The organism is Stenotrophomonas sp. RS-48, assembly GCF_030053245.1.
Taxonomy (GTDB): Bacteria; Pseudomonadota; Gammaproteobacteria; order Xanthomonadales; family Xanthomonadaceae; genus Stenotrophomonas; species Stenotrophomonas maltophilia_P.
In genome coordinates, this window is the sequence record NZ_JASGBV010000014.1 from 1 (window position 1) to 82,938 (window position 82,938).

Sequence of the window (82,938 nt, forward strand, 5' to 3'; positions counted from 1 at the left end):
GGTTCACTGCGTCGGCCAGCTGATCCGGCGGCAGCAGGCCCTGGTCGAGCAGGAAGTTGTTGAACGCCAGGCGGTCGAACTTCGCGCCCAGTGCCAGTTCGGTCTGCATGCGCAGCTCCAGGATGCGGGTGTAGCCATAGAAGTAGCTGCCCGCCTGACCGGGCATGCGCACGGTGTAGCGGTCCAGCTCCTGGGTGGCCATGGCCTTGGACAGGCCGACCTGTTCGATCAGCACCCGTTGGCCGTTTGCACGGTCGGTCAGGCCGAGGTTGAGCATCGGATCAAGCATCGCGCGCGCGGCGCGCAGCAGGCGGAACTGCAGGGCGATCATCTGCCCGTCCAGAGGCTCGTACGGCACCATCTCCGCTTCGGCGTACAGCGCCCAGCCTTCCACGTTCACCGAATTGAACGCGAACATGGTGCGCGCCAGCGAGACGCCCCGCTCGACCATCGCGGTGAACTGCAGCTCATGGCCGGGACGGCCCTCATGCGCGCTCAGGGTCCACGTGGCCGCACCGAAGTTGAAGTCGTCGTACTGGGCGCCGGCACCGGCCGCCGGGTTGCCCAATGGCAGCACGAAGGTGCCCTGCTGTCCGGTGTTGTTCACCAGCGGTGCCGGCAGGAAATGCGGTGCCGGGCTGGCGGCGCTCTCGGCAGCCGAACCCAGGCGCATCTGCATGGCGCGCTTGGGCACGTCGACAATGCCGTGCTCGCGGATCAGTGGATCGATGGCGTCGATCACCTTGCGATAGTGGCCTTCGAGCTGGTCGTCGGCGATCTTGTCGGCCTTCAGTGCGCGGATCACGGCGACCGGATCGGTGGGATCGGCGACCTTCAGGCCCTTCTCCTTCACCACCAGCGGCGCCAGCTGCTGCATCGCCGAGCGGGTTTCCATGAACTCCAGCTGGGCACGCTGCATCAGCAGCTTCGGGTCGATGTCGATGCCGACCTGCTTGAGCTGGTATGCGTAGAGCGGCGCCGGCAGGCGCGTGTCGGTACGCGCCTTCGGCAGCACCTCCTTGCGCGTCCAGGCCGCGTACTCCTTCATCTGCCCCGCCAGGGCCCTCATCGCTTCATCGGCACCGCTGATCTGGTACTTCTTCAGCAGCGACTCGATGCCGCTGATGTAGGTCTCGACGTTGTCCAGCGACTGCTGCACTTCGATCTTCGTCGGCTGCAGCAGCGCGCTGTCCTTCAGGCGTTCTTCGTAGCGCTGGCGCGCCAGCGTGGTGAAGGCGGTGCCGCCCGGCGTCAGCCCGGCGTACGCCTTGAGGCGATCAAGCGCCTTGGCCCGGCGCTCGGCCGGCACCTGGTCGGACAGCAGAAGATTGAGGCCGCTGAACACCGTCTGCGGCGCATCGGTCCACGGCAGCAGGTACTTGTCGTTGAGCTCGCTGCCCTCGATGTTCTGGTTGGCGGCGTGGATCATGATCTGCAGGTCCTGGCGGACGTTGGGATCCTTCTCCGTAGCCAGCCGGGTCTGCAGCTCGTCGCGCGCCTTGGCTGTCGCGGCGCGGTAGCGCGCGCCATTGTCCGGGCCGAGGTCGGCCACCTTGTCGTCATAGCCCGGCACGCCGAAGAAGCCGGTCTGCTCGGGCTGGAACGGTCCCTGCGCGTCGAGCAGGATCTGCGCCAGCGCATTGCTGCGCGCGACCCAGGCGGGGCTGGCAGGCGTGGTGGCCTTGGCGGCCGGTGCGGCCAGGGCCGGGGGGGCGGACAGCAGCGGTGCAGCGGTCAGGGCCAGGGCGACGGCCAGCGCGATCGGCTTCATGAAGCACTCCAGGACAGGGTTGCCCGCACCCTACGCGCTCATGGCGATGGCGACAATCGGTGGGAAGTCATGGCGCCGGTCAGAACGCGGCCGTCATCGGGCAGCCACCGCGCTCGCGGCAGGCCTGCAGTTCGCACTCCTGCGCAGCCTCCTCATCGTCCAGCGCGGTCAGATCGAAGGTCTGTTTGTCCGCACCCAGCACATACATCACCGGGTAGTCCCAGACATCGTCGCGGCGGATGCCCTGCACGAACAGGCGACCATGCGCATGGGTCCCTTCCAGCGACACGGTCAGGCCCACATCGCGCTCACCGGTGATCGCGGTCTGCATGCTGCCCAATGGCAGCGAGCCGGCGCGCAGCGGTTCGCCGAAGGCCTCCACCAGCTCGATGCTGCATCCGGCGCGCCGCATCGCCTCACGCATCGGCGGACTCTCGCGTGCGGCTTCGCCCCAGCGCATCACACTCCATGCCGCGGAACCGCCCAGTACGCCCAGGAACACCACCACGGTCAGTGGCATCGCCCATCGCCAGTGACGGCGCCACCAGCCGGGGGGATGGGCGGGATGGCCAGGAACAGGGGGTGGCAGGTGGTTCATCGGCGGGCTCCTTCCCGGTTGTGACTCAGGGTTTCAGGCAACGTCCCAGGAACGCTTCCGCCACACGGTAGCGGTGCAGCGCATCGGCACCGGACAGGCCATGCTTGGCGCCCGGGTAGGTCATCAGTTCGAAGGGCTGGCCGCGCTTCTGCAGCGCACTCATCAGGCTGGTCGAATTGGTGAACAGCACGTTGTCATCGGCCATGCCGTGGATCAGCAGCAGGGGTGAGCGCAGTCCGTCGATGTGGGTCAGCACGCGCGCTTCGCGATAACCGGCCTCGTTGCGTGCCGGCAGATCCATGTAGCGTTCGGTGTAATGGCTGTCGTACAGCCCCCAGTCGGTGACCGGTGCACCGGCCACGCCGCAGGCATAGCTGTCGGACGCCTTGGCCAGCAGCATCAGGGTCATGTAACCGCCGTTGGACCAGCCCTGCACGCCGATGCGCGCGGGGTCGACCCAGGGCTGCTGCTTCAGCCATGCCACGCCGCGCAGCTGGTCGGTCACCTCCACCGTGCCCTGCCTGCCATAGAGCGCGCCGCCGAACTCACGGCCACGCCGTGGGGTGCCACGGTTGTCGAGCGAGAACACCACGTAGCCCTGCTGCGCCAGGTACTGGTTGAACAGATGATCGCCACGTCCGGGCCAGCTGTCGGTGACGGTCTGGCTGGCCGGGCCGCCATAGACGTACACCGCCACCGGATAGCGCTTGGAGGGATCGAAGCCGGCAGGCTTGATCAGGCTGTAGTTGAGCGGCGTCCGGCCATCGGCAGCGGTCAGGGTGCCGAATTCGACCGGTCGCTGCGCATCGCGATAGCGCGCGTAGGGATGCTTGGGATCGGCCAGATCATTGTCCACCAGCGTCGCGATCTTCTCACCGTTGGCGCGGTACAGCTCGATCTGCGGCGGTGTGGTGCTGTTGGACCAGCTGTCGACATAGACACTGGCGTTGCGCGCGAAGCTGGCGCTGTGCATGCCCGGCGCCTTGGACAGCCGCTGTGGCGCCTGTCCGCCCTGCAGCGGGACGGAGTAGATCTGGCTCTCGCGCGACGTCTCGATGCCGGCGCGGAAATAGGCCTTGCCGGCCGCTTCATCCACAGCCAGGAGTTCATCCACGGGCCAGTCACCGTGGGTCAGCGCGGTGGCCTTGCCCGTGCTGTCGATGCGGTACAGATGCTGGAAGCCGGTACGCTCGGACGACCACAGCATGCTGCCGTCCTGCAGGAAGCGCAGGCTGTTGTGCAGTGGCACCCAGGTGGGGCTGGTTTCATGGGCAAGCACGCGCTGACGGTTTGAGTCCAATGCCACTTCCACCAGATCCAGCTGCCTCTGGTCACGCGACTGGCGCTGGAACGTCAGGTGCTGGGCATCACGCCAATCCACGCGCGCCAGGTAGATGTCCTGTTCCTTGCCCAGGTCGATCCAGCGCGGCTGTGCCGCGGCGGCCGGCGCGATCACGCCCAGCTGCACGCGCACATTGGCATCGCCGGCGGCCGGGTAACGCTGTTCGATGACATCGGTGCGGTCTGCATAGACCTCGTAGCGCTTCTGTACCGGTACCGGTGCTTCGTCGATGCGGGCGAAGGCGATGGCCGAATCATCCGGCGCCCACCAGTAGCCGGTGTGGCGGTCCATTTCCTCGTCGGCCACGAACTCGGCCACACCGTTGCCGATGGTGGCGCTGCCGTCGCCGGTCAGCTGCAGCTGGCTGCCATTGGCCAGATCGATCACCCACAGGTTGCGGCCGCGGATGAAGCTGACGAAGCCGCCTTTCGGCGACAGCTTGGCGTCGGTGGCAAAGCCTTCGCCGTGGGTCAGCTGGCGTACTGCTGCCGGACCCTGCTGCTTCAGGTCGTACAGGTAGAGCTCGCCGCCGAGCGGGAACAACAGGCGCTGTGCGTCCGGCGACCACTGGTAATCGACGATGCCGGTCATCGCCGCGATGCGCTGGCGCTCGCGGCGGGCCTTCTCCTCGTCGCTGAGGGTCTCGGTGCCCGGCAGCACCACCTTGGAGTCGACCAGCAGGCGGGTCTGGCCGCTGGCGATGTCGTAGGTCCACAGATCCAGCTGGTTGCGGTCACTGTCCTTGCCGCGCAGGAAGCTGACCTGCGAACCGTCCGGAGCGACCTTGGGCTTCATCAGGGTCGGCCCGGACAGCGGCAATGGACCGGTGATGGCTTCCAGCGTCAGTTTTTCAGCGTGGGCGGCAGTACTGGTGGCGAGCATGAGGGCAAGCGAAGCGAACAGGTGGCGCATGGAGGATCCCGGCAAACGGCAGGTCCGCCACCGCAGCATGTGCGGTGGCGATCAGCCCCCATCCTAACCAAGCCCGTGCTGGAAGGCAGCATGACCTTCTGCCCATGGCAGGGACCGGGCACGGCACATCGGCCGTTGACGGGCGGGTAGCGCCGGGCCATGCCCGGCGAGCGCAGCGGCCTGCGCAGGACCCTCAGCGCTGGCCGAACAGATGCTTGCGCTCATCATCGCTGAGCGGCTTGCCGGCGTTCGGATTGACCTGCTGGCGCAGCGCATACGCCCGCTGGGTGGCCGGGCGCGCGGCGATGGCCTGATGCCAGCGCTTGAGGTTCGGGAAGGCATCGAAATCTGCCGGCAGCGCGTCGTAGGCACCGACCCACGGATAGCTGGCCATGTCGGCGATGGTGTACTCCTCGCCGGCCAGGAAGGCATGCCCGGCCAGCCGCTTGTCCATCACCCCATGCAGGCGCCGCACCTCGCTGTCGTAGCGCTCGATGGCGTAAGGAATCTTCTGCGGTGCGTAGACATTGAAATGCCCCATCTGGCCGCTCATCGGGCCCAGCCCGGCCATCTGCCAGAACAGCCATTCCAGCGTGGCGATGCGGCCACGCGCATCGGTGGGCAGGAAGCGACCGGTCTTCTCGGCCAGGTACAGCAGGATCGCACCGGATTCGAACACGCTCTGCGGCGCGCCGCCGTCAGCCGGCGCATGATCGACGATGGCCGGCATCTTGTTGTTGGGCGAGATCGCCAGGAAGTCCGGCTTGAACTGGTCGCCCGATCCGATGTTGACCGGGTGGATGCGGTACTCCAGCCCGCATTCCTCCAGCATCAGGGTGACTTTATGGCCGTTCGGGGTAGGCCAGTAATACAGATCGATCATGGCAGCGGCTCGGGTGCGGTAAGGAACCTGAAGTCTAGTGCGGGAGTTGGCTTGGCACCGTCATGGCGGGCCGGTAACCTCGCTCCTCCCCCGCAACGCACTGTCCTGCATGTCCCCCCAACGCCCCCTCTCCCCGCTGTCCTCGCTGATCTTCGCCTCGCGCTGGCTGCAGCTGCCGTTGTACCTGGGCCTGATCGTCGCCCAGGGTGTCTACGTGTTCCTGTTCGGCAAGGAACTGTGGCACCTGATCTCCCACTCGGCCTCGATGGGCGAACAGCAGATCATGCTGATCGTGCTGGGCCTGATCGACGTGGTGATGATTTCCAACCTGCTGGTGATGGTGATCGTCGGCGGTTATGAAACCTTCGTCTCGCGCCTGCGGCTGGAAGGCCATCCCGACCAGCCGGAATGGTTGAGCCACGTCAATGCCAGCGTCCTGAAGGTGAAGCTGGCGATGGCGATCATCGGCATTTCCTCGATCCACCTGCTCAAGACCTTCATCGCCAGCGGTTCGCTGGGCGGCCTGCCGCTGTGCGCGCCGGAACTGATGAACGTCGCCGCTGCCAACATCGGTGCCGCCAGGTGCTCGACCTTCACCGAGCAGGGCGTGCTCTGGCAGACCATCATCCACTGCGTGTTCATCCTCTCGGCGATCGGCATCGCCTGGACCGACAAGCTGATGTCCAACAGCCACGACAAGGCACAGGCGCATTGAGGCGCTGGCCGGTGGTGGCGCGGACGCCACCGCCGGTCGTCGCTGCCGCCCTTGTACGCAGCGCTGGCGGGGATGCTAGATTGCTTCCTCGCCGTTGCCGGCGGTGGCGTCGGGAAACGCCACCCTGCCGTGCTCGGACCCACGGTCCCGGCCATGCATATCAATGATTTACGTAACGTCGTCTTCTTAGAGGGGAGCAGGATGTCGCACGTCACAACGATCACCGCCGCGCGCCGGTGGCTGCCGGTTGCCCTGGTACTGACCCTGGCCGCCTGCTCGGGCAAGGAAGAAACGCCTGCCCCTGCCCCGGCAGGATCGCCTGCCGCTGCGGCGCCGGCGACACCGGTAGTGGCCGCCAAGGTGCAGTCGATGGGCACCGAGCAGCTGCGCGAGTCGGCCAGCCAGGCGCTGCGCGAGAACCGCATGTACGCCCCGGCCGGCGACAACGCCATCGAGTACTACCTGGCCCTGCGCGACAAGACGCCGGACGATGCCGCGGTGAAAAGTGCGCTGACCGACCTGCTGCCCTACACCCTGATCGCGGCCGAGCAGCATCTGGGCCGCGAGGACTTCACCGAGGCGCAGCGCCTGGTCGCCCTGATCGAGAAGGTGGATGCCTCCGCACCGGCCCTGCCACGCCTGAAGGACGGCCTGGCCAAGGGTGTGGAGAACGCGGCCAAGCGCACCGAGTCGGAAGCGGAGCGGGCCAAGAAGGACGCCGAGGACCGTACCCGGCAACAGGCCGAGCAGCAGCGCCTGGCCGAGCAGCGTGCCAAGGAAGCCGATGCGGCCAGGCAGATCGCCGCACAGCAGGATGCCGCCCGCCGTGACAGCGAGCGCGAGGAAGCCGAGCGCCAGGCCGCCGCACGGCGTGAAGCGGAGCAGAAGCAGCAACAGGCCGCTGCGCAGCAGGCCAATGCCGCACGCCAGGCACCTGCCGCCGCGCCCAGCCTGCGTCCGGTCAGTACGCCGGCCCCCCGCTATCCGGCCGACGCCCTGCGCGCTGGCACGTCCGGCGAGGTACTGGTGGAGATCACCGTGGGTACCGACGGCTCGGTGGTGAACGCCCGCGTGCTGCGTGCGACGCCCGCGCGCATCTTCGACCGCGAAGCCATGAACGCCGTGAAGCGCTGGCGTTTCGAGCCGGTCAGCGCTCCGGTCACCACCCGCCGCACTCTGGTGTTCGCGCCGGGCGGCTGAGCCGGGACATCCCCGCCAACGATCACGACAAGGCCCGGTCTGTCCGGGCCTTGTTCGTATCAGCGCCCGCCGTCGATCAGGTGCTGCAGGGCCGGATCGCGTGCCCTCAGGATGCGGAACAGGCCCAACGCATGCAGACCCGGCAGCAGCGCGCGCAGGTCGGCTTCCGCCGCTGCCCGGGACGCAGGGCTGCCGGCGGGATCCTGCCAGTCGCGGACGCTGGCAAGGAAAGCGCCCACGCTGCCCTTGCGCACGGTGACGCCGTTGGCCACCACGTCGTTCTGATGGTCAGGGAGGATGTCTTGAGGCTGCATGAGGAACTCCTTTCGGCGGGTGGAGTGCAGTGTGGACGCTCCTGTCTGCCGGATCTGCCGTATAACTGCCAGTTGATATGGCATATCAGACATCCCCCGCCCTGATTGACCCGCCCCTGGTCGACACCGCCCGAGGGCCGGTGCTGCTGACCGCGCAACTGGCCCTGGACCGTCCACGCCGGACCGCCCGGCACCAGCACGCCCGCGGGCAGCTGCTGGGGGCGCGACAGGGCCTGCTGCGGATCGAGGCAGGCGACCTGCACTGGCTGCTGCCAGCCGGCCATATGGCGTGGGTTCCTCCCGGACTGCCGCATGCGCTGGCCAGCATCGGCCCGTTCAATGGCTGGAGCCTGTACCTCGACGCAGCGACCTGCACGCGACTCCCGGCACGCCCACGCATCGTGCAACCGGGCGCCCTGCTGCAGGCGGCCGTGGATCGCGCGCTGCGCTGGGCGCCCGCACCGCTCGACGCGGTGCAGGAGCGTCTTGCCGGCGTCATTGCCGATGAGATCGACGCCAGCACACCGCTGCCGCTGGCCTTGCCGCAGCCACGCGATCGGCGCCTGCGGCGCGTCGCTGCGGCGTTGGCGCGTGCACCACAGGACACCCGCAGCGTCGAGGCCTGGTCCCTTGCCATGGGACTGTCCAGCCGCACACTTGCGCGCCACTGGCGGGCCGAAACCGGCATGACACTCAGCCAATGGCGCCAGCGCCTGCGCGTCCTGTTGGCCCTGCCGCGCCTGCTGGCCGGGGAACCGGTGATCAGCGTGGCGCTGTCGCTCGGCTACGACACCCCCAGCGCCTTCATCGCCGTGTTCAAGCGCGAGATGGGGGTGACGCCTGCGCGGTATGCAGAGGGCTGACGTATTCAGCACTTCCTCTGCCTGCGTTCGCGCCCCAGACTGCATGCTGATTTCAGGATGGGCACAGATGAAGTACGACGACGCCAGCTGGCATTCCGGCGGTGACTTCCCCGCAGATCTTCCGGCTGAGGCCGGAGCCACTCACATTGGCATGTACCTGGCATGGCTGCTGCTACAGGGCATGGAAAATGAAGAGCTCGCCGAGGATTCAGAAGAGGACCTGCAGGCACTGCGGGAGCGCAGAACGACCCCCGGCCGGTTCCTGCTGGAATACAGCGATGGCAAATTCGTCGATGACCTGATCAGTGATGAGGCCAACACGTTCACTGCCGCATACTACGACCTCGAGGATAGCCAGTATCTCGAAGACTATGAGGAACACCTGGGAGCCGATGTCCCGGATCTGTACCACGTCGCCGATACCTGGGAGAACTTTGACCGACTGGCCCCGGTGATCGCCCGGCGCTTCGCCGCCTGGCAGGCAAGGCGAACCTGAAAACAGCGAGGCCCGGAATGACCGGGCCTCGTTCCCTATCCGCCGGGCAGGGCCCGGCGCTTCCACTGGCGGTCAGCCGGAAATCGCCAGGCGTTCGTTGTGGTAGCGGCGCACGGCGGCAAACCACAGCAGTGCGGCCAGACCGAGACTGGCGCCCAGATAGATCGCCCAGACGCTGGGACTGATCACTTCGTGGCGGATGACCTTCAGCAGCATCTGGTTCTGCGACAGGAACGGCACTGCGTACTGCCACAGCTCGCTCTTCAGCGGGTAAGCGACCAGCGCGTAGCCGGGCAGCATCGGCAGCAGCATCAGCCAGGTCATGTGGCTCTGCGCTTCCTTCATGCTCTTGGCCGCCGCCGACAGGAAGGTCAGCAGCGAGGTACCGATCAGCAGCATCGGCAGCATCACCAGCAGCATCTGCAGCATCGACCCGACATTCATGTTGAACTGGCGGCCGATGTTGCCCGGGGCGATCTGCGCGCTGACCTTGAAAGCCACCAGGGTCAACAGCAGCGACGCGAAGCCGACCACGCAGGCGGCGGCGATCTTGCCACTGACGATCGCGCTGCGAGAGCCGGGCGTTGCCAGCAGGGGCTCGAGTGACTGCCGCTCGCGTTCGCCAGCGGTGGCGTCCATCACCAGATAGGCGCCGCCGATGAACGAGGTCAGGGTCAACAGCACCGGCAGCAGCATCGACAGGATCATGCCCCGTTTCGCTTCGGCACTGGCCAGATCCTGGCTGCCCACGTCCAGCGGACGCGCGACCTGGGCATCCACGCCGCGTGCCATCAGCCGCAGTGCGCCCACCTGACCGTTGTAGGTGGCCAGCGCCGCTTCCAGGCGTGCGCTGGGCACTTCGCCGGCACGCCGGGTGCTGTCCTTGATCACCTCCACCAGCGCCGGCCTGCCCGCGGCCCAGTCCTCGCCGAAGTCATCGCTGATGCGCAGCGCGACGTCGATGTCCTGGTTGCGGATGGCCGCAGCCAGGTCCTTGGGTGCTGCACTGGCGTTGAGCCCCTGCGCGGCCAGGAAGCGGACCAGGTTCGGTGCGTTGTCCGCGCCGATGGTCGGAATCTGCAGCGGTTGCTCGATCTGCGTGCGCACGCGGCTCTCGGCCAGCTTGCCCATGCCCAGCAGCAGCACCGGGTACAGCAGCGGACCGAACAGCAGGGTCAGCATCAGCGTGCGGCGGTCGCGGGAGAGATCACGCAGCTCCTTGCGCATCACCGTCATCAGGGTCGACATCATGCTCATGCGTGCAGGCCCTCTTCGCTGCCGATCAGTTTCACGAACGCATCTTCCAGATTGGCTTCGCCGGACTGCGCGCGCAGCTCATCGGCACTGCCGGCAGCCATGACCGTGCCCTTGGCGATGATCACGATGTGGTCGCACAGTGCAGCCACCTCCTGCATGATGTGGCTGGACAGAATCACGCACCGCCCTTCCTCACGAAGTCCCAGCAGGAACCGGCGCAGTGCACGGGTGGTCATCACATCCAGGCCGTTGGTCGGCTCGTCGAGAATCACATTGCGCGGATCGTGCACGAGTGCGCGCGCGATCGCGGTCTTGGTGCGCTGGCCCTGCGAGAAGCCATCGGTCTGGCGGTCGAGGATGTCGCCCATGTCCAGCGCCTGCGACAGCACGTCGATGCGCTCGCGGATGCGTGCTTCGGACAGGCCGTGCAGCCGGCCGAAATAGGCGATGTTCTCGCGCGCGGTCAACCGCTTGTAGACGCCCCGCGCATCCGGCAGCACGCCCAGGTGGCGACGCACCTCCACGGGATTGCGCGCGGCATCGATGCCATCGACGCTGATGCTGCCCTGGTCAGGCGTCATCAGGGTGTACAGCATGCGCATGGTGGTGGTCTTGCCGGCACCGTTCGGGCCAAGCAGACCGGTGATGCGACCGTCCTCGGCGCGGAAGCCGACATCGGCCACTGCCTGGATGCGGCCGGTGCGGGTATCGAAGGCCTTGTGCAGGTTGTCGGCGACGATCATGGTTCCCATCCGTTGAACGAGGTGAACGCCGGCACGTAGCTCAGCGTATCCAGGCAGCTGGCATCCAGCGCCTTGGCATCGGTGCTGTCGATGAACTGGCCCAGCAGGCGGGGCATGCAGCCGGCGGAAAGCGTGCCGTGGCCCTGGCCGCGCGCGACCAGTGCGCGCCCCTGCGGCAGCCCCTTGAGCACCTGTGCGGCGTAGCGCGGTGGCGTGACCGGGTCCAGTTCACCGGACAGCAGCAGCGCCGGCACCTCACTGCGCAGCGGTGCGGCATCCGCGGCGGGGGCCGCGGTGTGCGGCCAGACAGCACACGGCGCGAAGAAGGCGCTGGCCACCTCGTTGCCGAACAGGCGCTCGGCATTGGCGGCTGGCGCGTGGTAGCGCGGAGCGTCCTCGCTGCAGATCACCGACCACTGCATGCCGCGGTTGATCTGGAAACCCATGCTGCGGTTGGCACCGCGTGCCAGCGAGGCGAGCGGCGCGTAGCGGCCCTGCGCAGCCTCGTCCAGCACCAGCGGCAACAGCGAGGCGTACTGCGGAACATAGGAGAAGGCGAACGCCAGCCCCATCACGCTGTCCGGCGTCAGCACGTCGCGCCGCGGCGCGTTCGTGCCGGGGTCGCGGTAGTCAACGGTCACCGGCGCGGCGCGCAGCGTATCGAGCACGCCGCGCAGCTGCCTGCTGGTGTCGCTCGGAAAGCGCTTGCTGCACGCCGGGTCCTTACGGCACTGGGCCGACTGCAGATTGATCGCGTCTTCGAAGGTATTGGCGAAGTCACCCCCGACCACCAGCTCGTTCGGAACGACGCCGTCGATGACGATGCTGCGGGTGTGCTGCGGATAGGCCGCGGCATAGCGCTGGGCCACGCGGGTTCCGTAGGAACCACCCACCAGGTTCAGCGCATCCACGCCCAGCGCCTGGCGCACGGCATCCAGATCGGCAACGGCGTCGCGGGTGGTGTAGAACCGCGCATCGGCACGTCCCTGCAAAGAGCTTGCGCAGCGCTGGGCGTAGTCGCGCAGCAGCGCCTCGCTGGGGGGGGCCTCTTCGTCGAACGCCAGTTCCTTGCCATCTGCGCCCAGGCAGCTGAGCGGGTTGGAGCCACCGGTGCCGCGCTGGTCGATCAGGAAGATGTCGCGTTGCTTGCGAACCTGGCGCAGGGCGGTATCGACGATGACCGCCACCTCGCTGGCCGCCTGCCCGGGCCCGCCGGCGAGGAAGAACACCGGATCCGGTTGGCCGGAGCCACTGTTGCCCGATTCCAGCCAGGCGATACGGAGGTTGATCTTCCGCCCTTGCGGCTGCGCCCTGTCCTCGGCCACCTGCAGGGTGGCGCACTGTGCCTCGACGTTGGCGCTTGCGCCCATCGTGGTCAATGTGCAGGGCTGGAAGTCGATCTGTCCGTAGCGGCGGCCGGGCGTTTCCGCCGCCGCATCGGCGCTGCCGGAAGGCGCTGCGCCGCAACCGGCAAGCAGCAGGCTGGCCAGCGCGCCGGCCAGTGCGAGGTGGTGTCTTTGCATCGTGCTCGTTTCCCCTGGAAGACGTTCCTGTCGACCACGACGGGCTGCCGCGGAAGATGTGACCCAACTTACACGGGCAGGAGGCTGGCGGCGATGGGCAATCGTCACTGGGAAGCCAGGCCCATGTCGGCCGGATCGAATGCGGCGTCGCATCATGGCGAGCAGCGCAGCCGTCGGCCACGCAGACTCATGGCGAACCCAGGAGATTCCCATGAACGCGTGGTACCTCAGCGGCCTCGATCACCGCCCCTTCCAGCACCTGTTCGAACAGAGCGACCGCGCGCTGGCTGCGCAGGGCATCCTGCGACGCTGGGCCGGGGATCGCGGCGGCCATCCGTGCCGGGTCAGCCTGTCCGACCCCCCAAGTGGCGCCGAACTGCTTCTGCTGCCCCATACCCACCTGGCCACGCACTCGCCCTATCGCGCGTCCGGTCCGATCTTCGTGCAGCGCGGCGCTACGCGCTGCGTCCTGCCCGCCGGGGTCGTTCCGCCCTACGTCGAGCGACGGCTGATCTCACTGCGCGCCTACGACGAGGATGCACTGATGATCAGCGGGCAGGTCTGCCCCGGCAACGAGGTCGGGGTACAGCTCGATGTGCTGTTCGCCGATCCCGCGGTGGCCTTCGTGCAGTTGCACAACGCAGGCTACGGGTGTTTTTCGTGCCAGGCGGACCGGGTGGATCAGGACGCGCTGACACACGGCGTCGCGTGATCGGCACCACGCACGACGCGTGACCTTCTGCGCATCCGTTCAGGCCTGCGTGAAGCCTGTGGGAAAGGCTTCACGCAGGCAGTCACGGAACGGCACTTCCAAGGTACCGCGCGATGCAGCGCACCTCGATACTCGCCGAGGTGCCGCCGACCGTCCGCTGCGCAGCGCAACGCCTGCGGTCACCGTTCCCATCGACGACCACAAGGATGCGCCATGTCATTCCGATCCACACGTGTTGTGCTGACCAGCTCATTCGCAGCCGCCGGCCTGATCTGCCTGGCCAGCAGCGCATTCGCGCACGGCACCATGACCACGCCGGCCAGTCGCGTCTACGCCTGTTTCCAGGGCAATCCGGAGAATCCAACCAACCCGGCCTGCGCCGCCGCGAAAGCACTCGCCGGCTCGCAGGCGTTCTACGACTGGAACGGCATCAACCAGGCCAACGCCAATGGCAACCATCAGGCCGTCGTACCCGACGGCACGCTGTGCAGCGGCAACAACCCGACCTTCCGCGGCCTGGATCTGAACCGCAGTGATTGGCAGACCACGCCGATCCAACCCGATGCGAACGGCAGGTTCACCTTCGTGTTCAAGGCCACCGCACCGCATGCCACGCGTGACTGGCGATTCTTCGTTACCCGCGAAGGCTGGACACCGGGCAGTCCTCTGCGCTGGGCGGACCTGCAGGAGTTCTGCACACTGGGCAACACCCCGCTGTCCGCCGATGGCACGTACAGGCTGCAGTGCCCGCTGCCACAGCGCACGGGCCAGCACGTGATCTACAACACGTGGCAGCGCGCGGATTCGACCGAAGCGTTCTACACCTGCATGGATGTGCGTTTCGAGGGCGGGAGCACTCCCCCGGCATCGCAGTGGCAGGATGCCGGCCCGCTCACCGCGCGTGGCGATCTGCCGGTCGGCACCGTCCTGGCGCTGCGCGTGTTCAACGCCAGCGGCAACGATGTGGAGCGGGTGGAGGCCACACTGGGCAGCGGCGAGACGGCGGCCGCGCAGTGGCCGCTGGTGCTGGCCCGCAAGGTCAATGGCGCCAGCCAGCACGCTCGGGTGGGCGTACTGTCCAACGGCACGATCACGCCGACGGCGTCGGCGACCGGCAACCGGGTCTATCTGAAAGAAGGCAACCGCTTCCAGCTGGACACCCGGGTACCCGATCCGGGCACGCCTTCGCCGGGCGGCGACTTCGACTACGTGTACCCGGCAGGCATCGGCAGCTATGTGCCCGGGCAGACCGTGGTGAAGGGCAGCGATGGCCGGCTGTACGCCTGCCGCCCGTTCCCTGAAGGCGCGTGGTGCAACGTCAACGCCGACGCGTACCGGCCGGGCGTGGGCGCAGCCTGGCGTGATGCCTGGGTGCCGTACTGAGACCGGCGCGGTCTGCGGGAGGTGGCTGGCGCCGCCTCTCCGCAGCGCACTCACTTGCTGCTGACGTACTTCTCGCGGCGGATCTGCGGGTTGCCCAGCCCGGCCGCCTTGAGCAGCTCGGCGCAGGCATCGACCATGTCCGGGTTGCCGCACAGGTAGGCGATATCGGTGGCCGGGTCCGGCGTGAAACCAGCCAGGGCCTGCTGCACGTAGCCATGATGGACGTCGGCGTGGGCCTGTTCCGGCAACTCCCGCGACAGGCACGGAACATAGCGGAAGTTCGCGTGTTTTTCGGCGAAACTGTAGAAATCTTCGCTGTACAGCAGTTCGCCCGGGCTGCGTGCACCCTGCAGCAGGACGACCTGCACGTCGCGCTCGGTCATGGCCCTTTCCAGCAGTGGCAGCATCGAGCGATAGGGGGTCACGCCGGTACCGGTGGCGATCAGCAGATAGCGCGCGTTGTGATCGCCGGGGTTCAGGCAGAACCGCCCGTACGGGCCGGACGCGCTGATCTGGCCGCCGGTTTCCAGCGCCTCGAACAGCGCTGTAGCGGCGCCGCCGGGCACGAAACTGACCGCGATATCCACGGCTTCGCCGGGCCCCAGTGCGTGATCATGCAGGGTGGCCAGGGAATAGCTGCGCTTGGTCTCGGTGCCATCGGCGTAGCTGAAATGGACCTGGATGAACTGGCCGGGCTGGAAATCCAGCGGCTGGCCATCGTCGCGCACGAACTGGTAGTGGCCGACGGTCGGAGCCAGCATGCGGCGGCCGACCAGCTTGAGGGGGAATTGAACAGGCACGACTTTTCGGGACAGTGTGTAGCCGGGGCAAGCCCTCGGGGTCTTCTATAATAGCCCTTCCCCGCCCCTCTCCAGCGCCAGCCCATAGGCGCGAAGGCTTCGAGCTTGGCATCCCTGAACGATACGGCGCCCGCCCTGCGCGTGCGCGACCTGCGCAAAACCTACGACAACGGAACCCAGGCCCTGAAGGGGGTCTCGCTGGAGGTCGCCCCGGGCGACTTCTTCGCCCTGCTGGGCCCCAACGGGGCTGGCAAGTCCACCCTGATCGGCATCATCAGCTCCCTGGTCAACCTCAGCGAGGGCCAGGTGGAGGTGTTCGGCAGCGACCTGGTGCGCAACCGCAGCGCGACCATGCGCCTGATCGGCCTGGTGCCGCAGGAGATCAACTTCAACCTGTTCGAAAAACCCTTCGACATTCTTGTGAACTACGCCGGCTTCTATGGCGTACCGCGCGAGGAAGCGGAGCAGCGCGCGGAAGAGGAACTCAAGCGTGCCCATCTGTGGGAGAAGGCGCAGGTGATGAGCCGCACCCTGTCCGGCGGCATGAAGCGCCGGCTGATGATCGCCCGCGCGATGATGACGCGTCCCCGCCTGCTGATCCTGGATGAGCCGACCGCGGGCGTGGACATCGAGATCCGCCGCGACATGTGGCGGGTGCTGAAGGAGATCAATGCGGCTGGCACGACGATCATCCTCACCACCCACTACCTGGAGGAGGCCGAGTACCTGTGCCGGCATCTGGCGATCATCAACCACGGCCGGATCGTCGAGCAGGGGCCGATGCGTGCGCTGCTGGCCAAGCTGGACGTGGAAGGCTTCCTGCTGGACATCGATGGCGATCTGCCGGTGCAGCTGCCGGCGATCGAGGGCGCAACCCTCAGCGCGCCCGACGCGCACACCCTGGACATCGACATGCCACGGGCGATGGATCTGAACCGCGTGTTCGCCGCGCTGAATGAAGCCGGCATCCGCGTGCGCTCGATGCGTACCAAGAGCAACCGACTGGAGGAGCTGTTCGTGCGCCTCACCGGCAACCAGGAGAAATCCGCATGAGCACCACCGAGCTGACCGATGGCCAGCGCAACCGCGTCGCGCTGCTGACCATCGTGCGCCGCGAAGTGACCCGGATCATGCGCATCTGGGGCCAGACGCTGGTGCCGCCGGCGATCACCATGACCCTGTACTTCCTCATCTTCGGCGGCCTGATCGGCTCGCGCGTGGGCGAGATGGGCGGGTACAGCTACATGCAGTTCATCGTGCCCGGGCTGGTCATGATGAGCGTGATCCAGAACAGCTACGGCAACATCAGCTCGTCCTTCTTCGGCGCCAAGTTCGGCCGCCACGTGGAAGAGCTGCTGGTGAGCCCGATGCCGAACTGGGTGATCCTGTGGGGTTACGTCGCCGGTGCGGTACTGCGCGGCCTGATGGTCGGCGTGATCGTGCTGATCATCGCGATGTTCTTCACCCCCGTGCGCATCCCGCACCCGCTGGTGACACTGACCACGGTGCTGCTGGGCGCCACCATCTTCTCGCTGGCCGGCTTCATCAATGCCGTGTACGCGAAGAAGTTCGACGACGTGGCGATCGTTCCGACCTTCATCCTGACCCCGCTGACCTATCTGGGCGGCGTGTTCTATTCGGTGAAGCTGCTGCCGGCCTGGGCTGAAGCAGCGACCCATGCGAACCCGATCTTCTACATGGTCAACGCGTTCCGCTACGGCCTGCTGGGCAGCAGTGACGTGCCGCTGTGGGTCGCGTACGCGCTGATGATCGGCTTCGTGGTGGTGCTGACGGCGGTGGCGCTGTGGCTGCTGCGCCGCGGCGTGGGCATGCGCAGCTGAGCGCCGATCGCCGGGGTCGCGATCCCCGGCACACCCGCAACATTGGTTCCGCAGACAACGGTGAACGTGCAATGCGCATCCTGATTCTCGGCGCCGGCGGTACCGGCGGTTACTTCGGCGGCCGCCTGGCCCAGGCCGGTGTGGACGTGACCTTCCTGGTCCGCCCTGCCCGCGCCGGGCAGCTTGCACGCGATGGACTGGTGATCCGCAGTCCGGTCGGCGATGCCGCCTTCCCGGTGCAGCACGTGACAGCCGATGCGCTGCCCGCGCTGGCCCGGGAGAGGCCCTTCGACCTCGTCATCCTCAGCTGCAAGGCCTACGACCTGGACAGCTCGATTGAGGCCATCGCGCCGGCGGTGGGCCCTCGCACCACCGTGCTGCCGATCCTCAACGGGCTGCATCATTACAACGATCTGGATGCACGCTTCGGCCGCGAGGCGGTGCTGGGCGGGCTGTGCTTCATCAGTGCGACCAAGGCACCGGACGGTGCGGTGGTGCATCTGGGAAAACCCGCCAAGCTCACCTTCGGGGAACGCGACGGTGGGGCGCTCTCGGCGCGCGTGCGTGCCTTCGCAGCCGCCTGCACGCAGGCCAACCTCGATCACCTGGCCAGCGAACGCATCGGCCAGGAGCAGTGGATCAAGTACACCTTCCTCACCGCGCTTGCCGCGGCGACCTGCCTGTTGCGCGCGGACATCGGCACGATTGTCGCGACCGATGATGGCACGGCCATCGTGCAGGGCCTGTACGACGAGTGCCTGGCCGTGGCGGAGGCGGCCGGTGAGGCAGTCCCGGCGGCAGCGCAGGACACTGCGCGCGGCACGTTGACCCAGGCCGGCTCGGCATTGAAGGCCTCGATGTTGCGTGACCTAGAGGCCGGGCAGCAGGTGGAGGCCGGCCACATCGTCGGTGACATGCTGGCGCGTGCACGCAGTGCCGGCCAGCAGGGCGTGCTGCTGCAGGTCGCCTACAGCAGCCTGCAGGCCTACCAGGCGCAGCGCCGGGCGTGAGCCTGACGCTGCCTGCCGGTCCGTTGCCCGGACGGGTGCTGATCCTGGGCATGGGCTGGAGCGGGCGCGTACTGGCGGCTCGCCTGGAAGCGCTGGGCGTGCAGGTCGCCGGCACCGTACGCGATCCGGCCACGGCAGCCGTCGATGGCCTGCGCTGCCATCGACTCTGCGCTGGAACAGCACCTGCACCCGCGCTTCTGGATGACATCGCGCGCGCCGATGCGGTGCTGGGCAGCATACCGCCCGATGCCGACGGCGACCCGGCAGTGCGCATGCTGCGCACGGCACTGGAAGACAGTCCCGCATTGCAGTGGGTGGGCTATCTGTCGTCGACGTCGGTGTACGGCGACCGTCAGGGCGGCTGGATCGATGCGGACAGCGTGGCCGACGCCACCGGGCCTGCGGGCCTGCAGCGCGTGCGCGCGGAGTCGCAATGGCGCGCACTGGCCAGCCGGCGCGGCATCGCCTCGGCAGTGTTCCGGCTGCCCGGGCTGTATGGTCCCGGCCGCAATGCACTGGTGCAGCTCGCGCAGGGGCGTGCCCGCCATGTGCTGAAGCCGGGCCTGCTGTTCAACCGCCTGCATGTACAGGACCTGGTGGCGGTGATCATCGCGGCGATGCGGCGACCCACCCTGCAGGCGCTGTACCTGCCCAGCGACGATGAGCCGGCACCGCCACAGGACGTGCTGGCCTTCGCCGCGCAGCTGGGAGGCTTTGCGATGCCTCCGGCAATGGCGTGGGACGACCCGGCGCTGAGCCCGGCCCTGCGCCGCTTCTACGAAGGCAGCAAGCGCATCGACAGCCGCGGTACGCGCGAAGCGCTGGGGTGGGCGCCGCAGTTTCCGACGTATCGGGAAGGGCTGACGGATCTTGCCGCTTCGCTCGCCGGGCATGGCCGAGCGTCACCGGATCCGGGCATTCACGGCTGACGTGTCGTGTCGGCGTCGGGCAGCCGGAAGAAGGCACGGGCTGCCGCCGTGGCATGGGCTGCGGTCAGCACGACATCCTCGCCACGATCATGGGCCAACTCCTCGACGATGTGCGAAAGGAACATCGGTTCGTTGCGGCGATCCTTCGGCATCGGCTTGAGCGTGCGCGGCAGCAGGTACGGCGCATCGGTCTCGATCATCAGGCGATCGGCTGGAATGCTCTTCACCAGCTCGCGCAGGTGCGCCCCGCGACGCTCGTCGCAGAGCCAGCCGGTGATGCCGATGTACCAGTCCTGGTCGAGGTAATCAAACAACTCCTCCCGTTCACCGGTGAAGCAGTGCACCACCGCCGGCCCGAGGCGACCCTCGAAGTTCTTCATCTGCGCCATGAAGTCGGCGTGCGCGTCGCGCTGGTGCAGGAACAGCGGCTTGCCGTTCTCCGCCGCCAGCTGCAGCTGGCGCTCGAACGCACGGTGCTGGGCAGGTCGCGGCGAGAAGTCACGGAAGTAGTCCAGTCCGCACTCGCCGACCGCCACCACTTCCGGGTGGGCATGCAGGGCGCGCATCTCCGCATCGCATTCTTCGGTGTACTCCACCGCATGATGCGGGTGTACGCCGGCCGTCGCATACAGGAATCCCGGATGCTGCTGGGCCAGCTGCAGCGCCAGCGGAGAGTGCTCGCGGCTGGCCCCCGTGACCACCATCTGCACCACCCCGGCCTGGCGGGCACGCTGCAGCACGGCGTCGCGGTCGCGGTCGAAGGAGTCGTGGGTCAGATTGGCGCCGATATCGATCAGGTGCATGGTCATCGCGGAGGAAATGTGCCTGCGCATTGTACCCGCGCCCAGCGTGGCCCCTTATCCTTTGCGCATGAACGCCCCGCACTTCCCCATTTCTCCGCTGCTGCCGCAGATCCAGCAGCATCTGGCTGCACAGCCACGGCTCGTGCTGGAGGCACCACCGGGCGCCGGCAAGACCACCCAGGTACCGCTGGCGCTGCTCGATGCACCGTGGCTGCAGGGCCGCAGGATCATCCTGCTGGAGCCGCGCCGGGTGGCCGCGCGCAGCGCAGCGATGTTCATGGCAAGGCAGCTCGGCGAGGAGGTCGGCGATACCGTCGGCTACCGCATCCGCTTCGAGAACCGGGTGTCCGCGCGCACCCGCATCGAGGTGGTGACCGAAGGCATCCTGACCCGCATGCTGCAGGACGACCCGTTGCTGGAACAGGTGGGCGCGATCCTGTTCGACGAGTTCCATGAGCGCCACCTCAGCGGCGACCTGGGATTGGCACTGGCGCTGGACGTACAGGCACAGCTGCGCCACGACCTGCGGCTGGTGGTCATGTCGGCGACCCTGGATGGCGAGCGGCTGGCACGCTTCCTCGACGCACCCCGCTTGAGCAGCGAGGGCCGCAGCTACCCCGTGACCGTCAGCCACTTCCCGGCGCGTCGCGAAGAATCACTGGAACTGCAGGTCCGCCGTGCAGTGCAGCAGGCGCTGGTCGAGCACCCGGGCGACGTGCTGGTGTTCCTGCCTGGCCAGCGGGAGATCGCCCGTGTGCAGGCCGGTCTGCAGGAATCGATCGGCGGCAACACCGAGGTCCTGGCACTGCATGGCGAACTGCCGGTGGAACAGCAGGCGCGCGTGCTGCAACCCGCAGATGAGGGCCGCCGCCGCGTGGTGCTGGCCACCAACGTGGCCGAATCCTCGGTGACCCTGCCCGGCGTGCGCGTGGTGATCGACAGCGGCCTGGCACGCGAGCCCCGCTATGACCCGAACAGCGGCTTCACCCGCCTGGACGTGGTGGCCATTGCGCAGGCCTCGGCCGACCAGCGTGCCGGTCGTGCCGGCCGCGTGGCCGAGGGCGTGGCCTGGCGCCTGTGGCCGCAGTCGCAGCGGCTGGAGCCTCAGCGGCGTGCCGAGATCGACCAGGTCGAACTGGCAGGACTGGCGCTGGAGCTGGCGGCGTGGGGCAGCAGCGACCTGCGCTTTCTCGATCCGCCCCCAAGCGGACCGATGGGTGCGGCGCGCGAGCTGCTGCACCGCCTGGGCGCGTTGTCGGAGTCGGGCGCGATCACCGCCTTGGGCCGACGCGTGCTGGCGCTGGGTACCCATCCACGCATGGCCGCGATGCTGCTCGCCGCCCCTGACCCGCACGCACAGGCGCTGGCGGCCGATCTGGCGGCGCTGCTGGAAGCACGCGACCCCCTGCGCCAGGGCGGCGATGCACTGGCGGCACGCTGGCGCGCGCTGGCCGCGTTCCGTGCTGGCCGCGCGCCGGCCGATGCCAGTCGTGGTGGACTGGCTGCCATTGATGCCGCCGCGCGCCAGTGGCGGCGTCGGCTGCGCTGCGATGCGGCGCCCCCTGCCAGCATCGAAGCGCACGCGCTGGGCGATCTGCTGGCGCACGCTTTTCCCGATCGTATCGGCTTCCAGCATCCGGGCGATCCGCTGCGCTACCTGCTCGCCAACGGGCGCAGCGCGCGCCTGCATGAACTGAGCGATCTGCGTGGCGAACCGTGGCTGGTCGCCAGCGAACTGCGTTTCGAGGCCCGCGATGCGCTTCTGCTGCGCGCCGCGCCGGTCGATGAGGATCATCTGCGCAGGATCTACCCGCAGCGCTTCGTCACCGCCGACACGGTGCGCTGGGACGGCGAACGGCGTGCGCTGGCCGCACTGCGCGAAACCCGCTTCGATCGCATCGTGCTGGACAGTCGCTCGGCGGGCCGGGTCGACCCGGAACACGCGGCCGGCGCCTTGACCGAGGCTGTTGCCGAGCTCGGCCTGCAGGCACTGCCGTGGACCGAGGCCCTGCGCCAATGGCAGGCACGGGTGGAGTCGCTGCGTCGCTGGATGCCCGAGCTGGAGCTGCCCGACTGCAGCAATGCCACGCTGCTCGCCACCCGCGCGCAGTGGCTGCAGCCTGCGTTTGCCGGCAAGAGCCGCCTCGATGCGCTGGACGAAGCCAGCTTCGCAGAAGCGCTGAAGTCGCCCCTGGCATGGTCACAGCGGCAGCTCGTGGAGCGGCATGCGCCAACCCGCATCACTGTGCCCTCCGGGCTGGAGCGGCCCATCACCTATGCACTGGACAGCGAGTCCGGCGAACCGCTGCCACCGGTGCTGGCCGTGAAGCTGCAGGAGTTGTTCGGACTGGCAGACACTCCCCGCATCGCCGATGGGCGCGTGCCACTGACCCTGCACCTGCTGTCACCCGGCGGTCGTCCGCTGCAGGTCACCCAGGACCTGCGCAACTTCTGGGAAAACACCTATGCCGAGGTGAAGAAAGAGATGAAGGGCCGCTATCCCCGCCATCCCTGGCCGGACGACCCGTGGACGGCCACCGCCACCCACCGGGCCAAACCACGGGGAACATAGCAATCCTGCCTGATCCTGAATGGAGCGCGTAGAGTCACGCCGTGTGACTGCCCGACTGACATACCGTTTACGGGCAACGCGCCACACTGGACTTCGACCCGAGGCAAAGGACCCCCGCATGAGCAGACTGACCGTGATTACCGACCGCGCCCTGGAGCGCGCCCTGGACCTGGCCCACACCGCGGGCGACGGCCTGAAGAGTGCCGGCGGCAGCCTGCGCCATCTGGGCCCGCAGGCCAGCGACTGGATCAAGACGGGAGCGGCACTGGGCGCAGTGAAGACCGGTGGCAAGGTTGCCACCAAGTTCGCCCGCCGCAATCCGGCAGTGACCATCGCCGCCGCGGCAGTGGGTGTGGGTCTGCTCGGCTATGCCCTGTATCGCAAGCAGCAGAAGAAGAAGGCGGCCAATGGTCACGTCGTCGATGGCCAGGCGCAGCGCATCAGTGCCCGCGACCGCCGCAACGACACCGTGGTCGACGAGCACAGCGATATCGGCAGCGACGCCTGAGGCAGGCGGCTGCATCCGGGCCGGAGATCGCCTGTGGGTGATCTCCGGCCCGTTTCGTTTCAGCCGATCTGCCGCCACTGTCCGGGGCGCAGATCATCCAGCCGGTAAGGACCCATTGCCACCCGCACTAGGCGCAGGGTGGGCAGGTTCACGGCGGCGGTCATCCGCCGTACCTGGCGGTTGCGCCCTTCGCGGATCGTGATCGCCAGCCAGGTATCGGCAACGGTCTTGCGGAAACGCACGGGCGGATCGCGCGTCCACAGCTCCGGCGCGGGATCGAGCCGTTCGACCTTCGCCGGCAGGGTCGGCCCATCATTGAGGATCACGCCGCTGCGCAGGCGCTGCAGCTGTTCCTCGCCAGGCGTGCCTTCCACCTGCACCCAGTAGGTCTTGTCGGCCTTGTGCTTCGGGTCGGTCAACCTGTGCGCCAAGGGACCGTTGTCGGTCAGCAGCAGCAGGCCTTCGCTGTCATGATCCAGCCGGCCGGCCGCATAGACACGCGGCGGCAGGCCGAACCCCGCCAGGGTCGGGCGCGGCGGGACGCTGCGATCGGTGAACTGGCACAGCACATTGAACGGCTTGTTGAAGGCAATCAGCATCGCAGGCACGGCAGGCGGTGGATGCGGCATTGTCCCATCCCGGCGCTGCCATCGCGATCACGGGCGCCTCAGCCGAAGACTTTCCACTTCAGCAGGAACGAAACAAGCACCAGCGCAATGCCACAGGCCGATGCGATCGCCGCCCGCCGCCGCTGGGACGCCAATGGCGGGCTCGCACGGCGCGCGCGTTCATCCTGCAGGATGCCGATCAACAGCACCGCGAACCCCACCGCGCCCAGCAGGTCATAGGTATTGCCGCCATGGAAGGTGAAGTCGAACAGGCGTACCAGCACCAGTACTGCGATCACGATGTACAGGATCTTCTTCAACCGCTCACTCCTTTGACTGTCGCGCCGGGCCAGGCCCGGCGGATACACGTGTGTCCATTGCCGCTTGCGGCTGCGAGGCTTCGCCTCAGGGCTTGATGAAGCGCAGGGTCATGCGATCGCTTTCGCCGATGGCCTGGTACTTCGCGGCGTCGGCCTTGTCATGCTGGTTGGTCGGCGGCAAGGTCCACACGCCGTTGGGATGATCCTTGGTGTCGCGCGGGTTGGCATTGATCTCGCTGCGCGCATCCAACCTGAAGCCGGCGGCCTCGGCCAAGGCGATCACCTGCTGCTGGCCGACATAACCAGTGTCATCATCGTCGGCCACATCGGCCTTGGCGCGGTGCTCCACCACGCCCAGCACGCCGCCCGGCTTGAGCACGTTGAAGAAGCCCTGGAACATGCCCTGCGCCTGGCCGGCCTTGCGCCAGTTGTGCACGTTGCGGAAGGTCAGCACCACATCGGCCGAGTTGGCCGGTCCGAACACCGGCTTGGCCGGATCGTAGGCGATCACGACTGCTTTGCCGAACTGTGCCGGCGCACCGGCGAACTTCTTTTCCAGGCCATCGCGGCTGCGCTGCTGGTAGTCGCGGCCACGACCTTCTGCCACCGCCATCGGGTCGACCACGGCTGCCACGTACCGGCCCTTGTCATGCAGCAGCGGCGCGAGAATTTCCGAATACCAACCATTGCCCGGAGTGATTTCGATGACGGTCTTCTCCGGTGCCACCGAGAAGAAGGCCAGCGACTGTGCCGGATGACGGTAGCCATCACGCTTGACGTTGGCCGGATCACGGGTCGAAGCCTTCACCGCAGCGTCGATGGCGGGCGATACCTGGATCTGCGCCGGCGCCACCAAGGTCGGCGCAGCGTACGCGGGCACGGCAGCAAGCAGGGCGGAAGCAAGCAACAGGCGGCAACCACGCAGGGACGAAGCAGGCATCATCGGGGCGACTCCAGCGGAATGATGCGGCGAGACTAGCAGTCACCGCGCGCCAGGTGTTCACAAATCGTTAGCCGCGCGCCCGTCGCGGAACACTGTTTTGTGGTCAGCGCCGCAGCGCGGTAACACAACGCGTTCTATTCTGGAGCACTTCCCCCAAGGAGACCGTGCCCATGACGGCAACCCGTGAACTGGGCCGTTCCGGCCTGCATGTACGTCCGCTCGCCTTCGGAGGCAACGTGTTCGGCTGGAGCGCCGACGAGAAGGCCAGCTTCGCCCTGCTCGATGCCTTCGTCGACGCCGGCTTCAACCTGGTCGACACCGCCGACGTGTACTCGGCCTGGGTGCCCGGCAATGTGGGCGGCGAATCGGAAACGCTGATCGGCAGGTGGTTCGCCCGCAGCGGCAAGCGCGAGAAGGTGGTGCTGGCGACCAAGGTCGGCAAATGGGCCGAACGCCCAGGGCTGACCCCGGACAACATCAATGCGGCGGTGGAAGACTCGCTGCGTCGCCTGCAGACCGATGTGATCGATCTGTACCAGGCCCACGAGGATGATGAGTCGACACCGCTGGAAGCCACGCTGGCCGCGTTCGGTCGCCTGATCGAAGCCGGCAAGGTGCGCGCCATCGGTGCCTCCAACTACAGCGCCACCCGCCTGGCCGATGCGCTGAAGGTATCCACCGATTACAAGCTGCCGCGTTACGAAACCCTGCAGCCGGAGTACAACCTCTACGACCGCGCCGGCTACGAGACCGCGCTGGAACCGCTGGTGCAGCGCGAGCAGATCGGCGTGATCGGCTATTACGCACTGGCCAGCGGCTTCCTGAGCGGCAAGTACCGCACGGCAGCCGATGCGGGCAAAAGCCCGGCGCGGGGCGAGAACGTGGTGAAGCGTTATCTCAACCCGCGCGGCCTGCGCATCCTGGAAGCGCTGGATGACGTGGCCAGCAAGCACACTGCCAGCCCGGCACAGATCGCACTGGCATGGCAGATCGCACGGCCGTCGATCACCGCGCCGATCGTCAGCGCCACCAGCGTCGAACAGCTGCACGACCTGCTGGCCGCGGCGAATGTATCGCTGAGCGTGCAGGATGTCGCGCAGCTGGACGCGGCAAGCGCGGAAGGCTGAGATTGGCCGGAGCCGGTCGCCGGCCGGCTCCGGCATCGGGCAGAAGAAAATAATTCAACAAAATGGTTGCGCACGACTAAATCGTGGTTTATCGTGCGCACCTCGCTTCAACACCCGCCTGGATGTTTCCCTTGAACGCGCATTTCTCCGCCATCGCCACACTGCTGCCATGCCTGCGCATGGATGTGCTGGCGCGCGCGTCCGGCAAGGAAGCACTACCCACAACGGCCTGATACCCGCCCTGCGGAGATCGGCCACCCCGATCTCCGAGGCTTGACGACGCCCTCGGAACGCATGTCCCGGGGGCGTTTTCGTTTGCGTCGGCACAAGGACCCGCGATGCCAGAACTGCACCCCGCGCGGCATTCCGCCGCACACTGATCGGCCATTACCTGCACGCCGGAGTTTATCTTCGCGCGGGCGGCCGTGCCCGGACATTATCTGCATCGCCTCACAACATTATCGCCCGCCGATAATGTCGATGGCCTGCACCCTCGATTTTCCAACGGTCCCGCTTCAATGGCGGGCTGGTGCGCGCGGCGCTGCCGTAGCGTATGCCGGAGGTCGCGGACATGCCCTCGCCTGGATCGCCTGCTGGTCGCAGGCGCCGGTTCGCCGGCACGCGGTTCGATTCCGCGCGGTTCCCAACTGGATAGCTCAGCCTGGTCAGAGCAACGGATCCTGAGTCCGTCTGTCGTGGGTTCAATTCCCACTCCAAACCACATGACCTGTCACGTCATGACTTGAAGCAACACCCGGGACGCACGTCCCAGCGGCCATCGTCGCCATCCACGGACATCGCCTTCGGGCGGAGAAGTGGAAGCAACGGACCGCACGCCGGGCCCCGGTCCGCCGTCACTGCCCGCCTTGGTCCACCCCGGTGCTGCCTGCCGGCGGCGCCCATGGCGGTACTGCCGGCGCACCGAAGGCTCCGCGCGCGGACCGTCCACCGGTGGCCGCCCTCTTCCGCGGCCTGCACGGGTGTGCAGGCCGCCTCGCCACGACCTGATCGGCCCGGGTCACGGCGATGGATTCCCATCGGGTCGAACCACCAGAGCCATACAAGGAGAGACTCCCATGTTCTGGACCATCAAGGTCGTGATCGGCGACGGCGAGCGCGGCCTGGTGTATCGCAACCGTCGTTTCCAGCAGGTGCTGCTGCCGGGCGTGCACCGCCTGTCGCGGTTCGGCGGCTCGCCGCAGGTGACCGTGCACAACGCATCGAAGGGCAGCGCCTACAACGGCAGCGACCAGGACAGCCTGATCGACGCGCTGGGAGCACAGCTGCACGAACACTTCGTGCTGGCCGATATCGGCGCTGCACAGGTGGGTCTGCTGCTGCGCAATGGCCGTATCGACGATGTCCTGCCGCCTGGCAGCCGCCATCTTTACTGGCGGGGTTCGGTCGACACCGAGGTGCGCGTGATGGCCCTGGGTGACGAACCGCGCGTGCCGGCCAACGTGCAGCAGCGCCTGGGCCAGCTGGGCGTACTGCCGCGCGTGGCGGTGATCAGCACCGTGCCGAGCGAATCGGTCGGCCTGCTGTTCGTCGACGGTACGCTGCGACAGACCCTGGATGCCGGACTGCACGCGTTCTGGAATTTCAACGGCAACGTGTCGGTGGAGCGCGTCGAACTGCGCGCGCGTTCGCTCGACGTGTCCGGCCAGGAGCTGCTCAGCCGCGACAAGGTGACCCTGCGGGTGAACCTGGCCGCGACCGTGCAGGTGGTCGACCCGGTGCGTGCACACCGCACGCTCAGCAACGCCGACGAGTTCATCTACCGGCAGCTGCAGCTCGGCCTGCGCCAGGCGATCGCCACGCGCAGCCTGGATGAGCTGCTGGGCGAGAAGGCGGCGCTGGACGGTGAGATCGCCGCGCACGTGCGGGCCGCGATCGAGGGCCACGGTGTGCAGCTGCTGGGTGTCGGCATCAAGGACGTGATCCTGCCGGGCGAGATGAAGGAGATCCTCAACGGCGTGGTGCTGGCCGAGAAGCAGGCGCAGGCCAGCGTGATCCGCCGCCGCGAGGAGGCCAACGCCACCCGCTCGCAGCTCAATACCGCCAGGCTGATCGAGGACAACCCGGTGCTGATGCGGCTGAAGGAGCTGGAAGCGCTGGAGAAGGTCACCGAGAAGATCGACAAGCTCACCGTGTTCGGCGGCCTGGATGGCGTGCTGAAGCAGCTGGTGACGATGAAGTAGGGGGCTGGGGCGGCGCAGGGACGCGCCGCCGGCCCATCAAGGAGATGGATTGCAACATGGATACTCAACACACCTATCAATGGCTGCATGCCGAGGGCACCACGCCGATCAAGGGCTGGGTGAACGGCGTGCCGCTGGAAGCGCAGGCCCATGAGCAGCTGCGCAACATCGCCGCCATTCCATTCGTCGGGCCCTGGGTGGCCGTGATGCCGGACGTGCACCTGGGAAAGGGCGCGACCGTCGGCTCGGTGATCCCGACCCGCGGGGCGATCATTCCGGCGGCGGTGGGCGTGGACATCGGCTGCGGCATGGCCGCGGTGCGCACGACGCTGCAGGCCAACGACCTGCCCGATGACCTGCGGCAGCTGCGCAACAGCATCGAGCGCAGCATCCCGGTCGGCAACGGTCGCGGTGGCGAGCATCAGCGCATGCCCGACAGCATCCACACGCGGCTGGTGCAGTCCGGCCTGGCCGCTGGCCTGGAGAAGATCAAGGACAGGCATCGCCGGATCCGCACCGACAAGCTCGATCGCCAGCTGGGCACGCTGGGAGGTGGCAACCACTTCATCGAGCTGTGCCTGGATGAAACGGATGCCGTGTGGGTAATGCTGCACAGCGGCTCGCGTGGCACCGGCAACCTGATCGGCACGTACTTCATCGAGCAGGCGCGTCGCGAGCTGGAGCGCCGCGTGCTCGGCTTCCATCTGCCTGACAAGGACCTGGCCTTCTTCATGGAAGGCGAGCCGCTGTTCGACGACTACGTGGAAGCGGTGTCCTGGGCGCAGGACTATGCGCGGCACAATCGCGAGGCGATGATGGCGCGCGTGCTGGCCGAGATGCGGCATCGGCTGCCGCCGTTCCGGCTGGCGGCGATGGCCGTCAACTGCCACCACAACTACGTGCAGAAGGAAACGCACGCCGGGCAGGAACTGCTGGTCACCCGCAAGGGTGCGGTCAGTGCACGCCAGGGCGAGCTGGGCATCATCCCCGGCAGCATGGGCACGCGCAGCTACATCGTGCGTGGCAAGGGCAATGCAGACAGTTTCCACAGCTGCAGCCACGGCGCAGGCCGGGTGATGAGCCGCGGCACGGCACGCGAGCGGATCACCCTGGCCCAGCACCGCGAGGCGACCGCGCATGTGGAATGCCGCAAGGACAGCGGCGTGCTGGATGAATCGCCGGCGGCGTACAAGTCGATCGAAGACGTGATGGCCGCCCAGCTCGACCTGGTGGACGTGGTCCACACACTGCGCCAGGTGCTGTGCGTCAAAGGCTGATGGGGCGGGCCGGGTGTCGTTCAAGAGAGCGGAATCCGGCCCTTTCCATCACCCGATGCTGTCTTCGCTGACCAGCGCGTGATGTACGCCGATCCCGGCACGCACCCCTTCGGCGGCGGCCAGGGTGATGTTGCCAACCGTGGTCGCGTCGCCTGCAGCGTACACGTTCGGCACCGAGGTCTGCTTCATCGCGTCCACTTCGATCAGCACGCCGAGCGGGCTTTCGACCAGCGCGCAGCCCAGCTGCTGCACCAGCGGCGTGGCCATCGCCTGGGTAGCCGGAACGAACAGCGCGCGCTGGGCGATGCGGCGGCCATCGGCCAGTTCCACTTCCAGCCAGGTCGGCTGGTCGCCCTGCACGGCAATCACCGGCGAGATCTCGATCTGCACGCCACGCTGCTGCATGGCCGCGCGTTCCTCTTCACTGATCTCCCCCGCCTGGCTGAAGAAGGTGACATTGCCCCAGTCGGCGAACAGCGGTGCCTTGCCGGCCGACATCGGATAGCCGCCGAGCACGCCGATCGCTCCGCCGCCGACTTCGTAGCCATGGCAGTAGGGACAATGCAGCACGGTGCTGCCCCAGCGCTCGGCCAGGCCGGGCAGGTCCGGCAGTTGGTCACTGATGCCACTGGCCAGCAGCAGCTTGCGTGCGGCCAGCACCTGGCCATCCGCGGTGCGGACCTCGACACCGTCGGGGCTGGCGGTGGCGTGCGCGGCCTCGGCATGGATCCAGCGCACGCTGGGATAGTCCAGCAGCTGCTGGCGCGCCGTCTTCAACAGCTCGGCACCACTGATGCCGTCCAGGCCGAGGACGCCGTGCGAATGGCTGGCCGCACGGTTGCGGGGCAGGCCGGCGTCGATGACGGTGACCGCGCGGCGTGCGCGGGCCAGGATCAGGCCCGCGGCGATGCCGGCGTAACTGCCGCCGACGATGATCACTTCAGGATTCATGGTGTCCTTCCAGGGAGCGGTGATGGGCGAGGTGGCGCGCGAACTCCGCGCCGAGCTGGTCGAGCGTGGTGGACTGCAGGCGGTGTTCCAGCAATCGCTGCGCTTCGCGGGCGCCATCGAGCAGCGCCGAATCGACCAGTTGCTGGATCGGGCAGCCACGACCTGCGCCGCGTGTGCCGATCTGCACCAGCGGCGGTGCGCCGACCGCCAGGTAGATGTCGTGCAGGGTGATGCGGGTGGCATCGCGCGCCAGCTGGCTGCCACCGCCGTGCCCGCGTGTGCTGCGCACCAGCCCGGCCTTGTGCATCTGCGCCAGCAGCCGGCGGATCACCACCGGATGGGTCGGCAGGCACATGGCCAGCTGTTCGGAGGTGCGCGGCCCCTGCTGGCCCACGAGATGGGCCATCACGTGCAGCGCGTCGGAAAGCGGGTTCGAGGATTTCATGTAACAACAATAGTTACATTTATATCCCCTGTCGAGCGTCCTGTTTCGTTCCATATGGACACATCTGTCCTATGAAACATTTCCTTCACCTCGTTGAACGAAACGATAATGTGATACTTATCGCACTTCAGAGCACGCGAGATCAGGTCGATACCGCATCGCCCCCCTTCCGAGATCTCGCCCCATGAATGCCTCTCCCCATGCGCCGCGACTGCAGACGAAGCTGCTCGGCGCCGTATCCCTTGGCCTCGCCGTCATCCTGCTGTGTGCGTTGGCCGGCCTGGCGTCGGCCTGGCTGAAGCTGTCTGCCGAGGTGCCTGCCGAAGTCGCCCATGGCCGCGATGCCGAACGCCTGCAGCGCGAGTTCCGTGGCCAGGTGCAGGAATGGAAGAACGTGCTGCTGCGGGGCCACGATCCGGTCCTGCGCCAGCGTCATCTGGATGCATTCGACAGCGAAGGCAGAATCGTCGATGGACTGGCACGCGGGCTGGCCAGCAGCCCCGATGCCCGTACGCGCGAGCTCGCCCTCGCCTTCGCTGGCCTGCACGCGCAGCTGCAGAAGGACTATCACGCTGCACTGCAGGCGTTTGCTGCGGCCGGCTACGATGCCACTGCTGGCGATACCCTGGTGCGGGGCAAGGACCGCGCGGTGGCCGCATCGCTGGACGCGCTGAGCACGCAGGCCACCCGGGTGGCCGAGGCCGCGGTGGCCACGCGCGCGCAGCAGGCAAGGCAGATGCTGCTGCTGTGCGCGGTGCTGACCGTGGTCGCCGCTGCGCTGCTGCTGATGGGCCTGGCCTGGTGGCTGCGCCGCGCGGTGGTGCAACCGGTGCTGGCGGTGGAGGCGGCTGCGCGCGCCGTGGCCGCTGGCGACCTGCAGCACGTCGTGCAGGTTCGCAGCCGCGATGAAGTGGGCCGGCTGGCGCAGGCCATGCAGGCCGTGCAGGCCACGGTGGGCGGCGTGCTCGAGGCGCAGGCGGCAATGGCGAAGGCGCATGACGCCGGCTCGATCAGCTACCGCATGGATGCCAGCGCCTTCCCTGGCGCATTCGGAACCATGGTGGCCGACAGCAACGCGCTGGTCGACGCGCACATCCGGGTGAAGATGCGCGCGATCACGATCATGGGCCGCTATGCGGTGGGCGATCTCAGCGAGGACATGGAGCGCCTGCCAGGCGAGAAGGCCGTCATCACCGAAGCGCTGGATACTGCCAAGGCCAACCTTGGCACCATCAACGGCGAGATCCGCCGCCTTGCCGCCGCCGCTGCGGCCGGCGATTTCAGCCAGCGCGGTGACAGCGCGCGCTTCGAGCATGACTTCCGCGCGATGGTGGAGGGCCTGAACCAGCTCATGCAGACCACCGAGCAAAATCTCGGCGAGGTCTCAACGATGCTGCGCGCGATTGCCGATGGCCGGCTTGGCGCGCGCATGCACGGCAGCTTCCAGGGCGTGTTCGCCCGCATCGCTGGCGATGCCAACACGACTGCGGCGCAGCTGGCCACCATCGTCACCGACATCAAGCACACTTCGGGCAGCATCCATGCCGCGGCCGCCGAGATCGCCGCCGGCAACAACGACCTGTCGCGCCGCACCGAGCAGCAGGCTGCCAACCTGGAGGAGACGGCAGCATCGATGGAGGAACTGACCTCCACCGTGCGCCAGAACGCCGAGCACGCCCGCCAGGCCAACCAGCTTGCGATCGGCGCGCACGAGGTTGCCTCGCAGGGCGGCGAGGTGGTCGCGCAGGTGGTGGCGACGATGGGGGCGATCGAAGCTTCTTCGCGGCAGATCGCCGACATCATCAGCGTGATCGATGGCATCGCCTTCCAGACCAACATCCTGGCGTTGAACGCAGCGGTGGAGGCTGCGCGTGCCGGTGAGCAGGGCCGGGGCTTCGCCGTGGTGGCCAGTGAGGTGCGTACGCTGGCGCAGCGTTCAGCCAATGCGGCCAAGGAGATCAAGACGCTGATCGATACCTCGGTGGACCAGGTAGCCGATGGCGCACAACGCGTGCGCCAGGCGGGCATGACCATGGCCGAGATCGTCGCCTCGGTGCAGCGCGTGACCGACATCATGGCCGAGATCTCCGCCGCGTCGCAGGAACAGAGTGCAGGCATCGAACAGGTCAACCAGACCGTGGTGCAGATGGACGGCGCGACCCAGCAGAATGCCGCGCTGGTGGAAGAGGCCAGCGCCGCCGCGCGCAGCCTGGAGCAGCAGGCGGACCGGTTGATGGACGCGGTGGATGTGTTCGATCTGTCGCCCCCCGCGGCGAGCGGCGATGCGCTGGCGCGCGCGGCCTGAAGGACTGCATGGACCCTGTGCAGCCGAGCATGGGTCCGGCTCTGCGGAACGCGCAGGTAACGCCGGGCCATGCCCGGCGAGCGCGGCATGCCTAGCGCAGGTAATCCGACTGCACCATCGCGTCACCGAGATGGTCCAGGAACGAGCTGATCCGCGCCGAGACCGCCGTGTTGCGGTAGTACACGGCGTGGATCGGCTGGTAGACATCCAGCGTCTGTGCAGCCAGTACCGGCACCAGCGTGCCGGCAGCACGGTCGCGTTCGGTGACGAAGTCCGACAGGCAGGTGATGCCCACCCCTTCCACCGCCAACCGGCGCAGGGTCTCGCCGCTGGATACGGCGATGTCCGGCCGTACCAGCAGCTGGCCGTCGGCGTCGCCCGGCACGGGCCAGCGGTTCAGCGATTCGGGTTCATTGAATCCCAGCAGCGTGTGCTGACCCAGCGCCGCCACGCTGGCCGGTTCACCGTGCTCGGCCAGGTAGCCCGGGCTGGCCAGCAGCTGCAGCCGGCAGCGGCCCAGCGAGCGCGCGTGCAGCGTTGAGTCGGCCAGTGGGCCGATGCGGATGGCCACGTCGGTGCGTCGTTCCAGCAGGTCGATGTAGCGTTCGGAACTGTTCAACTCCAGCTGCACCTCCGGGTATCGCGCGCGGTAGCCCGCCACCAGGGGGACGATCACGTGCAGCACGAACGGCATGGCCGCATCCACCCGCAGGCGTCCAGCCGGGCGCTCGCGGCGCGCCGCCATCTGCTCTTCGGCCGACTCCACCGCGTCGATGATCGCCCGTGCATGGCGCAGGTAGGCCTCGCCTTCGGCGGTCAGGTGCAGCCGGCGCGTGGTACGGGTCAGCAGGGTGGTGCCCAGCTTGTCCTCCAGCCGCCCCAGCGCCCGGCTCACCCCGGAAGGGGTCTGACCCAGCTGCTCGGCGGCGGCACTGATCGAACCGCTGTCGATCACGGCCAGAAAGGCCTGCATTTCATCGAGGGTGGTCTTCATGGCGCCATTATTGACCACCAGGCAAGAGTGATTGGCGTGAAGACCGGTTTTTCGACAAAGGTGGGCCGCGCACACTGCGCGCCTTCCTTCCTCCGGAGCCCGCCATGATCCGCGGCATTCCTCTCGCCCTGCTGGCGCTGACCCTGGGCGCCTTCGCCATCGGCACCACCGAATTCGTCATCGTCGGCCTGATTCCGACCATCGCCGCCGACCTGCAGGTCAGCCTGCCTTCGGCCGGCCTGCTGGTCTCGCTGTACGCCCTGGGCGTAGCCATCGGCGCGCCGGTGCTGACTGCGCTGACCGGCCGCGTGCCGCGCAAGACCCTGCTGGTGGCACTGATGGCGCTGTTCACGCTGGGCAACGTCATCGCCTGGATGGCACCGGGCTACGCCTCGCTGATTGTCGCCCGCATCCTGACCGGCCTCGCCCATGGCGTGTTCTTCTCGATCGGCTCGATCATCGCCACGGCGGTGGTGCCGAAAGAAAAGGCCGCCAGCGCGATCGCGATCATGTTCACCGGGCTGACCGTCGCACTGGTGACCGGCGTGCCGCTGGGCACCTTCATCGGCCAGCACCTGGGCTGGCGCGCGACCTTCCTGGCCGTGGCCGGCCTGGGCGTGATCGCCCTGGTCGGCGCGGCGCTGTTCGTGCCGCGCACTGTGCCGCAGAGCGCGCCCGCCCGCTTCCGCCAGCAGCTGGCCGTGCTGGCCCAGCCGCGCCTGCTGCTGGTCTACGCGATGACGGCACTGGGCTACGGCGGCACGTTCCTGGCCTTCACCTACCTGGCGCCCATCCTGCAGGACGTCACCGGCTTCTCGGCCAACGCGGTCAGCCTGGTACTGCTGGTGTATGGCGTGTCGGTGGCGATCGGCAATCTGTGGGGCGGCCGCATGGCCGACCGCATGGGTCCGGTTCCGGCGCTCAGGCGCATCTTCGCCCTGCTGGCCATGGTCCTGTTGGCGCTCACCTTCACCGCCTACAACACGGTGTTGATGTTGCTGACGGTGCTGGCCCTGGGTGCGGTGGCCTTCGGCAACGTGCCCGGACTGCAGGTCTATGTGGTCAAGCAGGCGCAGCGCTATGCGCCGCAGGCCACCGACGTGGCATCCGGACTGAACATCGCTGCATTCAACATCGGCATCGCCCTGGGCGCATCGCTGGGCGGCCTGGTGGTGGAGAACGTCGGCCTGATGCATACGCCGTGGCTGGGCGCGCTGGTGGTGGTGGGTGCCTATGCATTGACCGTGCTCAGCGGCCGCCTGGACCGTCGGGACGGCATCGACGACCGCGCCGAGGGCACCGCGATCACCGCACACTGATACGACGCCGCTCACTACCGACGCATCTCCACGCCTGCGCAATGCACCGTTGCCGGCATGCATGCAGGCCCTGCCCTACCCTTGTGCGGATCTACCGCGCCCTTCCCCCCATTAGCTGGAGTTCCCCCATGACTGTCCCCGCTTTCGGTCTCGGCACCTTCCGCCTGAAAGGCCAGACTGTGATCGACTCGGTACGCAACGCACTGGACGTCGGTTACCGCGCCATCGATACCGCGCAGATCTACGACAACGAGGCCGAGGTCGGCCAGGCCATCGCCGAATCCGGCGTGCCGCGTGACGAGATCTACCTGACCACCAAGGTCTGGATCACCGAGTTCAAGCGCGATGCGCTGCTGGCCAGCCTGCACGACAGCCTGAAGAAGCTGCGCACCGACCATGTCGACCTGGCGCTGATCCACTGGCCCTCACCGAACGACAAGGTCGACGTGCCGATGGAGGAGTACCTGCCGGCGCTGGCCGAAGCCAGGGCGCAGGGCCTCACCAGGGAGATCGGCATCTCCAACTTCACCATCGCGCAGACGCGCAAGGCAATCGGCATCCTCGGCGCCGACGCCATCGCCACCAATCAGGTCGAGATCCATCCATACCTGCAGAATCGCCTGCTGGTGAAGTTCCTGCAGGAAAACGGCATCCCTGTCACCGCCTACATGAGCCTGGCCTATGGCGAAGTCATCAAGGACCCGGTGATCCAGGCCATCGCCGGCCGCCACCAGGCCACGCCGGCACAGATCGCACTGGCATGGGCACTGCAGCAGGGCTTTGCGGTGATTCCGTCCTCGACCCGGCGCGAGAACCTGGCCTCCAATCTGGAAGCGGCGGCCATCCGTTTGACCGAGGAGGACATGGCACAGATTGCCAGGCTCGACCGCGGGCATCGGCTGGCCAATCCGGAAGGCATCGCGCCGGCCTGGGACTGAGCCGAAGCCGCCGGGCACGGCCCGGCGCTACCGGACGATGACGATGGGGGCCGCCGGGCGCGCTCCGGCGCTACCGGATCGCCACAGGTAGCGCCGGGCCCGGCGGGCCCTTCAGTCCTGCAGCAGCCACCCGCGCATCGCCGCACTGACCTCATCCGGCTTCTCCATCGGCGCCAGGTGCCCGCAGTCGGGCACCACCACCAGCTGCGAGTGCGGTACCAGCGCGTGCATCTCCTCGCTCACCGCCAATGGCGTGATGCGGTCGTTGGCACCGCACACGATCAGCAGCGGATCGCGATATCCGGCCAGCACATCGTGGCCGTCACGACGTTCCAGCGCGCTCTGTCGCAGGAACACCTCCGCGCCAAGACGCGCCGTCATGTCGCGCACGCGCTGCACCAGTACATAGTCGTCCAGCCGCGAGGCATCGATGTAGCTGCGCATCAGGGCGTCACCGAATCCATGAAACTTCCCGGGCAGGCGCACGCTGGCGCGCTGGCTGCGACGCTGCTCGGCGCGCTCCGGCGAATCGGCGTGGATCGAGGTGTCGATCAGCGCCAGCCGCAGCACCCGCTCCGGTGCGACGCGCAGGATCTGCTGGGCAACGAAGCCTCCCAGCGAGAACCCGGCCAGCGCGAAGCGCGCAGGTGCCTGCGCCAGCACATCCTCGGCCACCGCCTGCAGGGTCGCGCCGCGGGTCTGGTCGCCCACGCTGCACTCGGCGATATCGGCCAGGTCGGCCAGCTGCGCGCGCCACAGCTCGGCATCGTTGAGCAGGCCGGGGAGCAGCAGCAAGGGGATGCGGTCAGTCATGGCCCGCATTGTCGCAACCGCACGGACGGTATGCCACGATCACTTCGGCGTTACGACGCCGCCGATGAGGTGACGCTCACGCCACCGGCGGTACCTCGGGAACGTCCACCTGCTGCACCGGCAGGGTCACCATCATCACCGTCGGGTCGTCCGGGTCCAGCCGGGTCTTGAAACCCAGGCTCTGGCACATCGCCAGCATGGTGCTGTTCTCGCGCAGCACCTGTCCCTCGACCACGTGCAGCCCCAGCCACTTCGCATACTCGATCATGATCGCCATCAGGCGCCAGCCGATGCCATGGCCCTTCAGGTCGGAGCGGATCAGGATGCCGTACTCGCCGCGGTGATAATCCGCATCCGCGTGCAGGCGCACGGCGCCGAGCATCTCGCCGCTGCGCGGTTCGATGGCCACCAGCGCGATCGAGCGCGCATAGTCGAGCTGGGTCAGACGGGCGATGAACTCGTGGCTGAAGTGCTTCACCGACTGGAAGAAGCGCAGGCGCAGATCCTCGTCGCTGACCCGGGCAAAGAACGCGCGGAACAGCGCGTCGTCCTCGGGGCGCACCGGGCGCACGAAGGCGTGACCGCCATCGGACAGCTCGATGGTGCGCTCCCACTCCTTCGGATACGGGAACACCGAGAAGCGCGGATGGCCGCGACCCTTGTGCAGGATGCGCGAAGGCGCGATGGCGACGCGTGCATCGAGAGCGAGAATGCCCTTGCCATCGACCAGCAGCGGATTGATATCCAGCGTGCGCACTTCCGGAATGTCGGCGGCCAGCTGCGCCAGTTTCACCAGCGCCAGGGCCAGTGCGCGCTCATCGGCAGCGGGAACATCGCCATAGGCCTTGAGGATCCGCGACGCACGGGTACGCCCGATCAGCTCGTGGGCCAGGCGCAGATCCAGCGGCGGCAAGGCCAGTGCCTTGTCGTTGATCACCTCCACCGCCGTGCCGCCGCGACCGACCACGATCACCGGGCCGAAGGTCGCGTCATCGGCGATGCCCACGATCAGTTCACGCGCTTTCGGGCGGACGATGGTCGGCTGCACCAGCAGACCGTCGATGCGTGCATCCGGGCGCAGCTGGCGTGCACGCGACAGGATCGCCTTGGCCGCAGCCTGCACCGCCGGCAGCGTCGACAGGTTCAGGCGCACGCCGTCCACTTCGGACTTGTGCGGGATGTCCGGTGACAGGATCTTCAAGGCGACGGTCGCACCCCGCTCCAGCAGCGGCTGCGCCAGATCCATGGCCTCGTGCGCGTCGCGCGCATGCATCACCGGCGCGGAGGGAATGCCATAGGCCTTCAGCAGCTCGTGCGTGGCCAACGGGTCCAGCCACTGCTGGCCGTTGGCCAGCGCGGCCTCGACCAGCGTGCGCGCCGCGGCCGCATCCACGCTGAAGTCCTGCGGCAGGCTCGGCGGGGTTTCCATCAGTGCGTTCTGCGCTTCCCGATAGCGCACCAGATGCTGGAAGCCACGTACCGCTTCGGCTTCGGTGGGATAGGTCGGCACGCGCGCCGCATTGAGCGTGGCGGTGGCCTGGTCATCGTTGCCCAGCCACACGGCGAACACCGGCTTGTCACGATGGTGGCGCGGGCGCAGGCCGAGCGTGCGGGTCAGCGCCTGCGCGGCGTCGGCCGAGGAGGTGAACGCCGTCGGTACGTTGACCACCATCACCGCATCGTTCTCGTTGTCGGCCAGCAGGGCCTCGATGGCCGCGGCATAGCGATCACCATCGGCATCCACCACGATATCCACTGGATTGCTGCGCGACCAGCCCTGCGGCAGCACCGCATCGAGCTTTTCGACCGTGCTGTCGGACAGGTTCGCCAGGGTTCCGCGCAGCGCGGCCAGCTGGTCCACGGCCAGCCGGCCGACGCCGCCCCCATTGCTGAGGATGGCCAGCCGACGGCCCGGGAAGGTACCCAGCCGGCCCAGGGTCTCTGCGGCGGTGAACAGCTCGTCCAGGGCACCCACGCGCAGCAGGCCGGCGCGGTTGAACGCAGCGCCGTAGACATCATCGGCTCGTGCAAGCGCCTGCACATGGGTATCGCGGCTGCCATGCTGCACGCGCTCGCTGCGGCCGGACTTCACCACCACCACGGGCTTGGCGCGTGCGGCCGCACGCGCCGCCGACATGAATTTGCGCGCGTCCTTGATCTGTTCGACGTAGAGCAGGATGGCGCGCGTGCGGTAATCGGTGGCGAAATAGTCCAGCAGATCGCCGAAGTCGACGTCCAGCGTATCGCCCAGCGAGACCACGGCGGAGAATCCCACCGAACGCGCCACGCCCCATTCCACCAGCGCCGCGGCGATCGCCGAGGACTCGGAGATCAACGCAAGATCGCCAGCCTGCGGGAAGTGTGCGGCGATGCTGGCGTTGAGCCGTGCATGCGGCGCGATCACACCCAGGCAATGCGGGCCCAGGATGCGCAGACCGTGCCGGCGGGCCACGGCCTCCACCTGCGCCGACAGTGAACCCGGGCCATCCCCCAGATGCGCGGTGAGGATAATCGCCGCCTGCACGCCCCGCTCGGCCGCGGTACGCACCACCTGCGGCACGATGGCGGCTGGCGCGGTGATCACCACGAGATCCGGCACCCAGTCCAGATCCTTCAGCCGCTTCACCGTGCGGATGCCATCGATTTCGGCGTGGCGCGGGTTGATCCACGCCACCTTGCCGGGGAAGCCCGTACCGCGCAGGTTGCGCATCACCGCGCGGCCGGCCGAGCGCTCGCGCGGACTGCCGCCGATCACTGCGACCGACTGCGGGCGGAACACTGACTGCAGGTGGTAGGTACTCATGCGCCTACGGTACACGCACCCGCGCAACAGGCGCATGATCCAGCGCAACAAAGCAGGCGGGGGATGCGGCGCCCCGCCGCATGCGGGGCGACAGGGCCCTACAGCAGCGTGCCGCGCAGGATCATCGCGGCGATGCTGAAATAGATCACCAGCCCGGTCACGTCGACCAGCGTGGCCACGAACGGGGCGGATGCGCTGGCCGGGTCGAATCCCAGCCGCTTGAGCACGAACGGCAGCATCGAACCCGACAATGACCCGAAGGTGACGATGCCCACCAGCGCCGCACCGATCGTGATCGCCAGCAGCACCCAGTGCTCGCCGTAGTCGTGCAGGCCACCCAGCTGCCAGATGACGATGCGGACGATCGCCAGGGCACCGAGAATGGCACCCAGCACCATGCCGGTCGGAATCTCGCGCAGGGCCACCTTCCACCAGTCGCGCAGGCGCAGCTCGCGCAGCGCCAGGCTGCGGATCAGCAGCGAGGTGGCCTGCGAGCCGGAGTTGCCGCCGGAACTCATGATCAACGGGATGAACAACGTCAGCACCACCGCGCGTGCCAGTTCGTCCTCGTAGTGCTGCATGGCGCTGGCCGTCAGCATCTCGCCCAGGAACAGCACGCTCAGCCAGCCGGCGCGCTTGCGCAGCATCTCCAGGAAGCCGATCTGCATGTACGGCTTGTCCAGCGCTTCCATGCCGCCGAACTTGTGCGCGTCTTCGGTGGATTCCTCGATCAGCGCATCAAGCACGTCGTCCACGGTGACGATGCCCAGCATCCGCTGGCTGGCATCGACCACCGGAATGGCCAGCAGGTCGTGGCGACGGATCAGCCGCGCCACCTCTTCCTGGTCCATCAACGCGTCCACGGTTACTGGCGGATTGACCTGGGCCACCTCGAGGATCGACTCCTCGGGCAGGCCGGTGATCAGGCGGCGCATGGTCACCACCTGCTGCAGACGCTGGCTGGCCGGGTCCAGGACGTAGATCGCGTACACCGTCTCGCGCGTGCGCTCGACCTGGCGGATGTGCTGCAGCGTCTGCGCCACGGTCCAGCTGGCCGGCACGGCGACGTACTCGGTGGTCATCAGCGCACCGGCCGTGTTTGGCGGGTAGCCGAGCAGCGTCTGGATGGCCTGGCGGGCATCGGCGCCCAGCAACGGGATCAGCCGCGCGCGCTCGTCCTCATCCAGTTCGTGAACGATGTCGGTGGCGCGGTCGTCGGCCATCAGCCCGAGCAGCGCAGCGGCCCGCGCCGGTGGCAGCGCGGCCACCAGCTCGCCGCTGCGATGCAGTTCGGGGGCTTCCAGCATCTTCACTGCACGCGGCAGCGGCAGCGCCGCCAGCGTGTCGGCAGCGCGCTGCAGCTCCAGCGTGTTGAGGAACTCCACCGCGTCGGCGGTGTTGTAGTCCGCCAGCGGTGCCGCCAATGCAGCGGCATCGGCCACTGGACGCAGCAATTGCTTCTGGTTCATCGGTTTGCCTTGTGGGGTGCGACCTCGCGCAACGCCAACGCAGGCGAACCGTCCCGATGTCAGGCGGTAGCCATCGCTGGCGTCGAACGAGGTCGACTTCTACTGTCGCTGGACATGGGTTGGGAACTCCGGGATGCGTGTGCCGGCGGCAGGCCGCCAGCGGCGGGCAGTCTGGACCTGCCGGCCGCGCAGGTCAACCCGCAGCGGCCATTGCCGCGCGTGCACGATGCGGCGCGCATAATGTCGCAGCGGCGTCCGCCGCCCCTCTCCTCCCCGCACCCACGTACGGCAGGCCTCTGCGATGACCAGGTATTCCCATGCATAGCGGCGGTCTGGAACTGGCCCTGGTCCTGCTGCTGGCGGCCGTCATCGCGGTGCCGGTGTTCAAGCGCTTCGGCTTCGGCGCGGTACTGGGCTACCTGGCCGCGGGGGTGGTGCTGGGGCCGGATGGGCTGGGCTTCGTGCAGGACGCCGACCGCATCCTCGGTGCGGCCGAGATCGGCGTGGTGATGCTGCTGTTCGTGATCGGGCTGGAACTGTCGCCGGCCCGCCTGAAGGTGATGCGGCGCTCGGTGTTCGGCGCCGGTGCCGCGCAGGTGGCGCTGTCCGGCCTGGTACTGGGCGGCCTGCTGCTGCTCGATCACTTCCAGTGGAAGAGCGCGCTGGTGGTGGGCGTGGCGCTGGCGCTGTCCTCCACGGCCGTGGGCCTGCAGCTGCTGTCCGAGCACAAGGCGATCAACAGCGACCACGGCCGGCTCGGCTTTGCCATCCTGCTGTTCCAGGACCTGATCGCGATCCCGCTGCTGGCGGCCATCCCGCTGCTGGGCGGCGTCAAGAACCAGACGCTGCGTTGGGAGGATGCCGCAGTGGCGCTGGGCGCGCTGGCCGTGGTGATCCTGTGCGGGCGGCCGGTCCTGCGCCGGCTGTTCGGTGTCATCGCCCGTACCCGCAGCCCGGAGGTATTCACCGCCACCGCCCTGCTGGTCGTGCTGGGCACGGCGTGGTTCATGCAGGAGGCCGGCCTGAGCCCCAGCCTGGGTGCGTTCCTGGCCGGCGTGCTGCTGTCCGATTCCGAGTTCCGGCACGAGCTGGAAGCGCAGATCGAGCCGTTCAAGGGCCTGCTGCTGGGCCTGTTCTTCATCGCCGTCGGCATGGGCATCGATCTCGACCGCATCGCCGCCGAGCCGTGGCTGATCGCCGCCGGTGTGGCCATCCTGCTGGTGGTCAAGTTCAGTCTGCTGTATGCCATCGGCCGCATCGCCCGGCTGGGTTCGCGGCAATCGCTGCTGCTGGGCAGCGTGCTGTGGCTGGGCGGCGAGTTCGCCTTCGTGGTCTTCAACGAGGCGCAGCGCGCGCATCTGCTGGGCAACGCCAACCACGACCGGCTGGTGGCCATTGTCGGCCTGTCGATGGCGATCACGCCGCTGCTGATGATCGCCCTGATGCGGCTGCTCGGGCAGGAGAAGGTAGCCCCGCGCGCCGCGGCCGACGCCGACAAGGTCGCGCCGGACAACCGGCCGAAAGTCCTGATTGCCGGCATGGGCCGCGTCGGCCAGGTGATCGCGCGCCTGCTGACCGCACAGAAGGTGCCGTTCGTGGCACTGGAAGCGAACCCGGACACGGTGGCCGACCTGCGTCGCTTCGGCAACCAACTCTACTATGGCGATCCGACGCGCCCGGAGATGCTGCGCGCCGCCGGTGGTGAACATATCGATGTGTTCGTGATCACCGTGGACGACCCGGAGACCAATCTGCGTGCGGTACGGATGGTACGGCGCCTGTATCCGGAGGCGAAGGTGCTGGCACGTGCGCGCAACCGCCAGCACGCATGGCGACTGATGGACATGTCGGCCGAGCCGTTCCGCGAAGTGTTCGCTACCAGCCTGGAAATGAGCGGTCGTGTGCTGACCGCGCTGGGGGTGGCACCCGATGTTGCCCAACGCCATGTGCAGCGCTTCCGCGAACACGACGAACAGCTGCTGCGCGACCAGTACCTAGTGTACGACGACGAGGCGGCCGTGATCCAGACCTCGCGCGATGCCCGCAATGACCTGATGCATCTGTTCGAGGCCGACGCGGAAAGCGACGGCGACACGCAGCGCTGACGGCGAAAGGGCTGCCGAGCATCGTCGGCATTCCGCATGATCGGGGTCAGAGCCCTTTCCAACGGAAAGGGTTCTGACCCCCGATTCTCAGCCGTTGTCGCGCAGGAACCGGGCCATCGAGGACACGCCCGGTACGCGCGGCTCGAACTCGCCGGCAACGTCGATGAAGCCACGCATCACGGCGATCTCGCGCGGACTGCGGTTCAGGCTGTCCCGCACGTCTGGGTCGGCGCCGGCACGCAGCAGGCGCTGTACCAGCAGCGGCAGGCCGTGCAGCGCCGCCAGGTGCAGCGGGCCGAAACCACGCGGATCGCGCACGTCCAGGCTGACATCCTCTTCCAGCAGACGCTCCACCGCGGCCATCACCACCTGCTCGTCGCAGGCCGTACCCGGCTCGGCGCGCGCTCCCAGCAGCAGCAGCAGCGGTGTGACCGAACCGGCGGCGGCCTGGTCCGGTTCGGCACCGGCCAGCAGCAGCGTGTCCAGCAACGCCAGCAACCGCGGGCGGTCACGTGCGCTGAAGCCGTACAGGGCCGCGCAGTGCAGCGGGCCCAGTTGCTGCGCGTCTCCGGCGTGTACATCGGCACCTGCGGTCAGCAGGCGCGCGACGATGTCCGGCAGGCCCAGCGCGGAGGCCAGCATCAGCACGGTCACTCCCCCCGGCAGCCGGTGTTCGAGCTTGGCACCGGCATCGAGCAGGGCCGACACGATCTCGACCTGGCGCATACTGACCGCGGCCGACAACGGCGTTGCGCCGCTGGCCGCTGCGTGCTGCGGATCGGCGCCCCGTGCCAGCAGCAGGTCGGTCACCGCCAGGTGGCCGCCGCCGGCGGCACGCAGCAGCGCCGTGCAGCCCTGCGCATCCACGGCATCAACGGCGAACCCCAGATCGATCAGGCGACGCACCGCATCGACATCGCCGGCCATCGCCGCAGAGGGCAGGTCGGCATCGCGCAGGGTACGGCGTGGCAGTGGCCACACCCGCCAGTCCAGCCAGTCGGCCAGATCACGACGACCACTCGACAGCGCCACACCCAGGGGGGTCTGGCCATCGGCGGCGCGTGCCTCCGGCGAGGCGCCGTGCTGTACCAGCAGCTTCAGCGCACCTTCCCGGGCCAGCGCGGTCGCCAGGTGCAGGGCGGTCATGCCATGGCTGTCGCGCGCCTCACGGTCGACACCAGTCTTGAGCAGGGCCTGCTGCAGGCGCAGCCAGCCCAGGCGCACCGCCAACGACAGCGGCGGATCGCCTGCCGGCGATGCGGCGAACGGATCAGCACCCCGCTCCAGCAGTTCCAGCGCCAGCTGTTCCAGTCCGCGGGCCGCCTGATCGTGCTGCGCGCAGGCGGCCAGGAAACGGGCCAGGCCGCCGCGGCCGGCCGGCGACAGGCCATGCTGCAGCATGACCTGCAGCGCCGGCACCGCATCGACGCCGCGCGACAGCAGCGCGAACATCGGCGTGTCGGCGCAGGCATCACGCACATAGGGGTCGGCACCATGGGCCAGCAGCCAATCCACGGCACGCGGCTCCAGCGCCAGCTCCGGATCCAGCAGCAGGCTGCCCAGCTCCTGCGGCTGGCACAGCCTGGCCAGGGCGGCCATGCCGTCGGTGTTGCCGAAGCCCAGTGCTTCACGCAGCAGGGTCAGCGGCGGCCGATCAGGCAGCAGGCCACTGGCGCTGGCGGCCTCACCGCGCTCGGCCAGGCCATCGCTGACCGCCGCAGGCAGCGGATAGGACGGATCAAGCAGCGCGACGATGGCCCAGCGACCGGCTTCGGCCGCGTAGTCGACCGCACGCCGACCGACCGGATCGGCCGCATCGGCGGTGATGCCCAGTTCGACCAGGCGCTTGACCAGCAGGGGCGAAACCGTATCGGCCATGGCCGCCAGCTGCACCGCGTTGCGGCCCTCGCCATCGACAGCCACCAGGTCAGGCTTGTGCGGCAGGAGGTGTTCGATGACGGCGGCGCGACCGGCACGCGCGGCCTCCAGCCACGGCGTGCGACCGAGCGCGTCGCGTGCTTCCAGGTTTGCACCGGCAGCGAGCAGCACGCCGATGATTTCAACGTGGCCGGCCAGGGCCGCTTCGTGCAGTGCGCTGCGACGCTGGCGGTCGCGCGCATCCGCACGCGCCTTGTGCTTGAGCAGCAGCTGCACGCCGGCCGGATCATCGTCTTCGGTGGCGGCTGCGGCGAGCAGGACCGGCGTGCCGTCCGCCGGCTCGGTGCGGGCACCGCGTTCGAGCAGGAAGCGGGCCAGGCGCCAGTTGCCTACCTGGCAGGCCACGGCCAGCGGGGACCAGCCCTCGTGGTTGAGTGCATCCACTTCGGCCGCGGCATCGCGGAGCAGCGCGGCAACGCCGGGGTCAGAGCTTCGAGCCGCGTGGTGCAGCGGCGTGTTGCCCTCGCTGTCGGTAGCGCGAGAATCGGCGCCATTGGCCAGCAGGGTCATCACGGCTTCGGGGCGACCATGCCAGCTGTCGCGGGTGGCCGCCAGCAGCGGCGTCATGCCCCGGTGCGGCGCGTTCACATCGACCCCGCGGGCAATCAGTTCACGCAGCAGGCGCAGGTCCGGCAACACCGCCGCCAGTACCGCCAGGCTGCGCTGATCACGCCAGTTCGGGTCCGGCAACGCGTGCGGGTCCGCGCCGGCCTGCAGCAGCTGCAGCGCCCGGTCGATGCGACCGTGGCGCGCCGCTTCATGCAGCGCAGGCGTCAGTTCCTGCGGGGCCATCGCCTCCAGCGGCGTGGTCTCGCTGGCAGCGGGGAACAGCGGCGCGTGTGCCGCACCGGCATCGGCCAGCGGGCCCGGGTTCACGCGCAGCGACACCAGTGGCGCCGGTGCGACCCGCTGCAGCAGCAGATGCAGCAACGGCGACCCCAGCAGCACGGTCAACGTGGCGGGCCAGCGCGCGCTTTCCGGCAGCAGCCCTGGCCATGCCGGCAACACCACCAGTGCGGCCAGCGCGATCACCAGCGCGGCCACGACAAGGCCACGCCAGGCGGTGAGGTCACGGCCGGCCAACGCCTGCCAGTGCTGCGCCAGGCTGCCATCCAGCCGCTCGACATCATTCCACAGCGGCCACGTACGCCAGGCCGCCAGCAAACCGGCACTGACCAGCACGCTCAGCCCGAGCACCGCCGCCAGGCTGCCGCTGTCGCGCAGTGCCGCCAGCGGCCAGGCCAGCAGCAGGGCCAGCAGTACCGGCGCGGCGGTCCACAGCGCCAGCAGGGCCGGCAGGTCCTGCTGCGCGATCAACTTCGGCGGCAGTACCGCACGGCTGCGCCGCCACCACGAAATGCCCAGGGCATACGCCGGCTGCGCCAGCGCAGCAAGCACCGCCCCCAGCAGGCCGCCGACGGCGGCACCCAGCGCCAGCAGGGCACCCAGGACGAAGGCGATCGACAGGGCGCGCGGACGGGAAAGCTCAGTCATTGTGGCGCGGCATCATGCTGGTCACCGACGGCGGCACCTGCAGGTAGAACCCGCGTTCGCTCATTTCGCTGCGCACCTTGGCCGGATCGGCCTGGGCGAGGCGGCGCTGCGGCTCCAGGGCCACGTCCAGGACGAAGGTGAGCGTGCCCAGCGACGCCACCAGCGGCGCAGGCAGCGCGCTGAAGTCATCGCGTCGGGGAACGTAGACGAAGGTGTCCGGCTTGAGTTGGCTTTTATAGACGTAGGCGTGCATGTCCACGGGACGATAACCCGGGAAGAGCCCTGATTGTGTCGGAAAGCCGACACCGGGGAAAGCCGTCGGCCGACGATGCCGGCAGGATCGACGGCGTTTCCCCGGCGGGGTTCAGCAATGTGGCGGCGGCGTTCAGCCTCGGCCGCCGCCACACGGATGCTTACTTGACCTTGGCGTAGGTGCCCTTCAGGGCGACGCCGGCCACGAACGTGCCCGCCCAGCACTCGTAGTTGCTCGCGCTCCTGAACTCGTTCTTCTTGTAGTAGCTGACGATGTCGACCACCGCATTGGCGCCACGCGAGCGGGCGCCGTCCTGCAGTGCGCGCAGCGCCGACAGCGCCACCCAGCGGCAGGCTTCGGCATCGCTCTTGTTGGCGGCGTTGGTCTTCCGGTTGGTGACGTCTTCACCCAGACGCTGCTGCACGCTGACCGGCTGCCCGGCCAGATAGAAGCGCACGCTGCCATCGATGCCGGCATCGCGGGCGGCCTGCGAGCTGACAAGTTCCTGCAGGGACTGCTCGACTCGGGTGTCACGGGCGGAAGCCGTGGCAGTCACAGCCAGCAGAAGGGTGGCACTGGCGATCATCAGGGTGCGGCGCATCGAAACATCTCCTTGTCCGGGGTGCGTTGGGGGTGGTGCGGATGGGGTGCGGGGGTCATTCGCTCCAACGGCGGAATACCAGCGAGGTATTGATGCCGCCGAAGGCGAAGTTGTTGCTCATCACGTACTCGGCCTGCAGATCGCGGCCGTGCCCGGTGATGAAGTCCAGCTGGCCGCAGCGCGGATCGACCTCGGCCAGGTTGAGGGTCGGCGCGAACCAGCCGGCACGCATCATCTCGATGCTCAGCCAGGCTTCGAACGCTCCGCACGCGCCGAGCATGTGCCCGACGTAGCTCTTCAGCGAGCTGATCGGCACGCGGCTGCCGAACACCTGCGCGGTGGCCTGTGTCTCGGCGATGTCGCCGTGATCGGTGGCGGTGCCGTGGGCGTTGACGTAGTCGATCCGCGCCGCGTCGAGCCCGGCGTCCTCCAGGGCCAGGCGCATGGCCTGGGCCATGGTGTCGGCGCTGGGCTGGGTGACGTGCTGGCCGTCGCTGTTGGTTCCGTAGCCGACCACCTCGGCAAGGATGGACGCACCGCGTGCGAGGGCGTGCTCCATGTCCTCCAGGATCAGCGTGCAGGCGCCCTCGCCCAGTACCAGGCCGTCGCGGCCTGCATCGAAGGGCCGCGGCGTCGACTGCGGCGCATCGTTGCGCACGCTGGTGGCGAACAGGGTGTCGAACACCGCTGCAGCGGTGGCGTCGAGCTGCTCGGCACCGCCGGCCACCATCACCGTCTGCTTGCCGCTGCGGATGGCTTCATACGCCGCTCCGACGCCCTGGCTGCCTGACGTGCAGGCGCTGGAGGTGGTGTAGACACGCCCGGACAGGCCGAAGAACACGCCGATGTTGACCGGCGCGGTATGGCTCATCATTTTCAGGTACGTGGTGGCACTGATGCCATCGGTGGTGAACTCGTTGAGCATGCGGCCGAACTCGCCGGTCGCTTCGTGGCTGCCGGAGGACGAACCGTAGGCCACGCCGGTGCGGCCGCTGCGCAGCACCGGATGCTCATGCAGGCCGGCCTCGCGCAGGGCCATCTCGGTGGCGCGCACCGACATGATCGCGACCTTGCCCATCGAGCGGGTGGTCTTGCGGTTGTAGTTCGGCGGCAGCGTGAAGTCCTGCGCGGGCGCGGCCAGCTTGGTGTTCAGGCCCGCGTAGACGTCCCATTCCGGCATGGTGCGCACTGCGTTGCGGCAGCTGCGCAGGTGCGCGTGGATGGTGGGCCAGTCGTGGCCAAGCGGACTGATGGCAGCGGCACCGGTCACCACCACGCGACGATCAGCGGCCATCAGAGCATGCCCCCGTTGACCGAGATCACCTGCCGGGTGATGTAGCCGGCCGGCTCGGACAGCAGGAACGCGACCGTTGCGGCCACCTCATCGGGATGCCCCACGCGGCCGGCCGGAATCAGCTTCAGGGCGTGTTCGACCACTTCATCGTTGAGCATTTCGGTCTCGATCAGGCCCGGGGCCACGCAGTTGACGGTGATCTGGCGGCTCGCCAGCTCCAGCGCCAGCGCCTTGGTGGCACCGATGATGCCGGCCTTGGCCGCGCTGTAGTTGACCTGGCCGCGGTTGCCGGCCAGCCCGGACACCGACGACAGGGTGACGATGCGACCGGGCCGGCGCCGCCGCACCATCGGCATGATGAGCGGATGCAGCACGTTGTAGAAGCCGTCCAGGTTGGTGTGGATGACCTGGTCCCAGTCTTCGGACGACAACGCAGGAAATGCGCCGTCGCGGGCGATGCCGGCATTGCACACCACGCCGTAGTACGCGCCGTGCGCCTCGACATCGGCCTCCAATGCGCCGCGTGCGGCATCCCGGTCGGCCACATCGAACGCCAGCACGCGGGCCTGCCGGCCCAGTGCCTGGATTTCGTCCACCACTGCCTGTGCCTCGTCCACGCGGCTGCGGCAGTGCACGGCTACGTCGAACCCATCGCGCGCGACGCGCAGCGCGATGGCCCGGCCGATGCCCCGGCTGGCGCCGGTGACCAGCACGCTCCGATTCCCTGTCATGCCTGTCCACTCTCCAGATAGGCCATCGCGTCGGCAGGTTCGTACACCGACACGTTGGCGGTCGCCCATTCTTCGTCGCCTGCCAGGATCCGGCAGGCGAACATCCCCAGTCCATTGTCGCCCAACAGCTCGCAGCGCGCCTGTACGCGAAGGCGGCTGCCCACCGGAAAACCGCTGCGCTGGCTGCCATAACGGCGACTGCCCAGCAGGAATCCGAGCTGCGGCCGGTTGCCGGCAGCGCGTGCACGGCAGCCGGCCCAGGCCGCGATGGCCTGCGCCATGTATTCGATGCCGATCCAGGCCGGCACCTGCCCATCCTCGACGAACAGCCCGCTCGCCGGCACGACCAGCTCGGCCTCGATGCCGTCCTCGTCCCAGTGCATGATGCGCTCCAGCAGGCACATGTCCTGCCGGTGGGGCACCACGTCTTCAATGGCATACACCGTATTCATCCGCACTCCAGTGCCAGCACGGCGTTGCTGCCGCCGAAGGCGAACGAGTTGCTCAGCACGCGCCGGGGCGGCTGCGCCAGGAAGGTGGCCGGCGCCACCAGCGGCAGCGGCGGCAGAGCGGGATCGGCGATGCCATCCCACCAGTGCGGTGGCAGCTGCTGCCGGCAGTTCTCGGCAAGCACGATCCAGCACAGCGCCGCCTCGATCGCCCCCGACGCACCCAGGGTGTGGCCGGTGAGTGGCTTGGTGGAACTGCAGGGAACGTCATTGCCCAGTACCTGCGCCACCGCCAGGCTTTCCATCGCATCGTTGTGGCCGGTGGCAGTGCCGTGCAGGTTCACGTAGTCGACATCGGCGGGCGACCAGCCGGCACGATGCAGCGCCTGCTGCAGGGCGTCGATGGCGCCAAGGGCCTGCGGATCCGGCGCCGACATGTGATGTGCATCGGCGGACTCGCCCCATCCGGCCAGGCATACCGGGCCAGGTTCGCGGGTCAGCAGGAACAGCGCAGCGCCCTCGCCGATGTTGATGCCGGCACGATGCTGCGAGAAGGGATTGCAGCGCACTGCCGAGACCGATTCGAGCGCATTGAAGCCTGCCACGGTGAAGCGACACAGCGAGTCGGCCCCCCCGGCGATGACCGCATCGACGGTGCCGGCACGCAGCATCCGCGCGGCCGACATCAGCGCCTTGGCACTGGACGAACAGGCAGTGGACAGGGTCCACGCCGGGCCCTGCGCGCCGCTGCGCTGACGCACGAACTGCGCGGTGGTGCCCATTTCCTGCTGTGCGTAATCGAAACCTTCAGGCCAGCAGCCCTGCTCCGTATGGGTCCGCAGTGCCTGCTCCGATTCGCCGATGCCGGAGGTGCTGGTGCCCAGCACCACGGCCACCCGATCGGCGCCATGGCGTGCAATGGCCGCGCTCACCGCAGGCGCGATCTGCGCCAGTGCGACCTCCAGCAATGCATTATTGCGCCCGCGCAGGGACACCGGCAGGTCTTCCAGCGTCGGCAGTGGCGTGCGCACTTCACCCAGCGCCAGGGTACGCCCCGGCAGCAGGCGGTCGTTGTCGCTCAGGCCGCCCGGAGCATCGGCGAACATCGCCGATGCCACGGCGCCGCGGCCTTCGCCCAGCGCGCAGACCAGGCCGAGGTCGTTCAGGTAGATCGGTGTATTCATCGCGCCTGCCCGGCCATGTCGATCGATTCGATGCGCAGGGCGTAACCCTCGGCACGGTTCTCCAGCTGGACGCTGCCATCGTCCAGGCGCCGCAGCTGCAGCCAGACCGTACCGCTGCGGGACAGGCTGCGCTGGCGGCCGTCATCGCTGACCTCCCAGCCCGCCGGCAATGCCGCAGCGATCGCCGCGGTCGGCCACAACGCGAACTGCAGGTCATCCAGTACGCGTTCGGCACGCACCTGCGGCGGCAGCCACGGCGCACGCTGCTGGGTCAGTTGCCGGCCATCCCACTGCAGGCGCACGCCGGTCTGGCCCATGGCCTGCACCGCCAGCCGCACCTGCTGTGCGTCGGCTTCGAGCAGCGCATCGAGATCGCGCTCATGGCTGCCGAACCGGAAATGCAGCTGCTGCTGCAGTGCCAGCGGCGCTGGCAGGCTGGCCGGCGACAGCCGCAGCGGTGGCAGCTGCACCTGCGGGCGTGGCATGCGCCCGGTACAGGCGACCAGCAGCAGGCACAGCAGCACTGCAGCGGAAAGGGCCATCAGGCGCCGCACAGTTCCTCCAGCACGCGCATGCGACGGCCGCTGGGGTCGGCCACGTAGGGGTTGTTGGTATCCCAGGCGTATCCGGCCAGGATGGAACTGATCATGTCGCGCACGTCCGGCTGCGGGTCGGGGTGGTAGATGATCTTCTGGAAGCCGCCCTGGTACCAGCTTTCGACGAAACGACGGAAGGTTTTCACGCCGGCACGCAGCGGAACGGAGAACTCGGCCTCCCAGTCCACAGCCTGCCCGGCATAACGGCGCGCCAGGCACTCACTGGCCAGCTGCGCCGATTTGAAGGCAATGGTCACGCCCGAGGAGAACACCGGGTCGAGGAACTCGCCAGCGTTGCCAAGCAGCGCATAGCCCGGGCCCCACAGCGAACGGACATTGGCCGAATAGCCCGTGATGCGGCGTACCGGCAGCACCGCCCATTCGGCATTGGCCAGCAGGCGGGTCAGGTTCGGATCCTCGCCGACGATGGCCTGCAGCTTTTGCAGGTCGTCGCCTTCGTAGCGATCAAAGAACGAGGGCTCGGCCACCACGCCCAGCGAGCAGCAGCCGTTGGAGAACGGGATCGTCCAGTACCAGACGTCGATGTGCTCGGGGTGGGTCGTGATGAGGATCTTGTTGCGGTCGAAGTCCGCTTCGGCCGGAATGTTGTCACGCACGTGGCAGAAGATCGCGCCACGCACCGGGAAGTTGGAGGGTGACTCCAGATCCAGCAGGCGCGGCAGCAACCGCGCGAAGCCGGAGGCGTCGAGGATGAAATCGGCCTCGATGCGGTACTCACTGCCATCGGGACGGCGCACGTTGACGGCAGGCTGCTCGCCCGGCTCGACCGACAGCACCTCGTCGCCGAAACGCAGCGTGGTACCCATCCGCTCGGCGCCCCGCGCCAGCACGTTGTCGAAGTCGGCGCGCTGCACCTGGTAGGTGGTGCCCCAGCCGGGCGAGAACTTCTTCCTGAAGTCGAATGCGGTACGCGCCTGGCCATGCACGAAGGCCGCGCCATTTTTGTGCTGGAAGCCGGCTTCGACCACATCCTGCAACAGGCCTGCCGCTTCGATGTACTCCATGCTCTGCGGCAGCAGGCTTTCACCGATCGAGAAACGCGGGAACTGCTGGCGTTCGATCATCAACACCTGGCGACCCTGCCGGCGCAGCATCGCAGCAGCAACGGAACCGGCCGGTCCGGCGCCGATGATCAGGATTTCGGTGCGTTCCACAGCATCCACAGCAGTACTCATCGGGGCGTCCTTGTTGCTCGATAGAGGGAGAGAAGAAGAGCCGAAGGCGGACTCAGGCCGCCGGCAGATCATGCGGCGGCGGCCGGAACAGCGGCGAGATCAGCCAGACCAGCCCGATACCGAACAGCAGGGTCAGGCCGAACGCGCGCAGTGCCGGAGTCTGCGACAGGCCCAGCAGGCCGAACGACAGCCAGGTACTGGCTGCACCCACGCACACCGCCAGCCATGCACTGGCGTCGCCACGATGCTCGATCAGGAAGATGCCATAGTCGATGCCCATGCCCAGCAGCAGCATCAGCGCCAGCACGTTGAACAGCTGCAGCGGCTGGCCGAACAGGCCCAGCAGGCCCAGGGTCAGCGCACCGGCGATCAGGGTCGGGGCGAACACGCGCCAGGCCTGGCGGCGATAGCGCAGCCACAGCGCGCCGAACACCAGTGCGATGCCGACCAGCAGAAGCCCGCCCATCAACTTGCGGTAGTGGCCCAGCAGCGTGGAGAAATCGGAGGTTCGGTCTACCCAGCGCACGCCGGGCAGACCTTCGGCGGCACGTTCCAGCGTGGCCAGAGCATCGGCACGCGACAGGTCATCGACCATCACCACGCTGATCATCTGCCCACCGACCTTACCCACCCACAGGTGGTGGAACGGCTGCGAGGCTGGCGAGGCCAGGAAGGCGTCGGCGGTGAGCGGCGCTGCGGCAAACTGTGGTCGCTGCAGCGGCTCGCCCACGGCTTCGGACACAGCCGACAGCACGCCGGGCTCCACCTTCGCGGTCAGCGCAGCATCGGCCTGCTGCCGGGCCGGTGATGGCAGCCAGTCACTGATCGCGCGGTAGCCACCAATGCGCTTGTCATCGGCCAGTACACGCAAGCGTTCGGTCAACGCCTCTTCGCGCTGCAACAGCTGGGCGGCATCGCTGCCCTGCACCAGGTAGAACTGTGCCGGGCTGGGCATGCCCAGCAGCTGGCTCAGGCGGATCTGCTGGGCCATCAGCGCCGGTGGAGACGACTGCAGGCTGCGCAGGTCGTCGTTGCTCTGCAGGCGCGCGATGCCCACCGCGGAGAGCGCCAGCGCGGCCACCACGAAGATCGCCACCGGGCGCCGGCCGTGCAGGCGCGGGAAACGTTCCAGCGTATTGCCCAGCCAGTGCGAGAAGCGGGTCTGGCGGATCTCGCCACCGTCGAGCCACGGGAACCAGAAGATCACCGTGAGGAACGCTGCTGCCAGGCCCACCACCGAGAACAGCGCCATCTGGCGAAGGCCCGGGAACGGGGCCAGGCCCAACGCGAGGTAGGCCAGCGCACTGGTCAACAGCGCCAGCCACAGGCCGGGCAGCAGATGCCGCAGCAGCTTCCAGCGACGGTCGGCCGGTTCGGCCTGGCGCGACGCAAACCAGTGGATGCCGTAGTCCTCCGCTACACCCACCAGCGATGCACCGAACACCAGGGTCAGCACATGCACTTTGCCGAACACCAGCACGGTCACCGCCAGCGCCACGCCGCAACCGATCAGCAGCGACGCGGCCACCAGCAGGATCGGCCGCAGCGAACGGAACGCCAGCCACACCAGCAGCAGTACTGCGGCCAGCGAGCCCCAGCCGATGGTGTTGATCTCGCGATTGGCCTGCACCGCAGCGGCTTCGGCGTGCAGCGGCACGCCGGCATGCAGGATTTCCAGCTCGGGCGCTGCGGCCCTGGCCGCCTTCCCGGCCCGCTCCAGCAGGCCATCAAGATGGCGCTCGCCATCGAGCTGGAACGCCGAACCCGGCGTATCGAACTGCAGCGCCGCCCAATGCTTGCCCTCGGCTTCAAGCAGGCCATCATCACCCAGCCGCAAGCCCGAACCCTGCGCCTGCTGCTGCCACCACTGCGGCCACAACGACAGCGGATCCTGCCGCCATTCGGTGAGCCGCGGAGCACCCATCGGCCCGTACAGCGCGGCGAGTGCCTGTTCGGCCAGCGCACCGGTTTCCGTGCTCTGCAGCTGGTCACGCTGGGCCGGGGTCAGCAGGCGGTCGCGATACGGCGCGTAGAACGCACGCGCCTCGTCGAACCAGCCTTCAATGGACCCACTGGGCACCAGCAAAGCGCTCTCGGCATCTCCAGCCATGGCCGCAGCGAACGCGGCCTGCGCCCGCTTGGCGGCGGCGCCGTCCTGGCTGCCGAGCAGCACCACCACCTGCCGCGAACTGCCATCGGCGATGCGCCGGGTGACATCGCTCAACAGGCGGTCATGCGCATCCTGCGGCAACAGCGCGAGGATGTCGGTATCGATCCGCGGCTCCTGGCTCCACAGGCGCCCCTGCTGCACGCCGAGTACCAGCAGCAACACCAGCCAGGCGATGCCCAGCCAATGCCACCAACGCCGCAACCGGTCCGGTGCGTTCAACGCCACGGCGTCACTCAAAGCGGCGCGCCTCGTCGGGGTTCAGCGTGGCGGGGGCTTCACTCAACGCGCTGAACTGGATCTGCGTACGGTCCTTGTTCGCCTCGACGATCTCGACCTGGCGCACATAGCGGTCACCCTGCAGCGTCAGCGACTCGAAGGCCTTGGCCAGCATCGCCGACTTCGGTGTCAAACGCAGGCGCCAGCCCTGCCCTTCACGGCTGGCCGCCACGTTGAACTGGCCGGAGAGTGCCTGCACGTCGCCACTCATCAGCGCGAACATGATCGCATTCACCGAGCGCATCGCCGGCTGCTGCCGTGCATCGAGTTCAACGCGGGTGCTGCCATCGCGCCGGCGGCTGAGGATGCGGTCGGCGGTGACCACCACCTCGGAGGGGAACGGCGTGAGCGTGGTCCAGATCACACCGTGCTGGCGCGCGACCACGAACCGGCCGTGCGAGCGCAGCGGATTCCTGAAGCCACTGACCTGCTTTTCCTGGCTGAACTGGCCACGCAGCACCTCCGGACGCGCCACCGCCTGGGTGATCGCGTCGACGGCAGGATCGGCCGCCTGTACACGCGGTGCGGCCACCAGCAGCAGCGCGCACAGCAGCACGCCTGGAAGACGGGCGAGCATGTTCATGGCGCGGGCACTCCCAGACGTTCCCACAGTACCGGCGGGCATTGGTACAGCATCTCCTTGCTGGCGGCATCCACCGCGACCTGGATGGTCATGGCCCGGGTGGCCACCTGGCCGCTTTCCGCATCCAGGATCTCGTAGTCGATCTTCAGCCGGTTCTCCCATTCGACGATGCGTGCACGCACCAGCAGCCGCTGGTTGAACAGCAGCGGCCGCACGTATTTCACGCGCGCGTCGACCACCGGCCACAGGTAGCCCGATGCGAGCATCTGCGGGTAGTCGTAGTCGTGGCGCTGCAGCAGCGCACACCGGGCAATCTCCAGATACTTGAAGTAGTTGCCATGCCAGACCACGTTCATCGGATCGCAGTCGTGGAAGGCGGGGCGCAGCTCGATTTCACAGACCAGGTCATTCACCGGAATACAGTTCCCAACGTTGCGCGCGGATCTCCACCAGCAGTTCCCGCAGTTCGCGATCCAGCGCGCGGTCTTCCTCGACCAGCGCGATGCGCTGCCCCAGGTCCACATACATGTCGGCCAGACTGCCATGCAGCTGCGCGTTCAGGCCAACCCGCTCGCGCAGTGCCAGGCCCTGGCGGGCGGCGATCAGCATCGCCGCCACCACCTGTTCAGTCAGTTCGATCACACGCAGGCAGTCGCGCGCGGCGATGGTGCCCATGCTGACCTTGTCCTGGTTGTGGCATTCGGTCGAGCGCGAGAACACACTGGCCGGAAGGGTCTGCTTCAACGCTTCGGCGGTCCACGCCGAGACGCTGATCTGCAGTGCCTTCAGCCCGTGGTTGATTGCTGCCCGCGGGCCGGTAGCCGCCGACAGATTGGCGGGCAGGCCGTGGTTGTATCGCGCATCCACCACCAGCGCCAGCTGCCGGTCGAGCAGGTCGGCAAGGTTGGCCACGGTATTCTTCAGCGTGTCCATTGCCAGTGCGATATGGCCGCCGTAGAAATGGCCGCCGTGCAGGATGCGCTCGCCGTCGGCATCGATCAGCGGGTTATCGTTGGCGCTGTTCAGCTCGGTTTCGATCAGCTGCCGCAGGAAGGGCAGGCTGTCTTCCAGCACGCCGATCACGTGCGGGGCGCACCGCAGCGAGTAACGATCCTGCAGGCGCTGTTCGTTGCGCGGCGGCCGTTCGCTGTGCAGGTCGCGGCGCAGCCGTGCGGCGATGCGGGCCTGGCCCGGATGCGGCTTGGCCGCGAACAGGGTCTCGTCGAAATGGTGCGCGTTGCCGTCGCTGGCCAGCACGTTGAATGCGGTCAGGCGGGTGGCCAGGCGCGCCAGGTAGTCGGCACGCTGCCAGGCCAGGCAGGCCAGGCCGGTCATCACCGCAGTGCCGTTCATGATCGCAAGGCCTTCCTTCGGCCGCAGCTTCAGCGGGACCATGCCGATGCTCGCCAGTACTCCGGCAGCCGGTTGCACGCGGCCATCGTGCAGGACCTCGCGCTCGCCGCACAGCACCGCCGCCACGTATGACAGCGGCGTCAGGTCACCGCTGGCGCCGACCGATCCCTCCGCCGGGATCATCGGCAGCACGTCATGCCGCAACAGTGTGGCCAGGCCTTCCAGCAGGGCTACGCTGACACCGGACATGCCACGCACCAGCGACGCCAGACGGGCAGCCAGCACTGCGCGGGTCTCGGCCGGGTCCAGGTAACGGCCCAGTCCGCAGCCATGGTAGGTGTACAGGTGGTGCGGCAACTCGGCCACCAGCGCCGGCGGGATGTTCACCGTGCACGAATCGCCGTAGCCGGTCGTCACGCCGTAGATCACCCCGTCCTCGCGCAGCAGGCGGTCGAGAAAATCGGCACCGCGCTGGATGTGGGCACGAAAGGCCGGGGCCTCGCTCAGCGCGGCCTCGCACTGGCGATGGGCCAGCGCCACCACGTCTTCGATGGTCAACGGTGCGTCGCCAAAGCGGCACACGGGTACGGCGTCAGTCGTCATGCGGAGCCTGATCCCAGAAGGGGAAGAAATTGAACCAGTCCAGCGGGGACTGGATGACCTGCAGTTCGAGCCACTGCGCGAAACGCTGCGCCTGCCCTGCCAGTGCCGCGTCCCGCGAGCCACGCGGCAGCACGATGCGATCGGCGAACTGCTCGAAGGCGACCCGGTACCCCTGGCCTTCATGCAGGCAGGCCATGGTGTACACCGGGCAGCCCAGTGCCGCCGCCAGCACGTAGGCACCGATGGGGAACGGGGCACGGTGGCCGAGAAAATCCGCGGTGACGCTGCGTCCACCCTGCACTGGCGTGCGGTCGCCGACGATGGCCACGAAGCCACCGGCAGCCACGCGCTCGGACAGCATCATCGCCGTGGCCGGCCCCATCGCGGTGACCTGCACCAGTTCCACCGTTGCCAGCGGGTCCAACCGCTGCAGCAGGCGGTTGAAGCGCTGCGCGTGCGCGGTGTGCACCAGCACGGTGATGCGGAACCCCGGCACCTGTTCGGCCAGCACCTGGCACAACTCCAGGCAGCCGATGTGGGCGGTCAGGATCAGCCCGCCTTCGCGGCGTGCGATCCTGTCCAGCACCAGATCGCGCCGCAGCTGGATGCGCTCGGGCGGATAGCGTCCGCCCAGGCCGAGGATCTTGTCCAGCAGGGTGTCGGCGAACGCGAAGAAATGGCGCAGGCTGTCGCGCCGCGTCGGCTCGCGGCCCAGCGCGCCACTGTGTGCCTGCAAGCGCTGTAGATACTGCAGTGATGCCTGCCGGGCCACGCGGTTGCCCAGCCAGTGGCAGAGCACCACCGGCCACACGCACAGGCGGAACGGCCAGCGCCCGAACCACCGATGCACCCAGCACAGGAACAACACGCCGGCCACCGATGTGGATTCACCGATGTCGGCCCAGTGCGGCGCACCTTGGGGGGCGGCCATCTTAGCCCTGCCCCTGCAGGCGGCGCCAGAGCAGGCGCGGTGCGCGCCGGAGCATGCCAAAGAACAGGCGCGCATGCATGCGGCTGATGCGTACGTTGTCGCGCCACACATCGAAATGCGAGACACCGTCTGCCGGATAGGTCACCCGCGTCGCCAGATGTTCCACCGGCACCTGCCGCCAGTACAGCCGCACCATCACTTCGGTATCGAAATCCATGCGCCGGCCGATGGTCTCTTCGCCCATCAGGCGCAGCACCGGAGGCAGTGGATAGACACGGAAACCGCACATGGTGTCGCGCAGATGCAGCGACAGCGTGTTGATCCAGACCCAGACATGCGTTGCGTAGCGACCGTACAGGCGGGCCTTGGGCACACTGGCGTCGTAGGCGGGAATGCCGCAGATCACCGCGTCCTGCCGCGCACGCGCGGCCGCGATGAAGCGCGGCAGGTCGCCGGTGTCATGCTGGCCGTCGGCATCGATCTGCAGCACGTGGCTGCAGCCCCGCCTTGCGGCCTCGGCGAAGCCCGCCAGCATCGCCCCACCCTTGCCCTGGTTGACCGGCAGACGCAGCAGATCGACCCCTTCACGCTGTGCCAGCGCCTGCAGCACCGAAGCACATGATGCATGCGAGCCATCGTCCACAAGCAGGCAGGGCAGGCCAGCGCGCTGCACGCCATCGACCACCGCGGCGACAGCATGTTCGTGGTCGTAGACGGGAATCACCACCAGTGGCGCGAACGCGGCACCGGCATCGGCCGGATCACTGCGCATCGGCGAAGACCATCCTGCCACTGGCGTGTACGCCATGCACGGAGGCATAGCGGAAGACCAGCACGTTGCGTGCGGTATCCCAGTCCAGATGCAGCGTCAGCTCGTCGCCCGGACGCGCCACATGCTGGAACTTCACCGCATCCATGCGCACGAACCCCTCCGGCATCGCAAAGGCCTGCCGGGCAAAGCGCACCGCCCAGTCCACCTGGGCCACGCCGGGCAGGATCGCGGCCTGCGGGAAATGTCCCTGGAACGGGCGCAGCGCCGGGTCCAGTGTCATGCGCAGGGTAGCGCTGGCCGCCTCGCGCCGATCCCATACCGGCACCGGCATCGACGGCTGGAACAGGGCCACCAGCGCGGCCTGGGTCACCTTGCCCTGCGCATTCACCGGCAGCGTGGGTACCAGCCGCCAGCGGCGCGGACGGGTCACGGCGTCATGGCTCTGTGCCAGGCGCGCGGCCAGCCGCTGGCCCAGCGCGCGGCGCGCGGCATCATCGGCATCAAGCAGTGCCGCATCGGCCGGCACCACCACGGCCGCCAGCTGCTCGCGCTGGCCGGGCAGCACCAGCACGCGCACGTCATCGACGTCCGCGTCGTCGCGCAACGCACGTTCCAGCGCATCGAGCGAAACGCGGCGCTCTTCGATCTTGACGATGCGGTCGGCGCGGCCGAGCAGGCGGAAGCAACCCTCGGCCAGCGCTTCCACCCGATCCTGCGTGCACCACCAGTCGCGGCTCTGCAGATGGGGTGAAGCCACCGCCAGGCAGCCTCCCTCGATTCTCCACTGCACCCCCGGAAGCGGCTGCCAGGGCGGAAGATCGGTATCCCAGCGACGCCAGGCGATGCCGCCGGTCTCGCTGCTGCCGTAGACCTCGGTCGGTGCGACTGCCATCCATTGCCGCACCTGCCGCGCTGCCTCTTCCGGCAGCGGGCCGCCAGAGGAGAACACAGCGCGCAGGTGGCCCTGCACGCTGGCCCAATCCAGCTGCGCAGGCAGGCGCTTGAGGTGCGCCGGGGTCGCCACCAGCACCGTCTGCGTGCCCGCCAGCGCAGCGACCAGATCCTCATGGAAGAACCGCCGCGGATGGATCAGGCGACCGGCGGCCAGCGGCCACAGCACGCGGAACAGCAGGCCGTAGATGTGCTGGTGCGACACCGTGCCATGCACCTGCGCGCCTTCCAGCTGTGCGCCGAACGCGGCCTGCAACGCATCGACCTCGCGCGCCAGCTGGTCCAGGCGCTTGTCGATCGCAGTGGGTTCGCCGGTGCTGCCCGACGTGAACACGCACAGCTCGCAGGCATGCTCGTCCAACGCATCCAGCTCGACCTGCGCACCGGCGGCCGCCATCATCAGTGGCCGGTAATCACGGGAAACGTCACCGGCAAAACCGCTCACCTGCGGCTGCAGGGCCTGCAGCGTGGCGGGCAGGTTGTCGGCGGCCAGGAACACCCGCTTGCCGGCGTGCCAGGCACCGAACAGCGCCTCGGCGAACGACACGGCATCATCGAAGTACAGCGCCCAGTCACGGCCGTCAGTGGCGGCAAACGCCGTACGCCAGGCCAGTACGCGCTGACGGAATTGCTGATGGTCGACCACTTCGCCATCGCGGATGCCGACAGCACGCTGCGGCCGCGCATCCCGCAGCAGCCGGTCCAGGGCAATCCACTCAGCCATGGGCGTGCGCCGCCTTCACCCGTCGCCGCACCAGCCATTCGCCTGCGAACAATACGCCCATCATCACGTACGCCAACAATCCGTTGTAGAGCATCCAGACCCGATCCGATGCGTACAGCGCGGTGAGCAGGGCCAGACTGCCGTTGAGAACGAAGAAGCCGCACCACACCTGGGTGACGCGGCGGGTATAGGCCACCGCGAACGGTGGCAGGTCCGGCTCCTGCAGCCGCGCCAGGCGCTCCACCAGCGGCGGCCCGAACCGCAGGCTGATGGCGAACACGCACAGCATCACCACGTTCACCAGCGCCGGGTACAGCTTCAGCGGCAGCGCCTGGTTGAGCACGGTGGCCAGCACCGCCAGCAGTCCGGTACCGGCTGCAGCAGCCCACCACAGCGGCTGGCGCGTGCTCAGGGCACGCAGCAATGCCAGGGTGAACAGCAGCAGTGCCAGCCAGCGCGGCTCGAAGCGGCCCATCGCCAGGTAGACGAGCAGCGGGTAGGCCAGCGAAATCGCCGCCACCACGACCGTACGCGCGCGTGCCAAGGCGGAGCCGCCCGCGCTGCGGTCAGGCTGCTGCCTGGTCCGGCAGCAGCCGGTGCACGACATCCACGATGTCCTGCACGGTGCGCACGGCCTTGAACGCTTCCGGCTGCAGGTTGCGGCCGAGCAGCGGCTTGAGCTGCACGATCAGGTCGACCGCATCGATGCTGTCGATGTCCAGGTCGTCATAGAGACGTGCCTCGGGGGTGATCCGGGCCGGTTCGATCTCGAAGCTGTCGGTCAGGATGTTGACGATGCGTTCGAACAGTTCATTCTTGGTCATGGCAGCTCCTGGCGCCGTTACGACTGGCGGGCGGCGACGAACTCGCCGAGCGCGCGCACGCTGGAGAAATGGCGCCGGGTCTCTTCCGAGTCGGACGACAGGCTCACACCGTACTTCTTCTGCAGCGCCAGGCCCAGTTCCAGAGCGTCGATCGAATCCAGGCCCAGGCCCTCGACGAACAGCGGCGCGGTCGGATCAATGTCCTCCGGCGTGATGTCCTCCAGTGAAAGCGAGGAAATGATCAATTCCTTGATCTCGTGCTCAAGTGCTTGCACGGGTCGAATCTCCAGACAGGTCGAAATAACGAGAAAGGTGCTCGGTGACGCGGCGTGCTGCCAAGGCATCCCCCCTTGGCGCGTCGTCTTCGGCCAGGAATGGCGCGATCGGGATATCTTCGCCGATCTGCAGCCGAACGTGAAAGCGACGTGAGGGCACACGATACCATTTCTGCCCTTTGCTCAGGGTTGGCGGGGTACAGGTGATCCGCACCGGCGTGATGTCCAGCCGGCCGCGGACGGCGATATTGGCGGCCCCACGCTGAAGCCTCGGCGACTGGCCGGGCACGCTGCGGGTCCCTTCCGGGAAGATGACCAGGCTGCCGCCGGCCCGTACCGCGGCCACGCAGTCATCGACCAGGCCGGCCCCGTCGTCATTGGAAATGTAGCCGGCGGCCCGGACCGGGCCCCGCATGAACGGGTTGCGGGCCACCGCCCGTTTGACCACGCAGTCGGCATTGGGCAGCAGCGAGACCAGGCAGACCACGTCGATCAGGGTGGGGTGGTTGGCCAGGACCAGCAGGCCGTCGCGCTGCAGGCGCTCGCGCCCTTCGATCTCATAGGTCATCACCCCGAGCCCGCGCATCAGCCGCAGGTGGCTGGCGAACGCCACCTGCACCACGCGGCGGGCGCGACGGCGGCGGGCCACCGGATCACGCATCAGCAGCAGGACCGGCATCACCACGGCGCCCAGCAGCAGTCCGCCGATGCCGAACGCAGCAAAACTCAGGCCGGTGCCCACCACCCGCCAGGCAAGATCGAGGCGGCGCAGCGCCTCAGCCACGGCGGCTCCAGCGCCAGCGCTGGCCATTGGCAACGTGTTCCAGCGCCGGCGCGCCCGCGAGCAGGAAGCGGTGCAGGTCCAACGCGTGCGGCAACAGGCCGGGTGCGGCGGTAACCGGGGCCGGCGCGCCATCCCACTGCAGCGACAGCGTCGGCAGCGCCTGTGTCGACGCCACCACACGCCAGCACCAAGCGAAGAACGGATCGGGTTCGTCGGCGAACGTCGCGTAAACTTCGGGCAACGGCGACTCGTAGACCACCACCCGCACTTCGCGGGCGCCATCGGCCAGCAGACCGGCGGCCTCCAGGCAGGCGGCCTCCACCGTCGCCTGGCCGGCAGCCAGCGCCAGATAGTTGCCGCGATGGCCACGAGCGATCGAGTACAGCGCAGCGATCGCGTTATGGACCGACAGGCCGAATCCGGTGGGCGACAGGGGCTGCTCGTTCACCAGCGCCCCGAGCAGGTCCATCGAGCGCGCCACATCACCATGGCGGCTGGCAAACACCAGCGGTACCTGGCTGTCGGCCCCTTGGCCATCCTCGCACCAGCAGGCCGTCTGGATCGCCATCCGCCCCAGCCGCTCGATGCGGCGACGCTGCATCGCGGGCACCTCGGACAGCGCCGGCGTGCCCTCGCCCTGTGGCAGGAAGGGTGCGTCAGCCCAGCTCAGCCACTGGCTGCGCTCGCTCAGGCCAGGTGCCCAGGCAGCCCAGTCGACGATGGAGAATTCGATCATCTAGCGATGGTGCTTCATCAGGAGAACGATGGCACGAGCCATTATGGCGACGCGCGGCGGCCCCCCGTCCCTGCAGCCGTGCGTCCGTCCAGGACGTCGCCGGCTGCCCCCCTGGCGGCCGGAAAGGAGCGCACGCTAGCACGTCCTGCGCAGGGTGTGCAGGTTTCACATTGCACAACACGGGGCCGGCACCTGTGGCCCCGCACGCCATTGCTCAGTGGTAACCGGCTCCGGCCTGCACTTTGCCGCGGAATACCCGGTACGACCACGCCGTATAGCCGAGGATGACCGGCAGCAGAATGACCAGCCCGACCAGGGTGAAGCCGAGCGAGGACGCCGGTGCGGCTGCCTGCCACAACGTCATCGAGGGCGGCAGCAGGTACGGCCACATGCCCAGCACCAGGCCCAGGAAGCCGAGAACGAACAGCGCCAGGCTGAGCAGGAACGGCGGCAGGTCGCGGCGTGGATGCGTGGCGCTGCGCCACAACGCAGCGGCCACCGCCAGGGTCAGCAACGGCACCGGTGACAGCCACCAGAAGTTGCCGTCACTGAACCAGCGCGCCATCAACCGCGAGTCGAGGAACGGCAGCCAGCTGCTGACCAGGCCCATCGCTGCGATCACCGCCACCACCAGCGGCCGTGTCAGCTGCCGCGCCAGCGCCTGCACGCGCCCTTCGGTCTTCAGGATCAGCCAGGTGCTGCCCAGCAATGCGTAACCGGCGACCAGCGCCGCGCCGGTGAGCATCGCAAACGGGCTGAACCAGGCAAACGCACCGCCGTGGTAGACCCCGTCCACCAGGGGCAGCCCCTGCACCAGCGCGCCCAGGATCACGCCCTGGGCGAACGTGGCCAGCAGCGAGCCGAGCGCGAACGCCACGCTCCACAGCCTCCGCGAGCGATGCGCCTTGAAGCGGAATTCGAAGGCCACGCCGCGGAACACCAGTGCCACCACCAGCAGCAGCACCGGCAGATACAGTGCCGACAACAGCACCGCATAGGCCTTGGGGAACGCCGCCAGCAGGCCGGCACCGCCCAGCACCAGCCAGGTCTCGTTGCCGTCCCAGATGGGCGCAGCCGTGTTCATCATCAGGTCGAGCTGCTCCTCGTCCTCGGCGAACGGCGCAAGGATGCCGATGCCCAGCACGAACCCATCCAGCACCACGTACATCAGCACGCCGAAGCCGATCACCGCGAACCACGCCACCGGCAGCCAGGTCACCAGGTCCATGTCAGCGCTCCTCCAGCGGTTCGTCGGCGGCGGACAGCGGCCGTGCCGGGGTGTGGCTGCCGTGGTCCAGCGAGGGCCCCTGGTCGTGGGGCTGCGGTCCATGGCGCAGGATCTTCACCAGGTACCAGATGCCCCAGCCGAAGACGAAGGCGTAGCCGACGACGTAGACCCCCAGCGACAGCGCGGTCATCCATGCGCTCTGCGGGCCGACCGCATCGGCAGTACGCAGCACGCCGTAGACCACCCACGGCTGCCGCCCCATCTCGGTGACGAACCAGCCGGAGAGCAGCGCGATGAAGCCGCTCGGCAACATCCAGTTCCAGCCGCGCAGCAGCCACGGCGAATCCAGCAGCTTCCTCCGCCACAGCTGGAACGCCGACACCCATGCCAGCAGCAGCATCAGCGTGCCCAGTCCAACCATGATGCGGAAGGCGAAGAACACCGGCGTCACCGGTGGCCGTTCACTGGCCGGTACCGAAGTCAGCGGATCGAAGGTGCCGTCCAGCGAATGGGTCAGGATCACGCTGCCCAGCTTCGGAATGGCGACTTCGAAGTCGTTGCGCTCTTCCTTTTCGTTGGGCAGCGCGAATACCACCAGCGGCACGCCCTCGCCTTCGCCGGATTCATGCCAGTGCGCTTCCACCGCCGCGATCTTCATCGGCTGGTGCTTGAGGGTGTTCAGGCCATGCATGTCGCCGACGAAGATCTGCACCGGCACGGTCAGCGCCGCAAACGCCACGGCCGCGATCAGCATGCGCCGGCCCGCCTCCACGTGCGTTCCCCTGCGCAGGTACCACGCACCCACGCCGCCGATCACGAAGCAGGTGGTGATGAACGAGCCCAGCGCCATGTGCGCCAGCCGGTACGGGAACGACGGGTTGAACACCACCTGCCACCAGTCCACCGGATGCACGATGCCATTGACCATCTCGTAGCCGGCCGGGGTGTGCAGCCAGCTGTTGGACGACAGGATCCAGAACGTGGAGAACAGCGTGCCCAGCGCCACCATGCAGGTGGACAGGAAATGCAGGCGCGGCGAAACCCGGCCCCAGCCGAACATCATCACGCCCAGGAAGCTGGCTTCCAGGAAGAACGCGGTCAGTACCTCGTAGGTCAGCAGCGGGCCGATGACGGTACCGGCCACCTCGCTCAGGCGCGGCCAGTGGGTGCCGAACTGGAAGGCCATGACGATGCCGCTGACCACGCCCATGCCGAACGATACGGCGAAGATCTTCTGCCAGAAGAAGTACAGCTCCCGCCAGACCGGGAGACGGGTACGCAGCCAGCGCCATTCGACGAAGGCCAGCCAGCTGGCCGTGCCAATGGTGAAGGCCGGGAACAGCACATGGAAACTGATGACGAATCCGAACTGGATCCGGGACAACAACAACGCGTCCAAGGGACGCCTCCTGCCTGCGACCGGTGGGATACCGGACCACTTTAGGAATATTTCGTTACGCCGGGATGCGACCGGGTGACGCGCTGCTTCACTCTGTCGCAGGGGAAGCCGCCGGGCATGGCCGCGCCCCATGACCTGCCGGCGCCGATCCGCCGGGCATGGCCCGGCGCTACCCATTGATCCCAGGTAGCGCCGGGCCATGCCCGGCGAGAGCCTCAAGGCCAGAAGTACCAGGCACCGGCCGCCAGCAGCGCGCCCACCAGCAGCACCTGCACCACCACATAGCCCACGCCACTGTCGCGCGACTCACTGGCAATACGCGTCTGCAACGCCTCGCTCACGTCCGGGGTCTGTTCCTGCCGTGCCTGTTCACGCAACGCCTGCGCCAACGCGCGCTCGTCGGCATCGCGGGGATCGGTCGGTGGATTCACAGCAGTTCTCCGGCGGTGGCATGCCGCGTCAGTTCCTGCTTCAGGAGCAGACGCGCGCGGTGCAGGTGGCTCTTGATGGTACCGCGCGCAAGACCGGTCACCTGCTCGATCTCTGCCAGGTCGAAATCCTCCAGGTAGTGCAGGCCGACGATCAGGCGCTGCGGCGGGCTCAACCGCTCCAGCGCCGCACCCAGCTGGCGGCCGGCCTGCAGCGCTTGGCTGAGTTCGGCCGGGCCCGGTCCCTCGTCACCGATGCCCAGATCCTCCGGTACCTCCACCGCCACCATCCACTGCGCTTCCAGGCGCCGGCGACGCAGGTGCTGCAATGCGGTGGTGTAGGCCACCCGTGAGATCCAGGTCCGCAGCGAGGATTCGAAGCGGAACCGGTGCAGTTGCCGGAACACCGCCAGGAAGGTCTCCTGCAGCAGGTCAGCGACCTGATCGCGGTCACCCACCATGCGCCCGATCACATGCGCGCACGTGCGCTGATGGGCCTGCACCAGCTGCGCGAACGCCGGTTGCGAGCCATCGATGATGGCCCGCACCAGCGCCGCATCATCTTCGATGACCGCGGCCGCCGCGGCGTCCTGCCGGCGGCGGCCGCGCAGGGCGGACAGGGCTTCGCCCAGCAGGCTCATGCGCACCGCTCCCCCGGGGCGTGTGGCATGCCGGCGCTCAGCTCTTGCGCACGGCGGGGCGGGTGAAGTGCCAGGCCAGCAGCTGGCCCAGGCCGGCACTGCCCACCAGGGCGGCAGCGGCGCCAAAGGTGAGGTCGCGGGCGCCCAGGACTTCCAGCAGGCCCATGGCCAGGGCCAGGCACACCAGGCTGATGCCCCAGCGCAGCGCGCCCTGGCGGCGGCGCTCTTCCTCCAGCACGGCCAGGGAGCGGATCACCTCCTCGGGCACGTGCGGTGCGACCAGCTTGCTGCGCGCGCGCGCATCGGCGATGGCGTGGATGGCGTAGGCGATGCAGATGAAGAGGGTGATCGGGATGAGTTCCTGCATGGTCGTGCTCCTGTGCGGTGAATGATGCGGGTTCAGGAGAATGGATGCGCGATGGGGGGCACCGGTTGCACCGCTTTGCCGATCCCGCTGCCATGACCTGTGGCCCCCTCCTGCGCCGCGAACGGCTGCTACCCTTGCCCGGTTTCCTTTTCTGGTGCCGTCCGCCCATGTCCCGAGTGCTGCCCCTGTCCCTCCTGCTGTCGGCCGTGCTGGCCGCACCGGCCGCCCATGCCGCGCCGACGCCGATCACCATCGAACAGGCCATGGCGGATCCGGACTGGATCGGTCCGCCGGTCGAGAAGGCCTGGTGGTCGTGGAACAGCCAGCAGGTCGAGTACCAGCTCAAGCGCAACGGCAGCCCGGTGCGCGACACCTTCCGCCAGCCCGTGGCCGGTGGTGTTGCGGCCCAGGTGGCAGACGACCAGCGCGGCACCCTGGACGTGGCCGATCCGGTCTACGACCGCACCCGCACCCGCAGCGCCTTCGTCCGCAACGGCGACGTGTTCGTGCGCGACCTGCGCAGCGGCGCGCTCACCCAGCTCACGCGCAGCAACGAGCGCGCCAGCGGGGTGAACTTCGCTGCCGACAACGGCGTGATCTGGCGGGTGGGCCAGAACTGGTTCCACTGGACCGCTGCCGGCGGCGTGCAGCAGGTTGCCAGCCTGAAGGCCGACAAGGACCCCAACAGCGCGCCCAAGGACGACCTGCTGCGCGACCAGCAGCTGCGTACCCTGGAAACCCTGCGTCGCGACCGCGAGCAGCGCGAGGCATTGAAGGACCAGGACCAGCGCTGGCGCCAGGCCGACCCGACCCGCGCGCCGGGCCCGGTATACCTGGGCGCCGACGTGGAGATCGCCGACAGCGTGCTGTCGCCGGACCTGGGCCACCTGATCGTGGTGACCACGCCGAAGGACTTCGACGAGGGCCGCACCAGCAAGATGCCGCTGTACGTGACCGAATCCGGTTACGAGGAAACCGAGGACACCCGCACCCGCGTCGGTCGCAATGGCAACGAGCCGCACACCCTGTGGTACGTGGACGTGCGCAGCGGCAAGGCGCAGAAGCTGTCGCTGTCCGGCCTGCCGGGCATCGCCACCGACCCGCTGGCCGACCTGCGCCGCAAGGCCGGCAAGGAGGCGCTGAAGGGCGAACGCAGCGTGCAGGTGATGAGCGACTTCATGGGCGGCGGCATGCGCTGGAGCGCCGATGGCCAGCAGGCGGCGGTGATGCTGCGCGCCAACGACAACAAGGACCGCTGGATCGTCAGCATCGGCAGCGACGGCCGCGTGCAGAACCGCCACCGGCTGACCGACAACGCGTGGATCAACTGGGGCTTCAACGATTTCGGCTGGATGGCCGATGGCCGCACGCTGTGGCTGCTGTCCGAGGAATCGGGCTTCTCGCACCTGTACACCCAGGCCGGCACTGCCCGGCCGCAGGCGCTGACCAGCGGCAAGTGGGAGACCTCCGCGCCCGTGCTGTCGGCCGACGGCAAGGGCTTCTACTTCCTGTGCAACCAGCAGGCCCCGCACGATTACGAAGTCTGCGCGGTCGACACCGGCAGCCGTCAGGTCCGCGAGCTGACCAGCCTCAACGGCGTGGAAGACTTCTCGCTGTCGCCGGATGGCCAGCAGCTGCTGGTGCGCTACTCCGGTGCCTACCTGCCACCGCAGCTGGCGGTGCTGCCCAGCGCGGGCGGCCAGGCCCGCGTGCTGACCGATACCCGCAGCGCCGACTTCAAGGCGCGCCAGTGGATCCAGCCGAAGCTGGTGGCGGTACCGTCCAGGCATGGCGCCGGCGTGGTCTGGGCCAAGTACTACGAACCCGAGCACAAGGAGCCGGGCAGGAAGTACCCGATCGTGATGTTCGTGCACGGTGCCGGCTACCTGCAGAACGTGCACCAGCGCTACCCGGCCTACTTCCGCGAGCAGATGTTCCACAACCTGCTGGTGCAGAAGGGCTACATCGTGCTGGACATGGACTACCGCGGCAGCGAGGGCTACGGCCGCGACTGGCGCACGGCCGTCTACCGCAACATGGGCCACCCGGAACTGGAAGACTACAAGGACGGCCTGGACTGGCTGGTGGACACCCAGCAGGGCGACCGTGACCACGCCGGCATCTACGGTGGCTCCTACGGCGGCTTCATGACCTTCATGGCGCTGTTCCGCGCACCGGGCACCTTCAAGGCCGGTGCCGCGCTGCGCCCGGTGGTGGACTGGCACAACTACAACCACGCCTATACCAGCAACATCCTCAACACGCCGGACATCGATCCGGAGGCGTACCGGGTGTCTTCGCCGATCGAGTACGCGCAGAACCTGCAGGACAACCTGCTGATCGCGCACGGCATGATGGATGACAACGTGTTCTTCCAGGACTCGGTGAACCTGACCCAGCGCCTGATCGAGCTGCACAAGGACAACTGGTCGATCGCCCCGTACCCGCTGGAGCGCCACGGCTACGTCCGCGCCGCCTCCTGGCTGGACCAGTACAAGCGCATCCTCAAGCTGTTCGAGCAGAACCTGAAGTGAGCAGTGCCGCGGCCACGATCCACATCGTGGCCGCGGTCATCGTCGACGACCACGGCCGGGCGCTGGTGGTACGCAAGCACGGCGCCGACCGCTTCATCCAGCCCGGAGGCAAGCCCGAACCGGGCGAAACGCCACTGCAGACGCTCGCCCGCGAACTGGACGAAGAGCTGGGCGTGCGCCTGCTCGCCGACCCGACCGTGGCGCTGGGCCATTTCCAGGACTGGGCGGTGAACGAGCCTGGTCATCGCGTACAGGCCGAGGCCTGGTGGGTGCAGGTACAGGGCACGCCGCAGGCACGCGCGGAAATCGCCGAGCTGGCGTGGGTGCCGCTGCGCCCGCCCCATGGCCTGCTCTTGGCACCCTTGAGCGAACACCATATCCTGCCGGCCGTTGCCACCCGGGTGGCGACCCGCTGAAGACGCCACTGCAGCCAAGGACATCGGATGTCGCTTCAACCGCCCCGGCACCGCCCTGCCACGCCGCTCAACCCGGAGGATTTCGTGCGGCCGCTCGGCCTGGCGTCGCTGCTGATCTGCGCAGCGTTCGTGGTGGCCATGGCGATTCAGGCGCTGGTGGTCTGGCAGCTGTCCGGCGGCCCGTTCTGGCGGTGGATGCTGCTGTCGGCCACTGAACAGCAGTTCCCGCCAAGCGTGCTGTGGATCCTGCGCAAACCGGTGGACGCTACCCTGTGGCTGATGCTGTCAGCGATCCCCGCCGTGCTTTCCAGCTGGGGATTCGCCCGGCGACGTCGCTGGGGCCTGTGGAGCTACGTGGCATTGCTGTGGCTCTCGGCCCTGGCAAACTTCGCCGTCGCCGGGTGGCTGGACAGCGTCGTCGCCGACGTCATCGGGCGTATCGTCGATCCAGACACACTGCGCGAAGCGCGAACCCAGCACATCCTCATGTCGCTGACCCTGTTCGGCGGCGCCTTCGCCCTGCTCGTCGCGCAGGGCTGGCTGGCCTGGCGCCTGCTGCGGCCGGATATCCGCTCCTGCTTCCACTGACCTGCCCTCACCCGCGGCGTGCGGCAGGCCCTGCGGTAAAGTACGCGTCATGAACGAATTCGAGCGCGTGCGCGCCTACCTGACCGACCTGCAGGACCGCATCTGTGCGGCGATCGAAGCGGCCGACGGCCAGGCCCGCTTCCAGGAAGACCTGTGGCAGCGCGCTGAAGGCGGGGGTGGCCGTACCCGCGTGCTGCGCGACGGCGCGGTGTTCGAACAGGCCGGAATCGGCTTCTCGGATGTCTCCGGCAGCCGCTTGCCGCCGTCGGCCTCGGCCAACCGACCGGAGCTGGCCGGCGCCTCCTGGCGCGCCACCGGCGTATCGCTGGTGTTCCACCCGCTCAACCCCTATGTGCCCACCACCCATGCCAACGTGCGCTTCTTCCAGGCGCAGCGCGACGGCGAAGTGGTGGCCAGCTGGTTCGGGGGTGGTTTCGATCTGACCCCCTTCTATCCCTTCGACGAGGACGTGCGCCATTGGCACCAGGTCGCCCACGACCTGTGCGCGCCGTTCGGTGAAGAGCGCTACAGCGCGCACAAGCGCTGGTGCGACGAGTACTTCTTCCTGCGCCACCGCAACGAAACGCGCGGCATCGGCGGCCTGTTCTTCGACGATCTGCACGGCGATTTCGAACGCGACTTCGATTACCTGCGGGCGGTCGGCGACGGCTTCCTCGATGCCTATCTGCCGATCGTGCAGCAGCGCAAGGACATCGCCCATGGCGAGCGCGAGCGCGAATTCCAGCTGTACCGGCGGGGCCGCTATGTGGAATTCAACCTGGTCTACGACCGCGGCACGCTGTTCGGCCTGCAGAGCGGCGGCCGCAGCGAAAGCATCCTGATGAGCCTGCCGCCGCGGGTGCGCTGGGAATACGGCTTCACCCCCGAGGCGGGCAGTCCGGAAGCCCGACTGGCCGATTACCTGGTCCCGCGCGACTGGCTCTAAGGCATCTCGCGGGGCGGCGTGGCCGTCCCCGCACACATGCCGCCGGCCCTACGCGTCCGTGTGCCGGGCGATGATCGTGATGTGGCCGGTGGTTTCCAGCAGCGCCACCTGCACATCATCGATGCGCAGGCAGCCCTGCTGGCGCATGGCGGCATCGAAATCGGCCCGGCTGATCAGTTCGCGGCGCAGAACATCCCGCAACAGGGTGCCGTCACGGGCGATCACCACCGGTTCCCCCTCGATCAGGCGCTCCAGGCGGCGGTTGCGGGTGGTCACCCAGCCCACGCCGTAGTTGAGCAGGATCAGGGTCGCGGCGAGCAGCAGGCCACCGCCCAGGGACGTGTCCTGGCCCAGCAGCGCGTTCTGCACCGCGTTGCCCAGCAGCACGATCAGCAGCACGTCGAACGGGGTGATCTGCCCCAGCGCGCGCTTGCCGCTGAGGCGCACCAGGCCCAGCACAACGGTGTAGACCACCACCGCGCGCAGGATGAACTCCCACCACGGCATCGCCAGTGCGAACAGATCGTGCATTGCGGGCTCCCCTGCTGGGCGGTGGCCCAGCCTAGCAGCCGGCAACCTGCCGGCGGCGCAAATAAAAAGCCCCGCTGACCAGGGGGAGGTCAACGGGGCCGGGGAACGGGCACTTGGGGAGGAGTCCCCGTTCCGAGATCTGCTCCAGGGGATGGGAGAGATCCACAACAGGCATTGCGCCTGTCGAGAGCTATAGAACCACTCCGAACACTAACGGTTCGTGAAGGGAGCCAATTTAATGAACCGCAATGGGGCGAGTATTCATGGCCGAGTCAGAAACTGTGGCCAGATGAACAAATTCACGTCCCTTCAGGTCTGAAAGCGACTCAGTGTGCCTCGTCCCAGTTCTTACCTACGCCGGTGTCGACCACCAAAGGAACGCGCAACTGTGCCGATTGCGACATACGCTGCACCACATTTTCCCGCAGCTCCTCGACAAACGCAGTCTCGGTTTCGAACACCAGTTCATCGTGCACCTGCAGGATCATCCGCGCCGGCGCCCCGCTGTCGCGCAGCCAGCGGTCAACATCCACCATCGCGCGCTTGATGATGTCGGCAGCCGTGCCCTGCATCGGCGCGTTGATCGCCGCGCGTTCAGCACCGGCACGCAGGCCCTGGTTGCGTGCATGGATATCGTTCAGATACAGGCGGCGGCCGAACAGCGTTTCCACATAGCCCTGGTCACGGGCCTGCTGGCGCATCCGCTCCATGAAGTCACGCACGCCCGGGTAACGGCTGAAGTACAACGCCACATAATCCTGCGCCTGGCCCCGGTCGATGCCGAGGTTGCGGGCCAGGCCGAAGGCACTCATGCCGTACATCAGGCCGAAATTGATCGCCTTGGCCGCGCGGCGCTCGTTCGGCGTCACCTCGTCCAGGGTGCGGCCGAACACTTCTGCGGCGGTGGCGCGGTGCACGTCGGCGCCCTGCTCGAAGGCGCGCACCAGGCCCGGGTCTTCGGACAGGTGGGCCATGATCCGCAGTTCGATCTGTGAATAGTCGGCTGCCAGCAGCTGGCAGCCTTCCGGTGCGACGAAGGCGCGGCGGATGCGGCGGCCATCTTCGGTGCGGATCGGGATGTTCTGCAGGTTCGGGTCCGAGGAGGACAGGCGGCCGGTGGCAGCGCCGGACTGGTGGTAGCTGGTGTGCACCCTGCCGGTATCCGGGTTGACCATCTCCGGCAGCTTGTCGGTGTAGGTGCTGCGCAGCTTGGCCAGGCCACGGTAATCGAGGATCACCCGCGGCAGCTCATGCTGGTCGGCGATCGCCTCCAGCGCCTCTTCATTGGTGCTGGGCTGGCCCTTCGGAGTCTTCACCACCGCCGGCAGCTTCAGCTCGTCGAACAGCACGGCCTGCAGCTGCTTCGGCGAATCCAGGTTGAAACTGCGCCCGGCCAGCTCGGTGGCCTTCTGCTGCGCGGCCAGCATGCGCGAAGACAGGTCCTGGCTCTGCCGGCGCAGCTCGTCGGCATCGATGCGCACACCGTTGGCCTCGATGCTGGCCAGTACCGGCACCAGGGGCATCTCGATGTCGCGGTACACGCTGTCCAGGGCCGGTTCGGCCAGCAGCTGCGGTTGCAGCGCGCGGTGCAGGCGCAGGGTGATGTCGGCGTCCTCGGCCGCATAGCGGCTGGCCTCGTCGATGCCCACCTGCGAGAATGGAATCTGCTTGGCGCCCTTGCCGGCCACGTCCTCGAACTTGATGGTGGTGTAGCCCAGGTAACGCAGGGCCAGCGAATCCATGTCGTGGCGGGTGGCGGTGGAATTGAGCACGAAGCTCTCAAGCATGGTGTCGTCGTGGTAACCCTGCACCTCGACACCATGGCGCCGCAGCACATGCAGGTCGTACTTGCCGTGCTGGCCCAGCTTCTTCCTTGCCGGGTCCTGCAGTACCGGGCGCAACGCGTCCAGCACCTGCTGCAGCGGCAGCTGCGCCGGTGCGCCGGGGTAGTCATGGCCCACCGGGATGTAGGCCGCCTTGCCCGGCTCGACCGCCAGGCTGACACCGACCAGGCGCGCGCGCATCGCATCCAGCGCATCGGTTTCGGTATCGAAGCTGATCAGGTCAGCCTGCTGCAGCCGCTCCACCCAGGCCTGCAGCTGTCCGCTGGTAAGCACGGTCTCGTATTCACCTGGCGCGGCCAGCGCCGGATCCAGCGTGCCCTCGGCCGGTGCCTCCGCACTGCCACGGGCGAAGCCGGCCGCCGTGCCACGCAGGCTCGGTGCCGCCTCGCTGGCCACGGCCGGTGCCGGCAGCGGCGCCCCCAGTTCCTTCAGGGCCTGGGTGAACCCGTAGCGCGTGTACAGCTCGGTCAGCGCCGGCACGTCCTGTTCGCGCAGCGCCAGCGTGGTCGGGGTGGCCTCCAGTGCGACGTCGGTGCGGATCGTCACCAGTTCGCGGTTCAGCGGCAGGCGCTCCAGCGCCGCACGCAGGTTCTCGCCGATCTTGCCCTTCATGGCCGGCGCGGCGGCCATCACGCCCTCCAGGTGCTGGTACTCCGCCAGCCACTTGGCGGCGGTCTTCGGCCCGCACTTCTCAACGCCCGGCACGTTGTCGACGCTGTCGCCCATCAGCGCCAGCAGGTCGACGATCTGGTCGGCGCGCACACCGAACTTCTCCATCACCGCCGCGTCCGAATCCATGCGGCTGCCGGTCATGGTGTTGACCAGTTCGATGCCCGGCCGCACCAGCTGGGCGAAGTCCTTGTCGCCGGTGGAAATCGTCACCTTCAGGTCCTGCGCCTGGCCCTGCAGGGCCAGCGTGCCGATCACATCGTCGGCTTCCACGCCCGGAACGCGCAGGATGCTGATGCCCAGCGCTTCGACGATGCGGCACATCGGCTCGACCTGGCTGCGCAGCTCGTCGGGCATCGGGGGACGGTTGGCCTTGTACTGGTCGTACAGGTCATCACGGAAGGTCTTGCCGGGCGCATCGACGACGAACGCGACGTAGGCCGGCCGCTCCTTCAGCGTCGAGCGCAGCATGTTGACCACGCCGAACAGCGCGCCGGTGGGCTCGCCCTGTGCATTGGACAGGGGCGGCAGCGCGTGGAACGCGCGGTACAGGTAACTGGACCCGTCGATCAGGACTAATCTGCTCATGCAGCGATTCTACGCGCCTGTCCCTGCACAGCGGCGACACGGCGCATGCCCGACGATGGGGCATAATCGAATCTCTTTCCAGGCAAAGGACCACCGCCCATGAAGACTCTGATGCTGGCCTCCCTGCTCCTGCTTGCCGGCTGCGCCAGCATGGGTGGCGCCGGGGCGCCCCCGGTCGACGTCAAGGGCGCCGAGGTCTCCAGCCGCACCATGAGCAACGGCGACACCATCGAGGAGTACCGCGTGGCCGGGCAGCTGCGCATGGTCAAGGTGACGCCGTCGCGGGGTGCCCCGTTCTACATGTACGACAAGAACGGCGATGGCCGCATGGACACCGACAAGGACGGCGTCTCGCCGGTGTACTGGAAGCTCTACAGCTGGTGATGTGACAGGGGGCGGATCCCTTTCCGCAGGATCCGACCCCAGCGAGCCCGGCTGCATAAAAGATGACGCCGGCGCGCATCCTGCGGCCGGCGTCGGTGTCCCCTCCCCGGGAACACGTGCCTCAGCGGATGACCAGCACCGGAAGCGTGCTGCGTGCCAGCACCTCGGCGGTCTGGCTGCCCAGCAGTACGCGGGTCACGCCACGACGGCCATGCGAGGTCATCACGATCAGGTCGCTGTTGCGCTCGGCAGCGGTCTCGATGATGCCGTCGGCCGCGTAGCGGTCCAGCACATGCACCGGGTTGGCCTGGATGCCCTGCTCAGCGGCTTTGGCCAGCGCAGGCTGCAGTACCTTCTGCGCGCCTTCCTCGCGATCGGCCTTGTACTCGGGGCTGTTCATGTAGCCCACGCTCCAGCCCATGGCGTCGTACATGCCGACAGCCCACGGCTCGGAAACGGTGACGATATCGACCTCGGCGTTGAGGTCCTTCGCCAGCTCCAGGCCCTTGGCCAGGCCCTTGTCGGCCAGCTCGGACCCGTCGGTGGCGATCAGGATGCGCGTGTACATGGTAGGGCTCCGTGGCAATCCGCCGGATGGGAACGCCACCATTGCACACCCGATGTGCACGTGGCGCTTTGAGCAGGATCAATCCGGCGCCTGTAGAGCCGAGCCCATGCTCGGCTCCGGATGGATGAGCCGAGCGTGGGCTCGGCTCTACAGGTGGCCCTCTCAGGCGATCTGCACCACGCGTGCGTTCTGGCACAGCGGGTAGCTGGCCACGAACCCGGCGATCGCATCACGCATCGCCTCGAACGACTGGCCGTACATGTACAGCGCGGTCTCGGTCGGGCCCTGCCACCAGCTGCAGATCTCACCCAGGCCGTCGATGCGTTCGGACAGCTGTTCGAACACATGGTTGGAATCGCATTGTTCGTAGACCTCGTCCGGCAGGTTCTGGCCATCCAGATAGATGCCCAGGCCTTCGGTGACGCCGAAACCGCGGTCGCCGTCCCCGGCGCCCTGCACCTTCGATCCCTTCGGCGCGCCCAGCTGCTCCAGCAGATCGATCAACTTCGGCACACCCGCCGCGTCATGAAGCGCCACCTCGATGTCGCCGTACTCGACCTCGCCGTCATCGGAGAGGGCGGTCCCGCCGCCGGTGATTTCGCCCACTTCGGCGGCCTGCAGCAGCGCGTCGAGCGGATCCTCGAACAGCTCGTGGCGATGCTCAGGCTGCAGCCTGGCGTTCAAGGTCACGGTGACATGCAGCGTGGGCTCGGTCATCGGGGCATTCCTGGAAGAGATGCCGCCTATTGTAGAGCCGAGCCCATGCCCGGCTGGGTGTTCCCGTGATGGGGTCGGAGCTCTCCCTGCGGGAGGGCTTCTACCCCTCGACGGGAATCAGATCACCGTCAGGTTGGCGTAGGCCATCACCAGCCACTTGCTGCCGGCGTCGGCGAACTCGACCTGCACGCGGGCGTGGGCGCCGTTGCCTTCGTAATCGGTCACCATGCCTTCGCCGAACTTGGGATGGCTGACCAGCGCGCCGAGCTTGATCGGCGGCAGCTCGATGGCGGCATGCCCCATCACCCGGCTGCTGCCCAGCGACGCGGGGCGCGAGACCTGCACCTTCGGCCGCACTTCATGCAGCAGCCCGCGCGGAATCTCACGCAGGAAACGCGAAGGCAGGCTGTAGTTGTCCTGGCCATGGATGCGGCGTGATTCGGCGTAGCACAGCACCAGCTTCTGCCGCGCGCGGGTGATGCCTACATACGCCAGGCGCCGCTCTTCCTCCAGCCGGCCGCTTTCTTCCAGCGAACGCGCGCTCGGGAACAGGCCATCCTCCATGCCGGCCAGGAACACCAGGGGGAATTCCAGGCCCTTCGCCGAATGCAGGGTCATCAGCTGCACGCCGTCCTCGCCGGCCTGCGCCTGGCCCTCGCCGGCCTCCAGCGCAGCGTAGGCCAGGAACGCCACCAGCTCGTCCATGTCCTCGCCCACTTCCTCGATGTCATCGGCACGCCGCACGAAGCGCGAGGCGACCGAGACCAGTTCGTCGAGGTTGTCGGTGCGCGATTCGGAGTCGAGCGAATTGCGGCTTTCCTTGCTCCAGTGCTCACGCAGCTGCGAGCGCGAGAGCACGTGATCCACGCGCTCGGCCAGGGTCATGTCCCGGGTCTGCGCCTGCAGTTCGTTGACCAGCACCAGGAAGCCCGCCAGTGCGTTGCGCGCACGCGCGGCCAGCGCATTGCCCTGGGTGACCAGCATGGTGGCTTCCCACAGCGAAATGCCCTGCGCTCGTGCTTCGCGCCGCACTTCGTCGAGGGTGCGTTCACCGATGCCGCGGGTCGGCGTGTTCACCGCGCGCTCGAAGGCGGCATCGTCGTTGCGGTTGGAGAGCAGGCGCAGGTAGGCCAGCGCGTCCTTGATCTCGGCGCGTTCGAAGAAGCGCATGCCGCCGTACACGCGGTACGGCACCTGCTCGCTCAGCAGGGCTTCTTCCAGCGCACGCGACTGCGCATTGCTGCGGTAGAGCACGGCCACTTCGGTGTAGCTGCCACCATCGCGCACCCACTGGCGGGCACGTTCGACGATGTAGCGGGCCTCGTCCATCTCGTTGTACGCCGCGTACAGGTCGATCGGCTCGCCGTCACCGCTGTCGGTCCACAGCTGCTTGCCGATGCGATCGGGGTTGTGCGCGATCACCGCGTTGGCAGCACCGAGGATGTTGGCCGTGGAGCGGTAGTTCTGTTCCAGGCGAATGGTCTGCGCGCCCGGGAAATCACGCAGGAAGCCCTGCACGTTCTCCACCTTGGCACCGCGCCAGCCGTAGATGGCCTGGTCGTCGTCGCCGACCACGAACACATGGCCGGACTCCCCCGCCAGCACGCGCACGAAGGCGTACTGGATGGCATTGGTGTCCTGGAACTCGTCCACCAGGATCTCGCGGAAGCGGGCGCGGTAGTGCGCCAGCAGGCCGGGATTGTCACGCAGCAGCTCATGCGCGCGCAGCAGCAGTTCGGCGAAGTCGACCAGGCCGGCACGGTCGCAGCGCGCCTGGTACTCGATGTAGGCCTGGCGCATGGTTTCCAGCCACGCATCGTGCGGCTCGGGCTGGATGTGCTGCGGGCGGCGGCCTTCATCCTTCTGTTCGTTGATCCACCACGCGATCTGCTTGGGCGGATGCTTGCTGTCGTCGATCTCCAGTGCCTGCACCACGCGCTTGACCAGCCGCAGCTGGTCGTCCGAATCCATCACCTGGAAACCTTCGGGCAGCTTCGCGTCCTGCCAGTGCAGGCGCAGCAGGCGGTTGGCCAGGCCGTGGAAGGTACCGATCCACATGCCACGGCTGCCATGCGGCAGCTGTGCGTCGATGCGGTGGCGCATCTCGCCGGCGGCCTTGTTGGTGAAGGTCACCGCGAAGATGCCATGGGTCGGCACGCCTTCGACTTCATGCAGCCAGGCGATGCGGTGGGTAAGTACGCGGGTCTTGCCGGAACCGGCACCGGCCAGCACCAGGTGGTGGCCGGGGGGAGCGGAGACGGCTTCGCGCTGGGCCGGGTTCAGGCCATCAAGCAGGTGGGAGACATCCATGCCCCCATTTTACGGCATCGCCGTCGCGGCTCCTGCGACCACCTGGGTGGCCAGTGCCTGCGCCTGCTGGCGCAGTTCAGGCACCGCCAGGCTTTCCCACAGGCTGCCGATGCGCAGGCTGCCAAGTACGCCCAGCCGCGCCTGCGGCTGGCCGCCGGCGCTGCGCACGCGGTCGCCGGGCACCGTGCTGTCCAGGCCCAGCCCATGCGGCCCGGGACGGGCCAGGCCATCGGCCTGAAGCTGCTGCAGCAACGGATTGCGCAACGCGGTGGCGCGGGTCTCCACACCGGTGGCGTTGATCACACCCCCGATCGTCCACTGCTGCGGGTGTCCGGCCGCATCGTGGCCCGACAGCTGCAGCGCATCGCCCTCACGCCAGACCCGATCCAGGCGTGCGCGATGCACGCGCAGCTGACCGCTGGCCTGCAATGCGCGCAACTGTGCATCGACCTCTTCGGCGATGCGATGGCGATGTACATCCCAGTAGCGCACCACATGGCGCAGGAACCGCCGCTGGTCGGCCTCGTCGAGGCTGCACCACAGCGCCTGTCCATGCGGACGGAGGCGGTCCATCACGCCCTGCCAGGGCAGGCCATCCGCCTCGGCCCGGCGCACCTGCCGGCGCAGCGTGCGCAGGCGCTGGCGCAGCGTCATCGGCAGCAGGGGGGCGGGGTCGAAATCCGGCAGGCCCGCGTGCGCGTGCGGCAGCGGCAGCAGGCCGTGACGGGAAATCACATGCAGCGGGCCGGTGTGACCGGCCGCGACCAGCGCCAGCACCGTATCAGCCATGCTCAGACCGGAACCGACGATGGCCAGCGCGTGCGCGCCTGCCAACGCGCGCACGCCGTCGTAGTCCCAGGCTTCGACCACGGTGTCGGCAGGCAGTCCATCGGCACCGGCCACCGGCAGCGGACGCATGCTGTTGCCGGTGGCGAGCACCCCCTGCGCGGCATGCCATGTGTGGCCATCGCCCAGCTGCAGGCGATAACCGGAGTCATCCGGGGTGAGGCCCCGCACCGGCTGCGCGATCACCTGCAGCTGCGCCGGGCTGGCCGCAACCGCCTCCTGCAGACGCTGCTGCAGGTACGCGGCGAAATGATGGCGGCCGACATAACGCTCGCCCAGTACCTCGCGCGTCTCGCCCGGGTAGGCGTTGACGGCCATCAGGTAATCGAGGAAGTCACCGGGCTGCTCGGCGAACGCACTCATTTTCGCCGCCGGCACATTCAGCAGGTGCTCCGGCCACGGCGTGGCATAGGCGATGCCCTGGGCCAGCTGCGAGGCGGGTTCGAAGATGGCCAGCGCCAGTGGCGACCGGGCCTGGCGCAGCACCTGGATCGCCACCAGCACCCCGGCCGCACCACCACCGATGATCGCCAGGTCCAGTTCGCCATTACACGGTGAATCAGTCATGTGCCGATTGTAGGCCATCGGCCATGACGGGCCGGAGTGCCGCCGCGTGCGCAATGATCGAGACCGCTCGAGCTCCGGCGCACCGGTTCACATCAACGCGTCGGCCAGGCGTGCGATGCCTTCGCGGCTGCGGCGCCAGGCAGGACGCTTGCGCCACTGCTGCAGATCGAGCTGGCGCGACTGGCGCAGGTAATCGTCTTCAATGGCACACAGCTGCGTCACCAGCACGCGGTCGTAGCAGACCAGACCGATCTCGGCATTCAGCGCGAACGAGCGGATATCCATGTTGATCGAGCCGAGCACCGCGATGTCTTCATCCACGCTCATGTGCTTGGCGTGCAGGAACTGCGGCTCGTACAGGGCAATGCGCACGCCACAGCGCAGCAGCTCGTCGTAGTAGGCCTCCTGCGCCCAGGCGGTCAGCCGCTGGTTGTTGCTGGCCGACAGGATCAGCTGCACCTGCACCCCGGAAAGCGCGGCGATGCGCAGCGCGCTCAGGGTCGCTTCGTCCGGCACGAAGTACGGGGTGACCATCACCAGCCGCCGGCGGGCCAGATGGATCAGTGCGGCGACGGCATCACGCGCGTTGCTGTACGGATAGGCCGGCCCGCTGGGCAGCAGCTGGGTGGCAACATCGTCGCTGCACTCGGGTACGTCGGCAAGGACGTCCAGGCGCTGGCCGGTCTCGATGTACCAGTCGCTGGCGAACACGGCTTCCAGGTGTGCCACCGCCGGGCCGCGCACACGCGCCACCAGCTCGCGGTTGGGATGGCCTGGCACGAACTCCGGCCGTGCCAGGTTCTGCGAACCGATGTAGCCCACTTCGTTGTCGATCACCGCAATCTTGCGATGGTTG

At 68.0% G+C, this 82,938-nt stretch carries 76 protein-coding genes and 1 tRNA gene; 25 read left to right on the forward strand and 52 right to left on the reverse strand.

Annotated elements, in window-relative coordinates:
- From QMZ25_RS03225 to QMZ25_RS03240, 4 genes are all read right to left on the reverse strand, one after another.
- Window positions 1–1,771, reverse strand: a 1,771-nt coding sequence (locus tag QMZ25_RS03225) for a DUF885 domain-containing protein (protein WP_283219115.1), incomplete at its 3' end; no start/stop codon positions are given.
- 79 nt (window positions 1,772–1,850) lie between these two features.
- Window positions 1,851–2,369 (reverse strand): cytochrome c oxidase assembly factor Coa1 family protein, encoded by a 519-nt coding sequence (locus tag QMZ25_RS03230; protein WP_279942690.1) that lies wholly within the window; start codon window positions 2,367–2,369, stop codon window positions 1,851–1,853.
- A 25-nt stretch (window positions 2,370–2,394) separates the two neighbouring features.
- The gene (locus QMZ25_RS03235; RefSeq protein WP_164150492.1) at window positions 2,395–4,623 is read right to left on the reverse strand and encodes a S9 family peptidase; all 2,229 of its coding nucleotides are present in this window, start codon (window positions 4,621–4,623) and stop codon (window positions 2,395–2,397) included.
- Window positions 4,624–4,816: 193 nt separating this feature from the next.
- Window positions 4,817–5,506, reverse strand: coding sequence for a glutathione binding-like protein (locus QMZ25_RS03240; protein ID WP_283219116.1), 690 nt, complete (start codon window positions 5,504–5,506; stop codon window positions 4,817–4,819).
- A gap of 109 nt (window positions 5,507–5,615) precedes the next feature.
- On the opposite strand from QMZ25_RS03240, the gene QMZ25_RS03245 reads away from it, so the two are divergent.
- Both QMZ25_RS03245 and QMZ25_RS03250 read left to right on the forward strand, forming a co-directional pair.
- Complete coding sequence (locus QMZ25_RS03245) at window positions 5,616–6,221, forward strand: TIGR00645 family protein (protein ID WP_053519577.1); 606 nt, start codon at window positions 5,616–5,618, stop codon at window positions 6,219–6,221.
- Window positions 6,222–6,422: 201 nt separating this feature from the next.
- Window positions 6,423–7,421 (forward strand): TonB family protein, encoded by a 999-nt coding sequence (locus QMZ25_RS03250; RefSeq protein ID WP_283219117.1) that lies wholly within the window; start codon window positions 6,423–6,425, stop codon window positions 7,419–7,421.
- Between the two features lie 59 nt (window positions 7,422–7,480).
- On the opposite strand, the gene QMZ25_RS03255 is transcribed toward QMZ25_RS03250, so the two are convergent.
- Complete coding sequence (locus QMZ25_RS03255; protein ID WP_197571746.1) at window positions 7,481–7,735, reverse strand: hypothetical protein; 255 nt, start codon at window positions 7,733–7,735, stop codon at window positions 7,481–7,483.
- Window positions 7,736–7,812: 77 nt separating this feature from the next.
- Between QMZ25_RS03255 and QMZ25_RS03260 the strand changes: the two genes are divergently transcribed.
- Window positions 7,813–8,598, forward strand: a complete 786-nt coding sequence (locus QMZ25_RS03260) for a helix-turn-helix transcriptional regulator (protein WP_180876502.1) — start codon at window positions 7,813–7,815, stop codon at window positions 8,596–8,598.
- Window positions 8,599–8,665: 67 nt separating this feature from the next.
- Window positions 8,666–9,094 (forward strand): hypothetical protein, encoded by a 429-nt coding sequence (locus QMZ25_RS03265; protein ID WP_283219118.1) that lies wholly within the window; start codon window positions 8,666–8,668, stop codon window positions 9,092–9,094.
- A gap of 72 nt (window positions 9,095–9,166) precedes the next feature.
- Here QMZ25_RS03265 and QMZ25_RS03270 read toward each other — a convergent pair whose 3' ends face one another.
- The 3 genes from QMZ25_RS03270 to QMZ25_RS03280 are packed head-to-tail and all read right to left on the reverse strand — an operon-like array spanning window position 9,167 to window position 12,617.
- The gene (locus QMZ25_RS03270; protein WP_283219119.1) at window positions 9,167–10,351 is read right to left on the reverse strand and encodes an ABC transporter permease; all 1,185 of its coding nucleotides are present in this window, start codon (window positions 10,349–10,351) and stop codon (window positions 9,167–9,169) included.
- Window positions 10,348–11,094, reverse strand: a complete 747-nt coding sequence (locus tag QMZ25_RS03275; RefSeq protein WP_065174298.1) for an ATP-binding cassette domain-containing protein — start codon at window positions 11,092–11,094, stop codon at window positions 10,348–10,350. Before QMZ25_RS03275 ends, QMZ25_RS03270 begins: the two co-directional genes overlap by 4 nt.
- Window positions 11,091–12,617, reverse strand: a complete 1,527-nt coding sequence (locus QMZ25_RS03280; protein WP_283219120.1) for an alpha/beta fold hydrolase — start codon at window positions 12,615–12,617, stop codon at window positions 11,091–11,093. The genes QMZ25_RS03275 and QMZ25_RS03280 overlap by 4 nt, the downstream gene beginning before the upstream one ends.
- Window positions 12,618–12,828: 211 nt before the next feature.
- On the opposite strand from QMZ25_RS03280, the gene QMZ25_RS03285 reads away from it, so the two are divergent.
- Entirely contained in the window at window positions 12,829–13,329 is a 501-nt protein-coding gene (locus QMZ25_RS03285) for a DUF1203 domain-containing protein (RefSeq protein WP_111187199.1), read from the forward strand.
- A 213-nt stretch (window positions 13,330–13,542) separates the two neighbouring features.
- On the forward strand, window positions 13,543–14,712 hold the full coding sequence (locus tag QMZ25_RS03290) for a lytic polysaccharide monooxygenase (protein WP_283219121.1): 1,170 nt from the start codon (window positions 13,543–13,545) through the stop codon (window positions 14,710–14,712).
- 50 nt (window positions 14,713–14,762) lie between these two features.
- Here QMZ25_RS03290 and QMZ25_RS03295 read toward each other — a convergent pair whose 3' ends face one another.
- Window positions 14,763–15,512 (reverse strand): ferredoxin--NADP reductase, encoded by a 750-nt coding sequence (locus QMZ25_RS03295; protein WP_283219122.1) that lies wholly within the window; start codon window positions 15,510–15,512, stop codon window positions 14,763–14,765.
- An 84-nt stretch (window positions 15,513–15,596) separates the two neighbouring features.
- Between QMZ25_RS03295 and QMZ25_RS03300 the strand changes: the two genes are divergently transcribed.
- The 4 genes from QMZ25_RS03300 to QMZ25_RS03315 all read left to right on the forward strand — a co-directional run bounded on the left by QMZ25_RS03300 (window position 15,597) and on the right by QMZ25_RS03315 (window position 19,292).
- Window positions 15,597–16,565 (forward strand): ABC transporter ATP-binding protein, encoded by a 969-nt coding sequence (locus QMZ25_RS03300; protein ID WP_164150561.1) that lies wholly within the window; start codon window positions 15,597–15,599, stop codon window positions 16,563–16,565.
- A complete protein-coding gene (locus QMZ25_RS03305; RefSeq protein WP_053519566.1) occupies window positions 16,562–17,353 on the forward strand; it encodes an ABC transporter permease in 792 nt (263 codons plus the stop codon). Before QMZ25_RS03300 ends, QMZ25_RS03305 begins: the two co-directional genes overlap by 4 nt.
- A gap of 71 nt (window positions 17,354–17,424) precedes the next feature.
- Window positions 17,425–18,363, forward strand: a complete 939-nt coding sequence (gene panE, locus QMZ25_RS03310) for a 2-dehydropantoate 2-reductase (protein WP_053519584.1) — start codon at window positions 17,425–17,427, stop codon at window positions 18,361–18,363.
- A complete protein-coding gene (locus QMZ25_RS03315; RefSeq protein WP_283219123.1) occupies window positions 18,360–19,292 on the forward strand; it encodes an epimerase in 933 nt (310 codons plus the stop codon). The genes panE and QMZ25_RS03315 overlap by 4 nt, the downstream gene beginning before the upstream one ends.
- Here the strand turns inward: QMZ25_RS03315 and QMZ25_RS03320 are convergent.
- The gene (locus QMZ25_RS03320) at window positions 19,283–20,095 is read right to left on the reverse strand and encodes a TatD family hydrolase (RefSeq protein ID WP_111187264.1); all 813 of its coding nucleotides are present in this window, start codon (window positions 20,093–20,095) and stop codon (window positions 19,283–19,285) included. The genes QMZ25_RS03315 and QMZ25_RS03320 overlap by 10 nt on opposite strands.
- Before the next feature lie 67 nt (window positions 20,096–20,162).
- On the opposite strand from QMZ25_RS03320, the gene hrpB reads away from it, so the two are divergent.
- Window positions 20,163–22,667 carry an ATP-dependent helicase HrpB gene (gene hrpB, locus QMZ25_RS03325; protein ID WP_283219124.1) on the forward strand — a complete coding sequence of 835 codons (2,505 nt, stop codon included), beginning with the start codon at window positions 20,163–20,165 and terminating at the stop codon, window positions 22,665–22,667.
- Window positions 22,668–22,785: 118 nt separating this feature from the next.
- Window positions 22,786–23,175: a hypothetical protein gene (locus QMZ25_RS03330; protein ID WP_053519564.1), complete on the forward strand. Its 390-nt coding sequence runs from the start codon at window positions 22,786–22,788 to the stop codon at window positions 23,173–23,175.
- Window positions 23,176–23,234: 59 nt separating this feature from the next.
- On the opposite strand, the gene QMZ25_RS03335 is transcribed toward QMZ25_RS03330, so the two are convergent.
- From QMZ25_RS03335 to QMZ25_RS03345, 3 genes are all read right to left on the reverse strand, one after another.
- Entirely contained in the window at window positions 23,235–23,774 is a 540-nt protein-coding gene (locus QMZ25_RS03335; RefSeq protein ID WP_065174511.1) for a pseudouridine synthase, read from the reverse strand.
- 68 nt (window positions 23,775–23,842) lie between these two features.
- Window positions 23,843–24,103 (reverse strand): hypothetical protein, encoded by a 261-nt coding sequence (locus tag QMZ25_RS03340; protein WP_065174290.1) that lies wholly within the window; start codon window positions 24,101–24,103, stop codon window positions 23,843–23,845.
- Window positions 24,104–24,188: 85 nt separating this feature from the next.
- Window positions 24,189–25,046, reverse strand: a complete 858-nt coding sequence (locus QMZ25_RS03345; protein ID WP_065174289.1) for a class I SAM-dependent methyltransferase — start codon at window positions 25,044–25,046, stop codon at window positions 24,189–24,191.
- A gap of 170 nt (window positions 25,047–25,216) precedes the next feature.
- On the opposite strand from QMZ25_RS03345, the gene QMZ25_RS03350 reads away from it, so the two are divergent.
- The 4 genes from QMZ25_RS03350 (at window position 25,217) to QMZ25_RS03365 (ending at window position 29,651) form a co-directional block, all read left to right on the forward strand.
- Complete coding sequence (locus QMZ25_RS03350) at window positions 25,217–26,173, forward strand: aldo/keto reductase (protein ID WP_053518125.1); 957 nt, start codon at window positions 25,217–25,219, stop codon at window positions 26,171–26,173.
- Window positions 26,174–26,820: 647 nt separating this feature from the next.
- Window positions 26,821–26,894 (forward strand) — tRNA-Gln (locus QMZ25_RS03355).
- 355 nt (window positions 26,895–27,249) lie between these two features.
- Complete coding sequence (locus tag QMZ25_RS03360; RefSeq protein ID WP_283219125.1) at window positions 27,250–28,374, forward strand: slipin family protein; 1,125 nt, start codon at window positions 27,250–27,252, stop codon at window positions 28,372–28,374.
- Window positions 28,375–28,430: 56 nt separating this feature from the next.
- Entirely contained in the window at window positions 28,431–29,651 is a 1,221-nt protein-coding gene (locus QMZ25_RS03365) for an RtcB family protein (protein WP_164150472.1), read from the forward strand.
- A gap of 48 nt (window positions 29,652–29,699) precedes the next feature.
- Here QMZ25_RS03365 and QMZ25_RS03370 read toward each other — a convergent pair whose 3' ends face one another.
- Both QMZ25_RS03370 and QMZ25_RS03375 read right to left on the reverse strand, forming a co-directional pair.
- Window positions 29,700–30,602, reverse strand: a complete 903-nt coding sequence (locus tag QMZ25_RS03370) for an NAD(P)/FAD-dependent oxidoreductase (RefSeq protein ID WP_283219126.1) — start codon at window positions 30,600–30,602, stop codon at window positions 29,700–29,702.
- Window positions 30,592–31,047 (reverse strand): Rrf2 family transcriptional regulator, encoded by a 456-nt coding sequence (locus tag QMZ25_RS03375; RefSeq protein WP_053518119.1) that lies wholly within the window; start codon window positions 31,045–31,047, stop codon window positions 30,592–30,594. Before QMZ25_RS03375 ends, QMZ25_RS03370 begins: the two co-directional genes overlap by 11 nt.
- 184 nt (window positions 31,048–31,231) lie before the next feature.
- Between QMZ25_RS03375 and QMZ25_RS03380 the strand changes: the two genes are divergently transcribed.
- Window positions 31,232–33,352: a methyl-accepting chemotaxis protein gene (locus QMZ25_RS03380; RefSeq protein ID WP_283219127.1), complete on the forward strand. Its 2,121-nt coding sequence runs from the start codon at window positions 31,232–31,234 to the stop codon at window positions 33,350–33,352.
- A gap of 91 nt (window positions 33,353–33,443) precedes the next feature.
- Here the strand turns inward: QMZ25_RS03380 and QMZ25_RS03385 are convergent, their stop codons facing one another.
- Window positions 33,444–34,346, reverse strand: coding sequence for a LysR family transcriptional regulator (locus QMZ25_RS03385; RefSeq protein WP_053518115.1), 903 nt, complete (start codon window positions 34,344–34,346; stop codon window positions 33,444–33,446).
- Window positions 34,347–34,450: 104 nt separating this feature from the next.
- Between QMZ25_RS03385 and QMZ25_RS03390 the strand changes: the two genes are divergently transcribed.
- Together QMZ25_RS03390 and dkgB are read left to right on the forward strand one after the other, a co-directional pair.
- Window positions 34,451–35,665: an MFS transporter gene (locus QMZ25_RS03390; protein ID WP_053518114.1), complete on the forward strand. Its 1,215-nt coding sequence runs from the start codon at window positions 34,451–34,453 to the stop codon at window positions 35,663–35,665.
- Between the two features lie 128 nt (window positions 35,666–35,793).
- The gene (gene dkgB / locus QMZ25_RS03395; RefSeq protein WP_128989949.1) at window positions 35,794–36,603 is read left to right on the forward strand and encodes a 2,5-didehydrogluconate reductase DkgB; all 810 of its coding nucleotides are present in this window, start codon (window positions 35,794–35,796) and stop codon (window positions 36,601–36,603) included.
- 111 nt (window positions 36,604–36,714) lie between these two features.
- On the opposite strand, the gene QMZ25_RS03400 is transcribed toward dkgB, so the two are convergent.
- From QMZ25_RS03400 to mgtE, 3 genes are all read right to left on the reverse strand, one after another.
- Entirely contained in the window at window positions 36,715–37,416 is a 702-nt protein-coding gene (locus QMZ25_RS03400; protein WP_053518111.1) for an alpha/beta hydrolase, read from the reverse strand.
- Window positions 37,417–37,492: 76 nt separating this feature from the next.
- Window positions 37,493–40,219: a bifunctional acetate--CoA ligase family protein/GNAT family N-acetyltransferase gene (locus QMZ25_RS03405; protein ID WP_283219128.1), complete on the reverse strand. Its 2,727-nt coding sequence runs from the start codon at window positions 40,217–40,219 to the stop codon at window positions 37,493–37,495.
- A gap of 98 nt (window positions 40,220–40,317) precedes the next feature.
- A complete protein-coding gene (gene mgtE / locus QMZ25_RS03410; protein ID WP_053518107.1) occupies window positions 40,318–41,688 on the reverse strand; it encodes a magnesium transporter in 1,371 nt (456 codons plus the stop codon).
- Window positions 41,689–42,005: 317 nt separating this feature from the next.
- Here mgtE and QMZ25_RS03415 point away from each other — a divergent pair, with 317 nt between their 5' ends.
- Complete coding sequence (locus QMZ25_RS03415) at window positions 42,006–43,793, forward strand: monovalent cation:proton antiporter-2 (CPA2) family protein (protein WP_065181433.1); 1,788 nt, start codon at window positions 42,006–42,008, stop codon at window positions 43,791–43,793.
- An 87-nt stretch (window positions 43,794–43,880) separates the two neighbouring features.
- Here the strand turns inward: QMZ25_RS03415 and QMZ25_RS03420 are convergent, their stop codons facing one another.
- The 26 genes from QMZ25_RS03420 to QMZ25_RS03545 all read right to left on the reverse strand — a co-directional run bounded on the left by QMZ25_RS03420 (window position 43,881) and on the right by QMZ25_RS03545 (window position 68,574).
- Window positions 43,881–47,225, reverse strand: a complete 3,345-nt coding sequence (locus QMZ25_RS03420; protein ID WP_283219129.1) for an ankyrin repeat domain-containing protein — start codon at window positions 47,223–47,225, stop codon at window positions 43,881–43,883.
- Window positions 47,218–47,478, reverse strand: coding sequence for a YcgL domain-containing protein (locus QMZ25_RS03425; RefSeq protein WP_053518100.1), 261 nt, complete (start codon window positions 47,476–47,478; stop codon window positions 47,218–47,220). Before QMZ25_RS03425 ends, QMZ25_RS03420 begins: the two co-directional genes overlap by 8 nt.
- Window positions 47,479–47,638: 160 nt before the next feature.
- The gene (locus QMZ25_RS03430) at window positions 47,639–48,079 is read right to left on the reverse strand and encodes a hypothetical protein (RefSeq protein ID WP_053518098.1); all 441 of its coding nucleotides are present in this window, start codon (window positions 48,077–48,079) and stop codon (window positions 47,639–47,641) included.
- A gap of 55 nt (window positions 48,080–48,134) precedes the next feature.
- Window positions 48,135–49,373 carry a beta-ketoacyl-ACP synthase gene (locus tag QMZ25_RS03435; RefSeq protein WP_065174278.1) on the reverse strand — a complete coding sequence of 413 codons (1,239 nt, stop codon included), beginning with the start codon at window positions 49,371–49,373 and terminating at the stop codon, window positions 48,135–48,137.
- Window positions 49,373–50,104, reverse strand: coding sequence for a 3-ketoacyl-ACP reductase FabG2 (locus QMZ25_RS03440; protein ID WP_053518094.1), 732 nt, complete (start codon window positions 50,102–50,104; stop codon window positions 49,373–49,375). Before QMZ25_RS03440 ends, QMZ25_RS03435 begins: the two co-directional genes overlap by 1 nt.
- Window positions 50,101–50,556, reverse strand: a complete 456-nt coding sequence (locus QMZ25_RS03445; RefSeq protein WP_053518092.1) for a hotdog family protein — start codon at window positions 50,554–50,556, stop codon at window positions 50,101–50,103. The genes QMZ25_RS03440 and QMZ25_RS03445 overlap by 4 nt, the downstream gene beginning before the upstream one ends.
- Complete coding sequence (locus tag QMZ25_RS03450) at window positions 50,553–51,737, reverse strand: beta-ketoacyl-[acyl-carrier-protein] synthase family protein (RefSeq protein WP_283219130.1); 1,185 nt, start codon at window positions 51,735–51,737, stop codon at window positions 50,553–50,555. Before QMZ25_RS03450 ends, QMZ25_RS03445 begins: the two co-directional genes overlap by 4 nt.
- A complete protein-coding gene (locus QMZ25_RS03455) occupies window positions 51,734–52,291 on the reverse strand; it encodes a DUF3261 domain-containing protein (protein ID WP_164150454.1) in 558 nt (185 codons plus the stop codon). Before QMZ25_RS03455 ends, QMZ25_RS03450 begins: the two co-directional genes overlap by 4 nt.
- A complete protein-coding gene (locus QMZ25_RS03460) occupies window positions 52,279–53,529 on the reverse strand; it encodes an NAD(P)/FAD-dependent oxidoreductase (protein WP_065181428.1) in 1,251 nt (416 codons plus the stop codon). Before QMZ25_RS03460 ends, QMZ25_RS03455 begins: the two co-directional genes overlap by 13 nt.
- A gap of 52 nt (window positions 53,530–53,581) precedes the next feature.
- A complete protein-coding gene (locus QMZ25_RS03465; RefSeq protein ID WP_283219131.1) occupies window positions 53,582–55,936 on the reverse strand; it encodes an MMPL family transporter in 2,355 nt (784 codons plus the stop codon).
- Window positions 55,929–56,558, reverse strand: a complete 630-nt coding sequence (locus QMZ25_RS03470) for an outer membrane lipoprotein carrier protein LolA (RefSeq protein ID WP_065181426.1) — start codon at window positions 56,556–56,558, stop codon at window positions 55,929–55,931. The genes QMZ25_RS03465 and QMZ25_RS03470 overlap by 8 nt, the downstream gene beginning before the upstream one ends.
- Window positions 56,555–56,977, reverse strand: a complete 423-nt coding sequence (locus tag QMZ25_RS03475) for an acyl-CoA thioesterase (protein ID WP_053518130.1) — start codon at window positions 56,975–56,977, stop codon at window positions 56,555–56,557. The genes QMZ25_RS03470 and QMZ25_RS03475 overlap by 4 nt, the downstream gene beginning before the upstream one ends.
- The gene (locus QMZ25_RS03480) at window positions 56,964–58,514 is read right to left on the reverse strand and encodes an aromatic amino acid ammonia-lyase (protein WP_065181425.1); all 1,551 of its coding nucleotides are present in this window, start codon (window positions 58,512–58,514) and stop codon (window positions 56,964–56,966) included. The genes QMZ25_RS03475 and QMZ25_RS03480 overlap by 14 nt, the downstream gene beginning before the upstream one ends.
- Window positions 58,504–59,445 carry an acyltransferase gene (locus tag QMZ25_RS03485; RefSeq protein WP_053518078.1) on the reverse strand — a complete coding sequence of 314 codons (942 nt, stop codon included), beginning with the start codon at window positions 59,443–59,445 and terminating at the stop codon, window positions 58,504–58,506. Before QMZ25_RS03485 ends, QMZ25_RS03480 begins: the two co-directional genes overlap by 11 nt.
- 1 nt (window position 59,446) lies before the next feature.
- The gene (locus QMZ25_RS03490; protein ID WP_053518077.1) at window positions 59,447–60,217 is read right to left on the reverse strand and encodes a glycosyltransferase family 2 protein; all 771 of its coding nucleotides are present in this window, start codon (window positions 60,215–60,217) and stop codon (window positions 59,447–59,449) included.
- A complete protein-coding gene (locus QMZ25_RS03495) occupies window positions 60,207–61,892 on the reverse strand; it encodes an AMP-binding protein (protein WP_253119113.1) in 1,686 nt (561 codons plus the stop codon). Before QMZ25_RS03495 ends, QMZ25_RS03490 begins: the two co-directional genes overlap by 11 nt.
- Window positions 61,885–62,436, reverse strand: a complete 552-nt coding sequence (locus QMZ25_RS03500) for a hypothetical protein (protein ID WP_053518075.1) — start codon at window positions 62,434–62,436, stop codon at window positions 61,885–61,887. The genes QMZ25_RS03495 and QMZ25_RS03500 overlap by 8 nt, the downstream gene beginning before the upstream one ends.
- Window positions 62,437–62,458: 22 nt before the next feature.
- Window positions 62,459–62,716 carry an acyl carrier protein gene (locus tag QMZ25_RS03505; protein ID WP_053518073.1) on the reverse strand — a complete coding sequence of 86 codons (258 nt, stop codon included), beginning with the start codon at window positions 62,714–62,716 and terminating at the stop codon, window positions 62,459–62,461.
- 17 nt (window positions 62,717–62,733) lie between these two features.
- Window positions 62,734–62,991, reverse strand: coding sequence for a phosphopantetheine-binding protein (locus QMZ25_RS03510; RefSeq protein ID WP_053518072.1), 258 nt, complete (start codon window positions 62,989–62,991; stop codon window positions 62,734–62,736).
- The gene (locus tag QMZ25_RS03515) at window positions 62,978–63,775 is read right to left on the reverse strand and encodes a lysophospholipid acyltransferase family protein (RefSeq protein WP_053518128.1); all 798 of its coding nucleotides are present in this window, start codon (window positions 63,773–63,775) and stop codon (window positions 62,978–62,980) included. Before QMZ25_RS03515 ends, QMZ25_RS03510 begins: the two co-directional genes overlap by 14 nt.
- Window positions 63,768–64,511 carry a beta-ketoacyl synthase chain length factor gene (locus QMZ25_RS03520; RefSeq protein ID WP_253119111.1) on the reverse strand — a complete coding sequence of 248 codons (744 nt, stop codon included), beginning with the start codon at window positions 64,509–64,511 and terminating at the stop codon, window positions 63,768–63,770. Before QMZ25_RS03520 ends, QMZ25_RS03515 begins: the two co-directional genes overlap by 8 nt.
- Before the next feature lie 214 nt (window positions 64,512–64,725).
- Window positions 64,726–65,739 carry a cytochrome d ubiquinol oxidase subunit II gene (gene cydB / locus QMZ25_RS03525; protein ID WP_283219132.1) on the reverse strand — a complete coding sequence of 338 codons (1,014 nt, stop codon included), beginning with the start codon at window positions 65,737–65,739 and terminating at the stop codon, window positions 64,726–64,728.
- A gap of 1 nt (window position 65,740) precedes the next feature.
- A complete protein-coding gene (locus tag QMZ25_RS03530; RefSeq protein WP_053518068.1) occupies window positions 65,741–67,138 on the reverse strand; it encodes a cytochrome ubiquinol oxidase subunit I in 1,398 nt (465 codons plus the stop codon).
- Window positions 67,139–67,353: 215 nt separating this feature from the next.
- Entirely contained in the window at window positions 67,354–67,569 is a 216-nt protein-coding gene (locus tag QMZ25_RS03535; protein ID WP_053519921.1) for a hypothetical protein, read from the reverse strand.
- Entirely contained in the window at window positions 67,566–68,207 is a 642-nt protein-coding gene (locus QMZ25_RS03540) for a sigma-70 family RNA polymerase sigma factor (protein ID WP_053519922.1), read from the reverse strand. Before QMZ25_RS03540 ends, QMZ25_RS03535 begins: the two co-directional genes overlap by 4 nt.
- A gap of 37 nt (window positions 68,208–68,244) precedes the next feature.
- Window positions 68,245–68,574 (reverse strand): hypothetical protein, encoded by a 330-nt coding sequence (locus QMZ25_RS03545; protein ID WP_053519923.1) that lies wholly within the window; start codon window positions 68,572–68,574, stop codon window positions 68,245–68,247.
- Between the two features lie 167 nt (window positions 68,575–68,741).
- Between QMZ25_RS03545 and QMZ25_RS03550 the strand changes: the two genes are divergently transcribed.
- From QMZ25_RS03550 to hemF, 4 genes are read left to right on the forward strand one after another with little or no spacing between them, the layout of a single operon-like run.
- A complete protein-coding gene (locus QMZ25_RS03550; RefSeq protein ID WP_283219133.1) occupies window positions 68,742–71,108 on the forward strand; it encodes a S9 family peptidase in 2,367 nt (788 codons plus the stop codon).
- Window positions 71,105–71,524 carry an NUDIX domain-containing protein gene (locus tag QMZ25_RS03555; protein WP_180876464.1) on the forward strand — a complete coding sequence of 140 codons (420 nt, stop codon included), beginning with the start codon at window positions 71,105–71,107 and terminating at the stop codon, window positions 71,522–71,524. Before QMZ25_RS03550 ends, QMZ25_RS03555 begins: the two co-directional genes overlap by 4 nt.
- 27 nt (window positions 71,525–71,551) lie before the next feature.
- A complete protein-coding gene (locus tag QMZ25_RS03560; protein ID WP_262100249.1) occupies window positions 71,552–72,112 on the forward strand; it encodes a hypothetical protein in 561 nt (186 codons plus the stop codon).
- A gap of 49 nt (window positions 72,113–72,161) precedes the next feature.
- Window positions 72,162–73,058: an oxygen-dependent coproporphyrinogen oxidase gene (gene hemF, locus QMZ25_RS03565; protein WP_053519927.1), complete on the forward strand. Its 897-nt coding sequence runs from the start codon at window positions 72,162–72,164 to the stop codon at window positions 73,056–73,058.
- Between the two features lie 48 nt (window positions 73,059–73,106).
- Here hemF and QMZ25_RS03570 read toward each other — a convergent pair whose 3' ends face one another.
- Both QMZ25_RS03570 and polA read right to left on the reverse strand, forming a co-directional pair.
- Window positions 73,107–73,589, reverse strand: a complete 483-nt coding sequence (locus tag QMZ25_RS03570) for a YetF domain-containing protein (RefSeq protein WP_053519928.1) — start codon at window positions 73,587–73,589, stop codon at window positions 73,107–73,109.
- A 326-nt stretch (window positions 73,590–73,915) separates the two neighbouring features.
- Window positions 73,916–76,690 carry a DNA polymerase I gene (gene polA / locus QMZ25_RS03575; RefSeq protein ID WP_283219134.1) on the reverse strand — a complete coding sequence of 925 codons (2,775 nt, stop codon included), beginning with the start codon at window positions 76,688–76,690 and terminating at the stop codon, window positions 73,916–73,918.
- A 99-nt stretch (window positions 76,691–76,789) separates the two neighbouring features.
- Between polA and QMZ25_RS03580 the strand changes: the two genes are divergently transcribed.
- Entirely contained in the window at window positions 76,790–77,074 is a 285-nt protein-coding gene (locus tag QMZ25_RS03580; protein WP_053519930.1) for a DUF2782 domain-containing protein, read from the forward strand.
- Window positions 77,075–77,195: 121 nt separating this feature from the next.
- On the opposite strand, the gene QMZ25_RS03585 is transcribed toward QMZ25_RS03580, so the two are convergent.
- From QMZ25_RS03585 to QMZ25_RS03605, 5 genes are all read right to left on the reverse strand, one after another.
- Window positions 77,196–77,642, reverse strand: coding sequence for a universal stress protein (locus QMZ25_RS03585; protein ID WP_049433086.1), 447 nt, complete (start codon window positions 77,640–77,642; stop codon window positions 77,196–77,198).
- 162 nt (window positions 77,643–77,804) lie between these two features.
- Window positions 77,805–78,359, reverse strand: a complete 555-nt coding sequence (locus QMZ25_RS03590; protein WP_049433087.1) for a hypothetical protein — start codon at window positions 78,357–78,359, stop codon at window positions 77,805–77,807.
- 117 nt (window positions 78,360–78,476) lie between these two features.
- Window positions 78,477–80,669, reverse strand: a complete 2,193-nt coding sequence (gene uvrD, locus QMZ25_RS03595; RefSeq protein ID WP_074900176.1) for a DNA helicase II — start codon at window positions 80,667–80,669, stop codon at window positions 78,477–78,479.
- A 9-nt stretch (window positions 80,670–80,678) separates the two neighbouring features.
- Window positions 80,679–82,100, reverse strand: coding sequence for an FAD/NAD(P)-binding protein (locus tag QMZ25_RS03600; protein WP_283219135.1), 1,422 nt, complete (start codon window positions 82,098–82,100; stop codon window positions 80,679–80,681).
- Between the two features lie 69 nt (window positions 82,101–82,169).
- A partial coding sequence (locus QMZ25_RS03605; protein ID WP_283219136.1) for a phospholipase D-like domain-containing protein occupies window positions 82,170–82,938 on the reverse strand: 769 nt, incomplete at its 5' end.

What these genes read in the sequence shown, in the direction of transcription:
- QMZ25_RS03230 (WP_279942690.1), bottom strand. Translation starts at nt 2,369, where the DNA reads ATGAACCACCTGCCACCCCCTGTTCCTGGCCATCCCGCCCATCCCCCC.
- QMZ25_RS03235 (WP_164150492.1), bottom strand. Translation starts at nt 4,623, where the DNA reads ATGCGCCACCTGTTCGCTTCGCTTGCCCTCATGCTCGCCACCAGTACT.
- QMZ25_RS03240 (WP_283219116.1), bottom strand. Translation starts at nt 5,506, where the DNA reads ATGATCGATCTGTATTACTGGCCTACCCCGAACGGCCATAAAGTCACC.
- QMZ25_RS03245 (WP_053519577.1), top strand. Translation starts at nt 5,616, where the DNA reads ATGTCCCCCCAACGCCCCCTCTCCCCGCTGTCCTCGCTGATCTTCGCC.
- QMZ25_RS03250 (WP_283219117.1), top strand. Translation starts at nt 6,423, where the DNA reads ATGTCGCACGTCACAACGATCACCGCCGCGCGCCGGTGGCTGCCGGTT.
- QMZ25_RS03255 (WP_197571746.1), bottom strand. Translation starts at nt 7,735, where the DNA reads ATGCAGCCTCAAGACATCCTCCCTGACCATCAGAACGACGTGGTGGCC.
- QMZ25_RS03260 (WP_180876502.1), top strand. Translation starts at nt 7,813, where the DNA reads ATGGCATATCAGACATCCCCCGCCCTGATTGACCCGCCCCTGGTCGAC.
- QMZ25_RS03265 (WP_283219118.1), top strand. Translation starts at nt 8,666, where the DNA reads ATGAAGTACGACGACGCCAGCTGGCATTCCGGCGGTGACTTCCCCGCA.
- QMZ25_RS03270 (WP_283219119.1), bottom strand. Translation starts at nt 10,351, where the DNA reads ATGAGCATGATGTCGACCCTGATGACGGTGATGCGCAAGGAGCTGCGT.
- QMZ25_RS03275 (WP_065174298.1), bottom strand. Translation starts at nt 11,094, where the DNA reads ATGATCGTCGCCGACAACCTGCACAAGGCCTTCGATACCCGCACCGGC.
- QMZ25_RS03280 (WP_283219120.1), bottom strand. Translation starts at nt 12,617, where the DNA reads ATGCAAAGACACCACCTCGCACTGGCCGGCGCGCTGGCCAGCCTGCTG.
- QMZ25_RS03285 (WP_111187199.1), top strand. Translation starts at nt 12,829, where the DNA reads ATGAACGCGTGGTACCTCAGCGGCCTCGATCACCGCCCCTTCCAGCAC.
- QMZ25_RS03290 (WP_283219121.1), top strand. Translation starts at nt 13,543, where the DNA reads ATGTCATTCCGATCCACACGTGTTGTGCTGACCAGCTCATTCGCAGCC.
- QMZ25_RS03305 (WP_053519566.1), top strand. Translation starts at nt 16,562, where the DNA reads ATGAGCACCACCGAGCTGACCGATGGCCAGCGCAACCGCGTCGCGCTG.
- panE (WP_053519584.1), top strand. Translation starts at nt 17,425, where the DNA reads ATGCGCATCCTGATTCTCGGCGCCGGCGGTACCGGCGGTTACTTCGGC.
- QMZ25_RS03320 (WP_111187264.1), bottom strand. Translation starts at nt 20,095, where the DNA reads ATGCACCTGATCGATATCGGCGCCAATCTGACCCACGACTCCTTCGAC.
- hrpB (WP_283219124.1), top strand. Translation starts at nt 20,163, where the DNA reads ATGAACGCCCCGCACTTCCCCATTTCTCCGCTGCTGCCGCAGATCCAG.
- QMZ25_RS03330 (WP_053519564.1), top strand. Translation starts at nt 22,786, where the DNA reads ATGAGCAGACTGACCGTGATTACCGACCGCGCCCTGGAGCGCGCCCTG.
- QMZ25_RS03335 (WP_065174511.1), bottom strand. Translation starts at nt 23,774, where the DNA reads ATGCTGATTGCCTTCAACAAGCCGTTCAATGTGCTGTGCCAGTTCACC.
- QMZ25_RS03345 (WP_065174289.1), bottom strand. Translation starts at nt 25,046, where the DNA reads ATGATGCCTGCTTCGTCCCTGCGTGGTTGCCGCCTGTTGCTTGCTTCC.
- QMZ25_RS03350 (WP_053518125.1), top strand. Translation starts at nt 25,217, where the DNA reads ATGACGGCAACCCGTGAACTGGGCCGTTCCGGCCTGCATGTACGTCCG.
- QMZ25_RS03360 (WP_283219125.1), top strand. Translation starts at nt 27,250, where the DNA reads ATGTTCTGGACCATCAAGGTCGTGATCGGCGACGGCGAGCGCGGCCTG.
- QMZ25_RS03365 (WP_164150472.1), top strand. Translation starts at nt 28,431, where the DNA reads ATGGATACTCAACACACCTATCAATGGCTGCATGCCGAGGGCACCACG.
- QMZ25_RS03370 (WP_283219126.1), bottom strand. Translation starts at nt 30,602, where the DNA reads ATGAATCCTGAAGTGATCATCGTCGGCGGCAGTTACGCCGGCATCGCC.
- QMZ25_RS03375 (WP_053518119.1), bottom strand. Translation starts at nt 31,047, where the DNA reads ATGAAATCCTCGAACCCGCTTTCCGACGCGCTGCACGTGATGGCCCAT.
- QMZ25_RS03380 (WP_283219127.1), top strand. Translation starts at nt 31,232, where the DNA reads ATGAATGCCTCTCCCCATGCGCCGCGACTGCAGACGAAGCTGCTCGGC.
- QMZ25_RS03385 (WP_053518115.1), bottom strand. Translation starts at nt 34,346, where the DNA reads ATGAAGACCACCCTCGATGAAATGCAGGCCTTTCTGGCCGTGATCGAC.
- QMZ25_RS03390 (WP_053518114.1), top strand. Translation starts at nt 34,451, where the DNA reads ATGATCCGCGGCATTCCTCTCGCCCTGCTGGCGCTGACCCTGGGCGCC.
- dkgB (WP_128989949.1), top strand. Translation starts at nt 35,794, where the DNA reads ATGACTGTCCCCGCTTTCGGTCTCGGCACCTTCCGCCTGAAAGGCCAG.
- QMZ25_RS03400 (WP_053518111.1), bottom strand. Translation starts at nt 37,416, where the DNA reads ATGACTGACCGCATCCCCTTGCTGCTGCTCCCCGGCCTGCTCAACGAT.
- QMZ25_RS03405 (WP_283219128.1), bottom strand. Translation starts at nt 40,219, where the DNA reads ATGAGTACCTACCACCTGCAGTCAGTGTTCCGCCCGCAGTCGGTCGCA.
- mgtE (WP_053518107.1), bottom strand. Translation starts at nt 41,688, where the DNA reads ATGAACCAGAAGCAATTGCTGCGTCCAGTGGCCGATGCCGCTGCATTG.
- QMZ25_RS03415 (WP_065181433.1), top strand. Translation starts at nt 42,006, where the DNA reads ATGCATAGCGGCGGTCTGGAACTGGCCCTGGTCCTGCTGCTGGCGGCC.
- QMZ25_RS03420 (WP_283219129.1), bottom strand. Translation starts at nt 47,225, where the DNA reads ATGACTGAGCTTTCCCGTCCGCGCGCCCTGTCGATCGCCTTCGTCCTG.
- QMZ25_RS03425 (WP_053518100.1), bottom strand. Translation starts at nt 47,478, where the DNA reads ATGCACGCCTACGTCTATAAAAGCCAACTCAAGCCGGACACCTTCGTC.
- QMZ25_RS03430 (WP_053518098.1), bottom strand. Translation starts at nt 48,079, where the DNA reads ATGCGCCGCACCCTGATGATCGCCAGTGCCACCCTTCTGCTGGCTGTG.
- QMZ25_RS03435 (WP_065174278.1), bottom strand. Translation starts at nt 49,373, where the DNA reads ATGGCCGCTGATCGTCGCGTGGTGGTGACCGGTGCCGCTGCCATCAGT.
- QMZ25_RS03440 (WP_053518094.1), bottom strand. Translation starts at nt 50,104, where the DNA reads ATGACAGGGAATCGGAGCGTGCTGGTCACCGGCGCCAGCCGGGGCATC.
- QMZ25_RS03445 (WP_053518092.1), bottom strand. Translation starts at nt 50,556, where the DNA reads ATGAATACGGTGTATGCCATTGAAGACGTGGTGCCCCACCGGCAGGAC.
- QMZ25_RS03450 (WP_283219130.1), bottom strand. Translation starts at nt 51,737, where the DNA reads ATGAATACACCGATCTACCTGAACGACCTCGGCCTGGTCTGCGCGCTG.
- QMZ25_RS03460 (WP_065181428.1), bottom strand. Translation starts at nt 53,529, where the DNA reads ATGAGTACTGCTGTGGATGCTGTGGAACGCACCGAAATCCTGATCATC.
- QMZ25_RS03470 (WP_065181426.1), bottom strand. Translation starts at nt 56,558, where the DNA reads ATGAACATGCTCGCCCGTCTTCCAGGCGTGCTGCTGTGCGCGCTGCTG.
- QMZ25_RS03480 (WP_065181425.1), bottom strand. Translation starts at nt 58,514, where the DNA reads ATGACGACTGACGCCGTACCCGTGTGCCGCTTTGGCGACGCACCGTTG.
- QMZ25_RS03485 (WP_053518078.1), bottom strand. Translation starts at nt 59,445, where the DNA reads ATGGCCGCCCCCCAAGGTGCGCCGCACTGGGCCGACATCGGTGAATCC.
- QMZ25_RS03490 (WP_053518077.1), bottom strand. Translation starts at nt 60,217, where the DNA reads ATGCGCAGTGATCCGGCCGATGCCGGTGCCGCGTTCGCGCCACTGGTG.
- QMZ25_RS03495 (WP_253119113.1), bottom strand. Translation starts at nt 61,892, where the DNA reads ATGGCTGAGTGGATTGCCCTGGACCGGCTGCTGCGGGATGCGCGGCCG.
- QMZ25_RS03505 (WP_053518073.1), bottom strand. Translation starts at nt 62,716, where the DNA reads ATGACCAAGAATGAACTGTTCGAACGCATCGTCAACATCCTGACCGAC.
- QMZ25_RS03520 (WP_253119111.1), bottom strand. Translation starts at nt 64,511, where the DNA reads ATGATCGAATTCTCCATCGTCGACTGGGCTGCCTGGGCACCTGGCCTG.
- cydB (WP_283219132.1), bottom strand. Translation starts at nt 65,739, where the DNA reads ATGGACCTGGTGACCTGGCTGCCGGTGGCGTGGTTCGCGGTGATCGGC.
- QMZ25_RS03540 (WP_053519922.1), bottom strand. Translation starts at nt 68,207, where the DNA reads ATGAGCCTGCTGGGCGAAGCCCTGTCCGCCCTGCGCGGCCGCCGCCGG.
- QMZ25_RS03545 (WP_053519923.1), bottom strand. Translation starts at nt 68,574, where the DNA reads ATGCAGGAACTCATCCCGATCACCCTCTTCATCTGCATCGCCTACGCC.
- QMZ25_RS03550 (WP_283219133.1), top strand. Translation starts at nt 68,742, where the DNA reads ATGTCCCGAGTGCTGCCCCTGTCCCTCCTGCTGTCGGCCGTGCTGGCC.
- QMZ25_RS03560 (WP_262100249.1), top strand. Translation starts at nt 71,552, where the DNA reads ATGTCGCTTCAACCGCCCCGGCACCGCCCTGCCACGCCGCTCAACCCG.
- hemF (WP_053519927.1), top strand. Translation starts at nt 72,162, where the DNA reads ATGAACGAATTCGAGCGCGTGCGCGCCTACCTGACCGACCTGCAGGAC.
- QMZ25_RS03570 (WP_053519928.1), bottom strand. Translation starts at nt 73,589, where the DNA reads ATGCACGATCTGTTCGCACTGGCGATGCCGTGGTGGGAGTTCATCCTG.
- polA (WP_283219134.1), bottom strand. Translation starts at nt 76,690, where the DNA reads ATGAGCAGATTAGTCCTGATCGACGGGTCCAGTTACCTGTACCGCGCG.
- QMZ25_RS03580 (WP_053519930.1), top strand. Translation starts at nt 76,790, where the DNA reads ATGAAGACTCTGATGCTGGCCTCCCTGCTCCTGCTTGCCGGCTGCGCC.
- QMZ25_RS03585 (WP_049433086.1), bottom strand. Translation starts at nt 77,642, where the DNA reads ATGTACACGCGCATCCTGATCGCCACCGACGGGTCCGAGCTGGCCGAC.
- QMZ25_RS03590 (WP_049433087.1), bottom strand. Translation starts at nt 78,359, where the DNA reads ATGACCGAGCCCACGCTGCATGTCACCGTGACCTTGAACGCCAGGCTG.
- uvrD (WP_074900176.1), bottom strand. Translation starts at nt 80,669, where the DNA reads ATGGATGTCTCCCACCTGCTTGATGGCCTGAACCCGGCCCAGCGCGAA.
- QMZ25_RS03600 (WP_283219135.1), bottom strand. Translation starts at nt 82,100, where the DNA reads ATGGCCTACAATCGGCACATGACTGATTCACCGTGTAATGGCGAACTG.